A 109,674-nucleotide genomic window follows, 5' to 3' on the forward strand; every position below is an offset into this window, starting at 1 on the left:
GATGCTTCGCCTGGAAGTGGCCAACGTCGACCTGGCTGCCTGCGGCTGGATCATGCACCCGCGCACCATCCGCTGGCTGCAGTCGCTGCGCGATGGCAACGGCAACAAGGCCTACCCGGAGATCGATGCCGGCCTGCTCAAGGGCTACAAGTTCGCCCTCACCACGCAGATCCCGACCAACCTCGGTGCCGGTGGCAATGAATCCGAGATCTACTTCGTCAACTTCGCCGACTGCTACATCGGTGAGGACGAGGCCCTGGCGATCGCCATCAGCACCGAGGCCACCTACAAGGACGGCAACGGCGACATGATCAGCGCCTTCCAGCGCGACCAGACCCTGATCCGCGTGATCAGCAAGCACGACTTCGGTCCGCGCCATGTTGAGTCTGTCGCTGTGGGTACCGCCGTCACCTGGGGCGCCGGCATGTAATTGAACGCCCCGCCGCAAGGCGGGGCATTCCCTGACTCCTGATCGCAGGTGATGAAATGAGCAAGCCCACTATCGTGAAATTCACCAAGCCGTGGAACGGCTACGGCCCGTCTGAGCTGGCTGGTTTCCCCGCCGACAAGGCTGAGCAACTGGTCGAGGCCGGTGTGGCCGAACTGGCCGGCAAGGGCAAGGCGGCCACCCGCCAGCAAGCTGCCCAACAACAATCTCAACCCGCTGCACAGCAGGCTGCAGACAGCGCTGCTGATACGCAGAGCGAAGACGCCGACGAGAAGCCCTGACTATGGCCAGACGCATCGCGTACATCGGTGATCCTGTGATCACCCTGGCTGATGTGGCGCGCCAGTGCCGTGTCGAGCCGGATGATCTGCAGCCGGAGTTGATCGAGCAGATCATCATCCCGGGAGTCACGGCTCAGGCCGAACAGCGCACCGGTGCCGCGATTCGTGCGGCCGAGTATGAAGAGGACTGGGCTGAGGGGCGAGCATCCGGCGCGGCGCTCGATGTCGGCCAGGCTGGCGAGGTGGTATCAGTCCACCGCGTGCTGGCAGACGGCAGTACTGAGCTGCTGAGCGCCCCTCTGTACCTCCAGCGTGGCCAGCGGGAGAGCTTCCTGCATTTTCCGCAAGGCCGTCCTGCTGGTGTGCTTCGTGTTCGCTACAAGGCGGGGTTCGACCCGGATGCCTACCCGGGGGTGCGTTCGTGGCTGCTGATGAATGCGGCCACCGCCTTTGAGTTCCGCGAGACCCTGGTGGTCGGCACCATCCTGGCTGAGCTGCCTTCCGGCTTCACCGACTCGCTACTTGCCGAGATAACCGTCCCGCCGAGGTTCTGACATGGCTGCAGCATCTGGATACCGCGCCGGCCAGCTCCGGCACAGGGTGGCCATTGCCCTGCGCCAGGACGTACCCGATGCCTTCACCGGCCTCGATCAGACCCATGTTCAGTCGGCATCGGTGTGGGCTGGGTTGTTCCCGGTGGGTGGCGCAACTTGGATTGGTAGCCGCCAGGTTGGTGACGCCATTACCCATCGGATCGTGATCCGCTATCGGCCAGGCATCACAGCGGATCACGAGATCACCAAGGGCGCCCGTCGCTTTCGCATACGCCGTGTCAGCGACTGGGAGGAACGGGGTCGCTGGACGCTTATGGACTGCGAGGAGCTGCAGCGATGAGCGCGACTCGGCATCCCTTCGTTCGCGTTGCCGTCACTGGCTACTTGGGTTGGCGTTTCGACCTCGACGCAATCCGCCGCATTGTGGTGGACACCTCCGAGGACGTAGCGCAGGAAATTCAGGCGCTGCTGGGTGCCGGCGGTGGCGGTCGACAGTACCCGCTCCAGGGGGGCAGCGCTTACCAGGCCTCCTCGCCCGGCGACCTCCCGGCCAAGCGTACCGGCAAGCTGGCCGAGAGCGTGCTGGCTCGGCGCAGTCAGAACGACTTGGCCGCCTGGATAGGCCCCTCGACCAAGAAGGGGCTCAAAAGCCCGTTCTATCCGGCCTTCCTGGTGTATGGCACCGCGACTATGGCCAAGCGTAAGAACGCAACGACCATGGCCATGCGGCGCTACCGGGCGCGATTCAACCGGCAGTTGTCCAGGGCCATGGCTACTTCGATCAAGGTGAAACGATGAACCTGGACAACGTGATCGAGCGGATCCGCGCCACCTGCCCGAGCTTCGCTCAGCGGGTTGCCGGTGCGGCCGAGTTCGCGGCGCTGCCGCAGAACGCCAAGGTCGCCCTGCCGGCTGCCTTCGTCATCCCCATGGATGACCGGGCGGGGGAGCAGGAGAGCCAGAACCGCTACCGCCAGGCGCTCACAGATCGAGTGGCAGTAGTCATGGTGCTGGACAACAGCGCCGACCGCCGCGGCCAAGCTGCCGTAACCACCGTGCATAGCCTGCGTGCTGAGCTGTGGCGCTCGCTGCTGCTCTGGCCGCCCGGACCGGAGTACGACGGGCTGATCTACGAGGGCGGGCAGGGCCTGTTAATGGACGGCGCCAGGCTCTACTACCAGCTGGAGTTCGCGGCCGAGACTGAGCTCGATGTCGAGGACACCGCCCAGCCCGGCATGAAGGAGGCCCTACCGCGGCTGGCCAGTATCCATGTGCGCGCCGATGTGATTGACCCCATGTTCGACCCGAACAACGTGCCGGGCCAGAACTACGACCCCGCTCAACCCAACCCGCGTACCGCCGGCCCCGATGGTCGTGCGGAGGCGGGCGCGGATATCCCCCTGGAGTAGCCATGCACCTCAAGCCACAACCTGGCCGCGTCGTGACCGACCCGGCCACCGGCCTGCCTTTGCCCCAAGACGGGTGCCTGGTGGAGCCGAGCCAGTACTGGTTCCGCCGTCTGCAGGACGGGGACGTGACCGAAATTAAACCCAAGCAGCAGAAGCCGAGGACGAGCGCCAAATGAGCAGCATGACCTTCTCCCAAATTCCCTCGGGGCTTCGCGTCCCGTTCTTCTACGTCGAGCTGGACAACAGCAAGGCCAACAGCTTCAACCCGGACATGCGTGCCCTGCTGCTCGGTCTCAAGTCCGATGGCCCGGCTGAGGCGAACGTGCCGGTGCTCTGTTCGAGCGCCGACCAGGCCCGCGCCATGTTCGGCCAGGACTCGATGCTGGCGGCCATGGTCGAGCAGTTCCGCGCAGGCAACCTGTTCACCGAGCTGTGGTGTGCGCCGCTGGCGGAGCCGGCTGCAGGTGTGGCTGCGGTGCAGACCATCACCTTCACCGGCGTGGCGGCCGAGGCCAAGGTCGCGGCGATCTATATCGGCCTCACCCGTCTGCCTGTGGCGATCGCCTCCGGCGATACCGCCGCACAGGTGGCCACGGCCCTGGCGGCGGCAATCACTGCCAACACCCGTCTGCCGGTCACTGCCGCGGCAGCAGCTGGCGTGCTGACCATCACCGCCAAGTTCAAGGGCGAGGCCGGCAATGGCATTGCCATCAGCCTCAACCGTCGCGGCGTGATCGGCGGCGAGCAGCTGCCGGCCGGCATCACAGCCGGCGCTGTGGTTACGGCGACTGCCGGGGCCGGTGCGCCGGATCTGGCCGGGGTGATCGCCAACCTGGGTGACAATGAGTACGACTTCATCGGCACGCCCTTCGCGGATTCCGCCAGCCTGGATGCGCTCAAGGCCGAGATGAACGATATCGCCGGTCGCTGGAGCTGGGCGCGGCAGATCTACGGCCACGTCTACAGCGCCAAGCGCGACAGCCTCGGCGGCCTGCAGGCCTTCGGGGTGACGCGCAACGACCAGCACGCAACGGTCTTCGGCCTGGAGCCGAGCATCGGCGCCTGCGACTTCGAGTACATCGCTGCCCGTGTCGCCCGCGAGGCGGCGCTGCTGTCGGCGCATGTGGCGCGCCCGACCCAGACCGGCGAAATCCTCAATGTCCTGGCGCCGCCGACCAACAAGCGGCACACCATCACCGAGAAGCAGACCCTGCTCTCCAGTGGTATCGCCACCCACTACCACGGCAAGGATGGCGTGGTGCGCATCGAGCGCTCCATCACCACGTACCAGAAGAACGCCTGGGGCAGCCCCGACACCAGCTACCTCAACAGCGAGAACATCCACCAGCTGGCCTACGTGATGCGCTACCTGCGCACAGGCGTGACCAGCCGCTTCGGGCGGCATGCCCTGCGCTCGGACGGCCAGCGAGTGCCGGAGGGCGTGGCCACGCCGAGCATGATCAAGGCGCAACTGGTGGCTGACTACGTGGCGCTGGAGAAGCTCGGCATCACCGAGCGTTCCGATCTGTTCGCGGCCAACCTGGTCGTCGAGATCGACGAGACCAACCCGGACCGCGTCAACGTGCTGTATCCGCCGGACCTGGTGAACCAACTGCGCATCTTCGCGGTGCTCAACCAGTTCCGCCTCAACTACTGATAACGGGAGCCCCCAATGAAAAACCGAATCGCAGGCACCTGCTTCATCAGTGTCGACGGCGACCAGCTGGAGCTGGCTGGCAAGCTCACCTGCTCCTTGGACCTCAGCGAGAAGGAGGGGCTTTCCGGCCTCTCCGGCGTGGCCGGCTACAAGGAAACGCCGCGGGTTCCCTTCATCGACATCGAAGTGTTCGTGCCCAAGGGCTTCCCCATGACCAAGCTCAGCGAGGCCGATGACATGGTCGTCACCGCCGAGCTGGCCAATGGCATGACCGGCGTGCTCTCACAGGCCTGGGTCGCGGGTGCCAAGGAGCTGGATGCTGCCGAGGGCAAGATGAATCTCAAGTTTGAAGGGAAGGACGGCAAATGGATCTGAGTATCAAGCTGAAAAAGCCCATCAATGCGCATGGGCGCGACATCGAAGAGCTGCACTTCAGCGAGCCCACCGGGCAACTGGTGGTGCAGCTTGGCGAGCCCTATTTCCACATGGCCGGTGGCGGCTTTCGCGAATTGCCGGAGGTCACCGTCAACTACGTGGTGCGCCTGGCCAAGGTGCCGCGCTCGGCGGCTGAAAGCATGGCGCCGGGGGATCGCAAGGCCTTCTTCGCCAAGCTGCTCCCTTTTTTGCTCCCGAGCGAGGTGGAGGAGGAAGTGAACGGCTGATCGAGGTTTGCTTCGAAGTCGCTCGGTTCTTTCATACCTCGCCGGCGGTCGTGCTGGGCTTGCCTGTCTCTGAGCTGCAGCTCTGGTACCGGCAGGCCCAGCGGATCGCAACAGAAGAAGCGGAGGCCATGAATGGCTAAGTCATCCTATACGGCGGTGCTCTCGGTCATCGACCGGGTAACCGCTCCCATGAAGAAGATCGAGCGGGCGTTCAAGCCGTTCAATCGAGCCTTCACCAACCTGGGCAACTCCAGCCGGCAGCTCACCTCTGATGTTACCGGCATCATCGCCCCGTTGGGCGCCCTGTTTGGGGCGGCTGGGCTCGGTAGCCTGGGCGCCATCGGCAGCAAGATCATCGGCACATCTGCCCAGTTCGAGCGTTTCCAGACCATTCTGGAGACGGTCGAGGGCAGCGCGGCAAAGGCTAAGGCTTCCATGGACTGGGTGTCGAAGTTCGCGGCGGATACGCCGTATGAGCTGGCTCAGGTCACGGATGCGTTCGTCAAGCTCAAGGCATACGGCATCGACCCGCAGTCCGGCGCGTTGATGGCCGCTGGCGATGCGGCCGCAGCCATGGGCAAGCCGCTGGAGCAGGCGGTGGAAGCGCTGGCCGATGCCATGACCGGCGAAACCGAGCGCATGAAAGAGTTCGGTATGACCTTCCGCACCGAGGGCGACAAGCTCGTCTATCGCTGGGAAGAGAACGGCCAGAAGATGGTCGCGTCGGCGGACAAGAATTCGCGGGCGCAGATTCAGGCCATGGTCACCGGCCTGTGGAACAGCCGCTATGCCGGCGCCGGGGCCAAGCTGGCCACCACCTGGGACGGCCTCTGGTCGAACATGCTCGATGGCGTCACCCGCTTCTGGAAGATGGTGGGTGATGCCGGCATCTTCGAGTTCATGAAGGGGCAGCTGGTTGGCGTGCTGGATACCATGAAGCGCATGGAGGCGGATGGTTCGCTGCAGGCTCTGGCCACCACCATCTCCAACGAACTGGTGGCGGCCTTCAAGGAACTGAAGTCATGGTTCACGGACGTGGACTGGGCCGGCGCCTGGAGTGATATCAAGGGGTTCGCCAGTGGCGTCAAGGATGTGGTCAGCGCGCTGGGCGGGTTGAAAACCATCGGCATCGCCATCGGCGTGATCTTCGGCGTCCAGGTGCTGGCCTCGTTCCTCACGCTGGGCAGCGCGTTGTTGACGCTTGGCACAGCGCTGCCGCCGCTGTTCGCCTTGATGGGGGCTGGCCTCAAGGGGCTGGTCATTGCGGCTGGGCCGGTCGGCTTGGCCATCGCTGCGATTGCGCTCGCGGCTGGTGCCATTTACGCCAACTGGGAAACTGTCGGCCCCTGGTTCGCAGAGCTATGGGGCAGCATCAAGACCATCTTCAGCGGCGCCTATGAGGCCATCGCCGGGATTCTGACCGGGGACTTCGGCAGGGCTTTCGACGGCTTCAAGGCCATCGGGCAGGGGCTCTATGACTGGTACGCCACCATGCTCAAGGGGTTGATGGGCTTGTTCGAGTGGCTAGGCACTGGGGTTTCGCAAATCTTCGGTGGCATCGGCGACTTTCTCGGTAATGCCACCGGCCAGATTGGCGGATTCATGAAGGATGGCATCAATCTGGTAACCGGCGGTGAGGATGGTGCGCCTGCGGCAGCGCCTCGTGGAGCCCTGATCGGCGCCAACCGGCAGAACCTCAACGGCCAGATGGTGGTGAAGTTCGAGAACACTCCGCCCGGAGTGAAGGTCGAGGCCGGCAAGACGAACCAGCCCGGCGTGGCCATGGAGGCCGATGTGGGGTATCGCTCTCTGGCGATGCCATGATCCAGCCCCGCTCCGGCGGGGCTTCTTGTTTCCGGAGTCCCCATGACCTGGCGCGACAGACTGCAGCCTGCCTCGTTCCGGGGCGTGGCGTTTGAATACCTGGCCGACGATGTTTCCGGCATCGGCCGGCGCAACCAGCTGCACGAATACCCCAAGCGCGACCAGGGCTATGTCGAGGACATGGGGCGCAGTACCGAGTCCATCGATATCGAGGCCAGGCTGGTCGGGAAGGATTACCTGGCACGGCTCGATGAGCTGCTCAAGGCGTTGCGCGCAGAGGGCCCAGGCGAGCTGGTGCACCCCTTCTACGGGCGCCTGCAGGTAGTCGCCAACCCGGCGTGTCGGGTGCGCCACTCCATGGAGGATGGCGGGCTGTGCCAGATCAGCCTCAGCTTCACCGAGGCCGGCGAGAATCAGTACCCCAGTGCGCAGGAGGTTCCATCGCTGCAGGTGCTGTCCCTCGCGGATCGCCTGCAGCAGGTATCCACGGCGCGCTTCACGGATGTGTTCCAGGTGGATGGCTTGCCCGAGTGGGTCAGTACCGAAGCGGTCACCGATATCGGCCGCATCGTCAGCTCCGCGCAAACCATCTACCGCCGAGTGGAAACGGCCCAGTGGAGCGATCTACTGGGCAATGCGGGTGGTCTTGCTTCTGCCCTGCTGGGCATGTTCCAGGGCGGTACCGGGCTTTCCGGTCTGCAGGCGTCCCGGCTGTACAGCACCACGCCGCGCCCAGTCACACCCAGCGCTGCTGCGGGCGTGGGTCGGCAGCAGTCGGTGGCCAACAGCCAGGCCCTGCTCGATCTGGTGACCTCGGCGAGCATTGCCCAGGCGGCGCAGCAGATCGTCGCGGTCGAGTCCCCGGTGTTCGATGACCTGGAGGCCTGGCGTGGGCAACTCACCGCCGTGATCGACCGTGAGGTCGAGCGGCCTGGGCTGCCGCAGGCCAGTTTCGAGGCGCTGGCTGATCTGCGCTCTGGTGTCAGCCGCTATGTGCTGGCCGAGTCTGCCACCGCCTCCCGGCTGCGTACCTATACGCCGCGGGCCACGCTGCCGGCCGCCGTGCTGGCATATGACCTGTATGGCGATGCCAGTCGCAGCGATGAGCTGGTCGCCCGCAATGGCCTGCGGCATCCATCCTTTGTTCCACCCGATCCTTTGAAGGTGCTCTCGGCATGACCAAAGAGCGAGTGCAGCTGCGGGTCAATGGCGCCGGCCACGAGGGCTGGAAAGAGGTGCGCGTGACGGCCGGCATCGAACGGCAGGCGCGGGACTTCTCGCTGGAAGTGACCGACCGCTGGCCCGGCAGCAGTGTGGCCCGGCGCGTGGCGCCGGGTGACCTCTGCGAGCTCTGGCTCGGCAACGACAAGGTGCTGACTGGCTACATCGATGCCACGCCGATCAGCTACGACGGCCAGCAGGTGACGGTGGGGGTCAATGGCCGCAGCAGGACGGCTGACCTGGTCGACTGTTCCGCGGTGCATTCGCCCGGGCAGTGGCGCGGTGTCAGCGTCGAGCTGATCGCCCGGGCGTTGGCCGAGCCCTACAACATCAAGGTGCTGGCGGCGGTCGCCACCGGCGCGGTGCTCGAGCACCAGATAGATCCCGGTGAGTCGGTGTTCGAGAGCATCGATCGTTTGCTCACGCAGAAGGCGCTGCTGGCCACGGACGATGCCGACGGCAACCAGGTGCTGACCCGGGCCGGCCTGCTGCAGGCCGACACGGCGCTGGAGGTGGGCGTGAATGTGCTCTCGGCCTCGGCCGGGCTGGACTTCAAGGAGCGCTATTCCGAGTACCGCTGCCGTGGGCAGCGCGCCGGCAATGACAACGACTACGGCGCCGCCGTGGCGGGTCAACTGGCCACGGTCGGTGACTCCGGCATCCGCCGCCGCCGCATTCTCGATCTGCGCGCCGACGGCCAGGGCGACCTGGCCGCCTACCGTGATCGCGTGCGCTGGGAGGCCGCGTGTCGTGCAGGCAAGAGCTACCAGACCACCTATGTGGTGCAGGGCTGGCGGCAGCTTAGCGGCCAACTCTGGCTGCCCAACATGCGGGTGCATGTGCGTGACCCGATCATCGGCTTCGACATGGAAATGCTCATAGCCGAGGTGGAGTACCTGCAGGGAGAGACGGGCACCACTGCCACGCTGACGGTGGCGCCGGTGGCGGCCTTCGAGCTGCTGCCCGAGGTACCCAAGGCGCAGGGCAAGAAAAAGGCCGGCAGTAAAGGCTTCTCGGTGGGCGAAGGTGAAACCCTGGTGGAGTTCAAGTGATGAGAAAAGCGCTGGCAGGTGTGGCACGCGGGCTGGGCAACCTGCTGGCCCGCGCGGTGCTCACGGCGGTGCCCCGGCAGGGCAAGTTGCAGAGCCTGCAGGTGGCATTGCTGGAAGGCGAGGCCAAGGAAGGGGTGGAGCTTTTCGAGCCCTACGGTCTCACTGGTGTTGCCTTGCCGGGTGCGGAAGGGCTGATCGCCTTCCTCGGTGGGCACCGCACGCATGGCGTGGCCCTGGTGCAGACCGACCGCCGCTACCGGCCCGGCGATCTGCAGCCCGGCGAGGTGGCCTTGTTCAACCATGAAGGCACCCGGGTGGTGCTGCGCAACGGTGGCAAGGTCGAGGTACTGGCTGCCACCGAGGTCAAGGTGACCACGGCCAAGGTCATCCTGCAGGCCGATGTGGAGGTGATCGGCAACACCAGCTTCACCGGCACCGTAACGGCCAACGGCAAGCGCATCGATGACACCCATAACCACCACCTGCCGGGCGGTGGCCAGACGCTGGAGGTCGTATGAGTTTCGATTTTCCGCTGATCCTCGACGGTGCCGGTCGCGTGGCGACAGGTGAGCGCGAGAGCCGGCTGGCCCGTGCGGTGATCAGCAGCCTGTTCACTTGGTCCAGAGCCCGTGAGGGCGATGAGCTGCCAACTCCGGAGAGCCCGCGCATGGGCTTTTGGGGGGACACCTACTCGCCAGTAACGGGTGACCGCTGGGGCTCGCGGCTGTGGCTGCTGGCCCGCGAGACCCTGACCGCCAGCACGGTAGCCAAGGCTCGCGACCTGGCCAAGGAGGCTCTGGAGTGGATGGTGGTGGACAAGGTGGCCGAGCGCATCCAGGTGGAAGCCACGCGCAACGGCGTCGACCGGCTGGACATGCGCATTCTGGTGGACGAGCCCAGCGGGGCGCGTCTGGACATTCGCTTCGCTGACATCTGGGGTGCCATCCGTGGCTGAGTCGCAATTCTCCCGGCCGGCGCTGCCGGCACTGATCAACCGCCTGCGCACCGACCTGCTCACCCGCCTCGGCGAGGCCGATGAGCTACGGCGTTCGGATGCCGAGGTCTATGCCCGGGTGCTGGGCGAGGGCATCAACGGGCTCTATGGCTACTTGGACTGGCAGGCCCGGCAGTACCTGCCCGACCTGGGCGATCAGGAGAGCGTCGAGCGCTGGGGCAACATGCTCGGCGAGTGGTACGCGCCGGCCGAGGCGGCGAGTGGCAGTGTTCCGGTGGTCGGTAGTGTCGGGGCAAGCATCCCGCTCTCGGCTCGCTGGCAGAGCCAGGCCGGGCTGCTCTACAAGCCGGTCGCCAGCGTGGTGATCGATGTCAGCCCCAAATTGGTCGAGATCGTCTGCGAGCAAGCAGGCAGTGCCGGCAACCTGGCCGAGAGCGAGCTGCTGACGCTGATCTCACCAATTGCTGGTGTGCAGTCGCAGACGGCAGTGCCGGTGGGCGGCGTTGCCGGCGGTGCCGAGCAGGAAGATATCGAGGGACTGCGGGCCAAGGTGCTGCGCCGCCTCAGCCAGCCGCCGCAGGGCGGCAGTCGGGCAGACTACGAGTCTTGGGCGCTGGCCGCCCACCCGTCAGTCACGCGCGCTTGGGTTTATCCGCAGGAGCAGGGCCCGAACACGGTGGTGGTGCGTATTGTCTGCGATCGCCTGGCTGATCCGATACCTACCCCGCAGGTTATTGCGGCTGTTCAGGCCTACATCGAAGCCCGCTGTCCGGTAACTACCGCCGTGTTCGTGTTAGCACCAGTTGCTGAACCGATTGCCTTCGGCATCGACCTGACGCCGGATACCCCGGAAGTGCGGGCGCAGGTGCAGAGCCAGCTGGCCGATCTGCTGCGCCGTGAGGGCGAGCCGGGCGGCACGCTGCTGCGCAGCCGCATGACCGAGGCCATCAGCCTGGCCGCCGGCGAAACCAACCACGTGCTGGCGGTACCGGCGTCGGATCTGGTGCTTGCCGTTGGCCACTTCCCTGTCATGGGGGTGATCACATGGCTATAAGCGCAGATGACTATGGCCGGCAGCTGCAGGCCCTGCTGCCGCCCGGCCCTGCCTGGGAGGCAGACCTCGACCCTTTCCACGAGCAGTTGCTGGGCGCTGGTGGCGTAGGTCTGGCCGGCGTGCATGGTCGGGCGGATGAGCTGCTGCGCGAGAGCGATCCGCGCACCACCTATGAGCTGTTGGCTCGCTGGGAGGCAGTGCTCGGCCTGCCGGATGAATGCACCCTTCCCGGTGCCGCCCTCGCGGAGCGCCGGGCAGCCGTGGTGGCCAAGTTCCTGGCGCAGGGAGGCATGAGCCGCAGCTACTACATCGGCGTGGCTGAGGGCTTGGGCTACCCAGGCGCGACCATCACCGAGTTCCGCCCGATGACTTGCGAGAGCGCCTGCGATTCCGGCTTAGACCCGGACCCGTGGAGCTCTGTCTGGATCCTCAACCTGCCCGGCGGCGAGCGCCGCCGCGACATGGAGGCCGAGTCGGACTGCGACGAGGCGCTTTCCGCCTGGGGTGACACCACCGTGGAGTGCGTGGTCAGCAAGCAGGCACCGGCTCACACCACCCTTCACTTTGCTTATGGAGATGCCTGATGCGTCGAATCAGTACACCCACCGCTGCCCAGGACCTGTTCGGCCCCGGCAAGCATGGCTTTCGCAATGGCGATCCAGCCAACGCCATCCTCGCCACCCGGCTGCAGGCTGAGTGGTTCAATGCGTTGCAGGAGGAGGTGGCCGGTCTGGTTGAGCAAGCCGGGATTGTGTTGGACCCGGAGGACAGCACTCAGCTTCTGAAGGCGCTGCGCCGGCATCGCGGCGGGGCCGGTACCGGCTTCGGTCTTTGGAAGTGGAGCTCTGCCACCGCCGGTGATCCGGGGGTTGGGAAGGTTGCTCTGAACAATGTCGATCCTGCTTTGGCTACACAGCTGTTGTTGGCAGAGGTGAGCGATGAAGCTCTCGACTACTCAATGGTGCTTGCCACTGCGAGGGCCGGTGACACCCTCTACCTACAGCAGCGCGACAACGCGGCGCTCGGTCACCGCTTCAAAGTGACAGGGGCTCCGACTGATATCGACGGCTATCGCAGCATCCCGCTGGCCTACATCGGGGGAAGTGGCGGGGTTCCTGCTGCAAATGTCGTGATGGTGGTGCATTTCTCGCAGACAAGTACCCAGGATATAGACCCATGGGAGGGCCAGCCTCTCGGTGTTCCGGTTCCTGTGTTTACGCACATTGCTGGTGTTTCTGCGCCACCGACCGACAAGGCTTATCGCTATATCAAGCTGACCGCCTCAGATGCCTACAACGCCGGAGTCTTGATCAGCGAGAGCGTGACCGGTTCGGCGCCGTTGGTCGCTGCGACGGCTGTTATCAACCTTGCAGGTAGCCCGTTGAATGGGCAAACGATCAGCCTGATTAACACCGAAAAGCGCGTTCTGCGTGCGAGCGTAGTCAGCGGCGAATTGCTGAACGACGCATTCCAAGGGCACTGGCATAAGGGCTACGCGGGGGGGAGCGCGGGCTTAAACTTTGGTTCGTCTTCGTCGGCTGTTGGAGAAACCCCGATTGATCCGTTCCGGCCGATTCGGGAGGCCATCACCGATGGCGTCAATGGTACGCCCCGTACAGCCAACGAAACCCGGCCTAAATCAATCGGCACTACCTATTACATGAGGATCAAGTGATGCCGTATGCAGCAAATGGGCAGATCAGCCACGACCCATTGCCGGGTGGTGTTGAAATTTCTGAGGCGCAGTATCAGCAGGCAATGGCCGGAATGCTGGAAGGGCTGCACGTTCAAATTGTGGATGGGGGGCTTTTTGTAGGTGAGCTTCCCGTTCCGCCGGCGCCTGAGCCTACAGCCGAGCAGCTGTATATGCAGCGCCGTGCTGAAATCCTGGCCGAGCTGGCCGCTATCGACGCCGCCAGCGCCCGCCCGCTGCGCGCCATTTTGGTCGGCAGCGCGACCGATGACGACCGTGTCCGCCTGGCCCAGCTGGACGAACAGGCCGCCGCCTTGCGCGCGGAACTGGCCGCCCTGGAGCTGCCGCCGGCGGCATAACTCATGCCCCGCAACCCCTGAAGAGCCCCGCCCCGTGCGGGGCTTTTTCATTTCTGATCCCGAGGAATTACCCGATGCTGACCCATGTATTCCGGGCGGCCCTGCAATGGGTCTGCCTGCTGCCGCTGCGCGTTCTGCTGATTCTGGTCGGCCTGATGGTGGTGCCGATCGCGCTGCCGTTCCGCCGTGTGCAGGGGCCGCCGCAGCCCTTCAGTCAGGCCGCTGGTGAGTGGCTGCTGGTCACCCTGCCTGACTGGGCGTGGCTCTGGAGCAATGACCGCGACGGCGCCGTTGGTGATCGGCGTGGCTGGTGGCACCTGAATGCCCCGTTCGGGCTGGGCGCCTTTCACTGGTTCTCGATGTTCTGGTGGCTGGCGATCCGCAACCCGGCGAACAACCCGCGTTTCTCGCCGCTGTTCGGCTGCCCGGTTACCGAGTGCGACTACCGCTACTGGGGCAAGGCTGAGGTGGAGGATGACCCAGGCGCAGGCGGCTGGCGCTTCCTGCTGGCCACTCACCGCCGCACCGGGCGGCGCTATTACGGCTTCTACTGGGTCTGGCAGTGGTCTGAGACACGTGCTCTGGTGGTGCAGTTCGGCTTCAAGCCGGAGCCGAGCGACTTCGCCGAGGATTACAGCGGGGATATGTCGCGCCAGTGGAAGGGGTTCACCTTCGAGGTGAACCCGATCAAGGCGATTGATTAGGCTGCGGAAGAGCGCAGGACGGCGTTAATGATGCTGCTGAACAGCTTGTAGCTTGCGTAGTCGTCGTGATTACCCAGCAGCTTATCTCCGCTCGCGCTGAACACCTCAGACTCCCTGTCTATCAGCAGGCGGCCCAGCTCTACCGACTCACCGTTCTTGGTGTTCGGTGTGGTGAGAACCAGTTCGGCGTAGAGCTTTGGGGATTCTTCGTCACCCATCACGAGCGGGGTGGCTTGAACGCTGAACGGCTTGCCAAGGGCTTTCCCGTCCATCTGCCAAATCGAGGTCTTTGCTTTCTCAATGGAGGCTGCTTGGGCAAAGTGCTTCTCGCAAATCGCCGGCCAATGCTCAACGAAGTAATCGAGTTGTTCTCCGATTGACTTCCATGCGGTTTTGAAGCGGGCGACCTGATATGGCAGTTGGTTGATGTCCTGAACGATTTCCATTGTGGAGCTCCCTGTTGTGATGTGACGTTGCCCCATCAATATCGGGGTGTGTGAGCTACTTCTCAAGCCCGCCCAGTGCGGGCTTTTTCATGCCCGGAGGGCCCATGCAAATTTCTGAGCAGCAGCTGCTGCAGATTCTCCCGAACGCCCGCGCCAAAGCGGGCGTTTTCGTTTCCGCCATCAACCAAGCCATGGCGGAGTTCCAGATCAACACGCCGCGCCGGGTATCTGCCTTCCTGGCGCAGATCGGCCACGAGTCCGGACACCTGCAGTTCGTTCGTGAGCTGGGCGGTGGTGCCTACTTGGCGAAATACGACACTGGCCCCTTGGCTGAACGCCTGGGCAATACGCCCGAGGCAGATGGTGACGGCCAGCTTTACCGCGGACGCGGTCTGATCCAGATCACCGGACGGCGCAATTACCTGCTGTGCAGCATTGGCCTGTTCGGTGATGACCGCCTGCTGCGGGAGCCGGCGCTGCTGGAGCAGCCTGAGTGGGCGGCGAAGTCGGCCGCCTGGTTCTGGTTCACCAACGGCCTCAATGTGCTGGCCGACGGTAACCGTTTCCTGGATATCACCAAGCGCATCAACGGTGGCACCAACGGCATCACCGAGCGGCGCCACCTGTGGGGCAAGGCGCGGGAGGTGCTGGGATGCAACTGAGCAGCCTGATACCGCCCCAGTTCCGCCTGCTCGCGGTGGGGCTGCTCGCGGCGGCCCTGTTCGGCGCCGGCTGGCTGGCCAATGGCTGGCGGCTTGGCGAGCAACTGGCAGAGCAGGGGCTAGCGCTGGAAGGGCAGATCGCAGAGCGCGACCTGTTGCATGCCAACACCTTGGGCGAAATTGCCCGGGCCTCCTCGGCCCAGCTGCGCAGCGAGCAGGACAAGCGCCTGCAGCTTGAGCAGCAGCTGCGCCAATCCTCAGTCGCTCACCACAAGGAATCTGTCGATGCAAAGACCGCTGCTGATCGCCTGCGCGATCGCCTCGCTACTACTGAGCTCCGGCTGTCAGTCCTCGTCGACTCAGCAGCTGGAGCTGCGCTCTGCGGAGTGCCAGCCGGTACCGGAACCGGAGTCGTGGTTCATGGCGCCGCGCGAGCCGAACTTGACCCAGCGCATGCTCAACGAATTGTCGGCATCACCGACGACGGCGACCAAGGATTGATCGCCCTGAAAGCCTGTCAGGACTACGCGCGGAAAGTCTCCGCGCGCCACTGAAAGGAGCAGCCGGCCCGGTGCGCCAACACCAGGCCGGCTGCCGAGCCCGCAGATCACGCCTGCAAGCCCAGCCACGGCTCCCGCCTCGTGCACGAAGCGGGCGAGAGCCTAGCACTGTTCATTCATACAGTAAAAGGTTTGCACATGACCCAACCTATCATCCCTTGGATGGGCGGCAAGCGCCGTCTGGCCGACCGTCTCATTCCGCTGTTCCCGCCTCATGAGTGCTACGTCGAGGTCTTCGCCGGCGGCGCCGCGCTCTTCTTCCTTCGCCCCCAGCCGGCGCCCGTCGAGGTGCTGAACGATATCAACGGCGACCTGGTGTCGCTCTATCGCGTGGTGCAGAACCACGTTGAGGAGTTCGTGCGCCAGTTCAAGTGGGCGCTGTCCAGCCGGCAGTTGTTTGAGTGGCAGAAGATCACCCGCCCCGAGACCCTCACCGATATCCAGCGCGCTGCGCGCTTCTTCTACCTGCAGCACCATGCCTTCGGCGGCAAGGTGTCGGGGCAGAACTTCGGCACGGCCACCACCGGGCCGGCCCCCAACATCATGCGCATCGAGGAGAACCTTTCAGCGGCGTGGCAGCGGTTGGCTGGGGTGTATGTCGAGAATCTGCCCTGGATGGAGTGCGCCGAGCGCTACGACCGGCCGCACACCTTCCTCTACATGGACCCGCCCTACTGGCAGACCGAAGGCTATGGCGTCGACTTCCCCTTTGAGCAGTACCTGGCGATGGCCGACTTCATGCGGCGCTGCAAGGGCAAGGTGATGGTCAGCATCAACGACCACCCCGATATCCGCGAGGCGTTTGCCGGCTTCCACATGGAGCGAATCGATATCCGCTACAGCGTGACCAACCAGCGGCAGGGCATGGCCGATGCAACGGGCGAGCTGGTGATCATGAACTGGACGCCTGCGGAGCTCGGCGGTTTGTTCGATGGACTCTGAGGCGCTTGCTATGTGTCGACGCCAGAGCGTTACTGGCCCCAACAAAACCACGAAGGAACACCCGCATGAACCTGCTTGAGCACCTCCAGCCGCTGCCTACCGAACTGCTGCTCGCAATGGCGAAGGGGGAGGTCGATGTGGAAGCGATCGCCGCTCGCCTGGTGGCAGATCGGGGGCTGGATAAGCGAGGGAAGTGGGTCGGCTTTGAGGCGTCAGCCAGGGAGTGGGGCGTAGACCGGTAGGGCCATGCCCTGCCGTTTTATTACGTCGAATATTACGCAAGCCACAAAAAACAAAGGCCTGCATCGCTGCAAGCCTTTGATTTATATGGTGCCGGCACCAGGAATCGAACCCGGGACCTACTGATTACAAGTCAGTTGCTCTACCTGCTGAGCTATACCGGCATGTGCGGGCGCCATTATAACGATCGGCGCTGGCGAGTAAACCTTGATTTTCAGTGTTTTACGATAAGTGTGCCAAGTGCTTATGCACACTGGTGCTTTAGCGCTACGGTGGGTTTACTGAAATTGTGATGTGGTTTTGAGTAATTCATAACTTCATGAAAAATAAAAGAAAAATCTACTGGGTGAAAATTCGGCAGTCAGTTAGAGGTCTTGTCGCGTGGGCTCTGGCGCGATCTGTTCAGTGACTATCCCCAGAGTTATCCACAGACTTTGTGGGTAAGCGCTCGCCGAGCAGCAGGATATTGCGTGGTGTCAGGCTGCTGTCGCAAAACTCGCCAAGCTGCACCCGGTAGCCCTGTTCTTCAAGGTAGAGGGCGCGGTCGAGCAGCAGCCAGATCTCCAGCGGGCGGCGGAACAGGCTGCGCAGTAGTTCCAGATTGCGCACTTCGGCAAGGCGTTGCCAGCCTGCGGCTTCAAGGGCTTGCCAGTCCCATGTGGTTACGGTTGGTAGTTTTTTGAGGGTTGCAAGGTCAAGGCAGAACTGGGCGAAGGATTTTTGCAGCCAGTCACCCGGCAGTGACGGCGTGGGCAGGTATTCGTCGCATTGACGCAGCTCGCGTTGCAACAGGTCGAAGCCAAGACGCCAGGCCATCGACTGGTCGCGCTGGCGGCGCACGCGGGCGCCGGCTGTGACCGTTTCGCTGAGTGGCAGGCGCAGGTCCTCCACGCTGAGCTGCAGGCTGGAGGCTTTTGCCGTCTCGGAGAGTGGCTGGTACTGGCTGCTGCGGATTCGGTTGTAGCAGCAGGGCACGACGGCCAATTGCCGGCAGCCCGACTGGCTGGCCAGCTTGAGCAGTTGTACGTGCAGGTCGCCGCAGGCATGCAGGGCGACTGGGCAATGTTCGCTGTGCAGGTGCTGGGCAGTGTCTGCGGCGAGCACATCCTGTTGCTGGTGTTGAGCATGGATGCCGGCGCGCTGGCTCAGCTGTTGGCCACTGGCGACCAGTTGTGGATCCCATTCCAGGCAGGTCAGCTGGCTGCCATTGCTGGCCAGCAGTCGACCGAGATGGCCTTTCCCGGCGCACCAGTCCAGCCAGTGGCTTGGTGGCTGGGTAAAACTCAGATGACTGGCGAAGGCCTGGATCTGCTGCCACTTGCGGCCGGGAACATCTACGGAGAGTCGTGGCGGGCTGGCGGGCAGTTGATGCTGTGGCAGCGTGGGCAGATGGCTCAGGGCGCTGGACTGACATGCCAGGCTGGCGAATGGCTCGGGCGCCGGCAGTTGCTCGGGGTGATTATGCGCGGCCTCGGCCTGCTCCAGGCTGCGGGCGCGCAGCCATCTCGCCAGTTCAGGGTGTTCCTGCTCCCAGGCGAGATGTCGTTCGGTAAAGGGGCGTGGCCGCCACAGTGCCTGGTGTTCGATGAGAAAGTCATCCAGCGCAGCAAACTGCTGCGCCAGTGGCGAGACGAACGAATCAGACATGCTGGTCAGGGCGCGTTTAGCGCCCCTGTTGGCTGGCATCCACCCGCAGCTTCCGCTCCAGCAGCTTGAAGGCGCGCACCAGAATGTACGCGATCAGCAGGTAGAGCATGCCGGCGGCGAAGAAGATCTCTACCGGCAGGTAGGTGCGGGCGATGATGGTGCGTGCCATGCCGGTCAGGTCCAGCAGGGTGATGGTGCTGGCCAGGGCGCTGGCCTTGAGCATCAGGATCACCTCGTTGGAGTAGGCCGGCAGGCCGATGCGCGTGGCACGAGGCATGACGATGTAAAACAGTGTCTGCCACTTGGACATGCCCAGGGCCCGTGCCGCTTCGATTTCACCCGGCGGGATGGCCTGGATGGCGCCGCGCAGGATTTCGGCGATGTAGGCCGCCGTGTGCAGGGTCATAGTTATTACCGCGCACCAGAACGGGTCGCGCAGATACGGCCACAGCGGCCCCTGACGTATGGCATCGAACTGCGCCACGCCGTAGTAGACCAGAAACAGCTGCACCAGCAGCGGGGTGCCACGAAAGAAGAAAATGTAGCCGTAGGGCAGGGCGCGTACGTACCAGTGCGTCGAGGAGCGGGCGATGCCCAGCGGAATGGCCAGCAGCAGACCGGCGACGACCGAAATGGCGACCAGCTCCAGCGTCAGTGCAGCACCTTCGAGCAGGCGTGGGAACCACTTGATGATGACTTCCCAGTTCATTAGGCGCTCCTCACAAAACCACGGGCGGCGCGGCGCTCAAGGAAGTGCATGGCCGTCATGGCGATGACCGTGAGGCCCAGATAGATGAAGGCGGCGACCAGGAAGAAGGTGAACGGTTCCTTGGTGGCGGTCACGGCAATCTGCGAGCGGCGCATGATTTCCTCCAGGCCGATCACTGAGACCAGTGCGGTGTCCTTCATCAGGATCATGAACAGGTTGCCCAGCCCCGGCAGGGCGATGCGCCACATCTGCGGCAGGATGATGCGCCAGAAAATGCGGGGGCGGGACATGCCCAGCGCCTGGCCGGCCTCGCGGTGGCCGCGTGGAATGGCCAGCAGGGCGCCGCGGAACACTTCCGTGGCGTAGGCGCCAAAGCACAGGCCGAGGGCGATGGAGCCGGCGGCAAAGGCACTCAACTCCAGTTGCGGCATGCCCAGCCATTGGCCGAGGGCGCGCATCAGGTTGACGGTGCCGAAATACATCAGCAATACCCAGAGCAGTTCGGGTACGCCGCGCACGATGGTCGAATAGAGTCCGCCGATCGTGCTGAGAATAGGGTTCTGCGAAGTCTTGGCCAGTGCGCCGGAAAGCCCCAGCACCAGGCCGATGGCCAGCGCGGTGAGCGCCAGCTTGATGGTCATGAGCGTGCCGGCGGCCAGGGCCGGTCCGAAGCCGTGTAGATCAATCATGGAGAGTACTGCTCCGGGCTAGTGCTGCCCATGGGGCAGCACTAGCCGGTCGGTCAGAGGATGCTGAAGGGGAAGTACTTGTCGTTGATCTGCTTGTAGGTGCCGTCAGCCACGATTTCCTTCAGAGCAGCATTGAGCTTCTCGCGCAGCGCATCGTTCTTGCGCACGGCGATGCCGATCTTGTCGTTGTCGAAGACCGGGTCTCCCTTGAACTCGAAGCCTTTGCCGGCATCGCTCTTCAGCCATTCCCAGTTGACGAAGGTGTCAGCCAGTACGCCATCGACGCGGCCGGAGGCCAGGTCGAGGTAGGCATTTTCCTGGGTGTCATAGAGTTTCAGCTCGATGGCGTCGCCGAGGTTGTCCTCAGCCCAGGTGCCGGCGATGGTGGCGCGCTGCGCACCGATGACCTTGCCCTTCAGGCCGGCCTTGTCGGTCTTGAACTCGGTGCCTTTCGGGCCGATGAACTGCAGCTTGTTGGTGTAGTAGGGGTCGGTGAAATCGACGGCCTGCTTGCGCTCCTCGGTGATCGACATCGAAGCGACGATGAAGTCGAACTTGCTGGCATTGAGGGCCGGGATGATGCCGTCCCAGTCGGAGGTGACCACTTCACACTCGACCTTCATCTTGGCGCACAGGGCGTTGGCGATGTCGACGTCGAAACCGACGACCTTGCCGCTGGCATCAATCAGGTTGAAGGGAGGGTAGGCACCCTCGGTGCCGATGCGCAGCTTGTCGGCCGCAACTGCCTGAGTACCGAAGGCCAGGGTGGCGGTGACGGCCAGCAGAATCTTCTTGTAGCTCTTCATACGGTAAAGCTCCGTTAATGGTGGCTGGACATGAACTGTTTGCAGCGCGCCGACTGCGGGTTGGTGAACACCTGCTCCGGCGTCCCCTGTTCTTCCACCAGACCTTGATGGAGGAACACTACTTCGCTCGACACCTGGCGGGCGAAGTTCATTTCGTGGGTGACCAACAGCATAGTGCGACCTTCATCGGCCAGCGCGCGGATCACATTAAGCACTTCTTGGACCATTTCCGGGTCGAGGGCTGAAGTCGGCTCGTCGAACAGGATGACCTTGGGCTGCATGGCCAGGGTGCGGGCAATCGCGGCGCGCTGCTGCTGGCCGCCGGAGAGCTGATTCGGGTAGCTGTGGCGCTTGTCGGCAATGCCGACCTTGGCCAGCAGGGCTTCGGCCACTTCGGTGGCTTCGGCCCGGCTCTGCCCCAACACGCGGCGCGGTGCCTCGATGATGTTGTCGAGGATGGTCATGTGCGGCCAGAGATTGAAGTTCTGGAAGACAAAGCCGATCTCGCTGCGCAGGCGATTGATCTGCTTGTTGTCGGCGGCGATCAGGTCGCCATTTTTCCCGGGCTTGAGCTTGAGCTCTTCGCCGGCGACGAAAATCTGGCCCTGATGGGGCGATTCGAGCAGGTTGATGCAACGCAGAAAGGTCGACTTGCCGGACCCGGAAGAGCCGAGGATGGAGATCACGTCGCCGTCGCGCGCGGTGAGGGAAATGCCCTTGATCACCTCGAGGTCGCCATAGCGCTTGTGCAGATTGCGAATTTCCAGTGCTGGGGTGGCCTCGGCCATGACATTTCTCTTCTTGTTAATGGTTTCCGAATGTTCCGGCCGTCCTGGCTAGAGTCGAACCTAGCACAGCGGATTCGCGCCAGCCAAGCGGGCTCCATGGCTGAGCAGTCGAGATTGCGGCGGCTTGTCGCATCACCGCAGCGGCTTGTCGCCTGTGAACAAATGACTGCAACTTTTCACGCAGCTAACGAAGAGTGCGCCGACTGCCGGGTCGTAGTTCGGACGAATGCCGGCTTCGCGTACAAAATCATCAGGCAATAAAAAACCCCAAGGAATTTAACTTCGCTTGGGGTTTCTCGGTATTAGTGGTGCCCAGGGACGGAATCGAACCGCCGACACGGGGATTTTCAATCCCCTGCTCTACCGACTGAGCTACCTGGGCAACGGGGCGCTATTAAACGGATTTCGCCGGGGGGTGTCAACCTGAATGTGAAAATTTTTTCAGGTGGGACGGGCGCTTACGCGCTCGGCGGGACATAACCCTCGGCCTGGGCGTATTCCTGGCCGGAGAAGAACTTGTCCATTTCCGCCTGGAGGAACTTGCGGTCCTCGGCGTTCATCATGTTTAGCCGGCGTTCGTTGATCAGCATGGTCTGGTGCTTCTGCCACTCGTCCCAGGCTTTTTTCGAGATGTTGTTGAAGATGTCCTCCCCTTTGGCGCCCGGGTAGGGCGGGCGGTCGAGGCCGGGGAGTTCTTCGTTGTACTTGCGGCAATTCACGGTGCGGGTCATGACAGCTCTCCAGCAGGCAATTCGTCAGCGGCGCGCTTGAGCAGTTTCTTCACCGGGGCGGCGAGGCCCAGGCGCGGCGGGCTGGCGAGGTTATACCAGAGCCACTCGCCTTCGGCCACGCCGGGGGCGGCCTGCTCGACCATGACCAACCAGGGCTCGATGGCCAGCTGGAAGTGGCTGAAGGTGTGGCTGAGTGGGGCAAGGGCGCGGCGCTCGCCCAGTTGCAGTTGCCGCTCGGCGGCCAGGGTGTCGATGGCCGCAGGTTCATCCAGCTCCGGCAGGCTCCACAGGCCGCCCCACAATCCGCTCGACGGGCGGCGATAGAGCAGGACTTCGCCCTGAGTGTTGACCAGCAGCGGCATCAGTGTGCGTTTCTGCGGCAGGGCTTTGCGCGGCTTGGCTTCGGGAAAGGCGGTTTCCCGGCCGAGCAGGTGTGCGCGACAGCCGGCGCGCACGGGGCACAGAAGGCAGCTGGGCTTGCTGCGGGTGCAGAGGGTGGCGCCCAGGTCCATCATCGCCTGGGTGTAGTGGTTGACGCGCTCCTGCGGGGTCAGCGTTTCGGCCAGTTGCCACAGCTGCGCGGCGACCTTGGGCTCGCCCGGGTAGCCGGGCTGCGCGGCATAGCGCGCCAGCACGCGTTTGACGTTGCCATCGAGGATCGGTGCGCGCAGGCCCATGGAAAGACTGGCAATGGCGCCGGCGGTGGAGCGACCGATGCCGGGCAGCTCGGCCAGTTGCTCGACCGAGCGTGGGAATTCGCCGCCGTGCTCGCTGACCACGATCTGCGCCGCTTTCTGCAGGTTGCGGGCGCGGGTGTAGTACCCCAGCCCCGTCCACAGGTGCAGCACTTCGTCTTCCGGCGCGGCGGCCAGGTCCTGCACGCTGGGCAGGGCCTGCATGAAGCGGTCGAAGTAGTTCAGTACGGTGCTGACCTGGGTCTGCTGTAGCATGATTTCCGAGACCCAGACGCGATACGGCGTAATGCCCTGCTGCCAGGGCAGATCCTTGCGGCCGTGCTGGTCGTACCAGGCCAGCACGGCGCTGTTGAACTGCTCAGGTGTCATCGGTTGAACAGGCCCTTGAGGGCGTCCTTCAGTTCCGGGCTGACCTTATCGCCGAGCTTTTCTTCGATCTTCTGGTTGAGGCGGTCGCCGGCCAGTTTGGCGGCGATCTTGCCCAGACCGTCCTTGTCCAGGCGGCAGGCCTTGGCGCCCAGCTCCAGCGGTCCGCGGCAGAGCAGTGGCCACTGGATGCCGACATAGCGCTCGTTGACCTGGCAGGCCGGGTCCGGCATCTCGCTCTTGTCACCTTCCAGCGTCACGCCTACGCGGTAATCCAGACCCAGTACGCGCAGGTCGAGGTCGCCCGCGCCGGCAACGCTGACGCCGGGGATGTTGGCCACCAGGTCCGGGTTGTGGGCGACGCCGTCGTTGAAGATCAGGCTGCCCTTGAGGTTGTGGAACGGTGTGTCCTGGCCGCCGTGGCTGCCGCTCAGGCTCTTCTGGTTGAGCGTGGCGATGCCGCGGCAGACCTGCTGTTCCAGATTCGCATCGAGCAGGGCGCCATCCAGCAGCTCGAAGTCGGCCTTGCCGTCGAGGCTGTCGATCAGCGCCTTCTCGCTGTTGCCCTGGGCGCTCAGCTGGGTGGTGAAGTCGAGCAGGCCGCGCACGGGTGGTTTCTCGCCAAGGGCGCTGAAGACCTTGTCCACCGGCAGGCGCTGCAGCTGCTTGCGGATCTGCCACTGGGGGATGGCCGGATTGAGGTCGATGCTCGCTTCGCTGTCGAACTGGCCCTGATACAGCTCTCCACGCAGCTCGCTGAGCTGGAGGATGCCGTGCTGCGCCTGCAGCTTGATCTGCACGGCCTCCAGCGGCAGCTGGCGCAGGGTCAGTTGCTTGGCGGCGATGTCGGCCTGCAGGTCGAGGGGCTTGAGGCTGTCGACAGGCAGCAGGCGCTTCTCGCTCCAGGCCTGCTGGTTAGGTGCCGCCGGCAGTTCGCTGGTGCCCGCTGTGCCGGCCTTGGCGAGGGCTTCCTTGACCTGCTGCTGGCGTGCGGCGCTGGCGCTGTCCGCCTGTTTGGCCGGCAGGTAGCGGTCGAGGTTGAGCTGGTCGAGCTTGAGGTTCAGGCGCAGTGCCTGACGGCTGAAATCGGCGATTTCCAGTTGGCCGCTGGCCTTGGTCTGGTCGAGGCCAAGTTGCAGCTCGTCCAGTTTCAGGTGCTTGGCCGAGCCGCTCAGTTTGCTGGTCAGCTCGAAGCGCTTGAGGGTTTCCCCGTCCTGCATGGGCGGCAGGCTGACGCCGACGCCGTCGAGGAATTCGCGCAGGTTGAAGGCGGCAACCGACAGGCCGCCTTCAACCTGCGGTTCCTGGTTGAGGCCGTGCACTTTCAGTTCGCCAATGGCGCGCAACTGATTGGCCGAGAGCTTCAGGCTGTTCCATTCGGCAACGCCGGCGGCCAGGTCGGCCAGCAGCTGGCCCTGAGCGGCAAAGGTCAGGGTCTTGCCTTTAAAGGGTTCGCCGGCGGCCTCGCCGTTGAGCTTGAGATCTTCCAGCTGATAACGCTTGAGGGCGCGGTCGAAGCGCAGCTTGGCCTGCAGTTCGGTCTTGGCGCGCACTACCGGCTGGTTGCTGCCCAGATAGGCGCTGAGTGTCACGGGGATGGGGCTGCCTTCACGGATGGCGCCGGTGGCCAGCTCGACGGCTTCGGCGGTGAACTGCCGGCCGCTGCGCGCATCCTGATAGTCGAAGCGGGCGTTGCTCAGGGTCAGGCTGTCGATGTCCATGCGCAGCGGACTGGCGCCGTTATTTTCCGCCGTGGCAGGAGCAGTGTCGGTGTTGTTGGCAGCCGGAGTCTGGCTGGCCGGCGCGGCGGCCGGGCGGCCGATCTGCTCCCAGTTGCCGTGGCCGTCCTTGTCGCGCTGCAGGGTCAGATTGAGGCCGTCGACACGGATGTCGCTCATCTGCACTTCCTTGCGCAGCAGCGGCAGCACGCGCACCGACAGACCGAGCAGGCGCAGGTCGGCGAAAGGCTTGTCCGGAGTGCTGGCGCTGGCCAGGGTGGTGTCGGTCAGTTCCAGGCCGAGCCAGGGGAACAGGCTCCAGCCGATATCACCGCGGATCGACAGCTCCAGATTGGCCTTGTCCCGCGCCAGCTGCTGGATCTCGTCCTTGTAGTCGTTGGGATCGAACAGGTGGGTCAGGGCAAAGCCCAGCGCCGCCAGGATCAGCAAGATTCCCAGGAGTAGCAGGCCGAGGATTTTGCCGAGTGATTTCATGGACCGTTCCTTAGGTGCTGTATGAAAGGTGCGAGTGCGCGGTGATTGTCGGGCGAGTATACCTGCGCGCCTTCAGAGCAGGCGGGCAATGCGCTCGGCGATGGCCAGGCTGGCGGTCAGCCCCGGTGACTCGATGCCGAACAGGTTGATCAGGCCGCTCAGGCCGTGCTCGTGTTGGCTTTGGATAACGAAGTCGGCGGCCGGTTCCCCGGGGCCTGAGAGTTTCGGCCGTACGCCGCTGTAGGCCGGCTGCAGGCGGTCGGGATCGAGGCCCGGGAAGTATCGCGAGATGGCGCGGGCGAACGTCGGGCGCAGCTGCTCGTCGACCTGGTAGTCGATCTGCTCCAGGTAATGCACATCCGGGCCGAAGCGCAGCTGGCCTGCGAGGTCCAGGGTGGCGTGGATGCCCAGTCCGGCGGTATTGGCCTCGGGCATCGGGTAGATCAGCTGCTGGAACGGGCTGCGCCCGCGATAGCTGAAGTAGCGGCCCTGACACAGTTGCAGGCGCGGGATCAGCGCAGTATTCAGGCCTTCGGTGTGCTCGGCCAGTGTCTGGGCGAAAAGGCCGGCGGCGTTGATCACCCAGTCCGCCGAGAGGCTGAAGGCCTCGCCCTGGCTATGGCCATGCGCCAGCCAGTGACCGTTCTGGCGCTGCAGTCGATCGACGCGGCTGTGCAGAATCAGCTCGGCGCCGCGTTGCTCGGCGACACCCAGCAGCGATTGCAGGTAGGCGTGACTGTCGAGGATGCCGGTGTCCGGCGAATGCAGGGCGGCGATGCCGCGCAGGGCAGGCTCGCGGCGGACCAGATGGGCGCTGTCAAGTGTGGGCAGTTCGGGCAGGCCGCACGCCTTGGCATTGGCCTGCAGGCTTTCCAGTTTGCCGAGTTCCTCCGGCGCAACGGCCACCAGCAGCTTGCCGATACGCCGGTGGCCGACCTGATGCTGCGCGCACCAGGCGTACAGGCGCTCGCGGCCTTCCCGGCAGAGTTCGGCCTTGAGCGAGCCGGGTGGGTAGTAGAGGCCGGCGTGGATGACTTCGGAGTTGCGGCTGGAGGTGTGGCTGCCGATCAGCCCTTCGCGCTCCAGGATCAGGACGCGCCTGCCCGTTTGCGCCAGACGTGCGGCGCAGGCCAGACCAAGGGCGCCGGCGCCTATGATGAGGATGTCGTAGTGCGGTTGGTCGCGATCAGCCATGGCGTATCCGGTGCGGTACTTTGGCAGGTACGGCCATCCCGGTGCCCGGGTGTGCCGGTTAGGCTAGCGAGCATAACAAGAATGCTGAGGTGTCCATGAACGTCGCCATCCTGGCGTTTCCCCTGTACGTGCTGCTGATGCTGCTGGAGCTGGCCTATGAGCGTGTCAGCGGACGGCACACCTGGCGTCTGGCGGACAGTGCCACCAGTATCAACACCGCCGTGCTGCGCGTGCTGCTGGAAGGGCCGCTGCGTCTGTTGCTGATCATTCCCTATGCCTGGCTGTACGAGCACGCGCGGCTGTGGACGCTCGACCCGACGCAGCCCTGGGTCTGGGTGCTCGGTTTTGTCGCGGTGGACCTGTGCTTCTACTGGGCGCACCGCAGCCTGCATCGCTACAACCTGCTGTGGGGTGCGCACCAGCCGCATCACTCCAGCGAGGACTTCAATCTGTCCACGGCGCTGCGCAAGGGCGCCTTTCAGACGGCCTTCGACTGGCCGTTCTACCTGCCGCTGGCGCTGCTGGGTCTGCCGCTGCCGCTGTTCCTGCTGCTGCTCGGCATTCAGCTGGCCTACCAGTTTTGGATTCATACCCAGCACATCGAACGCATGGGCTGGCTGGAAAAACTCATCGTCACGCCGAGTCATCACCGAGTGCACCACGGCCAGAACGACTGCTACATCGACAGGAATCACGGTGGCGTGTTCATCGTCTGGGACAAGCTGTTCGGTACCTTTGCCGAGGAAGTCGAGCCGGTGCGTTATGGCGTGACCACGCCGGTGCGTACCTTCGACGCCATCGCCCTGCAGTTTTCTTGGTGGCGTCTGCTCTGGGCCGATGCCGTGGCCACGCATAGTTGGTGGGACAAGCTGCGCCTGTGGTGGATGCCGACCGGCTGGCGCCCGGAGGATGTGCGCCAGCAACCATGGCCGAAGATGGGCGCGGACAAGTTTGCCGAGGCGACGCCGGCCGGCCTCAAGGCCTATGCTCTGGTCCAGTTCCTGTTGCTCAACGGCATGGCGCTGGCCTTTCTCGCCAGCGTCAGGCAGGCGGCGCTGTGGCAGGCGGTGTTGCTGGCGCTGGCTGTACTGGGCACCTGTGTCAGTCTGGGCGCGCTGTTCGAGGGGCGTGCGCGCCTCTGGTGGCTGGAGCGGCTGCGCCTGTTCGCGCTGCTGGTTCTGCTCGCGCTGTGGGGGCTGTGGCTGGCGCCCGCGCAGTGGCCGCTGGCGCTGGCTATGGCAGCTGTGCCGCTGGCCTGTCTGCTGTGGCTGTGGCGCCTGTCGGGCCGGCATGACGGCGCAGCTTCTGCGCTATTGCGCCGATAGCACGCCATCCGCCTGCTTGCGGTAGCCGTCAACTGGCCGCAACGCCTATAATGCCGGCCTTTTCCGCAAGCATTTTCGGGAGCTGGTGATGGCCGAACGTACGGCATCCGTCGAGCGCAACACCCTGGAGACCCAGGTCAAGGTCTCGATCAATCTGGATGGCACTGGCAAGGCCAGGTTCGATATTGGCGTGCCCTTCCTCGAGCACATGCTCGACCAGATCGCCCGCCACGGCCTGATCGACCTGGACATCCAGTGCAAGGGTGACCTGCACATCGACGACCACCACACAGTGGAAGACGTCGGCATCACCCTCGGCCAGGCTTTCGCCAAGGCCGTCGGCGACAAGAAGGGCATGACCCGTTACGGCCACTCCTACGTGCCGCTGGACGAAGCCCTGTCGCGCGTGGTGATCGACTTCTCCGGCCGCCCCGGTCTGCAGATGCACGTGCCCTTCACCCGTGCGGTGGTCGGCGGCTTCGACGTGGACCTGTTCCAGGAGTTCTTCCAGGGCTTCGTCAACCACGCCCTGGTGACCCTGCACATCGACAACCTGCGCGGGCACAACACCCACCACCAGATCGAGACGGTGTTCAAGGCCTTCGGCCGCGCCCTGCGCATGGCCTGCGAGCTGGATCCGCGCATGGCCGGGCAGATGCCGTCGACCAAGGGTTGCCTGTAAATGCAGACGGTTGCAGTAATCGACTATGGCATGGGCAACCTGCACTCGGTGGCCAAGGCTCTCGAGCATGTGGGTGCCGGCAAGGTACTGGTGACCAGTGACGCCGCGGTGATCCGCGAGGCTGACCGCGTGGTGTTCCCCGGTGTCGGTGCGATCCGCGACTGCATGGCCGAGATCAGGCGCCTGGGCTTCGACAGCCTGGTACGTGAGGTCAGTCAGGACCGCCCCTTCCTCGGTATCTGCGTCGGCATGCAGGCGCTGCTGGAGCACAGCGAGGAGAACGATGGTGTCGACTGCATCAGCCTGTTCCCCGGCAAGGTGCGCTTCTTCGGCAAGGATCTGGTCGAGGACGGCGAGCACCTGAAGGTGCCGCACATGGGGTGGAACGAAGTCGAGCAGGTGATCGATCACCCGCTCTGGCACGACATTCCGAACCGCGCCCGTTTCTACTTCGTGCACAGCTACTACATCGAGGCCGGCAACCCGGCCCAGGTGGTTGGTCGTGGCCACTACGGCAAGGACTTCGCCGCGGCGCTGGCCGAAGGCTCGAAGTTCGCCGTGCAGTTCCACCCGGAAAAGAGCCATACCCATGGCCTGCAGCTGCTGCAGAATTTCATCGGCTGGAATGGCCGTGCGTAAATGACCCGGGGCAAGAGAGTGCCGCCGCTGGAGCTCGAAGGGGCCCAGCAGCAGGCCGCGCTGCAGGCACTGGGGCGCTTTCTGGACGATCGCTTCGAGCTCGAGCTGGGCTCATTCGAAGTGCAGGAAGTGCTCGATCTGATCAGTCGCGAGATTGCCCCGCATTACTACAACAAGGCGATTTCCGATGTGCAGGCGGTGCTGTCCGACCGCTTTGCCAGTATCGAAAGCGACTTGTGGGCGCTCGAGAAGAGCTGACCTTTCACCGATTCTAAAGACTTGAGCAGGTTCAACCGATGCTGATTATCCCCGCTATCGATCTCAAGGACGGCGCCTGCGTGCGTCTGCGCCAGGGCCGCATGGAAGACTCCACGGTGTTCTCCGATGACCCGGTGAGCATGGCCGCCAAGTGGGTCGAGGGCGGCTGCCGCCGTCTGCACCTGGTCGACCTGAACGGCGCCTTTGAAGGTCAGCCGGTCAATGGCGAGGTGGTCACTGCGATCGCCAAGCGCTACCCGAACCTGCCGATCCAGATCGGCGGCGGCATCCGTACCCTGGAAACCATCGAGCACTACGTCAAAGCCGGCGTCAGCTACGTGATCATCGGCACCAAGGCTGTTAAAGAGCCCGAGTTCGTGGCCGAGGCCTGCAAGGCCTTTCCGGGCAAGGTGATCGTCGGCCTGGATGCCAAAGACGGCTTCGTTGCCACCGACGGCTGGGCCGAGGTGTCGAGCGTGCAGGCCACTGATCTGGCCAAGCGTTTCGAGGCTGACGGTGTGTCGGCCATCGTTTACACCGATATCGCCAAAGACGGCATGATGCAGGGCTGTAACGTCGAGGCCACCGCGGCTCTGGCGGCGGCCAGCAAGATTCCGGTGATCGCCTCCGGCGGTATCCACAACCTCGGCGATGTCGAGAAGCTGCTGCTGGCCCGTTCGCCCGGCATCATCGGCGCCATCACCGGCCGTGCCATCTATGAAGGCACGCTGGATGTCGCCGAGGCGCAAGCCTTCTGCGATTCCTTCAAAGGCTGAGGACTGCTGAGATGGCGCTGGCTAAACGTATTATTCCCTGCCTCGACGTGGACAATGGCCGCGTGGTCAAGGGCGTGCAGTTCGAGAACATCCGCGATGCCGGAGATCCCGTCGAAATTGCCCGTCGCTACGACGAGCAGGGTGCCGACGAGATTACCTTCCTCGATATCACCGCCAGCGTCGACGGCCGCGACACCACCCTGCACACGGTGGAACGTATGGCCAGTCAGGTGTTCATCCCGCTCACCGTAGGTGGCGGCGTGCGCACCGTGCAGGACATCCGCAACCTGCTCAATGCCGGTGCCGACAAGGTGTCCATCAACACGGCTGCTGTCTTTACCCCCGAGTTTGTCGGCGAGGCCGCTGCGCGTTTCGGTTCGCAGTGCATCGTCGTCGCCATCGACGCCAAGAAAGTCGCTCCGGGACGCTGGGAAATCTTCACTCATGGCGGGCGCAAGCCGACCGGGCTGGATGCGGTGCTCTGGGCGAAGAAGATGGAGGACCTCGGCGCAGGTGAGATCCTCCTGACCAGCATGGACCAGGACGGCGTGAAGAGTGGCTACGACCTCGGTGTAACCCGCGCCATCAGTGAGGCAGTCGGTATTCCGGTGATCGCCTCGGGCGGCGTCGGCAATCTGGAGCACCTGGCTGCCGGCATCCTCGATGGCAAGGCCGATGCGGTGCTGGCGGCGAGCATTTTCCACTTTGGTGAATACACCGTGCCCGAGGCCAAGGCGTATCTGGCATCGCGCGGCATTGTGGTGCGCTAACGCGACGTCTGCGACCTGGTCGAAAGCGACAGTGAGCCTAGTCTGCTAGGCTCACGACCGTTTTATCGTTTCTGGATAAAGGACAACGCCATGCGCAAATCCCTGTGGTTATCCTGCTTTATCGCCTGTCTGGCTCTGGCCGGAGTGGCGCGCGCCGAGTTGCCGGCGGGTTATCAAGTGGTCTTGCTGACCGAGAACTTCCCGCCCTACAACTTTGCAGAGAGTGGCAAGAATTTCGCCCGTGACGAAGGTATTCGGGGTATCGCGGCTGATGTGGTGCGCGAGATGTTCAAGCGCGCCGGTGTGCCGTATCACCTGACCCTGCGCTTTCCCTGGGACCGTATCTACAAGCTGGCGCTGGAAAAGCCCAATCACGGTGTGTTCGTTACGGCGCGACTGCCCGAGCGCGAGGAGCTGTTCAAGTGGGTGGGGCCGATCGGTCCGGATGACTGGGTGCTGCTGGCCAAGGCTGACACGAGCATCAGCCTGACGACGCTGGAGGAGGCCAAGGCCTACCGTGTCGGCGCGTACAAGGGCGACGCCATCGAGGCATTCCTGCAGCAGAAAGGCCTCACGGCGGACAGCGTACTGAACGACATTGAGAACGCCAATCGTCTGAACAAAGGGCAGATCGATCTGTGGGCGACTGGTGACCCAGCCGGTCGCTATCTGGCCAAACAGGCCGGGGTAAGTGATCTGAAGACAGTTTTGCGTTTCAATCAGGCTGAATTGTTTTTGGCACTTAACAAGGAAACTCCAGACGAAGTGGTGCAGAAGCTGCAGGCCACGCTGGATCAGATGCGTCAGGAAGGCTTTGTCGATAAGGCGATCAACAGCTACCTCCAGTAATGCAGGGCAATAAAAAACCGGGCCATGGCCCGGTTTTTTATTGCCTGCCGATTGCCTGCCGATTGCCTAGCGCTGACGGGCCACGTTGAGACCCTTGAGCAGGTTGAGAGCCTGGCTCAGTTGGTAGTCATCGTCCTGCAGTCGCGGCTTGTCTTCGTTCTTCTTGCTGCTGGGCTTGTCCGCGCCGCCATTGCCGTTGCCCAGGTGGCCGGCCAGGTCGGCTTCCTTGAAGGTTTCGGCGTCCTGCTCGCGGGTCAGCTTGGCGCGGCGCACTTCGACGTCGGGGATGATGCCCTGAGCCTGGATCGAGCGGCCCTTGGGCGTGAAGTACAGGGCGGTGGTGAGCTTCAGAGCGCGGTCATTGTTCAGTGGCAGTACGGTCTGTACCGAGCCTTTGCCGAAGCTGTCGGTGCCCATGAGAATGCCGCGCTTGTGATCCTGCAGAGCGCCGGCAACGATTTCCGAGGCCGAGGCGCTGCCACCGTTGATCAGCACCACCAGCGGCACGCCTTCGCTGGCATCGGCCTTGTCGGCCGAGAAGCGCAGCTCCGAGTTGGCAATGCGGCCCTTGGTGTAGACGATCAGGCCTTTGGTCAGGAAATGGTCGGAGACTTCCACCGCGGCCTGCAGCACGCCGCCGGGGTTGTTGCGCAGGTCCAGCACCAGACCGCCGAGTTTCTTGCCGCCGTTTTCCTTCTTCAGACTGGCCAGCGCCTTGCCGACTTCCTCGCCGGTGTTGACCTGGAACTGGCTGATGCGGATGTAGCCGTAGTCGCCTTCCAGCAGCTGACTCTTGACGCTCTTGGTCTTGATGATGGCGCGCTTGAGTTCGACGTCGAACGGCTGGCCGCCTTCACGGATCAGCGTGAGGATGATCACCGTGCCCGGCTTGCCGCGCATCTTCTCCACGGCTTCCATCATCGACAGTCCCTTGGTCGGCTGGCCATCGATCTTGATGATGAAGTCACCAGCCTGAATGCCGGCTGCAGCGGCAGGGGAATCATCGATCGGCGAGATTACCTTGAGGAAGCCGTCCTCCTGACCGATCTCCACACCGAGGCCGCCGAACTCGCCGCTGGTGCTTTCCTGCAGCTCGGCGAAGGCTTCCGGCTCCAGGTAGGCGGAGTGCGGGTCGAGGTTGCTGAGCATGCCCTTGATGGCGTTTTCCAGCAGGGTCTTGTCGTCGATCGGCTCAACATAGGCGGCTTTGACCCGGTCCATGACCTCGGCAAAGGTGCGCAGCTCCTCCAGCGGCAGCGGTGCCTTGCCGGTTTCGGTGTCCTCGATGGCCGGTGCCGACTGCTCGGCCGCCAGTAATGGCGCGCTACCCAGCAGCAGGGCGAGGGACAGGGCCAGGGGCGTGAGGCGGGGCAGGTGCGGCATGACTAACTCCTGAAAATGAGGCGCTTATCCTTGCGCCCGGCACCAGCGTGCCGGATCACTGGCGCGACCCTGCTGGCGAATGGCGAAGTACAAGGCGGGATGATTGTGCCCGCCGCTGGTGCCGACTGTGGCAATGGGGTCGCCGGCCTTGACGATATCGCCGGCATCTTTCAGCAAACTCTGGTTGTGTCCGTACAGGGTCAGGTAGCCGCCGCCGTGATCAACGATCACCAGCAGCCCGGCGCCACGCAGCCAGTCGGCGAACACCACGCGTCCACCGTGTACGGCGCGCACCTGGCTGCCGGCACTGGCGCCGATCAGAACGCCATCCCATTTGGCCCGTGGATCATCGCCACGGGCCGAGCCGTAGCGCGCCAGGAGCCGGCCATTGACCGGCCACGGCAGGCGGCCCTGGGCTTTGGCGAACGGGCCGTCGACGCTCTGCCCGGTGCTGACTGCCGGACCCAGGGGGACCGGCTTGCCGGTCTTGGCGCTTTCCTGAAGCTGCTGGGCGAGCATGGCTTTCTCGCGGGCGGCCTGTTCGGCGGCTTCGCGCGCTTGCCGTGCCAGGGTTTCCTCGATGGTCTTGAGCACGTTGTTGAGGTGGGTCTGGGCCTGCTGACGCTCCTTGAGGCGGGCATCGCGACTGGCCAGATCCTTGTTCAGCTTGCTCAGAGCCTGTTGGCGCTCCTGGCGCACGGCGGCGAGCTGATCACGTCGGCCCTGCAGGGCGCTGCTCTGCTCGGCGAGCATCTGTTGTTGCTGGTTGATGTCCTGCTCGACGTTGCCCAGCTGGCGCAGGGTTTCGTTGAAGGTGGCGAGCTGATCCAGACGGGCCTGATTCAGGTAGTTGTAGTAGGTGAGGGTGCGGCTGAACTTTTCCGGGTGCTGCTGGTTGAGCAGCAGTTTGACGTATTCCTGCTGGCCGCTCTGGTAGGCGGCGCGGGCCTGGATGCCGATCAGGCGTTGCTGCTCAAGGCGTGCGTCCTGGAGTTTTTTTTTCTCCTGGTTGAGTCGCTCCAGTTCCTGCTGGCTCTTCTGCTGTTCTTCCTGCAGGCCCTTGACCTGCTTTTCCAGCTGGCCCATCTCGCTTTCGGTTTTCTTCAGCGCCTTCTGCACATCGGATTTCTCCGCCTGCAGCTCGCCCAGCAGTTTCTTCAGCTCGGTGATGTCCTTCTGCGCCTGCTCCAGTTGTTGCTGGGTGGCAGCGCGTTCGTCGGCCACGACCGGGCTGAGCAGAAGGCTGAAAAGCAGGGCTACGAGGGCGCGGGACATGAGCGGGGCGATACCAGGCAAACAAGTGGCCTTAGTATGCCCGCCGCGCGGGGTAAAAAAAACGCCCCAATCCTTACTGGAGGGGCGTATTTACTGGGATTGCCGCTATGCCAGCGGTTGAAAAACTATCTGCGTTGCCATCGCTGCGTTAAAAACAGGCTCAAAATGCTCATTTACCACTCGTAAACTGCGCTTTCTCGCCTGTTTTTGCCTTGCGCTGGCGGCCTCGCCAACGTTTTTCAATCGCCGACTAGCCGAGGCGGATGATCGACTTGCCGGTCATTTCCGGCGGGATCGGCAGGCCCATCAGGGTCAGCAGGGTCGGTGCCACGTCGGCCAGCACGCCGCCTTCGCGGATGGTTGCCGGGCGCTTGCCCACATAAATGAAGGGCACCGGCTCGCAGGTGTGCGCGGTATGCGCCTGGCCGGTGCACTCGTCTTCCATCTGCTCGACGTTGCCGTGGTCGGCGGTGATCAGGGCTTCGCCGCCGACCTTGTCCAGTGCCTCGACGATGCGGCCAACGCAGGTGTCGAGGGTTTCCACAGCCTTGACCGCCGCTTCGAACACACCGGTGTGGCCGACCATGTCGCCGTTGGCGTAGTTGACGATAATCACGTCATAGTGGCGGTTTTCGATGGCCTCGACGATGCGGTCGGTGACTTCCGGCGCGCTCATTTCCGGCTTCATGTCGTAGGTGGCGACGTTCGGCGACGGAATCAGGATGCGTTCTTCGCCCTCGAACGGCTCTTCGCGGCCGCCGGAGAAAAAGAAGGTGACGTGGGCGTACTTCTCGGTTTCGGCGATGCGCAGCTGGGTTTTGCCGTTCTTCGCCAGGTATTCGCCGAGCACGTTGGTCAGCGCTTCCGGCTTGTAGGCGCTGGGCGCCGGGATGCTGGCGGCGTACTGGGTGAGCATGACGAAACCGGCCAGTTGCGGCACGCGCTGACGCTGGAACTCGCTGAAGTCGGGCTCGACGAAGGCGCGGGTCAGCTCGCGGGCACGGTCGGCGCGGAAATTCATGAAGACGATGGCATCGCCATCTTCGACTTTCACTGGCTCGCCGATGGTGGTGGCTTTGACGAACTCGTCGCTCTCACCGCGCTCGTAGGCGGCGTTGAGCCCTTCTACGGCGCTGGCGGCATTGGATTCGCCCTTGCCGTCGACGATCAGGTTATAGGCCTGCTCGACGCGGTCCCAGCGGTTGTCGCGGTCCATGGCGAAGTAGCGGCCGGTGAGGCTGGCGATGCGACCCTTGCCCAGCTTGGCGAAGGTGGCGTCGAGCAGCTCGATGGACGGCTGGGCCGATTTCGGCGGGGTGTCGCGGCCGTCGAGGAAGGCATGCAGGTAGATCTTCTCGGCGCCACGCTTGGCGGCCAGTTCGGCCATGGCGACCAGGTGATCCTGGTGGCTGTGCACGCCGCCGTCGGAGAGCAGGCCGAGAATGTGTACGGCCTTGCCGGCGCCCACGGCCTGGTCGACCGCGCGGGTAATTTCGGCATTCTCGAAGAACTCGCCGTCGCGGATCGCCTTGGTGACCCGGGTGAAGTCCTGGTACACCACGCGGCCGGCGCCGAGGTTCATGTGGCCGACCTCGGAGTTGCCCATCTGGCCGTCCGGCAGGCCGACGTCCATGCCCGAGCCCGAGATCAGGCCGTGCGGCTGAGTGGCGCGCAGTCGGTCGTAGACCGGCGTCTTGGCCGCGTAGATAGCGTTGTACTCGGGGCTGTCGCTATGGCCGAAACCGTCGAGGATGATCAGGACCAGCGGAGAGGGCGTGGCGCTCATAGGGGCGGACTCGCAAGGCGGATGGGCGGAAAAAGGCCGGGCATTTTATAGCCAAGTGCTCCGAGCGTCACCGCCGGGCGGGGTTTGGCCGACTAATGCCCCTGTGTATACTGGCCGCCATTTTAACGCTGTGGATCCTTGTGATGCTCGCCAAGCTGATTGAATTTGCCTCTAACCACTATGAATTGAGCCTGGCTTTCGCCGTGCTGCTCGGCCTGCTGATTGCTCACGAACTGCGCCGCGCCGGGCGCAGCCTGAGCAGCCGTGAACTGACCGCGCTGGTCAACAGCGATCAGGGCGTGGTGCTGGATGTGCGTACGCACAAGGATTTCGGCACCGGCCATATCGTCGATGCGCTGAATATTCCCTTCGACAAGCTGGCCGAGCGCATGGTCGAGCTGGAGAAGCACAAGGCCAAGACCATCATCGTGGTCGACGCCATGGGTCAGCATGCCGGCAGCGTATGCCGTGAGCTGAAGAAGGCCGGCTACACCGTGGCCCGCCTGGGCGGCGGCATTGCCACCTGGCGTGCCGACAGCCTGCCTGTGGTCAAGTGATGAAGCCGGTACTCATCTACACCAGCGCGATATGCGGTTACTGCATGCGCGCCAAGCAGTTGTTGCAACGCAAGGGCGTGGCCTTCGACGAGATCAGCGTCGACGGCAAGCCCGATGTACGCGCCGAGATGGTCCGCAAGGCGGGCAAGACCTCGGTGCCGCAAATCTGGATCGGCAGCGCCCATGTGGGTGGTTGCGACGATCTGCATGCCCTGGAGCGCGCCGGCAAGCTGGACGCGCTGCTGGCTGACTAGCAGGTTGTTTTCGATAGTCGGCTAACTCTACTAATAACGCACAGCAAGGCTCAGCCATGACCGAAGAAACCCAAGGCGCCCAAGAAGCGCAAAACCCGCAATTCTCCCTGCAGCGCATCTATGTGAAGGACCTGTCCTTCGAAGCGCCCAAGAGCCCGGAAATTTTCCGTCAGGAGTGGACCCCGAGCGTCGCTCTGGATCTGAATACCCGTCAGCGCCAGCTGGAAGGTGATTTCCACGAGATCGTTCTGACTGTGTCCGTGACCGTGAAGAACGGCGAAGAAACCGCCTTCATCGCCGAAGTGCAGCAGGCCGGCATCTTCCTGATCAAGGGCCTGGACGCCGCTTCCATGAGCCACACCCTGGGCGCCTTCTGCCCGAACCTGCTGTTCCCCTATGCGCGCGAAGCGCTGGACAGCCTGGTAGTGCGCGGCTCGTTCCCGGCACTGATGCTGGCTCCGGTGAACTTCGACGCCCTGTACGCTCAGGAGCTGTCGCGCATGCAAGCTGCCGGCAACGCCTAAGAACCTGTGTACGATCTGCTGCGCGTCGGCCATACGGCGTTAAAACAGCCTTGTCTGGCTCTAGCTCGCGAGATCGTAAACAGGCTCTAAGCAGTGCATGAAAAAAGCGCCCCGAGGGGCGCTTTTTTATTGTCTTGCCATTAGCGGAAGCCGTTCTGTCGCCAGGCCTCGTAGACGGTGACCGCCACGGCATTGGACAGGTTCAGGCTGCGACCGCCCGGGCGCATGGGCAGGCGTAGGCGTTGTTCGGCCGGCAGGCTGTCGAGAATCTCGGCGGGCAGGCCTCGGCTTTCCGGGCCGAAAAGGAAAATGTCCCCGGCCTGGAACTGAACTTCTGCATAGTTGTGACTGCCTTTGGTAGTAAAGGCCATTAGTCGGCCAGTACCGATATCTGCTATACAGTCAGCAAGGCTCGCGTGGCGCTTTAGCGTGGTGTATTCGTGGTAATCCAGGCCGGCGCGACGTAGTCGTTTGTCATCCAGTTCGAAGCCCAGTGGTCCGACCAGATGTAACTGGCAACCGGTGTTGGCGCACAGGCGGATGACATTGCCCGTGTTGGGTGGGATCTCGGGCTCGAACAGCACAACATGGAACATGATTAGGCTCAGGGAAAGAGTCGGATACGGCATTTTACCGCGCTTGCACAGTTTGTCGGGCGGCAACAACGGATTGCCTGCTACTTGAAGGTTTTAAGGGGAAGGCGTTGCTCGGATGGCTGAATAAGAAAAAGCAGACGCCGCAAGGGCTGATCGGGCTTGAAACTGGCCCGGAAGGTATTGCTTTGGCTCAGGTTGAGCGCGATGTCGATGGGCGCGCCCGACTGATTCGTTGTTTGTTCAAAGCGGCTGCTCCAGCCGAGCAAGCTCAGGTGCTCAAAGACTGGGTGCAGGAGCTGCAACTGCAGGGCGCCGAGGTTAACTTCCTGCTTCACCCTGCCAGTTATCAGTTGCTCTTGCTCGATTGTCCCGACGTGCCCGAGGACGAGTTGCGCGACGCCATGCGCTGGCGCCTCAAGGACCTGATCAGCCAACCTCTGGATACCGTTGTCACCGATCTGATCGCATTGCCCGCCGATGCCTATCGCGGGCGTTCGCGCATGGCCTATTGCGCCGTGCTGGAAAAACAGCAGATGGAGCAGATTGCACGTCTGTTGCGTCAGGCCGGGCTCAGGCTGCAGTCGATCGATATTACCGAGATGGCCTTCCGTAACCTTGGCCTGCAGGCCGGGGCGGCGGGCATCAATCTGGCGCTGCTGCGCCTGCGCTCCAGCGAAGGCCTGATCAGTGTGCAGAACGGCGCCGATCTGTACATGGCTCGGCGTATTGAACAGGGCATCGAGCGTGCTGAAGGCAATTACTCCGCGATCACCCTGGAAGTGCAGCGCTCCCTGGATTATTTCGAGAGCCAGTTGGGCAAAGGGTATATCACCCGTTTGCTGCTGTTGCCGATGAAACGCGACGGCGAGCAGGCCATGCAGGCTCTGGCGGGCGGGCTGGCGGTGAATCTGCAGCGTCTGAGTCTGGAAGACCTGTTCGGTGACGACGTGCCGCTGCTCGATGAGCGCGAACAGGCTTACTGTCTGGCGGCCGTCGGCGCGGCTCTGCGTCAGGAGAACAGCTGATGCAGAACCTCAACCTCTATCAGCATCAGCGCCGCCGGCAGACCGGCCCGCGGCCGCGTCATATGCTCCAGGCATTGCTGGTAGCGTTTGGACTGGCACTGCTGCATGGCGGCTGGCAGTTGTGGCAGGTGCGTGATCTGCAGGCGCAACTGCAACAGGCCGAGGCGCTGGCGCAGAGCGAGGAGCAACTGCTGGCTGGCGAACAGGCGGTGTTTCGCGAACCGCAGCTTGATCCGCAATTGCCCCTGCAGGTGGCATCTGCGCAAGAGCGTAACCGCCAGCTTCAGCGTCTTGCCGATTACCTGCGGCTGTTGGCCCTGCAGCACCAGCAGGGTTTTGCTGATCCGCTGGTTGCCCTGTCCGAGCAGCATCCGGAGCAGGGGCTGTGGTTGACCCGGATTGCCTTTACCGATGGAGGTCGCCACCTGCGTCTGGAAGGGCGTAGTAGCGATCAGCAGGCATTGCCGAGCTACCTGCAGGCGCTGGGGCAGGCGCCGGCGTTCAAGGGCCGTCAGTTTGCCCATTTCAGTGCCAAGCGCACGGCCGCTGAACCCTTCGATTTTGTCCTGTCCTCGCAGGCGGCTGATCAGGAGAAACAGCCATGAAAGCCTTGTTGCAGCGTTGGCAGGCCATGGTGCCGCGTGAGCAGTGGCTGACTCTCGGGGTGGGGTTTGCCTTGCTTGGAATGCTTTATGTGCTGCTGGTGGCCGATCCCCTGGCGCTGCGCCAGAAACAGCTCAATGGCCAGCTGGAGGGGGCCAAGGCGCGACTGCTGGAAGCTCAGGCGCAGCGCGCCGAGTTGCAGCGCAAGCGCGAGCAGGATCCCAACCTGGGCATGCGCAGCAGCCTGCTGCTGGCGCAGGCTGAACATGAACGCCTGCTGGATGGCATCGATCACGAGACTGCCGCGCTGATCGATCCGCCAACCATGCGCCGGGTGCTTGAGGACCTGCTGCGTGCCCAGCCGGGGCTGAACCTGATGGCAGTGGAAAGTTTTTCCGCGCCGCTGGAAGTGCCGGGTGAGGCGGAGTCCGCCAAGGATGAAAAGGCGGTTGCGCCGGCGGTCAGTCTGTACCGTCATGGCGTGCGCCTGACGCTGGAAGGCGGCTACTTCGAGTTGATCGCTTATCTGCAGGCCGTGCAGGCCACGGGCTGGCGTCTGCACTGGCAGCAACTGGACTATCAGGTGGATGCCGGCGGCAGTGGCCGGGCGAGCATTCGTCTGGAGCTGTATACCCTCAGCCGGCAAGCGGGGTGGGTCGGTGTCTAGAGCCTTGTTGAGCCTACTTGCAGTGCTGTGCTGCCTGCCGGCGCTGGCCGCGCTCGACCCGACCATGCCGCCGCAGGGGCATAGCGCTTCGCCGCAGGAGGCAGCCCAGACGCTGCAGCTGCAGGCCATCATTCGCGGCAGTCATGGCCAGCGTGCCGTGATCAATGGCCAGAGCCTGAAGGTGGGTGAGCAGCTGGGAACCTCCCGGCTCAAGGCCATCTACCCGCGTGCCGTACTGATCGAGCGCCAGAGGCAGCAGGAATTGCTGCGCCTGGCCGAACCCATAGTCAAACCGAGCCGATGATGTCGATGAATACTCGTGCCCTGCCGTCCCTCGGCCTGCTCAGCCTGTTGTGCCTGCTGAGCGCCTGCCAGACCTTCAAGGATGGCGACGACCAGCTTTACCAGCAGAGCAACAGCATGCTCGATGAGAGCCTGCAGCAGAGTAAAGCCAAGGTCGCGCCGCCGCCCTCGGTGCAGGCTGCCTTGCTGCCTCCGCTGGAAATGGACCGTGCCCTGGCCAGTGGTCCGCGCTTCGATGTGGCGGCCAAGGACATGCCGGCCCGCGACTTCTTCCTCAGCCTGATGGACGGCGCCGGTAAGAATCTGGTGGTGCATCCGGAGATTCAGGGCAACATCACCTTCAGCCTGCGCAACGTGACTCTGGAGGAAGTGCTGGCGGCCGTGCGTGACAGCTATGGCTATGACTTCCGCAAGACCAGCTATGGCTACCAGATTCTGCCGAACCAGCCGGTGACCCAGTCCTACGATCTCAACTACCTGAATATCCAGCGTCAGGGCACCACCGATACCCGGGTCAGCTCCGGAGAGGTGACCAACAGCAACAGTACCGACAGCACGGGTACCGAAACCACCACCAGCACCAGTTCCTCGACGCTCAGCGCCAGCCACCTGAGTACCACCAGTTCGGTGGATTTCTGGGCCGAGGTGCGCAAGGTGGTGGAGATGATCGTCGGTGAGGAGCCGGGCAACAGTGTGGTGGTCAACCCGCAGGCCGGCCTGCTGGTGGTACGCGCCAACAGCCGCGACCAGCAGAACGTCGAGGCCTTCCTGCGCATGGCCCAGCGCAATCTGCAGCGCCAGGTCATCCTGGAAACCAAGATCATCGAGGTCGATCTGAATGACCAGTTCCAGGCCGGGGTCAACTGGACCTACATCTCCGGGCAGAAGGCGATCGGCCTCGGCAGCTTCATTCCGGGTCTGGATGGTCTGAACACCCCGACCAACCCGATCAGCGGCCCGACCGGGGTGGGCGGTACCTTTACCGGCAGTTTTGACTTCGGCAACTTCGAAGGAGTGATCCAGCTGCTGGAAACCCAGGGGGATGTGCGCGTGCTGTCGAGCCCGCGGATCTCCACGCTGAACAATCAGAAGGCGGTGATCAAGGTCGGCACCGACGAGTTCTTTGTCACCGACGTGTCGACCACCACCACCACTCTGGCCGGCGGCACCACCGCACCGGACCTGGACATCACCCTGACGCCGTTCTTCTCCGGCATTTCCCTGGACGTCACGCCGCAGATCGACGAGCACGACGACATCACTCTGCACGTGCGGCCATCGGTCAGCCGCGTGCAGGACCAGAACAAGACCATCACCCTGGGCGGCGAGGACAACGAGTTCAACCTGCCGCTGGCACTGTCCACCACCCGCCAGTCCGACTCCATTGTGCGAGCCCGCAGTGGTCAGGTGGTGGTGATCGGCGGCCTGCTGCAGAACACCAACCAGAACATCGATGCCAAGCTGCCGTGGGCATCCCAGCTGCCGCTGATCGGCCCGATGTTCAAGCAGCAGTCCAAGGATCTGCGCAAGAGCGAACTGGTGATTCTGCTGCGTCCGCAGGTGGTCAGCGACGAGACCTGGATCAACGAGATCCAGAAGAGTGCAGCTGCCTTCAAGGAGCTGAGATAGCCCATGTACGAGGCGTTCTTCGGCCTGCGCGAGAAACCCTTCGCGCTGACTCCGAATACCGAGTTTCTGGTTCAGCTGGCGCCCTATCAGGCCTGCCTCAACCTCCTGCGCGTGGCGCTGGGCGAGGGTGAGGGCTTCATCAAGGTCACGGGTGAAGTCGGCACCGGCAAGACCCTGCTGTGTCGCGCGCTGCTCAACCTGCTGGATGGCGAGCGCTACCAGCTGGCCTACCTGCCCAATCCCTGCCTGAGCCCGCTGGAGCTGCGTCAGGCGCTGGCCCGCGAGCTGCGTATCGAGGGTGTCGACAACCTGCAGGACCACGCCCTGCTGGATGCCCTGCAAATCCGTCTGATCGAGCTGGCAGCGGCTGGCAAGAGCTGTGTGCTGCTGATCGACGAGGCGCAGGCCCTGCCGGCAGAAACCCTGGAGGCGTTGCGTCTGCTGACCAATCTGGAAACCGAGCAGCGCAAACTGCTGCAGGTGGTGCTGTTTGGTCAGCCCGAGCTGGATGCCACCCTGGCCCGACATGAGTTCCGCCAGCTGCTGCAGCGCATCACCTTTTCCTATCGCCTGCGCCCGCTGGATGTGCGCGATACCCAGCGCTACCTGCAGGAGCGTCTGGCGGTGGCCGGTTACCGTGGCGAGCCACTGTTCGCGCCGCGTGCCATACGCCTGCTGGTGCGGGGCAGCAGTGGTATTCCCCGCCTGCTGAACATCCTGGCGCACAAGTCGCTGATGGCCGCCTTTGGTGATGGCAGCCGGCAGGTGGCGGCCAGTCATGTACGCCGTGCCATGGCCGATACCGAGGGGGCACAGCCGTTCCGGCACTGGTCGCCGCGCTGGCTCAGCCTTGGGCTGGCGGCAGGCACGCTGTCGGTTGCGGTGCTCTTGGGCGCCTGGCCGTGGCTGAAACAGTGGTCGGGGTGGTGGTCATGAGTCTGGTCAACGATATGCTGCGTGACCTTGATGCCCGGCGTGCGGCGCCGAGCGAGCGGGTGCCGCTGGAAGGTCTGTATGCGGTGGACGAGGAGGGCGCGCGCCGGCGCGAACGCAACCGCCGTCTGCGCCTGGGTTCGATCTTCCTCAGTGCGGTGATTCTCACGGGTCTGCTGGTCGGACTGATGATCGGTCGTATCGTCGGCCGCACGCCTGAAGGCCCGGTGCTGGCCGATCCGACTCCCGTGGCAGCGGTGGCCGCGCCGCAGGTGCTGGAGATATTGCCGCAACACGTCAACGGGCGTTTTGTGCTGCAGCTGCTGCTGGATCAGTCGGTGGCCTACCAGCGTACCGACGAGAGTGGTGCGGTCAGCCTGCGTCTGCCCGGTCTGCGCCTTTCGGGTGAGCCGCGCAACGGGCGTCTGCAGCAGGATGGTCGCAGCCTCTCCTGGCGCGTGGAGCCCCAGGGCAACGACGTGCTGGTGCTGCTGGTCGGTCTGGGCGATCAGCTGCAGGTCAGCGACCGTCTGGAGCCCGCCGGGGCTCGCTGGCAGTTGTGGCTGGAGGCGCAGATGCTGGCTACGCCGGCCGAGCAGGTCGATCTGACTGCCTTGCCCGCCGCCGAAGAAGAAAGCACCGCGCCTGCGGAAAACCCGGCCTGGCAGGTTCGCTCTGAACCGGTCAGCCAGCCTGCGCCCGCGGCGCGGCCGCAGGTCAGCATCACCGCGCGGCCGGCCGATCCGCTGGCCGAGGCGCGCCAGGCCATGCTCGATCAGGATTACGCCGGCGCCGTGGAGCAACTGGAGCGTGTGCACCGCCAGCAACCGCGCGATGCCGACACCATCCGCCTGCTGGCGCGCGCCTACCTGGGGGCCGGCCAGCAGGGCAAGCTGCTGGGCTGGTTACCGGCCCAGCTGGCTCAGGTGGGCGATGACAGCGAACTGCGCATACTTCTGGCCCGCGCCCAACTGCAGAGCGGACAGACCCAGGCGGCGGTGGCCACACTGGCGCAGCGGCGTCCGCTGCTGGCCCGCGACCCCGGCTATCACGCCCTGCTCGCGGCGACCTATCAGCAGACCGGGCAGTGGCGCGAGAGTGCCGAGGTCTATCGCCAACTGGTTGATCTGCGCCCGCAGCAGGCACCCTGGCAACTGGGGCTAGCCATCGCCCTGGAGCAGCTGGAGCAGCCGCAGCAGGCCGCCCAGTATTATCAGCTGGCGCTGCGCGGCCAGGGCCTGGATGACGGCGCCCGGCGCTTTGCCATCAGCCGCGCACAGACACTCGGAGGTCAGCCATGAGCGAGGAAGTCCGCCAGCGCAAGGTGCGCATCGGCGACCTGCTGGTGCAGGCCGGCCTGATCAGCGAGCTGCAGTTGCAACAGGCGCTGCAGGAGCAGAAACGCACCGGCTCCAAGCTCGGTCGCGCGGTGATCGACATGGGCCTGGTCAGCGAGGTCAAGCTGCTCACCGCCTTGTCCGAGCAGCTGCAGATTCCGTTTATCGAACTGCGTCACTTCAAGTTCGACCAGAACCTCGTGCAGAGCCTGCCCGAGGCCGTGGCGCGGCGTTTCCGCGCCATCGTCCTGACCCGCGAGGGCGGCGGTCTGCTGGTCGGCATGTCCGACCCGCTGGACCTGTTCGCCCTCGACGAGATGGAGCGCATTCTCAAGACCCGCGTGCTGCCGGCGGTGGTGCGCGAGGCGGAACTCCTGGCCACCCTCGATCTGGTCTACCGGCGCACCAGCGAAATCGCCTCGATTGCCGGCGAGCTGGAAGGCGAGCTGCAGGACAGCGACTTCGACCTTTCCAAGCTGGGCGCCGACAACACCAGCGAGGCGCCGGTGGTGCGTCTGCTGCAGACGCTGTTCGAGGATGCGGTGCAGATGAAGGCCTCGGACATTCACATCGAGCCGGACGAGGGCGTGGTGCGCATCCGTCAGCGTATCGACGGCGTGCTCAGCGAGCAGGTGATGAAGGAGGCGCGGGTGGCCTCGGCGCTGGTGATGCGCCTGAAGATCATGTCCGGCCTGGATATCTCCGAGAAGCGCCTGCCGCAGGACGGCCGTTTCAATATCCGGGTGAAGAACCGCAGCCTGGATGTGCGGGTCTCGACCATGCCGGTGCAGTTCGGCGAGTCGGTGGTGATGCGTCTGCTGGATCAGAGCGCCGGGATCTTCCATCTGGACGCCAGTGGCATGCCGGCCGACCTGCTGGCGCGTTTTCGCCGCCTGCTGCAGCGCCCCTACGGCATGGTGCTGGTCACCGGCCCGACCGGTTCAGGTAAGACCACCACGCTGTACGCCGGGCTTTCCGAACTGAACAGCCCGGAAAAGAAGATCATCACCGTGGAAGACCCGGTGGAATACCGCCTGCCGCGGGTCAATCAGGTGCAGGTCAATGCCAAGATCGACCTGAGCTTCGCCCGCGTGCTGCGCGCCGCCCTGCGTCAGGACCCGGACATCGTACTGGTGGGCGAGATGCGCGATCAGGAAACCGCCGAGATCGGCCTGCGCGCCGCTCTCACCGGTCACCTGGTGCTGTCCACCCTGCACACCAACGATGCGCAGACCTCAGCTATGCGCCTGATCGACATGGGCGCCGAGCCCTTCCTGGTGGCCAGCGCCCTGAATGCCGTACTGGCCCAGCGTCTGGTGCGTCGGGTGTGCGAGAACTGCATGGAAGAGCATGTGCCCGAGCCACAGCAACTGCTTTGGCTGGAGCGTCTGCACGGCGGCTCTCTGGCCGGTCGCACGTTCAAGCTGGGCGCCGGTTGCCATCAGTGCCACAACAGTGGCTATCAGGGGCGCATCGGTGTTTACGAGCTGCTGGAGATGGATGAGCCGATGATCGCGGCGTTGCGCCGCAATGATCCGCAGAGCTTTGCCGAGGCCGCCCAGCGCAACCCGCACTACCGTCCGCTGGCCGCCTGCGCGCTGGATTACGCACTGGCAGGCGTCACCTCGGTGGAGGAAGTGCTCAAGGTTTGCGCCACTCTGACTGATGAGCTGCCCGGCTGATGGCCAGTTTTCGCTATACGGGGCGCAACCACCAGGGCGAGCGGGTCTCCGGCTCCCTGCAGGGTAATAGCGCCGATGCGGTGGCCAGCGAGCTGGTCGCCCAGCGAATTACCCCGTTGCAGATCGAAGAAGAGACGGCCAGTGGCGGCGACAATGCCATGGCCTGGCTGGCCGAGCGGCTGCGTAAGCGCAGTGTCGATCTGGAAGAGCTGATCATCTTCTGCCGGCAGATGTACAGCCTGACCAAAGCCGGCGTGCCGATCATCCGGGCCATTGCCGGGCTCGGCGAGTCCAACCGCAACCTGTATTTCCGCGAAGTGCTGCAGGCGGTGCGCGCCGATCTGGAAGGCGGGCAGAGCATGGCTGTAGCCCTGCATGCCCATCCGCGGGTATTCAACACCCTGTTTGTCAGCATGGTCAGCGTGGGTGAGAACACAGGCCAGCTGGATGGCGCCTTCAAGCAGCTGTCCAGCTACCTGGAGCTGGAGCGCGAAACGCGCAAACGCATCAAGCAGGCCACGCGTTATCCGCTGTTCGTGCTCTCGGCCATGGGCGTGGCGCTGGCGGTGATCAACCTGTTCGTGATCCCGGCGTTCGCCAAGGTTTTCGAGCAGTTCAAGGCCGAGCTGCCCTGGGCCACCCGCGCACTGATCGGCACCTCACAGTTCTTCCAGCACTACTGGTGGCTGATGGCTCTGCTGCTGGGTGGCGGCCTGTATGCCTTCTTCCAGTGGATCAAGACCGAAGAGGGGGCGTTGACCTGGGATCGCCTGAAACTGCGCATCCCGATTGTCGGCGGCATCTTCGAGCGTATCGCCCTGGCCCGTTTTACCCGCACCTTCGCCATGATGTACGGCGCCGGCGTGCCCCTGCTGCAGACGCTGTCGATCAACAGCGCCAGTGTCGGCAACCGGCATATCGGCCGGGCCGTGCTGGCCATGCGTGAGGGGGTCGAGCGTGGCGAGGCCCTGACCCGGACTGCGGCGGCCAGCGGGCTGTTTACTCCGCTGGTGCTGCAGATGATGGCGGTGGGCGAGGAAACCGGTGCGCTGGACGATCTGTTCGTCGAAGTGGCGGATTTTTACGAACAGGAAGTGGATTACGACCTCAAACAACTGGCCGATGCCATCGAGCCGATTCTGATCGTGGCCATGGGTGTGATGGTGCTGGTGCTGGCACTGGGTGTGTTCCTGCCGATGTGGGAACTCGGCTCGGTGGCCAAGGGGCGCTGATGCGGGCCGATTACGACAGCATCCACACGGTACGCCTGAGCCGCCGCTGGGGCTGGGGATTGGCTAGTCTTATTCTTGTTGGAGTGCTTGTTTCCTGGGGTTGGAAGATGGCTGAGGTAAGTGAGCGCAGGGCAATGCAGGCGACTCAGGAAAATCTGCAGACCAGCCTCAGCCATCTTTCGGCTGAATGGGTGGCGAAAGATGGCGTTCGAGATCAGTCTTTGGTCACGCAAAATCCGTTCGGATTGTTGCGATGGATGCCAGACAACTACTGCGGCGAACTGGACGAGAAGTTGTCTGTGGAGTCAGGATGCTGGTATTGGCAGCCGTCGCACTCTTGGGTGATCTACCAGCCAAGGTTTGCCGGCGGTGGCTGGGGGCGTGAGCAGATGCCCTATGTATGGAGGCTGCTGGCAGTGCCACGGCAGGATTTGGCGGTGATGCAAGCCGGCCGTAAGGCTTTTGCTCTGGAGCTGGAAGCTGTAACCGACGCGGAACTGGCAACTACGAAATTACTGAGAAACTGAGACGTAGATATGAAACACAGTAAAGGTTTTACCCTGATCGAGCTGGTGGTGGTGATTGTCATCCTCGGTATCCTGGCGGCAGTTGCCTTGCCTCGCTTTATCAACTCGACACGTGATGCACACCGCGCTGCCTTCAACGGCGCTGCAGGCGGACTGGCTTCTGCCGTGACGCTGGTGCGTTCGCAGCAGGAGGTGAATCGTAACGGCGGTATTCTTGGCTGCGCGGGTAACAACTGCTTCATTAACGTTGCTGGTTTTGGCGCCGGTACCGTCGATGTGAATGCTAACTTCTGGCCAGCCGGTACGGGGCTTGGCGGTAACCCGCCTGCGGTGGCCACTCCGAGCGTGGCTGAATGTCAGAATCTCTGGAGCGCACTGTTGCAGGGCAGCGCACCAACGGTTGCGGGAGCGAACCCGGACTACGTGGCGACTGCTGCCCCGGCCAACAGCTGCACCTACACCTACCAACGCGATGGCGCCAATGACGCCATCGTGTACAACACCTCTACCGGCGAAGTGACTCGCAACTTCAACTAACCCAGGCGGACCAAACCATGAAAAAACAGCAAAGCGGTTTTACCCTGATCGAACTGATCATGGTGATTGTGATCCTTGGCATTCTGGCGGCGTTTGCGTTGCCGCGATTTGCCGATTTCAGTGGCCAGGCGCGCTACTCCAGCATCAATGGGGCGCTGGGTTCGGTGCGGTCAGCCAGCGCGATTGTTCATGCTGCCGCTATCGCAGCTAATCAGACCGGTGCTACCGGGACTGTGACACTGGAAGGCCAGTCGATCGCATTGGTTCATGGCTATGCCACTCAGGCTTCGATTATCACGGCCGCTCAGTTGAGTTCTGATTTCAACACTGCAACAGCCGGTACGATCGCGCTGGGTGGTTGTTCCTTTACTTATACCCAAGCGACCACCGCCACCAGTGGCGTGACCATCAGTGCGATCACAGGTGCTACCGGACAATCCTGCCCGGCGACGCCGTAATGCCCCCGCGCGGCTTTACCCTGGTCGAGCTGCTGATGGTGATTGTCATCATCGGCATTCTCGCTGCCGTGGTGGGGCCGCGTTTCTTTGATCGGCAGCAGTTCGATCAGCGCATGTTCTATGAGGAAAGCCTCTCTGCTGTGCGCTACGCGCAGAAGCTGGCGCTGGCTTCTGGCTGCCTGACTCAGGTGAGCCTGAGCCAGGCAGCTGGCTATCAGGTGCATCAGGCGGCCAACTGCACGTCCGGTGGCTACAGCCTGGCTGTGCCGGGTGCCGATGGCGCGGCGCTGGCCAATGGCAGTGTGCCGCAGGGGGTGGCCATTACCGTCACCAATTTTCCTGTGGTGTTTGATTCCCTCGGTCGTCCGCAGAGCGGTACCGCCAGCGCCACTGTGGGTGGTTTCAGCCTCAGCGTGATGGCGGAAACCGGACTGGTGCAGGGGCAATGAACCGCCAGCAGGGCATGACCCTGGTCGAGCTGGTCATCAGCATCGTCATCATCGGTATTGCTGCTGCGGCGCTGTATTCGGCCATGGCGGCTATTACCGGGCGCTCGGCCGATCCGTTGCTACGCCAGCAGAGTCTGGCGATTGCCGAGGCCTATCTGGAAGAAATCCTCCTGCAGCCGTTTCTCGATCCCGCCACGGGCAGTCAGTGTCCGTCGCCGCCGGCCAGCCGTGCGGCGTTCGACAATGTTTGCGACTACGCCGGGCTCAGCGATAACGGCGCACGCAGCGCCTCGGGGGCGGCGATTGCCGCCCTGGCCGATTACCGGGTGCAGGTGGCTGTCGCCGCGCAGGCCTGGAATGGCCTGCCGGCCGGCGATGTGCTGGCGGTCAGCGTCACGGTCACCGATCCGGCGGGGCAGTCGTTGCTGCTCTCCGGCTACCGGACACGGTATTGAGCATGCGCCGTTCAACCAGCACAGGGTTCACGTTGGTCGAGCTGATCATGGTGATTGCCATCGCCGGTATCGTCGCAGTGATGATCAGCTCTGTGCTGTCGCGGCCGCTGGAGGGCTTCGTCGGCCAGAGCCGGCGTGCCGAACTGGTGGACCTGGCGGCCACCTCGCTCAACCGCGTGGCGCGCGATGTGCGCCTGGCAGTGCCCAACTCGTTGCGCGTTTCGACCGATGGCCTGGCGCTGGAGCTGCTGCTGATTCACAGCGCGGCGCGTTACCGGCCGAACCGGGTTGGCAGCGACGGTCTGCGCTTTTCCTCGGCCGCCGCCGGCAGCTGCGGCAGCAGCACCGCGGATGGCGGCTGCAACAACTTCCAGTTGCTGGATGCCACGCTGAATCCGGCCGGGGCCAACTGGCTGGTGCTGTACAACGTGGGGGCCGAATCCGGCGGCGTCCCGACGCCCGGCTCTAATGTCTGGGCGCCGGCCAACCCCGGGGTGATCACGCCCACCGGCATCACTTTTTCCGTGCAGGCCGGTGCGCCGGCGAATGAGCAGCTGATCGCGCTGAATAATCTGCCGTCCGGCGGATTCCGTTTTGCCCTGGCCTCACCGCAGCGGCGTATTTATCTGGCTGAACGTGTGGTGGGTTATCGCTGCAGCGGCGGTCAACTGGTGCGCTACAGCTACACAGCGCTCAACAGCAGTATCCCCGCGACCCCGCCTGCCGGCTCGAATCCACAGCCGCTGGCGTCGCAGGTCAGTGGCTGCCGCTTTACCTACCAGCCCGGCACCACCCAGCGTGCGGGCCTGCTGACCATGAGCCTGACCATCAGTGAGGAGGGCGAGAACCTTGAGTTGCTGCAACAGGTGCACGTCGACAATGCGCCCTGAAGTGCGGGGCCGGCAGCAGGGTTTCGGTCTGGTGGCGGCGCTGTTCGTCATCATCGTGATCACCCTGGTGATCGCAGCGATGGCGCGCCTGTCGACTACGCAGCACGGCAGCAACAGCCTGGCCCTGCAGCAAGCGCGCGCCTATCAGGCCGCCCGCGCCGGACTGGAATGGGGCATTAGCAGCGCCGTCAATGCCGGCAGCTGCAGCAACAGCGGCGTGAGCATGGCCGGCGGCGGGTTGAGCGAGTTCACGGTCAGCCTGACCTGCAGCAGCACCAGCCATACCGATGAGGATGGTTCCAGCCTGACCATCTACCGGCTCACCGCTCAGGCGCAGAACGGCGCCCCAGGCAGTCGACCGGATTATGCCTACCGTCGTTTGACGGCATCAGTGGAGCGCTGATGATGTGGCGAGTGCTGTATGGTCTTCTGTTGCTGGTGCCCGTCCTGGCGCAGGCAGCGACCTATACCTTCAATGTAGGCACCATCAACCCTGCAAACCCGGTGGTCAGCACTTCCGTTGCTGGCTCTTCCATCTGCAGTGGAGCCTGGAGCCGATCCGGCACCAGCGGGGCTTTCGTCTTTACCTGTAATGGAGACGTCAGCACGCTGTCCGGCGACGTACTGACCATCTCGGCCAACAACGTCAGCATTAATGTGGTGGCTACGAGTGCCATGGCATTGAACAGCACCAGTGTGGGTACCGCGACCCGGGTTATCAGCGTGCAAACCAGTTTCGGCAATCTGACGGCGACCGGCAGCAACACGATCACCGGCTCCGTGGTCTCGGGCAGCGGGGCCATCAACCTGGCCGGTACGGTCGTGTCCGGTTCGATCAGCGGCACTTCGAGCACCATCAGCCTGACAGGCGGCAGTGTGGTAGGCAATGTCACCAGTAATGGGGCGATCACCACCAATGGCACAACGGTCGGCGGTACCCTGACCAGCAACAACGGCACAGTCAGCCTGACCGGTGGTTCGGTTGCCGGGCTGGTTACCAGCGGTTGCTGCAGTGTGACCTCGACCAACACCAACCTCAGCGGCGGCGCGCGTTCCAACTCGGGTTCGTTGCAGATCACAGGAGGCACTATTCAGGGGCCTTTCTTCGCGGGGAATAATCCGGCGACCTTTTCCGGTGTGACCATGACGTCCGGTTCCGTGACCGGTGCCAGCGGTATCACCTTTACCAACAGCCTGGTGGGTGGCGCCAGCACGCCAGTGACGCTGACCTCGGTCAGCAACGAAATTACCCTGAACAACACAACGGTGTTTGGCAACCTGACGGCACCGGGATTTTCCACCGTGCGGGTCAACAGCCCCAGCAAGGTTTACGGCACCTGCCTGCCTAACTCCACACCGGCCAATGCGTGCATCACCAATCCGGCCACGACCTGTTTCACCGATAATTTCAATCGCAGCGCTTTGGGGGGGGATTGGGTGGTTTCTGCCAAGGTGGCTGCACATTTGCCGACAATTGTCAGTAATCGCATGCGACTGACGCCCAATGCAGGTACGGTCTCGACAGTTTCGACCTTGCAACGCCTGTTTCCCGCCGCCAGCAACTTTGTGCAGGTGCAGTTCCGGCACTATGCCTATGGCGGCAGTGGCGCCGATGGGATCGCTGTCGTGTTGTCGGATGCATCAGTAACGCCTCAGCCCGGTGCTGACGGTGGGCCGCTGGGTTACGGGACCAAAGGCGGCTCAAATGTCGGCTTTGCCGGTGGCTGGCTGGGCGTGGGTATCGATGAGTTTGGTAACTTTTCCACAGAGGGCAGCGTCAGCCCAACGCCCCCGGGGCCAGGCCGGCGACCGGATTCGGTGGCTATTCGCGGTTCGGGGTCTGGCAATACCGGTTACCAATACATAAACGGTACCAATACGCCTGCTTTAAATCCCGGGATCGATGTGTCGGGGGCGACGCCAGGGCCTGGCTTTCTCTACCGGATTACCGTAGATGGCCGGGATCCAGCCAAGGCCTTGGTTACGGTGGAACGTGATACGGGGTCTGGGTTTGTGGTCTTGCCCAATCTCAACGCGGTCAATGTCCTGGCTGCCACGGGACAGGCGGCTTTGCCGGCAAACTTCTTTCTCTCGCTGACCGGTTCCACCGGCGGGTCGACCAATTTTCACGAACTCGATGATCTTCAGGTTTGTGCTGCTGAGATTAATCTGATCGGTCAGCAGATTGATCATTTCGAGCTCTCCCATGCGGGCAACGCTCTGACCTGCACCCCGCTGGCGGTGACGGTGAAGGCCTGTATGGACAGTGCCGTGCCCTGTACCACGCCCTATACCGGTACCAATCCGCCCTTGAGCGCGGTGCTCAGCCCGGCTGGCTGGAGCGGACTGACCTTCAGTGGCGGCATCGCCAATGCCCAGTTGGCCGTCCGTACGGCTGGAACGGTGCGCATGAGTGCGGTGTCCAGCACCCCGCCGCTCAAAGCCTTATCGCAGACCCGTTGCAAGACCGGCAACGGTGCTTGGGGTACCGGTGCTGCCTGTGATGTGGTGTTTGCCGACAGCGGGTTTATCTTCGATGTGCCCAATACCTTGGCGGCCAAGCCGACCGCAGCGACGCTGCGCGCAGTGAAAAAAGATGACGCCACCCAGGCCTGTGTTCCGGGTTTCAGTAATGGAATACGCAGTGTGCAGTTCAGCCGCAGCTACACCAATCCGGCGAGCGGTACTTTGCCGGTGCAGGTCAACGGCAGTGCCGTGACCAGCAACACCGATGTCAGCCTGAGCTTTGATGACACGGCCAGTGCGCCTTTGACAGTGCAGTACGCCGATGCCGGACTGATAACGCTTGATGCCCGTTATGCGCCCACCTCCGGCACTGATGCTGGTTTGGTGATGACAGGCTCCGATCAGTTTGTCAGCAAACCCTACGGCCTGCTGCTGCAGACCGACACGGCGGCGAGTTGCACGGCAGCCGATATCAGTTGTCCGCTGTACCCGGGCGGGGTACGGGCCGGTGATCCGTTCAGCCTGCGAATCAAGGCGGTCGCCTGGCAAGACGGAGATGCCCTTACAGCAGAAGCGCTGGCAGACAACAGTGTGACCCCCAACTTCCAGTTGAACGGCATTGCCCTGGCCAGCCAGGTGCAGGGGCCTGTCGGCGGTAGCAATGGCACGCTGGGGGTGAGCAGCTACAACCATCTGCTGGGTAGCCTGGCTACGGGTAATCAGACCGAGGTCAGCCAGTCGATCTCCGAGGTAGGCGTGTTCAGAATCGCCGCCACGCCGCCGGCCAATGCCTATTTCGGTGAGACGGTCAGTGCCACGGTGAGCGGTCTGGTCGGCCGTTTTGCCCCGGCCTTCCTGCGGGCCAGTGGTGAGGCGGCGCTGACGACGTCCTGCGGCAGCGCCTTCAGCTACCAGGGGCAGCCGATGGCCTTTGCCACTGGGCAGGATCCACGGCTGACGGTGACAGCGTTCAACCGCCAGGACGGGGTGACCGGCAACTATGACCGGGGTAGCTTCTGGCGTCTGAGTCTGCCGGGACGAGACGACTACCGGTCTGTCACCGGCAAGGCCAGCCTGGATACTCCCGGGCGTCTGCTGGCTCAGGGAACTCTGGCCATCAGTCAGAGCGGGGCGGACGGTGGCGATGGTGCGCGGACCTGGCGCTGGAGTGGTGAGCAGTTGCTGTACGCGCCGGCCACGGTGCCGCTGGCCGATGATCTGCCGTTCAATGCGGCCATCCGTCAGGGCTTCAGCGCCTCGGCCCTGACCGATGCCGATGGTGCCTGCGTCGGCAATGGCAGCAGCTGTCAGACCTACAGCTATGACTTTTCCGGCAGTCAGGTGCGCCTGGGACGTCTGTCCATCGGCAATGCCCATGGCTCCGAGCTTCAGCCACTGGCGCTGCCGCTGCGTCTGGAGAGCTGGCAGGGCAGCAGCACGGGGCTGTTCCAGCTGGAACGCGCGGATACCTGCACGGCGGCCGTGCTGGGGCAACCCCAGCTGGGCACTCCTACGGGCAATCTCAGTGTGGGTGACACCACGGCCAGCCTCTCCTCGCCCGCGCTGACGGAGGCACAGGGGGTAATCACCCTGACCGCCCCAGGGGCGGGCAACGACGGCTCGGTGCCGGTCGGTCTGCCCACGCCAACTGCCTGTATTGCCGGGCAAGCCAACTGCCTGCCGGACTGGCTCTGGTACGACTGGCGAGGCGCCGGGCGTGAGGCGCCGCAGGGGCTGGCGACCTTCGGTGTCTATCGGGGTGCCGAGCCACTGATTTTCCGGCGCGAGCTGTATCGCTGAAACGACTGAGGCCACCCCGTGGGGTGGCCTCAGTGCTGGCGATAAAAAAGGGAATCCCCGGCCTGCCTGTACCAAGGTCCCCGAAACTGGAAGAGCTGCTGCTCGGTTGCTTAAGCCTATGCAGCCCGTGTGCCAGTTTTATGAAAGCGCAGAACCGAGCCCTGAAAAAATCAGAACAATTGCAGCGGCGCTTCGTCCAGAGCGGCCAGTTGCTCGCGTAGAGCCAGGACCTGATCGCCCCAGTAGCGTTCGTTGGCGAACCAGGGAAAGCTCATGGGGAAGGCCGGGTCGTCCCAGCGACGGGCCAGCCATGCACTGTAATGGAGCAGGCGCAGGCTTCTCAGGCCCTCGATCAGGGCCAGTTCACGCGGGTCGAAGTTGTGGAACTCCTGATAACCCTCTATCAGCTCACTGAGCTGGCTCAGGCGCTCCTGCCGTTCGCCGGCCAGCATCATCCACAGGTCCTGCACGGCCGGGCCCATGCGGCAGTCGTCGAGGTCGACCATGTGGAAGGCTTCGTCGCGGTACAGCAGGTTCCCCGGGTGGCAGTCGCCATGCAGGCGGATGGTTGTGTAGCGCACGCTGGCGAACAGCGCATCCAGCCGCGCCAGCAGATCGCGGGCGACCGATTCGTAGGCCGGGCGCAGGCTGGCCGGGAGAAAGCCGCTGTCCAGTACGCAGGCGAGTGACAGGTGGCCGAAGTTCTCGACTGTCATGGTTTCGCGGTGCTGGAACGGCCGGCTGGCACCGACACCGTGCAGGCGGCCGAGCAACTGGCCGAGGCGGTACAGCTGATCCAGATTGCCCGGCTCCGGCGCATGACCGCCGCGCCGCGGGAACAGGGCAAAGCGGAAACCGGCATGTTCGAACAGGCTCTCGCCATCGCGCAGCAAGGGGGCCACCACCGGTATCTCATGTTCGGCCAGTTCCAGGCTGAAGGCATGTTCCTCGCGGATGGCCGCATCGCTCCAGCGCCCGGGGCGGTAGAACTTGGCGATCAGCGGGGTCTCGCCTTCGATGCCGACCTGATAGACGCGGTTCTCGTAGCTGTTGAGGGCCAATACCCGCGCATCGCTGAGGTAACCGAGGCTTTCTACGGCATCCAGCACCAGGTCGGGACTGAGGGTGGCAAAGGGGTGGGTCATGGCCGGCTCCAGTGGCGGGGCCGCCAGTCTAGCAGGCTGCTGGTTAGTCGCGCGGTGCGGGGGCGGCTCGGCGCTGGGCACCCAGGCCATAGACCAGCAGCAGAAGGAAGAACGACAGGCCGAGCATGATGGCCGCCAGTTGATGGGCCTGGGCGTAGCGCGAGGCTTCGACATGCTGGAACAGGGCGATAGACACCACCTGGGTTTCTCCCGGAATGCTGCCGCCGAGCATCAGCACCACGCCGAATTCACCCAGCGTGTGGGCAAAACCCAGGGTGGCGGCGACCAGCAGGCCACGCCGCAGCAGGGGCAGGGTGATGCGCCACAGGCGCTGCCAGCGGTTGGCACCGAGGCTGGCGGCCGACTCCAGCAGATTGACCGGGATCTCGCGCAGGGCGACGGTCAGCGGCTGCACGACGAAGGGCAGCGAATAGATCACCGAGCCCAGCACCAGTCCGGAAAAGCTGAAGGCCAGTGGCTGGCCGCTCAGCCATTGCCAGCTGCTGCCGAGCAGCGTCTGCGGGGCGAACAGCACCAGCAGGTAAAAGCCCAGCACCGTGGGCGGCAGAACCAGCGGCAGAGCCAGCACGGCGTCCAGTACCCGACGCAGCGGCGTTTCCCGGCGCACCCGCCAGACCGCCAGAGGCAGGCCGATCAGCAGCAGGAGTGCAGTGGACAGGCCGGCCAGTTGCAGGCTGATGCCCACCGCTTGCCAGTCGGCGTTACTCAGCAGCACAGCCGGGCTCTCCGGGCAGGATGTAACCGGCGTTCTTCAGCGTGCTCTGCTGCGCCTCGAAGAACTGCAGGAAGTCTTCTGCCAGCGCCGCACGCGTGCCGGTGGCCAGCAGGATGCGCTTCTGCAGCAGGGGCCTGTACAGCGTATCGGCGAGCGCGGCGTACTGGCCGGCGGGGATCTGGCTGGCGCGCAACTGGCTCAGCGCGACCAGGCCGGCGGGGGCATTGCCACTGGAGACGAACTGGTAGGCCTGGCCGATGTCCTGGGCATACACCAGGCGTGGCTGCACGGCCTGCAACTGGCCGCTGCGCTCCAGGGCCTGCAGGGCAGCCTTGCCGTAGGGCGCGGTGTCCGGCTGGGCAATGGCCAGCTTGCCGGCGGGCAGAGCGTTGAGGTCGGGGCGGTGGCGTGGCGTCCACAGGGCCAGGCGTCCGCAGGCGTAACTGTGCGCGCCCTGGCCGATGCCCGCGGCGACCAGTTGCTGCGGGCGCTCGGCGTCGGCGGAGAAGAACAGGTCGAAAGGCGCTCCACGGCGGATCTGCTCGAAGAATGCGCCACTGGAGCCACCCGCCAGTTGCACGGGTTGGCCGCCGTGCTGCTGGTAGTCGTGGGTGATCCGCTCCATCACCGGTAGCAGGTTGGCCGCGACGGCAATGCGCAGCGGATCGGCGGCCTGCGCGTGCAGGGTCAGGCTGAGCAGGGCGGTGGTGAGCAAAAAACGCATGATCAAGGCTCTCTGCGGTCAGGAGGGGCGGCGCTCAGAACTGGCGACCGATCAGTACCTGGCTCGGGCTGACCTGGGCCAGTACCGGGCTGTTGAGGGTGAGTTGCTCGGCCTGTAGCTGCGCGGCCTGGGTCAGGGCACACAGGGACTGGCCGCCGCTCAGACGGATGTGCACTTCACAGCTGTCGTCCCCGTTCACAATCTGTTCGATATGGCCGCTCAACTGGTTGTCCTCCATGCTGGTCGTGGCAGCGGGGCTCAGCTTCAGCCAGCCGGCCTTGAACAGGGCGACCACGTTGCTGCCCGGCTGCAGGTGCAGGCGCAGGGTGCTGTCGTGGGTGATCTGCGCTTGCAGGCAGGCGCCGCCCGGCAGCTCGATGTCGATCAGGTCGTTGCCGCCGCTGGGGTGAATGGCGCGCACCCAGCCGCTCAGCTGATTGCGGGCGCTGGTGTGCAGCATCAGGCGGCCGAGCAGCTGCAGGTCGCTGTCGTGCTCGGCGGCCTGCAGCACCTGGGCCTGCAGCGCTTCCAGGCGCTGGTACAGCTGCAGCAGACGCTCGCCTTGCGCGGACAGGCGCGCGCCACCGCCGCCACGGCCGCCGACGCTGCGCTCCACCAGTGGCGTGGCCGCCAGGTTGTTGAGTTCCTCGATGGCATCCCAGGCGGCCTTGTAACTCAGACCGGCTGCCTTGGCCGCGCGGGTGATCGAGCCCTGCTCGGCGATCTGCTGCAGCAGGGCGATCCGCTGGGGCCGCCGGGCGACGTGCTGGGCGAGGGTGGTCAACAGGCTCATCGGGATTCGCCGTATAGATTGGTATATAGCGCTATACCCTGAGCGATCGCGCCGGGCGGGTCAATTACCTCTTTAGGCGTAACCCGGGCGGGGCGTGCGCGCCAGGCAGTAGATGTCCACCCGCGCCGCGCCTGCTTTGAGCAACAGGCGCGCCAGGCTGGTGGCGGTGGCGCCAGTGGTCAGCACGTCATCCACCAGTGCCAGATGCAGGCCCTGCACCTCGGCCTGCCCGGCCAGGGCGAAGGCGTGACGCAGGTTGCGCTGGCGCTGGGCGGCATCCAGGTTCTGCTGCGCCGGCGTGTCCTGCACACGTTGCAGCCAGGCTGCCTGCTGCTTCAGCTGCAGTTCGCCGGCCAGCCAGCCGGCGAGCATCGCCGCCTGATTGAAGCCACGCTGGCGCAGGCGCTGCCGGCTCAGTGGCACGGGGAGCAGCAGATCCGGGCGCGGCAGGCCTTCGCTGAATGCATGCTGCAGGTGATGTGACATCAGACTGGCCAGCAGGCGTCCCATGGGCCATTGCGCCTGATGCTTGAAGCGGGTGATCAGGCTGTCCAGCGGGAAGGCATAGCGCCAGACCGCCTCGACCCGGTTGAAGGGCGGTGGTTTGCGCAGGCAGGCGCCGCAGGTCAGTGAGCTGCCCTCTGGCGTGCCTGTCAGCGGCAGGGCGCACACCGCACAGTGCGCGCCGAGCCAGGGCAGCTCTGCTTCACAGGCCGCACACAGCGGTGGGCCGGCTTCGGCCGGCTCATCGCAGAGCAGGCAGGGTTGTTTGTTTTTTGTCCAGTTGTAAACCTGATATTGCCGGGCTGGTTGACAGCGCATGGTGCTTCCCTGACGATGCCTGCATCCGTGTTGCGATCAGCCTAGCAGCCAACGAATAAGGAATACCCCGATGAGTGCCAGCACTGCCTCCGTTACCCGTCACGACTGGACCCTGGCCGAGGTCAAGGCGTTGTTCGAGCAACCGTTCAACGACCTGCTGTTCCAGGCGCAGACCGTGCACCGTGCGCACTTCGACCCGAACCGCGTGCAGGTTTCCACCCTGCTGTCGATCAAGACCGGCGCCTGTCCCGAGGACTGCAAGTACTGCCCGCAGTCCGGCCACTACAACACCGGCCTGGACAAGGAAAAGCTGATGGAGGTGGAGAAGGTGCTCAAGGCGGCCGCCGAGGCCAAGGCCATCGGCTCCACCCGCTTCTGCATGGGCGCGGCGTGGAAGCACCCGTCGGCCAAGGACATGCCCTACGTGCTGAAGATGGTCGAGGGCGTGAAGGCGCTGGGTCTGGAAACCTGCATGACCCTGGGCAAGCTCGACAAGGAGCAGACTCAGGCGCTGGCCGCCGCCGGCCTCGACTACTACAACCACAACCTGGATACCTCGCCGGAGTTCTACGGCAACATCATCACCACCCGCACTTACAGCGAGCGTCTGCAGACCCTCGCTTATGTGCGCGAGGCTGGGATGAAGATCTGCTCCGGCGGCATTCTCGGCATGGGCGAGTCGCTGGACGATCGCGCCGGCCTGCTGATCCAGCTGGCCAACCTGCCGGAGCATCCGGAGTCCGTGCCGATCAACATGCTGGTCAAGGTCAAGGGCACGCCGCTGGCCGAGGAGCAGGATGTCGATCCGTTCGACTTCATCCGCATGCTGGCCGTGGCGCGGATCATGATGCCCAAATCCCATGTGCGCCTGTCCGCCGGGCGCGAGGCGATGAACGAGCAGATGCAGGCCCTGGCCTTTATGGCCGGCGCCAATTCGATCTTCTACGGCGAGAAGCTGCTGACCACGGCCAACCCGCAGGCCGACAAGGACATGGCCCTGTTCAAGCGCCTCGGCATCAAGCCGGAAGAGCGCGAGGAGCATGCCGACGAGGTGCATCAGGCCGCCATCGAGCAGGCTCTGGCCGAGCAGCGCGACTCCAAGCTGTTCTACAACGCCGCGTCGGCCTGAGCCGGGGCCGCCGATGGCCTTTGATCTCGCCACGCGCCTGGCCGACCGCCGTGCTGCCCACCTGTTCCGCCAGCGCCCGTTGCTGGAAGGGCCGCAGGGCGTCGAGGTGCGCGTCGATGGCCAGTCGCTGCTGGCCTTCTGCTCCAACGATTATCTGGGCCTGGCCAATCACCCCGAGGTGATTGCGGCTCTGCGTGCCGGCGCCGAGCAGTGGGGCGTTGGCGGCGGTGCCTCGCACCTGGTGATCGGCCACAGCACGCCGCATCACGAACTGGAAGAGGCGCTGGCCGAGTTCACCGGACGTCCGCGAGCGCTGCTGTTCTCCACCGGCTACATGGCCAATTTGGCCGCCGTCACCGCCCTTGTCGGGCAGGGTGATACGGTTCTTGAAGACCGCCTCAATCATGCCTCCCTGCTGGATGCGGGGCTGCTGTCCGGCGCGCGTTTTTCGCGCTACCTGCACAATGACGCCGCCAGTCTGGCCGGACGCCTGGAGAAGTCCACGGGCAATACCCTGGTGGTCACCGATGGCGTGTTCAGCATGGACGGCGACCTCGCTGACCTGCCGGCGCTGTGCGCCGAGGCACGTCGAAAAAAGGCCTGGGTGATGGTTGATGATGCCCACGGCTTTGGCCCGCTGGGCGCCAATGGTGGCGGCATCGTCGAGCATTTCGGTCTGGGGCTGGATGACGTGCCGGTATTGGTCGGCACCTTGGGCAAGGCCTTCGGCACCGCTGGTGCCTTTGTTGCCGGCAGCGAGGAACTGATCGAGACGCTGATCCAGTTCGCCCGCCCCTACATCTACACCACCAGCCAGCCGCCGGCGGTGGCCTGCTCCACCCTCAAGAGCCTTGAGTTGCTGCGGAGTGAAGGCTGGCGGCGTGATCATCTGAACGCACTGATTGCCCGTTTCCGTCAGGGCGCGGCCGAGATCGGTCTGATCCTGATGGACAGCCCGACGCCGATTCAGCCGATTCTGGTCGGCGACAGTGCGCGGGCCATGCAGTTGTCAGCCATGCTCAAGGAGCGCGGCCTGCTGGTCGGCGCCATCCGTCCGCCGACCGTGCCAGCCGGCAGTGCGCGTCTGCGCGTGACGCTCTCCGCCGCGCACAGCGAAGCGCAACTGGAGCGACTGTTGCAAGCGCTGGCCGAATGCTGGCCGCTGCTGGCACAACCCGAGGAGGGTGCCGATGCGTAACAAGCTAATTCTGCTGCCGGGCTGGGGGCTTGGGAGTCTGCCGCTGGAAGTGCTGGCCGAGGCCTTGCGCCGGCTGGACGAGCATCTGCTGGTGGAGATCGAGTCGCTGCCGGAGCTGGACAGTGGCGACAGCCGCGAATGGCTGCTGGAGCTGGACGAGCGTCTGCCGCCCTATACCTGGCTCGGTGGCTGGTCGTTGGGCGGCATGTTGGCCAGTGAGCTGGCGGCGCTGCGTGGCGAGCGTTGCTGCGGTCTGCTGACTTTGGCCAGCAACCCCTGCTTTGTGGCGCATGACGAATGGCCGCAAGGCATGCCGGAGGCCACCTTCAATGCGTTCTATCAGGGCTGCGAGGAAAATCCTGCCGCGACGCTGAAACGCTTCAGCCTGCTCTGCAGTCAGGGTGCCGCCGATCCGCGTGCTCTGGCGCGTCAGCTGAACATGGCGGCGCCGCATGCCAGCGCCGAGCAGTTGCTCGCCGGCCTGCAGGTGCTGGCCAACTTTGACAGCCGCGACGCCATCCAGCGTTACGCCGGGCCGCAGTTGCATCTTTTCGCTGCAGGCGATGAGCTGGTGCCGGCGGAAGTGGCCGAGGCATTGCTGGCATTGCAGCCGGATATCGAAGTCGGTCTGCTGGAGGCAGGCAGTCATGCCTTCCCGCTGGAGCGGCCGCATGAGGTAGCGGCGGCCATCGATGCTTTCCTCACCGAGGTGCGCGATGACTGATGCCCTGCGTTCGGCCGAAGTGGGGCACGGCGGGCTGCCGGACAAGCGTCAGGTGGCGGCGTCGTTCTCCCGTGCAGCGGCTAGCTACGATGCCGTGGCGGAGCTGCAGCGCACTGTGGGTCAGCAGCTGCTGAACGCGCTGCCTGCCGATTGCCAGGTGCAGCAGTGGCTCGACCTGGGCTGCGGCACCGGCTATTTCAGTCGCGAGCTGGCGCAGCGCTTCCCGACGGCGCAGGGCATGGCGCTGGATATCGCCGAGGGCATGCTGCGACATGCGCGCCCGCTGGGTGGTGCCAGGCTGTTTGTCGCGGGTGATGCGGAGCAACTGCCGCTGCGCAGTGCCAGCCAGCAGTTGATCTTCTCCAGCCTGGCGCTGCAATGGTGCGGCGATTTCTCCTCGGTGCTGCGCGAGGCGCGGCGGGTGCTGCAGCCTGGCGGTGTGCTGGCCTTCAGCAGCCTGTGCGTGGGTACCCTGCAGGAGCTGCGCGACAGCTGGCAGGCGGTTGATGGCTTTGTTCACGTCAACCGCTTCCGCCGCTTCAGTGACTATCAGCACCTGTGCGCGGCCAGTGGCTTGAAAGTCCAGAGCCTGCAGCGCCGGGCCGAGGTGCTGCATTTTGCCGACCTACGCGAGCTGACCCGCTCGCTCAAGGACATCGGCGCACACAATCTCAATCCGGGGCGCCCGGACGGCCTGACCGGTCGTGCGCGGATTCGTGCTCTGGTCGAGGCTTACGAACAGTTCCGCCAACCCCAGGGGCTGCCGGCGACCTATCAGGTGGTCTACGGCATTTTGCGCAAGGACGTCTGACCGTGAACCAAGCATTCTTCGTGACCGGCACTGATACCGAGATCGGAAAAACCACCATTGCTGCGGGGCTGTTGCATGCGGCACGAATGGCGGGGCTCTCGACGGCAGCGGCCAAGCCGGTGGCATCGGGGTGCGAGCTGACCGAGGCGGGCTTGCGCAATGGCGATGCGCTGGCCCTGCAGGGTGAGTGCTCATTGCCGCTGCGCTATGACCAGGTCAACCCGCTGGCCTTCGCGCCGGCCATTGCTCCGCATCTGGCCGCCCGCGAGGTGGGTGTCGATCTGACGGTGGCATCCCTCGCCGAGCCGGTGCGGGCGGTGCTGGCGCTGGGGGCCGACTTCACGCTGGTCGAGGGCGCCGGTGGCTGGCGGGTGCCGCTGGCCGGTGAGCAGAGCCTGTCCGATCTGGCGATTGCCTTGCAGTTGCCGGTGATTCTGGTGGTGGGTGTGCGCCTGGGTTGTATCAATCATGCCCTGCTCAGTGCCGAGGCTATCCTGCGCGATGGTTTGCAGCTCGCCGGCTGGGTGGCCAATCTGGTCGATCAGCATACCTCCCGACTGGAAGATAATCTGGCCACCCTCCGCGAACGGCTGCCGGCACCTTGTTTGGGGTTTGTGCCTCATCTGTCTGCCGTGACGCCAGCGGCCGTTGCCGGCTATCTGCAACTGCCCGCCAGGCTTTGTACGAAAAGTGCCTGCGCTCGGTGATGCTGCGTTGAAATCGCTCTCAGAATGCTCATTTACAACTCGTAAACTGCGCTTCTTCGAGCGATTTCGCCTTGCCTGACCTTCGCTCGACGACTTTTCGTACAGAGCCTAGTGCATGACGTGCTATGAGGCGCGTTGCTCATAGCTAACTGTCTGTACAAAAAATGATCATGATCTGTTTGAATACTTACAGAGTCATTTTCTGTGTGCGGAGTAAACGGACATGCAAATTCCACCGAGTGCGTTCAGTTCCGGTCTGAGTGCTGTGCAGGGCGGTATGAATCGTGTCGCCGAGGCCGGTAGCGAGATTGCCCGCAACAGCCTGCCGGCACGGGAAAACCAAGCCGCGCCGCCTGCCGAGCCTGATCTGGCGACCAGTCTGGTTGAGCTGAAAGTGGGTGAGCGTGAAGCCGCTGCCGGTGCGCGAGTCATTGAAACGGCTGATCAGGTTCTCGGCACCCTGGTTGATATCCGCGCCTGAGCGCGAGCGTAGTTCTCTCAACACGAACGACAGGAGGCGAGCATGCAAATCAGCAGCGCGGCTTACCTGCCTTCGTATCTGCCGAGCAGTACCAGTCTGCCGGCCAGGCCGGTTTCGGCTGACTCCTCCCCTGATCTTGCCCGTGCTACCCAGGCACCGGTCACTCCCGTGCAGTCTCTCGATGCCCCGGGTGATGCGCGCACGCAGAGTCCAGCCGAGCAGGCGCAGAGCCCCCCCGATCAGGAGGCCGAGAGCCCGCGTGGGCGAGCCGGGAATGAAGAGCCCTCTGCCAGCCAGCGCCAGCGTGAAGAGCAGGAAAGCCGGCAGATTCAGAATCTGGCGGCGCGTGATCGTGAAGTACGCAGTCATGAGCAGGCGCATGCTGCGGTAGGAGGCCGCTATGCCGGGCCGCCGTCCTTCACTTATACCCGAGGCCCGGATGGCCAGGCCTATGCCACCAGTGGCGAGGTCAGCATCGACGTCAGCCCGATCCCCAATGATCCCGAAGCCACGCTGCGCAAGATGGAGCTGGTGCAACGGGCCGCGCTGGCGCCCGCGGAACCTTCGGCACAGGACCTGCGCGTAGCGGCCCAGGCCCAGGCGCTGGCGGCGCAGGCGCGGGCCGAGTTGAATCAGTTGCAGCGTGAACAGCAGGCAGCCGAACGGGCCGAACGCAATGAGCAGCGCCAGAAGACCGAGGAGGAGGAAACTGCCGCCAAGGAAAAACCGGAAAAGACCGAGCAGAGCCTGCCGCCAGCGCCTAGTCTTGAACTTTACCGTCGTCTCGCGGCCCTGCGAGAGCCGGCTGAAAACCTTGATATTGAGGTGTGATTCAGCCCCTTCTGGGTGCTTGACAAGGGGGGGGCGTAAACGTATGTTTCAAACGCCCGTTTGATCTGCGGCGACCTTGCGTGTCTGCAGACTCGGATAATCACTACTGACCGAATAACCGGTCGCCCACTTTGGATCTACCGCAGAGGTTTACTGCTATGCCTGATTACAAGGCCCCCTTGCGTGATATTCGCTTCGTACGTGACGAGCTGCTCGGCTATGAAGCGCACTATCAGAGCCTGCCGGCTTGCCAAGACGCCACTCCGGACATGGTCAATGCCATCCTGGAAGAAGGCGCCAAGTTCTGTGAGCAGGTGATTGCTCCGCTGAACCGTGTGGGTGACATCGAAGGTTGCACCTGGTCCCCGGAAGGCGTGAAGACTCCGACTGGCTTCAAGGAAGCCTACGACCAGTACGTTGAAGGCGGCTGGCCGAGCCTGGCCCACGACGTTGCCCACGGCGGTCAGGGTCTGCCGGAATCCCTTGGCCTGGTGCTGAGCGAGATGGTCGGTGAGGCCAACTGGTCCTGGGGCATGTACCCGGGCCTGAGCCACGGCGCCATGAACACTCTGGATGCCCACGGCACCGAAGAGCAGAAGCACACCTACCTGACCAAGCTGGTCTCCGGTGAGTGGACTGGCACCATGTGCCTGACCGAGCCGCATTGCGGTACCGACCTGGGCATGCTGCGCACCAAGGCAGAGCCGCAGGCTGATGGTTCCTACAAGGTTTCCGGCACCAAGATCTTCATCTCCGCCGGTGAGCACGACATGTCCGCCAACATCGTGCACATCGTGCTGGCCCGTCTGCCCGACGCTCCGCAGGGCACCAAGGGTATCTCCCTGTTCATCGTGCCGAAGTTCAACGTCAATGCCGATGGCAGCGTTGGTTCGCGCAACGCCGTTTCCTGTGGCTCGATCGAGCACAAGATGGGTATCCACGGCAACGCCACCTGCGTCATGAACTTCGACGGCGCTACCGGCTACCTGATCGGCCCGGCCAACAAAGGCCTGAACTGCATGTTCACCTTCATGAACACTGCCCGTCTGGGTACTGCTCTGCAGGGTCTGGCTCACGCTGAAATTGCCTTCCAGGGCGGCATCAAGTATGCCCGCGAGCGTCTGCAGATGCGTTCCCTGACCGGCCCGAAAGCTCCGGAAAAAGCCGCTGACCCGATCATCGTCCACCCGGACGTGCGTCGCATGCTGCTGACCATGAAAGCCTTCGCCGAAGGCAACCGTGCGATGGTGTACTTCACCGCCAAGCAGGTTGACATCGTCAAGTACAGCCAGAACGAAGAAGAGAAGAAAGCCGCTGATGCCATGCTGGCCTTCCTGACTCCGATCGCCAAGGCGTTCATGACCGAAGTCGGCTTCGAAGCCGCCAACCACGGCGTGCAGATCTACGGTGGCCACGGCTTCATCGCCGAGTGGGGCATGGAGCAGAACGTGCGTGACAGCCGTATCTCCTGCCTGTACGAAGGCACCACCGGCGTTCAGGCTCTCGACCTGCTGGGCCGTAAGGTTCTGATGACCCAGGGCGAAGCGCTGAAGGGCTTCACCAAGATCGTTCACAAGTTCTGCCAGGCCAACGAAGCCAACGAAGCCATCAAGGGCCTCGTTGCACCGCTGGCTCAGTTGAACAAAGAGTGGGGCGATCTGACCATGAAGGTCGGCATGGCTGCCATGAAGGACCGCGAAGAAGTCGGCGCCGCTTCGGTGGACTACCTGATGTACTCCGGCTACGCCTGCCTGGCTTACTTCTGGGCCGACATGGCTCGCCTGGCCGCCGAGAAGCTGGCCGCCGGTACTGAAGACGCTGCCTTCTACAAGGCCAAGCTGCAGACCGCGCGCTTCTACTTCGAGCGCATCCTGCCGCGTACCCGTACCCACGTTGCTGCCATGCTGTCCGGCGCCAGCAACCTGATGGATATGGCCGAGGAAGACTTCGCTCTGGGCTACTAATCCGTAGCATCGACTGAAGTTTGAAAACGCCCACCATTTGGTGGGCGTTTTCGTTTGTGCGACGAACCGCCGTTTTGCCCGATGTGTTGCGGGCTGGCTGCAGGCACAATGCGTCCAGTTGATTGCATTCGTTCTGGAGCCGCCTTGTTCCGTCTTGCCGATGTCCGCCCAACGCATTTTCTGCCCAGTCTGTTGCTGCTGGCGGGAGGCGTGGTGGCCAGTTTGCTGGGGTCGTTGACCGAGTTCTTCGCATCACTGTTCAACGTGCTGCCGACCCTGTTGCTGTTGCTGGCCGGTGCCTACTGCCTGGCTTACGAGCGGCAGCGGCAGGCCTTTCTGCTGGTGGTGGTCTATCTGGCCTACTACTTCCTCGACAATCAGGTCGATTTTTTCCGTGCCAATGGTCGGGTCCAGGCTGATACGGCGCTGACCTTTCATTTGTGCAGCGTGTTGCTGCCATTGCTGTATGGCGGTTATGCCCTGTGGCAGGAGCGTGCCTCGCTGAGTCAGGAACTGGTGGCGCGTACTGCTCTGTTAGTGGCCGTCTCCGCAGTGGCGCTGGCGCTGGCCCGCCGCTATCCCGATGAGTTGCTGGTGTGGTTGGCGCAGGTGCACTGGCCGCTGCTGCAGGATGCCGGTCTGGGGCTGATTCAGTTGGCCTATCCGCTGTTCCTGCTGGCTCTGGTGGGACTGTTGCTGCAGTACCTGCGGCAGCCACGGCCGCTGCATGCAGCCCAGCTTCTCGGCGCTCTGGCGATGTTGTGGATGCTGCCCAAGGTCTTTCTGTTGCCGCATGCCCTGCATGCGATGACCAGTATGGTCATGCTCAGTCTGGCGGTGGCCGTGGCGCATGAGGCTTATGAGATGGCCTTCCGTGATGAGCTCACCGGGCTGCCGGGGCGGCGCGCGCTGAACGAGCGGCTGCAGCGCCTGCCACGCCAGTACGTGCTGGCCATGACCGATGTGGATCATTTCAAGAAGTTCAATGACACCCATGGTCATGATGTGGGTGACGAGGTGCTCAAACTGGTGGCCAGTCGTCTGCGCAAGGTTACCGGGGGCGGCAAGGCTTATCGTTATGGCGGTGAGGAGTTCACCGTGGTGTTTCCCGGCAAGACGGTCGAGGAGTGCCTGCCGCACCTCGAAGCCTTGCGCCTGGCGGTGGAGAATTACCCGCTGCAGCTGCGCGACAAGCATTCCCGGCCGGGCGATGCCCGAGAGGGTAGGCAGCGTCGTGCCGGAGGCAAGAGCAGTAGTGTGTCGGTGACCATGAGTATTGGTGTGGCGGGGCGACAGCTGGAGCAGCGGCAGCCGGAAGAGGTGATCAAGTGTGCCGATCAGGCACTCTATGCGGCCAAGCAGGCGGGGCGTAACCGGGTCATGGCGCACGGTCAGAATCGCCGCGGTGCTCAGCGGCTGGAAACGGCAGGTGCGTGACTTTTTAATTTGAAATGGTCACGCAGTGACTCTATGTCTCGTTAAAGTTGTTCGGCTACAATGCCGCTTCTTGAAAACCGGCCATTCCGGCCGCCCGTCCCTTGAGTTGCGTGAGGTTTCCCATGGCTGATTACAAAGCGCCCCTGCGCGATATGCGCTTCGTCCTCAATGAAGTCTTCGAAGTATCCAAGCTCTGGGCACAGTTGCCTGGTCTGGCCGAAGTGGTTGATGAAGACACTGCAGCAGCCATTCTGGAAGAGGCCGGCAAGGTAACCGCCGGCACCATCGCGCCGCTGAACCGCAGTGGCGATGAAGAAGGCTGCTCCTGGACTGACGGCGCGGTGAAAACCCCGGCAGGTTTCCCGCAGGCCTACCAGACCTACGCCGAAGGCGGCTGGGTCGGCGTGGGCGGTTCGCCGGATTTCGGCGGCATGGGCATGCCGAAGGTGATCGGTGCGCAGGTCGAGGAGATGGTCAACTCGGCCAACCTGTCCTTCGGTCTGTACCCGATGCTGACTGCCGGCGCCTGCCTGTCGATCCTCAACCATGCCAGCGAAGAACTGAAGAACCAGTACCTGCCGAACATGTACGCGGGCGTCTGGGCCGGTTCCATGTGCCTGACCGAGCCGCACGCTGGCACCGACCTGGGCATCATTCGCACCAAGGCCGAGCCTCAGGCCGACGGCAGCTACAAAATCACCGGTACCAAGATCTTCATCACCGGCGGTGAGCACGACCTGACCGAGAACATCATCCACCTGGTTCTGGCCAAACTGCCGGATGCTCCGGCTGGCCCGAAAGGCATTTCGCTGTTCCTGGTGCCCAAGGTCATGGTCAATGCCGACGGCTCGCTGGGTGGCAAGAACAGCCTTGGCTGTGGCTCCATCGAGCACAAGATGGGCATCAAGGCTTCGGCCACCTGCGTGATGAACTTCGACGGCGCCACCGGCTACCTGGTCGGTGAAGTGAACAAGGGCCTCAACGCCATGTTCACCATGATGAACTACGAGCGCCTGGGCGTGGGTATCCAGGGTCTGGCCCTGGGCGAGCGCTCCTACCAGAGCGCCATCGAATACGCCCGTGACCGTATCCAGAGCCGTGCGCCAACCGGCCCGGTCGCCAAGGACAAGGCCGCTGATCCGATCATCGTGCATCCGGACGTGCGCCGCATGCTGCTGACCATGAAGGCGCTGAACGAGGGCGGCCGTGCCTTCTCCAGCTACGTCGCCATGCAGCTCGATACCGCGAAGTACAGCGAAGACGCCACTGTGGCCAAGCGTGCCGAGGAACTGGTTGCACTGCTGACACCGGTAGCCAAGGCGTTCCTGACCGACATGGGTCTGGAAACCACCGTACACGGCCAGCAGATCTTCGGCGGCCACGGCTTCATCCGTGAGTGGGGCCAGGAGCAACTGATCCGCGATTGCCGCATCACCCAGATCTACGAAGGCACCAACGGTATCCAGTCGCTGGACCTGATGGGTCGCAAGATTGTTGGTAGTGGTGGCAGCTTCTACAAGCACTTCTCCGACGAGATCAAGGCGTTCATTGGTAGTGCCGATGCCAGCCTGGCCGAGTTTGTCGAGCCTCTGAAGGCTGCCGTGGCCAATCTGGACGAGCTGACCGCCTGGGTGATCGAGCGCGCCAAGGCTAATCCGAATGAAATCGGTGCCGCCTCTGTCGAGTACCTGCAGGTCTTCGGCTACACCGCCTACGCTTACATGTGGGCCCTGATGGCGCGTGCCGCTCTGGCCAAGCAGGATCAGGACGAGTTCTACGTCAGCAAGCTGGGCACCGCGCGTTTCTTCTTCGCCCGTCTGCTGCCGCGGATCCACTCGCTGAGCGCTTCGGTCAAGGCCGGCAGTGAGTCGCTGTACCTGCTCGACGCCGCGCAGTTCTGATGGCCAGTGCCTGCCGGATTTACGGCAGGCATTCAGTCAGGAAATGAAAAAGCCCCGCTTCGGCGGGGCTTTTTCATTGGGGTGTGAATTCAGTTACTGATCTGCTGATCCACTAGCTCCGGGTTGTCGATAAAGCGATTGCGCGTGCCCTGCAGCTCGGCGATGCGGTCATTGCGGGCTTTCTCTTCGGCGTCCGGTGGGTCCATCTGGTGCCACTGCTTGAACATCTGCACCTGGCCCGGAATCGGCAGGTCATATTCCATATGCATGTAGAACAGTGCGCGAGCAACATTGCCCTTGGCTTCGTTGCGCGGCTCAACCAGTTGGAAGCTGGCTTTCAGGTCGCAGTCGATATCGCCAAACTTGCTCGGCACGGCGTCGCCCAGAGCGCCGAACAGCGAATTGCGCCGCGCCAGTTCCACGCGGGCCAGCTCCGGATAAAGATTGTGCAGATCGGCCAGCATGAAGGGGTACTGGCTGTTTTTTTCCGCGCACTGCTTGTCGGTGATGCAGCGCAGGCTGCTCTTGATCTGTTTGGTCGGGTAGACCGGACTGGCGACGAACTGGCCGCCTTCGCTATTGAAGGTTTTACCGCAGTACAGTGAGGTGCCCCCTGCGCCGTAAAGCTGAGGCCAAAATACCTGCTCGACGGCAGTCTTCGGGTCCGGCAGCTTGTTTTGACCGCCAGCGTTTGCAGTGGTAGCAGTGGTGGCGGAAAGCGCCAAGGAATAGAGGGCAATGGCAACGACGCGCATGCTGTGACCCCATGGCCTTTATATGGCCTGTTGTTTTTGTAGGACAATGTCGAGTCTAACAAGCGCTGCGTCACAAAAAAACCAGCATGCTGCTATTCGTTTCCAGCACTAATTCGGGGGTGTATACGACGACAGGAGTGTTCTTGTAGGAAAAGGCTTACAAGTCGTGATGCCGTTGGCTGCTATGGCCCGAGGAGAGCTATGGCTACAGTGCGCGTCATGGAAACCGCGCAGGAAGCGCCACGCATAACACGGATACCATGGATACCCGCCAGGATGGCGGAGCTGGCAAGGACGTCAGGACACACTTCTGCAAGGCCCCGCTTAGGCGGGGTTTTTCTTTTTCTGGTGCCTGAAGTAGTAAGTCGTGTCAGGTGGACTGGTGAAATCCTCAGGTGGTGCACTTATAACAACTCCTGCAGCGCCTCATTGCTGGCCTTTCTACCGGTTGGAGTTTGTATGATCGGTGCGCGATTCTGGTGGGGTCGCCGGGACTCTAATTGTGATGACTATCGTTGCAGAGCTAGTCAGCGCTTCTGGCTTGCCTCAGTGTGAACCAAATGTGGGGGTATGGTTTACACGCTTGAGCTTCCCAAGCTCTAAAACCAAAAAGCCGCGCAAGGCGCGGCTTTGAAGGTGGTGGGCCCACACGGACTCGAACCGTGGACCAAAGGATTATGAGTCCTCTGCTCTAACCGACTGAGCTATAGGCCCCAGAAGGCGCGGCGATTATACCGATGCGGGTTGCTCGGCGCTATGCGCAGCTTTCGGGATGAGGAAGTGTTCGCTGAATTCAGCGGCGGAAAGTGCGCGACTAACGACGAACCCCTGAATATGTTCGCATCCCTCGAGGGTGAGAAAGGCTTCCTGAGCCTTGGTTTCCACGCCTTCGGCTACCACCGTGAGGTTCATGCTACGTCCCAGTGCGATGATTGCGCGGGCAATCGCTGCGTCATGTACGTCATCCGGCAGGCCCTGGACGAAGGACTTATCGATTTTCAGGACGTCCAGCGGTAGGCGCTTGAGGTAACTCAGGGAGGAATAGCCGGTACCAAAGTCGTCGATGGCAAGTTGCAAACCGAAGGCCTTGAGATCATGGAGTATCTGCAGAGCCTGTTCGGTTCGGTTCATGATGAAACTTTCGGTTATCTCCAACTGCAGTCGCTGCGGCTCAAGGCCGCTGCCGCGAAGCAATTGCTGAATGTGGCTGCGCACGCGGTCTTCCTTGAGTTGCTCGCCAGCCAAGTTTACCGATAGGGAGCCAAATGCTTCATGGCTGTCCTGCCACTGGCGCATCTGTACTACGGCTTCAGCCAGGACCCATTCGCCGAGCGGCAGTATCAGGCCATTTTCTTCGGCTAGTGGAATAAATCGGTCTGGTGGGATGTTCCCAAACAGTGGGTGTTGCCACCGAATCAGGGCTTCAGCCCCGACCAGCTTCTGGGTTAGCAAGCTGATCTTTGGTTGATAGTGCAAGCTCAGTTCGCCGCGCTCCAATGCGCGGCGAAGTTCGTGTTCCAGTGTGATGCGCTCGTTAGCGAGAAATGTCATTTCGCGTGTGTAGAACTCTGCACGGTTGCGGCCCTTGGCTTTTGAGCGATACATCGCTGAGTCGGCATTTTTAACAAGCGTGGCGACGTCGCTGCCATCTCGCGGGTAGAGACTGATGCCGATACTGGCGCTAATGTGCAGCTCATGCCCGCCGGCGATGAAGGGGGCTTTAAAGGCATCCAGCAGCTTTCTCGCGATACGGTCGGCATCGGCTACCTGATGAATGCCAGGCAATAGCAGGATGAATTCGTCGCCGCCCAGGCGGGCGACGGTGTCGATATCTCGCAGCTGCTCTCGCAGTCTTGTGGCTATGCCTTTGAGTAGCTCATCGCCAACTGGATGGCCAAGGCTGTCATTGATGTGCTTGAAGCGATCAAGGTCAATGAATAGAACGGCGCCCTGCTGGGCTTCTTCGTTTTGCAGTACCGCATGGAGCCGGTTTTCGAAGAGCATGCGGTTGGGTAGGCCGGTCAATGAGTCGTGGTGGGCTTGGTGGTCCAGTCGCGCTTGGGCTTGTTTGATGCTTGAAATGTCTGCAAAGACCCCGACAAAGTGGCTTATGTTCTGGTCATCGCCTTTGACGGCACTTATGGTCAGCCAGCAGGGAAACTCTTCGCCATTTTTGCGACGGTTCCATATCTCGCCTTGCCAGCTTCCATTGGCGGCAAGGCTATGCCACATAGAGACGAAGAAGGAGCTGTCGTGACGTCCTGAGCTGAGGATGCGCGGGGTCTTTCCTAGCACTTCGGCTTCTTCGTAGCCGCTGATGATGCAGAAGGCGCGGTTGACGGCACTGATGCCTTGATGGGTGTCGGTGATCATTACGGCTTCGGCAGTGCTCTCGAAGACAGTAGCCGCTTGGCGGAGTTGCAGTTGCATGCGCTCCTGTTCGGTGACATCGCGGGCGTCCGCGAGCAGGCAGGGTTCTCCGTTCAGTTCGATGGCTGTAAGTGCAAGTTCGATGCGGCGTAATCGGCCGTCTCGATGGATTAGGTCGATGATGCGCGGTGGTAATCGATCTTCTGCCAAGAGTTGCAGAACCTCCCCGCGGTCTTCTCCGTTATTCCAAAGGCCAAGCTCTATGGTGGTCTTACCCAGGCATTCCTTGTGCTCCAGGCCGCTGATGCGACACATGGCCTGATTTATGTCCAGCACTAGGCCATCCTCGCGGCGACTGATGAGGAGACCTTCGGGAAGGGCCTGGAATGCTTTCGCAAATTTCTCCTCGCTGGCCTTGAGCTGGTCACGGGCTTGCTGTTGGCTGCTGATGTCACGCACTACGATCATCAGGGCGCGCACGCCGCTGAGTTCGACTTTTTGGGCGCTGATCTCTCCCGTAAACAGGCTGCCATCACGACGTCGGAAGGCTGTTTCCAGGTTGCGCATTTGGTGAGCTTGAAGCTCGCTAAATAGCTGTAGCCCAACACTGCGACTCGACCAGATGCCAAGCTCGGTTGGGGTTTTCCCAATAGCTTCTTGAGTGGGGATTTGTAGGTGTTGCGTGAAGGCTTGGTTGACGTCGAGCAGACGTCCGCTGTGTCGGTCGATCACGGCGATCAGGTCTGGGCATTGCTGAAATAGTGCAACAAATTTCTCTTCTGAATGACGTAGAGCCTGTTCAGTTTGGCGTTCACGGCTGATATCGAGCAGAAGGCCGCGTAATACGGGGTATGCGTCATCCTGGTTCACGGTGGCAATGTCATGGATCCAGACTGGTTTTCCGTCGCTGTTGATCAGGCGGTAATCAAGAGTGTGATCCTTTTGAGCAAGCAAGGCGTCTCGGCGCGAGCGAAGGGTTGTAGCTGCATCATCGGGGTGCAGTTGCTGTTGCCAGAAGTTCGGCATCAGCCAGTGCTCTGAGCTGAGTCCCAGGACCCTTCTGGCATGTGGAGAAACATAGGTAAAAGTCAGACTCTGTGGATCCATCTCCCATGCGATGGCCTGCAGGTTCTCCACCAAATTGCGGAACTGCTGATGGCTAGTGCTCAGCTGGTTTTCCAGCTTCTCGCGATGATGCACCTCCTGGCGAAGCTGGTGGTTCTTTCGAATCAGTGTGCGCATGAACAGCAGCATCACGGCCAGTATCACTAGTGCAGGTAAGGTAATGCTCGCCAGTGCTAGCCAGTCGACCTGGGCTCTCAGTGGGGCCGGTTGCCAGCGGGCTTGCAAGGGAGCCAGCTCTTCAGGACGCAGGTCCGCGATAGCTTTGTTAAGAATGCTGGCAAGGATCGGCTTGCTGATCGGTGTGGCCATCGCAAGCCGAAATTCATACGGCGTTGTGCCACTGATGCGTAATCCCCCGGCTTTGTGTTGTTGCACCACCCAGGCGGTCGAGGCGAAATCGGAGATCATCACGTCGGCTTGGTTTAGCAGCAGGGATAGTGCCGCGCTTTCGCTGGTGCTGCTGGGTAGTAATTGTAGTTCAGGGTGCTCCCGTGCCAGCAGTTCGTGGCTGGCATAGTCTCTTACCACGGCGACTGTCAAACCCCGCAGTTGCTCGATACTGCTTGGCTGTGGGCCGTCACTACGACTGAGGATGACTATCGGTAAGGTCAGGTATGGGCGGGTGAATTGCAGGTGACGGCGGCGCTGAGGGGTGGCCGAGATGGCGCTGAGTACATCCAGTTGCTCATTCTTGGCTTGCTGCAGGGCCTCACTCCAGCTCTGTTGTGGGCCAAGAATGAACTCAACTCCAAGGCGTTTTTCAAGCAGATGGAGCACTTCAGCTGCGTAGCCCTGATGGCGGCCGTTGCGGTCGCGGTATTCAAATGGAGCCCATGCAGGGTCAATGCCCAAGCGCAGCTTTGGATGTTGCTGCAGCCAAGCGCGCTCCGCGTCGCTCAGGGTAAGCGCGATGGCAGGGCGGGTGGCGCCAAGCAGCAGCAGAAGAATCAGGACCGACAAGCGCGCCATGCAGCATCCATGAATCAGGGCTTTTCCCTGAGTCTAGGAGTTGGCTGGCACAAAGCAAAACCCCCGGCAGATGCCGGGGATTTTGTGTGCATTACTCGTCGAGGAAGGAGCGCAAGTGCTCGCTTCGTGATGGGTGACGCAGCTTGCGCAGGGCTTTTGCCTCGATCTGACGAATCCGCTCACGGGTGACATCGAACTGCTTGCCGACTTCCTCGAGGGTGTGGTCGGTATTCATGTCGATGCCGAAGCGCATGCGCAGTACCTTGGCCTCGCGGGCGGTGAGCCCGGCCAGCACTTCGCGGGTAGCTTCCTTGAGGCTTTCCACGGTCGCCACGTCGATCGGCGATTGCATGGTGGAGTCCTCGATGAAGTCGCCCAGGTGCGAGTCTTCGTCGTCGCCGATCGGGGTTTCCATCGAGATCGGCTCTTTGGCGATCTTCAGGACCTTGCGGATCTTGTCTTCCGGCATGTCCATGCGCTCGCCAAGCTCTTCCGGCGTGGGTTCGCGGCCCATCTCCTGCAGCATCTGACGGGAGATGCGGTTGAGCTTGTTGATCGTCTCGATCATGTGTACCGGAATACGGATGGTGCGCGCCTGGTCGGCGATCGAACGGGTGATCGCCTGGCGAATCCACCAGGTGGCGTAGGTCGAGAACTTGTAGCCGCGGCGGTATTCGAACTTGTCCACGGCTTTCATCAGGCCGATGTTGCCTTCCTGGATCAGGTCGAGGAACTGCAGGCCGCGGTTGGTGTACTTCTTGGCGATGGAGATCACCAGGCGCAGGTTGGCCTCGACCATCTCCTTCTTCGCCCGGCGGGCTTTCGCTTCGCCGATGGACATGCGGCGATTGACGTCCTTGATCTCGGCAATGGTCAGACCGCAGCTTTGCTCCAGGTCGACCAGCTTCTGCTGATTGCGCAGTACGTCATCTTTCAGCGCCTTGAGAGCTTCGGCGTACTTGATCTTGCCCTTGAGAATTTCATCCAGCCATTCCAGGTTGGTTTCATTGCCTGGGAACTGCTTGAGGAAGTCCGGGCGCGGCATGCGGGCGTCGCGCACGCACAGCTGCATGATGGCGCGTTCCTGAGCGCGAACCTGCTCCAGTGCATCGCGAACCATGGCGACCAGGGCTTCATACTGCTTGGGCACCAGCTTGATCGGCATAAACAGCTCGGCCAGGCTGAGCAGTTCGGCGACGCCCTGCTTGCTGTTGCGACCGTGCTTCTTCAGGGTCTTGCGGGTCTTTTCCAGCTGCTCGGAAACGGCGGTGAAGCGGCGCAGGGCTTCTTCCGGATCCGGGCCGCCGTCGCCTTCCTCTTCCTCGCTGTCGTCGCCTTCTTCTTCCTCGTCGTCCTTCTCGGAGGCGCTGTCGTCCTTCAGGTCGACAGGCTCGACCTCTTCGGCCGGCACGCTGCCGTCATCCGGGTCGATGTAGCCGCTGAGGATGTCGGAGAGGCGGCCACCTTCGCTGGTGACGCGCTGGTATTCGGCGAGGATCGACTCGATGCTGCCCGGGAAGTGAGCGATGGCGCTCATCACTTCGCGGATGCCTTCCTCGATGCGCTTGGCGATTTCGATCTCGCCTTCGCGGGTCAGCAGCTCGACGGTACCCATCTCGCGCATGTACATGCGCACCGGGTCGGTGGTGCGGCCGATATCGGTTTCCACTGCGGCAAGGGCGGCAGCGGCTTCTTCGGCAGCAGCTTCGTCGGTATCGGCTTCGGCCAGCAACAGGGCATCCGCATCCGGGGCGGTTTCGAATACGTTGATGCCCATGTCGTTGATCATGCGAATGATGTCTTCGACCTGTTCCGGATCGGAAATATCTTCCGGCAGGTGGTCGTTGACCTCGGCGTAAGTCAGGTAGCCCTGCTCACGGCCGCGGGTGATCAACTCTTTCAAGCGTGACTGCTGTTCTTTCGACATAACACCCTATCCACTGAAGGTCTTGGCGGGCAAAAAATAAGCCGAGGATTATACCCGATCCGTGGCCTCAGACGCCAGTTGAGGACGGTGCGGCGGGGGAGGTCTGGCGGGTCAGCAGCTCGCGTAGCTGCTCTTTCTCGTCGCTGCTCAAGTCACTTTGACGGGCCTTGCGTAGCAAATGTTCCAAGCGCTGCTCGCGTTGGCGGGCTGCCAAGGTAGTTATAGTGTCGAAAAACTGTTGTTCAAGGTTGTCGGCTGAAATCAGCCATTCCTTTTCCGCCATGGCGCGCAGCAGGCGCCCCTGTTCGGTGCCGTGCCAGCGCGCAATCAGCTGCAGGGTGGTCAGGCGCGGGTTCTTCTGCAGGGCTTCCAGCAGGGCGACCAGCAACTGGGCGTAGAGGTCGTTTTCGGCGGCGAAGTGGCTGGCATCCTCGACCTTGAGTGCCAGTTGCGGGTTCTGCAGCAGCGTGCGCAAGGCGCTCAGGGTTGGCGACTCGACGCTGACAGCGGTGCGTGGCGCGCGGGGCTGAAAGTCGCCGCGCTCGCCCTTGTGCTGCCAGGGTTTGTCGCCTTTTTTCCAGTTGCCCTTGCCGCGGCCTTCGCGAGCGGGCGGCGGGATTTCAGCGTAGCTGGGTGGTGCTTCGTAGTGATCGTAGGTGGGGGCGCTGTCGTAATAGCTGTCGTCGCCCGCGTGGTAGTAGTCGTCGCTCGGGCTGCTGTGTTGAGCGGGCGCTGCTGGAGTGGCAGGCTGCGCGCTGAGTCCGGTCAGCTCTCTCAGGCGCTGGTGCATCAGGGTGCGCAGGTTGATGCCGGGAATCTTCTCGATCAGCGGGGTGGCCAGCGTGGCCAGGTGTGCCTTGCCTTCCAGCGAGCGCGGGTCGGCCTCATCCATCAGTTGCTGGAAGAAGTAATCGGCCAGTGGCTGGGCTTGTTGGTTGAGGCGTGCGCGGAAGGCGTCGGGGCCCTCCGCGCGCACCAGACTGTCCGGATCCTCGCCTTCGGGGAGGAACAGGAAGCGCGCGCGGCGGCCGTCCTGCAGGTTAGGCATGACGGCTTCCAGAGCGCGCCAGGCAGCCTTGCGCCCGGCCTGATCGCCGTCGAAGCAGAACAGGATGTTCGGTACCAGGCGGAACAGGCGCTTGATGTGTTCTTCGCTGGTGGCGGTGCCCAGTGTCGCTACCGCGTTGCGCAGGCCCTGCTGGGCCAAGGCGATCACGTCCATGTAGCCCTCAACCACCATGATCTCGTCGAGGTTGCGGTTGTTCTTGCGGGCTTCAAACAGGCCATAGAGTTCCTGGCCCTTGTGAAAGACCGGAGTTTCCGGGGAGTTCAGGTACTTCGGCTTGTCATCGCCAAGCACGCGGCCGCCAAAGGCGATGATGCGTCCGCGGCTGTCGCGGATCGGGAACATCACGCGGTCGCGAAAGCGGTCATAGCGTTTGCCGGTTTCGGCGTTCTCGATCAGCAGGCCGGCGTCGATCATTGCCTTGACCTGCAGGGCGTCGCCGCCCAGATGCTTGAACAGGTTGTCCCAGCCCGGCGGGGCGAAGCCAAGGCCGAAGTCGCGGGCAATCTCGCCGGTCAGGCCGCGGCCTTTCAGGTAGTTCACCGCCGCCTGGCGGCTGGGGTGGCTCTTCAGGGCCTGGCGGTAGTAGTCGGCGGCGGCCGTCAGCAAGGGGTAAAGCGGTGAATCGGTGGGTTGGCGCGGCTTGTTGCTGCGCCCTTCTTCCCGGGGCACATCCATGCCGGCGCGCTTGGCCAGGTCTTCGACGGCCTGGACGAAGTCGAGGTTGTCATGGTCCATGACAAAGCCGAGGGCGTTGCCGCCGGCGCCGCAGCCGAAGCAGTAGTAGAACTGCTTGTCCGGGCTGACGCTGAACGAGGGGGTCTTCTCGTTATGGAAGGGGCAGCGTGCGCTGTAGTTCTTGCCGGCCTTTTTCAGCTGAATGCGCGAACCCACCACTTCGACGATGTCGGTGCGGTTGAGAAGATCATCGATGAATGATTGCGGAATCATGCCGGCCATGGACGGGAGGATACTGCCAGGCGGAGGGACACGGAAATCTTTTGCCCAGAAATGCAAAACCCGGCCGGGGCCGGGTCATGCGGGGCGTCAAGTGCGCGACTGATAACTCAGTACAGGCGCTCGCGACGGCGCTGTTCGCGCTGCACTTTCTTGGCGTGACGCTTCACTGCAGCGGCAGCTTTGCGCTTACGCTCAGTGGTCGGCTTTTCGTAGAATTCGCGGCTGCGCACTTCGGCCAGAACACCGGCCTTTTCGCAGGAGCGCTTGAAACGACGCAGAGCTACGTCGAAGGGTTCGTTCTCTTTAACTTTGACGGCTGGCATCCAGGTCGTACCTTCACTGTTTTACCGAATGGACGACGCTATCCGGCAAGGGCACGGGAATACGTCGATTTCAAGGGCTGCGGATATTAACGCCAGATCGTTCGGAATGCAAAGCCTCTGATCGAAAAGCGCTGGTTCGGCCGATGGACGACGCATTATCATGCGCGCCTCTTTGGTAGCCCCGATTGTGCCCGAACATGCTTGTACTGGGACTGGAAACCTCCTGCGACGAAACCGGCGTAGCGCTTTATGACAGCGAGCGCGGCCTGCTGGCCGATGCCCTGTTCAGTCAGATCGACCTGCACCGCGTCTATGGCGGTGTGGTGCCGGAACTGGCTTCGCGTGATCACGTCAAGCGCATGTTGCCGCTGATCCGCCAGGTACTGTCCGAGGCCGGGCGTGAGGCCACGGATATCGATGCCATCGCCTACACCGCCGGACCGGGCCTGGTGGGGGCGTTGCTGGTCGGCGCGTCCTGCGCGCAGGCGCTGGCCTTTGCCTGGGGCGTTCCGGCGGTCGGGGTGCACCATATGGAAGGTCATCTGCTGGCCCCCATGCTGGAAGAGCAGCCGCCGCAGTTTCCGTTTGTCGCCCTGCTGGTCTCTGGCGGCCACACCCAATTGGTGCGGGTCGATGGCATCGGCCGTTATGAGCTGCTGGGCGAGTCGATCGACGATGCCGCCGGCGAGGCGTTCGACAAAACCGCCAAGTTGATGGGGCTGCCCTATCCGGGCGGACCTGAGATTGCCCGCCTGGCCGAGCAGGGCGTGGCCGGACGCTTCAAGTTCCCGCGACCGATGACCGACCGGCCGGGGCTGGAGTTCAGCTTCAGCGGTCTGAAAACGGCGGCCTTGAATGCCTGGCAGCAGTGCCAGCAGGCCGGCGATCTGAGCGAGCAGACCCGCTGCGATATCGCCCGTGGCTTTCAGGAGGCAGTGGTCGACACCCTGACCATCAAGTGCCAGCGCGCGCTCAGGCAGACCGGGCTGAGCAGCCTGGTGATTGCCGGCGGAGTCAGTGCCAATCAGGCGCTGCGTCAGTCTCTGGAGCAGATGCTGGCGGGGCTCAAGGGGCAGGTGTTCTATGCGCGCCCGCGTTTTTGTACCGATAACGGCGCGATGATTGCCTATGCCGGTTGCCAGCGCCTGCTGGCCGGTCAGCATGAAGGACTGGCGATCAGTGTGCAGGCGCGCTGGCCGATGGATAGTCTGCCGCCACTGTGAGCGCGGTTCATGTGTGCAGGTCAGAAATGTCGTTCGCGCCCGGCCAGCAGGTCGCGTAGATTGCTGCGGTGACGCCAGACGATGAGCACGGTCAGTACACTCATCGGCAACAAGGCCGCCGGTTGCTGCCAGGCCAGCAGTGGCAGGGTCAGCGGAGTGGCGGTCAGCGAGGCGAGTGAGCTGGTGCGGCTGAGCTTGAAGGTCAGGGCCCAGGCTGCCAGTGCGAGCACGGCGGCGGGTGGATAAAGGCCCAGCAGCATGCCCGCGGCGGTGGCAACGCCCTTGCCGCCCTGGAAACGGAAAAATACCGGGTAGAGGTGGCCGACTACCGCCGCCAGACCGATCCAGGCTTGTTCCTGCAGATTGAAGCCGGCGCCCCAGGCGACGGCTACCGGTAGCAGGCCTTTGCTCAGATCACCGAGCAGGGTGAGGAGAGCGAGTTTTTTGCCGGCCACGCGCAGCATGTTGGTGGCGCCGGGGTTGCCGGAGCCCGCCGTGCGCGGGTCGCCCAGACCTGCCAGGCGACTGAGCAGGATGGCGAAGGACAGGGAGCCAAGCAGGTAGGCGAGGATCGCCAACAGCCAGAACATGGTATCCATTCCGGGGCGTGTGAGCCCCGATTGTAACGAGGCAGCACAGACGTGGACATGGTTTTCATCGAGGGGCTGGAGGTCGATACCGTGATCGGTGTGTACGACTGGGAGCGCAAAATCCGCCAGTGCCTGAGCCTCGATCTGCAGTTTGCCTGGGATAACAGCCTGCCCGCGGCAAACGACGACCTGAGTCTGGCGCTCGACTACGCGACAGTCTCGGCGCGCATCCAGCAGTTTGCCGAGGGCGCGCAATTCCAGCTGGTGGAGACTTTCGCCGAGCGTCTGGCCGCCTTGCTGATGAGCGAATTCGGCATCCGCTGGCTGCGTCTCAAGCTGACCAAGCCCGGTGCGGTGCCGGCGGCACGCGGCGTGGGCGTGGAGATTGAGCGCGGATGTCGCTGACCACTGTTTTTCTGGGTCTCGGTAGCAATATCGAGCGTGAGCGCCATCTGCTCGCCGGTCTGGAGGCGCTGTCGGCGTTCCTGATAAACCTGCGCTGCTCGCCGGTGTTCGAGAGCCAGGCCGTGGGTATCAAAAGCGGTCCTTTCTTCAATCTGGTGGTGCAGGCCGAAACGGCCTTGAGTCTGGCCGAACTGGACCGCTGGCTGAAGGCCATCGAGGCCGACAACGGCCGTTATGCCCCCGGGCGCAAGGGGCTGCCGCTGGATATCGACGTGCTGCTCTACGGTGACCGGGTCGGCGAATTCGAGGGACTGACCCTGCCGCGAGCGGAAATTCTCAAGAATGCCTTTGTCCTCTGGCCCCTGGCCCTGCTCGCGCCGGCGCAGAAACATCCCGGGGCAGGACAGTCGTTTGCCGAGTTGTGGGGCACCATGCATAGCGAGCAGCAATTGTGGCCGGTGGCATTCAGCTGGCGCGGGCAGGCGCTGACGCCGGATAGCCTGTTGCAGGCGTACCCGGCACCGCTCAATCCTCTTTAAGGTTGCCGCTGGCAGCCTTGTACGCGCTCAGTGCCCTGAGCCGCTCGCGCTGCAGGGCCTCACCCAGATCCGCACCCTTGAAACCCTGTTCGACCAGTGGCTGCACGGCTACCTGACGGGCGACCTCTGCCGCGCCCAGCAGATAGGCTGCCTGCGGGTAGTCGCGCTGTTCGAAGCCCAGGCGGCCGCGGGCATCCATTTCACAGGCGGCGACAAACTCGGCAAAGCGCTGCGGGCGGCGATAGGCATCGAAGCTCTGCAGCAGCTTGAGCAGCGTGTCGGCGCGCAGTTCCAGCGCACGGTGGCCGTGGGTGTGGTATTCGCCGACCAGCAGGGCCAGCTCGGCGCATTCCCTGGGTACCTTGCTGCGCTGGTTGATCGCCTTGATCAGACGCAAACCCTTGTGTTCGTGGGCGATGTGGCGTGGCCACTCGCTCTCTGGCGTCAGCCCCTTGCCTACATCGTGCAGCAGGCTGGCCCAGCGCACGCTCAGCGGCTGGTCGTGCTCGGCGCATTGACGCAGCACCATGAGTACGTGCACGCCGGTGTCGACTTCGGGATGGTGGGTGGCGGTCTGCGGTACGCCAAACAGCGTATCCACTTCCGGCAGCCAGGCGGCCAGGGCGCCGCAGTTACGCAGCACTTCGATGAAGACCTCCGGGCGGGGCTCCATCAGGGCCCGGGAGACTTCCTTCCAGCTGCGTTCGGCCGTCAGCGCGGCCAGTTCGCCGGACTCGGCGATCTGGCGCATCAGAGCAAGGGTCTCCTCGGCCACGCGAAAGCCCAGCGGCGCATAGCGGGCCGCGAAGCGGGCGACGCGCAGCACGCGCAGCGGGTCTTCGGCGAAGGCCGGGGAGACGTGGCGCAGCACGCAGTCGGCCAGGTCACGCTGCCCGCCGTAAGGGTCGATGACACGCCCCTGCTCATCTTCGGCCATGGCGTTGACGGTGAGGTCGCGGCGGATCAGGTCTTCTTCCAGCGTCACATCCGGGCTGGCGTAGAAGGTAAAGCCGCCATAGCCCACGCCACTCTTGCGCTCGGTTCGTGCCAGTGCGTATTCCTCGGCCGTCTGCGGGTGGAGAAATACCGGGAAATCCCCGCCCACCGGACGATAGCCAAGGGTCTGCATGGCCTGGGCATCGGCCCCGACCACCAACCAGTCGATATCGGTTACCGCGCGACCGAGTAACCGATCGCGTACCGCGCCGCCCACTTTATAAATCTGCATGCCGACCTCCGTTGCCGCTAAGCATACCGGTCGGCGCAGTGGGCGTCTTAGTTCATCGTGGACCGGGTGGCCTGCGGGATTTGCCGGAGCAGTGCGCCCAGAGCCTGCTGTAGCAGCTCGGCGCTGTCGCGCTCAGGGCTCAGACCGGTGCTGACCTTGCCTTCCCAGAGCGTTTGATCCTGCAGATCGGTGAGGCGCACGCGCAGGGTGCCGGTGTTGTCGCGCAACCGGTGGATGCTCTGGTAGGGGCCGAGCAGGCCGGGGTTGTCGACGCGGAACTCCAGTGGCTGATCCTGCACGGCCAGCCAGTAGTAGACCCGCAGTTGTGGATGCCGGGTGTCCTGCTGATAGCCCTGCTCGGCCAGGCCCCGCTGCAGCTCGATGGCCAGCTCGGCGTAGCGCTGGCGGAAGGGCGGCTCGCCCTGCAGGGCCTGTTCCGGGGCGATCAGCTGGTAGCGCTGCAGTCCGCTCAGGGCCGGGCTGGCCGGGGTGATGATCTCGGATTGCGGAATGACACTGGCGCAGGTGGCCAGGCCCATGATCAGCAGGAGAATGACAAACAGGCGCATGACCGCTCGCTCTTGGAATGTGCCGCCGATGCTGTGACGCAGGACCATGCGGGTCAACCGATCAAATGGGCGGGACGATCAGGTCCAGGCGCGGCTGCTCGCTTTCCAGCGACGGTTTGAGCGGCATATGCCGGGTGCGTACCACCTGCTCGCCCTGCACGCTTTCCAGATGAATGTCGAACCCCCACAGGCGGTGCAGGTGCTTCATCACTTCGTCACAGGAGTCGGCCAGCGGTTTGCGGTCGTGCTGGGTATGGCGCAGGGTCAGCGAGCGGTCGCCGCGGCGGTCGACATTCCAGATCTGCACGTTGGGTTCGCGGTTGCCCAGGTTGTACTGCGCCGCCAGCAGCTCGCGGATATGCCTGTAGCCGGGCTCATCGTGGATTGCCGACACCAGCAGGTCGTCCTTCTGGTCATCGTCGATGATGCTGAACAGCTTGAAGTCGCGGATCACCTTGGGTGACAGGTACTGCAGGATGAAGCTTTCGTCCTTGAAGCTCTGCATGGCGAATTTCAGGGTCGACAGCCAGTCGCTGCCGGCAATGTCGGGGAACCAGCGTTTGTCCTCGTCGGTGGGGTTTTCGCAGATGCGGCGGATGTCCTGATACATGGCAAAGCCCAGGGCATAGGGGTTGATGCCGTTGTAGTAGGGGCTGTCGAAGCTCGGCTGGAACACCACGCTGGTGTGGTACTGGAGGAATTCCAGCATGAAGCCGTCGGTGACCAGGCCTTCGTCGTACAGGTCATTGAGCAGCGTGTAGTGCCAGAAGGTGGCCCAGCCCTCGTTCATCACCTGGGTCTGGCGCTGCGGGTAGAAGTACTGGGCGACCTTGCGCACGATGCGCACCACCTCGCGCTGCCAGGGCTCCAGCAACGGCGCGTGTTTCTCCAGAAAATACAGGATGTTCTCCTGCGGCTCGGCCGGCCAGCGCTTGCCGTCGCTGGCCTTTTGCTTGTCGCCGGTCTTGGGAATGGTGCGCCACAGGTCGTTGACCTGCCGCTGCAGCTGCTCCTCCCGCTCCTTCTGCCGTTGCCGTTCTTCCTCGGCGGAGATCGGGTAGGGGCGCTTGTAGCGGTCGACGCCGTAGTTCATCAGGGCATGGCAGGAGTCCAGCAGTTCCTCCACGGCGTCGATGCCGTGGCGCTCCTCGCACTGCATGATGTACTGCTTGGCGAACACCAGGTAATCGATGATCGAGCTGGCGTCGGTCCAGCTGCGGAACAGGTAGTTGCCCTTGAAGAAACTGTTGTGGCCGTAGCAGGCGTGGGCGATCACCAGCGCCTGCATGCACATGGTGTTTTCTTCCATCAGGTAGGCAATGCACGGATCGGAGTTGATCACGATCTCGTAGGCCAGGCCCATCTGCCCGCGCGAGTAGCCTTTCTCGGTGGCGAGGAAGTGTTTGCCATAGGACCAGTGGTGGTAGCCGATGGGCATGCCGACCGAGGCGTAGGCATCCATCATCTGTTCAGCGGTGATCACCTCGATCTGGTTGGGGTAGGTGTCCAGCGCATAGCGCTCGGCGAGACGGGCGATCTCGCGGTCGTACTGCTGGATCAGCTCGAAGCTCCATTCCGAGCCACTGGAGATCGGCTGGCGCGGGCGGGCACTCATGCGCTGATCCTCCTCTGGAACAGTTCGCGGAACACCGGGTAGATATCGGCGGCGGCGACGATCTGCTGCTGGGCGAAACTGTCGGGGAAGGCTTCGCCCACGCTTTCGTATTCGAACCACAGGGCCTGGTGTTCGCGCGGGGTGATCTCGACGTAGGTGAAGTACTGCATGAACGGCATGATCTGCTTGAGCAGGATTTCGCGGCACACGGGCGAGTCGTCGTTCCAGTTGTCGCCGTCGGAGGCCTGGGCGCCATAGATGTTCCATTCATGGGCCGGATAGCGCTCGGCCATGATTTCCTGCATCAGCTTGAGCGCGCTGGAGACGATGGTGCCGCCGGTTTCCCGCGAGTAGAAGAACTCCTCCTCATCGACCTCTTTGGCACTCGTATGGTGGCGGATAAACACCACCTCGATCTTGTCGTAGCTGCGCTTGAGAAACAGATAGAGGAGGATGAAGAAGCGTTTGGCGATGTCCTTGGTGGCCTGGGTCATCGAGCCGGACACGTCCATGATGCAGAACATCACGGCCTTGGAAGTGGGGTTGGGCTGCTTGCTCAGCAGGTTGTACTTGAGGTCGAAGGTGTCGAGAAACGGCACCTTGTCGATGCGCCGGCGCAGGCGGCTGATCTCTTCCTCGGTGGCGGCGATGGCGGCGAGGTTGTCCGGCTCTTCGCTCTTCAGGCGATCCAGCTCGGCCAGCGCCAGTTTCAGTTTGCCGCGGCTGGAGCCGGACAGGGCAATGCGCCTCGCATGGGCCGAACGCAGGGTGCGGACGATATTGATGCGCGACGGGTTGCCTTCGTTGCTGATCCCGGCGCGCACTGTCTTGAAACTGTCGATGCCGGTCAGGTGACGCTTGACCAGATTGGGCAGAGCCAGATCCTCGAACATGAAATCGAGGAATTCGTCCTGGGTGATCTGAAAGACGAACTCGTCCATGCCCTCGCCGGAATTGCTCGCCTTGCCGCTCCCGCGTCCACCGGCGCCGCCCTGTGGCCGGCTGATGTGCTCTCCGCTGGTGAATTCCTTGTTACCCGGGTGTACCTGGGTCTGCCGGCCGCCGCGACCATGGTGCAGCACCGGCTCGTCGATGTCGCGGCCGGGAATGCTGATCTGCTCGCCGTGCTCCATGTCGGTGATGGAGCGGCGGCTGACCGCATCCTCCACCGCTTTTTTGATGTGCTCGCGGTAGCGGCGCAGGAAGCGCTGGCGGTTGACCGTGCTCTTGTTCTTGCCGTTCAGCCGCCGGTCGATGACGTAGCTCATAGCCGTTCTCCGGGCCAGGCTCAGGGGGCAGCACGGCGGGCCGCATGGCCCGCCGGCGGCGCGCGCTTACTGCGACTTGCGGACGCGCAGATACCACTCCGACAGCAGGCGCACCTGCTTCTCGGTGTAGCCGCGCTCGACCATGCGCCGCACGAAGTCGTTGTGCTTCTGCTGATCGTCCTTGCTGCCCTTGGCGTTGAAGCTGATGACCGGCAGCAGGTCCTCGGTGTTGGAGAACATCTTCTTCTCGATCACCACGCGCAGCTTCTCGTAGGACATCCAGGTCGGATTCTTGCCGTTGTTGTTGGCCCGCGCGCGCAGCACGAAGTTGACGATCTCGTTGCGGAAATCCTTCGGGTTGCTGATACCGGCTGGTTTCTCGATCTTCTCCAGTTCCTCGTTGAGCGAGGCGCGGTTGAGAATCTCGCCGGTTTCCGGGTCGCGGTATTCCTGATCCTGAATCCAGAAGTCGGCGTACAGCACATAGCGGTCGAAGATGTTCTGTCCGTATTCGCTGTAGGACTCCAGGTAGGCGGTCTGGATTTCCTTGCCGATGAAATCGACATAGCGCGGCGCCAGGTATTCCTTGATGTAGCGCAGGTAGCGCTCGCGGGTTTCCGCCGGGAACTGCTCCTGCTCGATCTGCTGCTCCAGCACATAGAGCAGGTGCACCGGGTTGGCGGCCACCTCATGGGGGTCGAAGTTGAACACCTTGGACAGAATCTTGAAGGCGAAGCGGGTCGACAGACCGTTCATGCCCTCATCTACCCCGGCGGTGTCGCGGTATTCCTGCAGCGACTTGGCCTTGGGGTCGGTGTCCTTGAGGTTCTCGCCGTCGTAGACGCGCATCTTCGAGTAGACGTTGGAATTTTCCGGTTCCTTCAGACGCGAGAGCACGGAGAACTGCGCCAGCATCTTCAGGGTGTCCGGCGCGCAGTGGGCGCGCGCCAGCGAGCTGTTGGCCAGCAGTTTGTCGTAGATCTTCACTTCATCGGACACGCGCAGGCAGTAAGGCACCTTGACGATGTAGATGCGGTCGATGAATGCCTCGTTGTTCTTGTTGTTGCGGAAGCTGTGCCACTCCGACTCGTTGGAGTGGGCCAGGATGACGCCGCTGAAAGGCAGCGCGCCAAGGCCTTCGGTGCTGTTGTAGTTGCCCTCCTGAGTGGCGGTGAGCAGCGGGTGCAACACCTTGATCGGCGCCTTGAACATCTCGACGAATTCCATCAGGCCCTGATTGGCCCGGCACAGGGCGCCCGAGTAGCTGTAGGCGTCAGCGTCGTTCTGCGGGAATTCCTCCAGCTTGCGGATATCCACCTTGCCCACCAGCGCGGAGATGTCCTGGTTGTTTTCATCGCCGGGCTCGGTCTTGGCCACCGCGATCTGGTTGAGGATCGACGGGTACAGTTTGACCACGCGGAACTGGCTGATGTCGCCACCGAATTCGGCCAGGCGCTTGGTCGCCCAGGGCGACATGATCGAGTTCAGGTAGCGCCGTGGGATGCCGTAGTCCTCTTCGAGGATGGCGCTGTCTTCTTCGGCATTGAACAGCCCCAGTGGCGACTCGTACACCGGTGACCCCTTGATGGCGTAGAAGGGCACATGCTCGATCAGGTGCTTGAGCTTCTCGGCCAGTGACGACTTGCCGCCGCCCACCGGCCCCAGCAGGTAGAGAATCTGCTTCTTCTCTTCCAGGCCCTGAGCCGCATGACGGAAGAAGGCGACGATCTGGTCGATGCATTCCTCCATGCCATGGAAGTCGGCGAAGGCCGGATAGCGGCGGATCACCTTGTTGGAGAAAATCCGCGACAGCCTGGGGTCGTGGGCGGTGTCGAAGAGTTCCGGTTCACCGATGGCCATCAGCATGCGTTCTGCCGCCGTGGCATAAGCACTGCGGTCCTGCTTGCAGATTTCCAGGTACTCCTGCAGGGAAATCTCTTCCTGCCGGGTCGACTCGAAACGTTGCTGGAAGTGGCTGAAGATGCTCATGACCTCACCTCGCTCGCTGACTGGAGCCGGCTCGGGGTATCGGGCGGGTGCAGGCGGGCGGTCACGGGCGTGACCGATGAACATCCCCCAGAACACCTAAAGTCGCTGCCGAAGGCCCCGGAACCGGTGTGCCGGCTCTCCGCTGTTTTGGATGGCCTGAGGTTAAGGATAGTTCGCTTTGGCGAGGGTCAAGGCCGCAAGGGGGTGCGGCTTTGTAACAAGAGGGCCAAGCCCGCGCGGGCTACGGGCTTGGCGGGCGGAAAATTATTCGGCGGAGCTTTGCGCTGTGTCCTGCGGATAGAGGCTGCGCCACAGCTCGAAGCCACCATCCAGACTGTAGACCTCACTGAAGCCCTGATGGGCCAGATAGGCGGCGGCGCTCTGGCTGGAATTGCCGTGGTAGCAGACCACCACCAGTGGCTTGTCGAAGTCGGCGCCGGCTATGAAGTCCGGCAGCGAATGGTTGTCCAGATGCACGGCGCCAATCATGTGACCGGCGGCAAAGCTCTGCGGGTCGCGGATGTCCACCAGTTGGGCGCCCTGTTGCAGCAGGGGGCGGGCCTGTTCCGGGGCGATGCGTTGAAACTCGCTCATGGTCGTTCTCAGCTCTTCAGGTTGGCGGGGCGGCTGCAGGCGCATCGGTGCATTTCGCCGCTGTCGACGTTCAGCAGGGTCATCTTGCCGCCCCAGACACAGCCACTGTCTAGGGCGATGACTCCGGGCTCCTTGCAATTGCCTTCGAGGGCAGCCCAGTGACCGAACAGGATGCGCTGGCCACGGCTCTTGCGCTGCGGCCAGCTGAACCAGGGGGCATAGCCACTGGGGGCGGTGCCGACGCCTTCCTTGCTCTTGAGGTCGAGGGTGCCATCGGCCGTGCAGAAGCGCAGGCGGGTCAGGCAGTTGGTGATCACCCGCAGGCGCTCGATGCCCTTGAGTTTGCCGCTCCAGCGGGTGGGTTCGTTGCCGTACATGCCGTCGAGAAACAGCGGCAGTGCGTCGTCGTCGCGCAGCACGGCCTCGACTTCGGCCGCGCGCTTGAGCGCCTTGCGGACGCTCCACTGTGGCGGCAGACCGGCGTGAACCATTGCCACATCGCGCACCGGGTCGTAGTGCATCAGCTTCTGCCGGCGCAGCCAGTCGATCAGTTGGTCGCAGTCAGGCGCCTCGATGATCTCGCGCAGGGTATCGGCTTTTTTCAGGCGCTCGATGTTGTATGCCACCGCCAGCAGGTGCAGGTCGTGGTTGCCCAGCACGCAGGTTACGGCCTGGCGCATGCCATAGAGAAAGCGCAGTGTTTCCAGCGACTGCGGGCCGCGGTTCACCAGATCACCGACCAGCCACAGACGGTCGATCTGCGGATTGAAGCCGACCTTGTTCAGCAGGCATTGCAGGGGCTCAAGGCAGCCCTGCAGATCGCCGACGGCATACAACGCCATCAGTGCAGGGCCCCCGGTACCGCCAGTCGGAAGGGTTTGATCTCGGCGTCGAACTTGGTGCCGTCGGCGCCCAGCATCTGGTAACTGCCCTGCATGATGCCCACGCGGGTGGCCAGTACGGTGCCGCTGCTGTAGGTGTGGCTGGCGCCCGGCTCGATGGTCGGCTGCTGGCCGATCACGCCGGGGCCGCGGACTTCCTGCACACGGGCATCGCCATCGGTGATGATCCAGTGGCGGCTGGTCAGCTTGGCGGCCAGACCTCCGCTGTTGCTGATGGTGACCGTGTAGGAGAAGGCGAAGCGGTTCTGCTCCGGCTGCGACTGTTCTGGCAGGTAGCGCGTGGTGACGCTGACATCGATCTGGTAAGGCGCAGGCTGGCTCATGGGTGATCCTCGGCGCAATCAGGCAGGGAGGCCGCGCTCGGCCAGGCGGTCGGCCAGGCGCACGAAGGCGGCCAGGTCGAGCTGTTCGGGACGCAGGCTGCCATCGACGCCGGCGGCTTCGATGTCTTCGTTGCTCAGCAGTTGCTTGAGGGTATTGCGCAGGGTCTTGCGGCGCATGTTGAAGGCTTCGCGCACCACGCGCTCCAGCAGCCTGGCGTCCTTGGCCGGGTGTGGCAGCACGGCGTGCGGCACCAGACGAACGATGGCCGAGTCGACCTTGGGCGGCGGATTGAACGCGCCGGGGCCGACGTTGAACAGGTGCTCCACGCGGCAGTGGTACTGCACCATGATCGACAGTCGGCCCCAGTCGCCACCACCTGGCTCGGCGGCCAGGCGCTCGACCACTTCCTTCTGCAGCATGAAGTGCATGTCCTCGATCACGTCGGCATGGTCTAGGAGGTGGAAGATCAGCGGGGTGGAGATGTTGTACGGCAGGTTGCCGACCACCCGCAGCTTGTCGCTCGGGCTGCCGATGCTGGCGAAATCGAACTTCAGGGCATCGCCCTGGTGCAGGGTGAACTGCGGGTTGATACCGAAACGCAGCTTGAGCAGCGGCACCAGGTCCTGGTCCAGCTCGATCACGTCCAGCTTGGCGCCACTGCCGATCAGGCCTTCGGTCAGGGCACCCTGGCCCGGGCCGATTTCCAGCAGGTGCTGGCCGGCCTTGGCGTGGATCGCGCGCAGAATGCGGTGGATCACGCCGGCATCGTGCAGAAAGTTCTGGCCGAAGCGTTTGCGCGCGCGGTGGACGTAGAGTTCGCTCATGGACGGGTGCTCGAAAAACGGTCAGGCCGGACGGCTGCGGCCGGTCCGGCGGATGTGCAAGCTTAACAGGTCGCGGGGCCTGCTCGCAGCGACTCAGGCTGACCGGCTGCTGCGGGCCATCTCCAGTGCGGTCTCGATGGCCACCTGCAGGCTGCCGGTCTCGACGCGGCCTGTGCCGGCCAGATCCAGCGCCGTGCCGTGGTCGACGGAGGTGCGGATGATCGGCAGGCCCAGCGTCACGTTCACCGCGGCACCGAATCCCTTGTACTTGAGCACAGGCAAGCCCTGATCGTGATACATGGCCAGCACGGCATCGCAGTGTTCCAGATGCTTGGGGGTGAACAGGGTATCGGCCGGCAGCGGGCCGATCAGGTTAAGCCCCTCGGCACGCAGGGCTTCGAGAGCGGGTTCGATTACCTCAATTTCCTCGCGGCCCAGGTGGCCGCCTTCGCCAGCGTGCGGGTTGAGGCCGCAGACCAGTATGCGCGGCTGGGTGATGCCGAACTTGTCCCGCAGGTCGGTATGGAGGATGCGCGCCACCCAGCTCAGTCGGTCGGCGGTGATGGCATCGGCCACGTCGCGCAGCGGCAGGTGGGTGGTCACTAGGGCCACTCGCAGGCCGCGGGTGGCGAGCATCATGACTACCTGCGGCGTTTCAGTCAGTTCGGCAAGAAATTCCGTGTGCCCGGAGAAGGGGATACCCGCTTCGTTGATCACGCCCTTGTGCACCGGGGCGGTGATCATCCCGGCGAACAGTCCGTCGCGGCAGCCCTCACCGGCCCTGCGCAGGGTTTCCAGCACGTAGGGAGCGTTCTGCACGTTCAACTGGCCCGCCGCGACCTCGGCATGCAACGGGGTATCCCAGACGTAAAGGCTGCCGGCAGCGGCCGGGGTGATCGGCAGGTTGTCCGGTGTCACGCTGATCAGCTCGATGACCAGGCCAAGTTCTCGGGCGCGTTGCTGCAGCAGGGGCTGGCTGGCCACGGCCACCAGTGCGGCAGGCTGTTGTTCGCGCGCGAGCAGCAGGCACAGGTCAGGGCCGATACCGGCCGGTTCGCCAGGCGTCAGGGCAAAGGGGAGTGGGTAGGTCATGCTTGCAGTCTCGGGATGGCAGGCTGTTGCGGCTTTCAGTCTATAACGGCCAGACGCAAAAAGCCCGGCGCAGCGCCGGGCTTTTGGGTATCGCTCTGGCTGTTACAGCTTGCTTTCGACGTAGGCCTCGTCGCGGATCTGGCGCAGCCAGCTCTGCAGTTCGAGGTCGTACTTGCGGTTGCGCAGCAGGTTCAGCGCCTGTTGCTTGCGGAACTGCTCGCTGCTGTCGGTGGCACGGCGGCCGAGGACTTCCAGTACGTGATAGCCGAACGGGCTCTTGAACGGCTTGGAGACCTGACCGACCTGGCTGCGCTCCATCTCGGCACGGAACTCCGGAACCAGAGCGTTGGGGTCAATCCAGTCCAGTTCGCCGCCATGCAGGGCCGAACCCGGGTCTTCGGAGAAGGTCTTGGCCAGCTCGGCGAAGCTTTCGCCGGACTGAATACGTTCATACAGGCGTTCGGCCAACTGACGGGTCTGCTCTTCGCTGCGGATTTCGCTGGGCTTGAGCAGGATGTGGCGCACATGCACTTCATCGCGCAGCTGGGTGTCGCCGCCACGCTTGTCGAGCAGCTTGATGATGTTGAAGCCGCTGGCGGTGCGAACGGGCTCGGTGACTTCCCCCTTGCTCAGTGCGCTGACCATGCTGTCGAAGGGCGCTGGCAGCTGGGCAGCCTTGCGCCAGCCGATTTCGCCGCCTTCCAGAGCGGTGTCGCCGGCCGAGCGGGAGATCGCCAGCTGGGCGAAGTCCGCACCCTGACGCAGCTGCTGGTACAGCTCGTCGGCCTGGCGCTGGGCTGCCTGGATGGTCTCCGAGGAGGAACCTTCCGGGACCGGGATAAGGATGTTGGCCAGGCGGAACTCTTCGGAAAGCTGAATCTTGCCGAGGTCAGAGGCGAGGAAGTTCTCCACTTCCTGATCGGTCACCTGAATGCGCTCGGCAACACGGCGCTGACGTACGCGGCTGATGATCATTTCGCGGCGCACCTGCTCGCGGGCGTCATCCAGAGACAGACCATCGCGCTGCAAGGCCTGGCTGAATTGCTCGAGGGTCAGGTTGTTGCGCTGGGCAATGGTCGCCACGGCCTGGTTCAGTTCCTCATCGGTGATGCGGATGCCCGAACGGTCGCCGATCTGTAGCTGAATGTTCTCGATGATCAGGCGCTCCAGCACCTGCTGGCTGAGCACATGCTCGGGCGGCAGTGCTGCGCCACGCTTGGCGATGGTTTGCTGCACTTCGCGCAGGCGCTGGTCGAGCTGGCTCTGCATGACCACGTCGTTATCGACGATGGCCACCACGCGGTCCAGTGCGGTGACTTCAGCCAGGGCCGGCAGGCTGCAGGCCTGGCTGATGAGGGCGCCCAACAGCAGGGGGCGCAGGCAATCAGAAAGCTTGATCTTCACGTTCACGGTAACCTTGGATGCCCTGGTCGAGGAAAGTCTCTACCTTGTTGCCAACGACCCCGCCGAGGCCTTTCAGCACGATTTGCAGGAAGATGCCGCGGTCGGCTTCTTCGTTCAGGTTGGGCGACAGACTGTATTCGTCATAGTCGACCCAGTAGCGGTTGATCAGACGCAGCTTCCAGCAGCAGCTGTCGTACTCGAAGCCACCGAAGGCCTCCAGAGTGCGGCTGCGGTTGTAGTCATACTGCCAGCGGGCAATCGCATTCCACTGCGGAACCATCGGCCAGATGACGGAGGCGTCGTGCTGGTCGATCTTGTAGTAGTCCTTGATCACTTCGCCGGTGACTGGGTCGGTGTAGTCACCGCCCTGCTGCCACTTGCCTTCGGTCGAGTTATAGACGACGGCGTCATTGCGGTAGCGGTAACCGAAGTTGACCACCTTGTTCGGGTTGTTTTCCGGCTGGTAATGGAACATCAGGCTGCCAGAGCGGGTCTGCCCCAGCGAGCGCTCTTGGGCCAGGTTCAGGCTGGTGCGCCAGTCGCGGTTGAAGCGGTACAGGTAGTCCAGCGCGTAGGGCGACGTAGATGTGCGCGCATCATCACGCTCGCGGTAGTCGATGCCACGCATCTGTACTTTTCGGTCGGCAAAGTACAGTGCTTGGCCGAAGCTGACCTGCTGACGCTCGAAACCGTTTGGTTCGATCCAGCGACTGGTAGCGCCCAGTGACAAGCGGTTTTCGTCGCCGATCCTATCTTTGCCAGAGAAGCGGTTCTCACGCCATAGGGAGCTGTAGCTGAAGCTGCTTTCTGCACTGTCGAAGACTGGGATTTCATCTTGTTTCTCGTGCGGCACATAGAGGTACATCGCGCGAGGCTCAAGGGTCTGACGGTAACCATTTCCGAAGAACGAGGAGTTACGATCAAAGTACAGGCCGCTGTCTAGGCGATAGAGCTCCAGTTGGCGGTTTTGGCTGCTGTCAAAGACCTCATTATCGGCCAGCATATCTGCTTTGCCTTGCTGGTCGAGGCTAAGATCGTACTGGGTACTCAGTAGTTTGAGTGTTGGCTTGATGTAGCCCCAGCTCCAGTCCATTGGCATGCTGACGCTCGGTTCGATGTGCGCGCGATCACCATTGGCGCGGTCTAGGCCTTCGATTCTTGAGTCAAGCCACAGCAAGTCGTTGCCGTTGCTGTCTTTGGTGTTTCCATTCTCGTCGGTAAATACGCCGTTGCGCAGATTGCGGTCGAAACGCACGAATTCAGCTGCGTAACCCAAGTCGAATGGACCTGTTTCAAAGGGCAGCTTGCCGTTCAGGGTCAGCTGCGGCAGGCGGTCGTACGGGGTGATGTCGGTGACCGTCGCCATCTCGTAGGCTTGGGCATTCAGGCGGGCTGTGTAGCTGTCGCCTCGCCACGTCAGGGTGCCGCGCTGGTTGACATATGTTGGGGTGTCGATACCCAGGTCGGTGGACAGGTCCTGGAAGTAGTACGGATCGCTGATATCTGTGTAGTCGACCTCGGTCAGCAGGCGTGAATCCAGACCGCCCTTGTGCTGCCAGCTGTACAGCCAGCGCTGATCTTCGTACTCGCTCTGCAGTTTGCGCTCGTCTTCCTGGTCGTCCAGATAAGCAGCACCGACCGAGCCTTCGCTGCTGCGGGTCAGGTAACGACCTTCGCCTTCCAGCAGCAGGCCGCGATTGCTCATATAGGTCGGGTACAGGGTTGCGTCGTAGTTCGGCGCCAGGTTGAAGTAGTACGGTGTCTGCAGGGCAAGGCCGGTGTCGCTGCCGCTGCCGATGCTCGGCGCGAGGAAGCCGGACTGGCGACGGTCATCGATCGGGAAGTAGATGTAGGGGGTGTAGAACACCGGCACATCCTTGATCCGCAGGGTGACGTTGGTCGCGGTGCCGAAGCCGGTGGCCGGGTTCAGCTTGATGTTGTTGCCCTTGAGCTGCCAGGCATTGTTGCCCGGTTCGCAGCGGGTATAGGTGCCGTCTTTCAGGCGGACGATGGCGTCTTCCTGGCGTTTGACATAGGCGGCACTGCCGCGCACATGGCCCTTGTGGATCACGTACTCGGCGTTTTCGATCTTCGCCTCACCGTTGTCCAGTTGCAGCTCGGCGCGGTCGCCGACGATCAGCATGCCCTTGTCGCGCAGGCGGACATTGCCGACCAGCTCGCCGCGGTTTTCGGTCTGGTACAGGTGCGCTTCGTTGGCTTCGGCCTGCATGCCGGACTGGCGCAGAACCACGTCGCCGGCCAGGGTGGCAACCTGCTTCTCCTGCTCGAAGCGGGTGGCTTTGGACGAGACGAACATCGGTGACTCATCCAGTGGTGTGTCGTCTTCCATGCCCGGGCGCTGAGGCTCGATGTAGCTGCCTTCGCAATACGGGCCGATCTCTGCCAGCTGGGCGGCGTTCAGTTTGTCACGCGGCACCCAGTCCAGATGGCTGTAGTCGGCGCTGCGGCTGGTCAGCCCCTTGCCGTCGCTATCGGCAACCTGCTCGGTAGCCGGGCTGGCCTTGGTTTCGCCCGACTCGCTGGCGCGCTTGCCGGCCACGGCCATGCCGGTAGTCGAGCTGACCGCCGACTCCGTGTGCACCGGGCGGGGTGGCAGGGCGCTGGTCGTGCTTTTGGGCGCACAGGACCAGCCGGCTGCACCGGCTTTGCAGTCATACTGCTCGGCGGCAAAGACACTCGGGCTGGCCAGCGGCTGCAAAGCCAGCAGGCTGCCGGTCACCAGCAGTGGGAATTTTTTGCGAAAAGCGGGGGATTTGACTGCCATCTTGTTAGTCCGAGCTTCCTGCGCGTATCGGCCCAAGGACCGCACGCCTCTCGATGGGCTGAAAAAGATGCAGGATAATAAAGCATGACCCGTACAACGGCCAGCATTCCCGGAGAACCCTCTGCATGACCGAAGATGTTCGTTATCAAATGCTTGTCGATTGGCTGGCGCAGGAGCTGCCGGCGCTGTTCGCCGGACAGGGTTGGGGTGAGGTGCCGTCGGCCAGTCTGAGCCCCGCCAGCAGTGATGCCAGCTTTCGGCGTTACTTCCGCTGGCAGGCTGGCGAGCGGACATTCATCGTCATGGATGCGCCGCCTCCGCAGGAAGACTGTCGCCCGTTTGTGCGCATGGCCGAGCTGCTGGCTGAGGCGGGAGTGCATGTGCCACAGGTGCTGCTGGCCGACCTGCCGCGAGGTTTTTTGCTGTTGAGCGATCTGGGGCGGCAGACCTATCTCGATGTGATCAATGCGGATAATGCCAACGCTCTGTTTGAAGATGCCCTGCAGGCGCTGGTGGCTTTGCAGCGTCTGCAGCGGCCGGCCGAGTTCCCCGAGTACGACCGCGCGCTGCTTAAACGGGAGTTGCAGCTGTTCCCTGACTGGTATGTGGCGCGTGAGCTGCGTACCGAGTTTACGGCCGCGCAGCAGCAGGCCTGGGGGCGTATCTGTGAGCTGCTGATCGGCAGCGCCCTGGCGCAGCCGCAGGTGCTGGTGCATCGCGACTACATGCCGCGCAACCTGATGCTTAGCGCGCCCAATCCCGGGGTGCTGGATTTTCAGGATGCCGTGTGGGGGCCGTTGACCTATGACGTCACCAGCCTGTTCAAGGATGCTTTCCTCAGCTGGCCGCAGGCGCGTGTCGAAACCTGGCTGCAGCGCTATTACCAGCTTGCCGGGGAGGCGGGCATTGCCTTGCCATCAAGCTTTTCCGAGTTTCAGCGGGCCAGCGACCTGATGGGCTTGCAGCGCCATCTCAAGGTCATCGGTATCTTTGCGCGTATCTGTCATCGCGATGGAAAACCGAAATATCTGGGTGATGTGCCGCGCTTCTTTGCCTACATCGAAGAGGTGCTCAGCCGGCGGCCGGAGCTGGCCGAGCTGGGGCAATTGCTCGCGCAGCTGCGCCAGCCTTCGGCGGTACCGGCATGAAGGCGATGATTCTCGCGGCGGGCAAGGGCGAGCGCCTGCGCCCCCTGACCCTGCATACCCCCAAACCTCTGGTGCGGGCGGGCGGCGTGCCGTTGATCGAATACCATGTGCGGGCACTGGCGCGCGCGGGCTTTACCGAGCTGGTGATCAATCACGCCTGGCTTGGTCAGCAGATCGAGGACTACCTCGGCGATGGCGCGCGCTTCGGGGTGCGGATTCAGTACTCCCCCGAAGGCGAGCCGCTGGAAACCGGTGGCGGCATCTGCCGCGCTTTGCCGCTGCTGGGCGATGACCCCTTTCTGGTGGTCAATGGCGACATCTGGACCGATTGCGATTTTGCTCTATTGCGCCGTCCTCTGAAGGGCCTGGCTCATCTGCTGCTGGTGGATAACCCGGGGCACAACAGTCGTGGTGATTTCACGCTGGAAAACGGGCAGGTACGGGATGCCTGCGAGGGCGACGCCAGCCTGACCTACAGCGGCATGGCGCTGCTGCATCCACAGCTATTTGCCGGCTGCAGTGCCGGTGCCTTCAAGCTGGCGCCGCTGCTGCGTGCGGCCATGGCAGAGGGGCGGGTGAGCGGCGAGCACTTCCATGGGCGCTGGGTGGATGTGGGTACCCACGAGCGCCTGGCCGAGGTTGAACAGCTGCTGGCGGTGCCGGCCTGATGCGCTGGCCGGCCACCTTGCTGGGGGCGGCCGCCGGACTGGCGCTGGCCAGTATTCCGGGGGTGCTGCTGGGTGGTTTGCTGGGTTATCTGCTGGATCGCCGGCTGCAGCTCGACTCCTGGTCGACCTTCGTGCGGCGACTGCGTGGGCAGGTGCTGCCGCATGGTGATGAGCTGTTGTTCATGCTGCTGGGGCGAGTGGCCAAGGGCGATGGGCGCGTATTGCCCGAGCATATTCGTCTGGCGCGTGGCGAGATGAAGCGTCTGGGGCTGGATGAGGCGCAACAGGCGCTGGCGATCGCCGCGTTTGGTCGTGGCAAGCACCACGAACGTGGCTGGCGTCTGAGCCTGCTGCCGCTGCGGCGAGATGCGGCCCGGGCCGAAAGCTGGCTGCGCAGTTGCTGGGTCATGGCCGGTGCGGGTGGTTCGGTGTCGGTGGCCAATGGCGAGCGCATCCGCTTGTGGGGGCGTTGGATGGGGCTTGCTGCTGAGCGAGTGGAACAGCTGGCGGCCGAGTTCGAAGGTGTGGCTAAACGAAGTGCGCCTGTGCGCAGGCACGATGACTATGCAAAAGCCCTCACGCTCCTCGGCGTATCGGAGACCAGCTCGGCGGAACAGGTCAAGCGTGCCTATCGCAAGCTGCTCAGCCAGAACCATCCCGACAAACTGGCGGGGCAGGGCGCCAGTCAGGCGCAGCTGCGGGCTGCCACCGAGCGTACCCGCGAGTTGCACAGCGCCTATGCCAAGGTGCGAGAACAGCGCGGGTTTCGCTGAGCGCAGTGTCAGGGCGCCGCTTTGATCTGCAGATCCAACCAGCCGCGAATGCGCCGGAACAGCTGCTCCGACTCGATCTCAGGATTGCCCGGCAGCGCTTTCATCGCTACCTGGACATAGGCAGGGTGTTGCTGGCGCTTGCCGGCCTGCATGCGTTTGAGCGCCGCCTGGCGGTCCTGCGGCTGATCCTTGTAGTAGAAATCACCTGTAGCCAGCTTGATGCCGGCAAGCAGCTCTTCGGCGTTGCCGGTGAAGCTTTTGGGTGGCTCGGCTGACACCAGAAGCAGGTTCTGTATATCGTCCGGTTTCTTCTCGCTGAGGTATTGCGCGGCCCAGTAAGCGCCGCTGCCATGGCCAAGCAGAATAAGGCGAGCCGGTTTCTCCTGGCGGGCAGCCGCCACGGCAGCATCGATGCGGTCGAAGACGCGCTGCTGATGACTGACCTGCGTGGTGGCAGGCTCTGCAGCCGGACTGGCGGGTGCTGGCTCGGCAGCACCTGCTTCGGCCGGAGCGGTTTCACTGCTGTTGTCGGCTGGCGCAGCAGGCGCTTCACCTGTGGCATCGCTGGCAGGTGCTGCAGGCGCGGCTTCGGGGCGGGGCGGCAGGCTGGGTGCCTGCGGGTCTGGCAGGGTCAGGCTGAGCGTCGACCAGCCTGAGTTGGGCAGCTTGTGGCGCAGAGGGCTGACGACCTGTGGCCAGTCGGCGCTTTCGCCGTCCCCCGGCACAATCACCACGATACCCGAGGCGGTGCCGGCATTGGCGGGCAGCCAGAGCGCGAGAAAGCTCTCGTCGCCGGCCTTCAGCTGTTGCTGTTCATCAGCACTCAACTGGTTCTGCAGCCCTTGTGCCTGCTCGACGCTCACCGGCGCCGGCTCGACCCGGATGGGAGGCTCGCTGGGGACAGCTTCGGTGCTGACGGTATCGGCGCCACTGGCGCCGCCGGCGGCATCGTCGGCGGGCGGTGCGGCCTCTGCGGACGCGGCGGGTGCTGTAGCGCTGCCGCCCTCGCTGGGTGCGGCTGGGGCGGCGGGTGCATCTTCGGCACCGGCGTGCAGGCTGAGCAGAAGCAGGGCAAGCGGGGCGAGGTGTTTCGACGGCATGACGAATCTCCTGTGACGTGTCTAAAGACTAGCTGCTTGCCAGTGGCTTTGTCAGGCGCAGGCGGCAGCCAGCGGGAGGCTCGGGTACACTAGGCGCCTTACTGACTTGCCGAGGTGCCGCATGCAGCCGTTTGCCATTGCTCCGTCGATTCTGTCTGCCGATTTCGCCCGTCTGGGCGAGGAAGTGGACAATGTTCTGGCCGCCGGTGCCGATATCGTCCACTTCGATGTGATGGACAATCACTACGTGCCCAACCTGACCATCGGCCCGATGGTCTGCTCGGCGCTGCGCAGGTACGGCATTACCGCGCCGATCGATGCGCACCTGATGGTCAAGCCGGTGGACCGCATCATCGGTGATTTCATCGAGGCCGGTGCCAGCTATATCACCTTCCACCCTGAAGCTTCGGAGCACATCGACCGTTCCCTGCAACTGATCAAGGATGGTGGCTGCAAGGCAGGGCTGGTGTTCAATCCGGCCACACCGCTGGACGTGCTCAAGTACGTGATGGACAAGGTCGACATGATCCTCCTGATGAGCGTCAACCCAGGCTTTGGCGGGCAGAAGTTCATCCCAGGCACCCTCGACAAGCTGCGCGAGGCGCGGGCACTGATCGATGCCAGCGGTCGTGAGATTCGCCTGGAGATCGACGGCGGGGTGAATGTGCAGAACATCCGCGCCATCGCCGAGGCCGGTGCCGATACCTTCGTGGCCGGCTCGGCCATCTTCAATCAGGCCGACTACAAGGCGGTGATCGACGCCATGCGCGCCGAGCTGGCCCAGGTGCGTGCGTGACCGCGCTGCACCAGCTGTTTGGCGGTGAATTGCCGCGTCTGGTGATGTTCGATCTGGATGGCACCCTGCTGGACTCGGTGCCGGATCTGGCCGCAGCCATCGACCGGATGCTCGGTCAGTTGGGCCGCTCGCCGGCTGGTGTGGCCAAGGTGCGCGACTGGGTTGGCAATGGTTCCAAGGTGCTGGTGCGCCGGGCCCTGGCCGATGATCTCGACCACAGCGCCATTACGGATGAGCAGGCCGCGCCGGCGCATCAGCTGTTTCTTTCGGCTTATGCCGACTGCCATGCCCTGAGCACCGTTTACCCCGGCGTGCGTGAGTGCCTCGACTGGCTGCAGGCCCGAGCCGTGCCGCTTGCGCTGGTGACCAACAAGCCGACCCAGTTCGTTGGCCCGCTGCTGGCGGAGAAGGGGCTGGACGGTTATTTCCGGTGGGTGCTGGGCGGTGACAGCCTGCCGGTGCAGAAACCTGACCCGGCCGCGCTCAACTGGGTGCTGGCCGAGGCGGCGGTGGCGCCAATGCAGGCGCTGTTTGTCGGTGACTCGCGCAACGATGTACTGGCCGCGCGTGCCGCGGGTGTGCCCTGCGTGGCGCTGACCTATGGCTATAACCATGGACGGCCGATTGCTGAGGAACGGCCGGCGCTGGTGCTGGATGACCTGCGCCAGCTGGTTGATTCGACCGGGGGGCTCGGGTAGTGTGCCTCGACCTCAGGCTTTTCCCGCCGAAGAGATCAGATCGTGGTGGCTTCTTTATGAATTTCAGGCGCAAACACTGGATGAACGTGATCAAGGCCCTGGCCCGTTGGCGCTGGCGCGCCTGATCTCGTCCTGGCCGGCCTGCCGGCGCGTTTGCTCATGACCGTACACCCTCATGCCACGAGGCTGATTTATGAACCACGAAGCTATTTCCCGTGAAGAATTCCTGCGTTTGGCAGCCGAAGGCTACAACCGCATCCCCCTGTCGTTCGAAACCCTGGCCGACTTCGACACGCCGCTGTCGATCTACCTGAAACTGGCTGACGCACCAAACTCCTACCTGCTCGAATCCGTGCAGGGCGGTGAGAAGTGGGGGCGTTTCTCCATCATCGGTCTGCAGGCGCGTACGGTGCTGCGAGCCTATGGCCATCAGGTTACGGTCAGGGTCGACGGTATCGAAACCGAGCGGCATGAGTGCGCCGATCCGCTGGACTTCGTCGAGCAGTTCAAGGCGCGCTATCGCGTGCCGACGCTGAGCGGTCTGCCGCGTTTCAATGGCGGCCTGGTCGGTTACTTCGGCTACGACAGCGTGCGCTATGTCGAGAAGAAACTGGCGCAGTGCCCGAATCCTGATCCGCTGGGCACTCCGGATATTCTGCTGATGGTCTCGGATGCGGTCGTCGTATTCGACAATCTGGCCGGTAAAATCCACGCCATCGTCCTCGCCGACCCGGCGCAGGCCGATGCCTATGAGTCCGCCCAGGCTCAGCTGCGCAGCCTGCTGGACAAACTGCGCCAGCCGATCACCCCGCGTCTGGGGGTCAACCTGGCGCTGCCGGCCGGCGCGGAACCCGACTTCGTCTCCAGCTTCAAGCGCGACGACTACGAGGCGGCGGTCAACCGCATCAAGGACTACATCCTGGCCGGTGACTGCATGCAGGTGGTGATTTCCCAGCGCATGTCGATTCCCTTCCAGGCCGCGCCGATCGACCTGTACCGCGCCCTGCGCTGCATCAATCCGACGCCGTACATGTACTTCTTCAACTTTGGTGACTTCCACGTGGTTGGTTCCTCGCCGGAAGTGCTGGTGCGCGTGGAGGACGAGCTGGTCACCGTGCGGCCCATCGCCGGTACCCGTCCGCGCGGCGCGACCGAGGAGGCCGATCTGGCGCTGGAGCAGGACCTGCTGGCCGATGCCAAGGAGATCGCCGAGCACCTGATGCTGATCGACCTCGGGCGCAACGACGTCGGCCGGGTCTCGACCACCGGCACGGTGAAGGTTACCGAGCAGATGGTCATCGAGCGTTATTCCAACGTCATGCACATTGTTTCCAACGTCACCGGCCATCTGAAGAAGGGGCTGAGTGCCATGGACGCCCTGCGTGCCATCCTGCCGGCCGGCACCCTGTCAGGTGCGCCCAAGGTGCGCGCGATGGAAATCATCGACGAGCTGGAGCCGGTCAAACGTGGCGTCTACGGCGGTGCCGTGGGCTATCTGGCGTGGAACGGCAACATGGATACGGCGATTGCCATCCGCACGGCGGTGATCAAGGACGGCGAGCTGCATGTGCAGGCCGGCGCCGGCATCGTGGCCGATTCGCAGCCCGCGCTGGAGTGGGAAGAAACCCTGAACAAGCGTCGCGCCATGTTCCGCGCGGTCAGCCTCGCCGAACAGTCTGTGCAGTAAGGGAGACGCCAACATGCTGCTGATGATCGATAACTACGACTCCTTTACCTACAACGTGGTGCAGTACCTCGGCGAGTTGGGGGCCGATGTCCATGTGATCCGCAACGATGAGCTGACCGTCGCCGAAATCGAAGCGCTCAAGCCTGAGCGCATCGTGGTTTCGCCCGGCCCCTGTACGCCGACCGAGGCGGGTGTGTCCATCGAGGCCATCCTGCACTTTGCCGGCAAGCTGCCGATCCTCGGCGTGTGCCTGGGCCACCAGAGCATCGGTCAGGCCTTCGGCGGTGACGTGGTGCGCGCCCGTCAGGTGATGCACGGCAAGACCAGCCCGGTATTCCATGAGGACAAGGGCGTGTTCGCCGGCCTCAACAAGCCGCTGACCGTGACCCGCTATCACTCGCTGGTGGTCAAGCGCGAGACGCTGCCGGACTGCCTGGAAATGACTGCCTGGACCCAGTTCGAGGACGGCTCGGTGGACGAGATCATGGGCCTGCGCCACAAGACCCTGAATATCGAGGGCGTGCAGTTCCACCCCGAGTCCATCCTGACCGAACAAGGTCACGAGCTGTTTGCCAACTTCCTCAAGCAACAGGGGGGCGTACGCGCATGAATATCAAGGAAGCCCTCAACCGGGTGGTCAACAACCTCGATCTGAGCACGGCCGAAATGCAGGACGTGATGCGCGAGATCATGACCGGCCAGTGCACCGATGCGCAGATCGGTGCCTTCCTCATGGGCATGCGCATGAAGAGCGAGACCATCGACGAGATCGTCGGGGCCGCGAGTGTGATGCGTGAGCTGGCAGCCCCCGTGACCATCCATGCCGAGCGCCTGGTCGATACCTGCGGTACCGGCGGCGACGGCATGAATATCTTCAACGTCTCCACTGCGGCGGCGTTTGTCGTGGCGGCTGCAGGCGGCAAGGTGGCCAAGCATGGCAACCGCGCGGTATCCGGCAAGAGCGGCAGCGCCGACCTGCTGGAGGCGGCTGGGGTCTATCTGAATCTGAAGCCCGAGGAAGTGGCGCGCTGTGTGGAAAGTGTCGGCGTCGGCTTCATGTTCGCCCCGGCCCATCACGGCGCCATGAAGCATGCCATCGGCCCGCGCCGCGAGCTGGGGCTGCGCACGATCTTCAACATGCTGGGCCCGATGACCAACCCGGCAGGGGTCAAGCATCAGGTACTCGGCGTGTTCAGTCAGGCCCTGTGCCGGCCGCTGGCTGAAGTGCTGCAGCGCCTGGGCAGTGAGCATGTGCTGGTGGTGCATGCCAGCGATGGTCTGGACGAAATCAGCCTGGCGGCGCCGACCTTTGTCGCCGAACTCAAGGACGGAGAGATCCGCGAGTACCAGATTCAGCCGGAAGACTTCGGCATCAAGAGTCAGACGCTGATCGGTCTGTCGGTCAACGATGCGCAGGAATCGCTGGCGCTGATTCGCGATGCGCTGGGCAAGCGCAAGACCGAGAACGGCCAGAAGGCCGCCGACATGATCGTGCTCAATGCCGGTGCGGCGCTCTATGCCGCCGACCACGCCAGCAGCCTGAAGGAAGGCATGCACCTGGCGCAGGATGCCCTGCACACCGGGCTGGCCTGGGAAAAGCTCGATGAGCTGGTGTCCTTTACCGCCGTCTTCCAACAGGAGAATCAAGCGTGAGCCTGCCCACCGTGCTGGAAAAGATCATTGCCCGCAAATTCGAGGAAGTCGCCGAGCGCCGTGCCCGGGTGAGCTTCGCCGAGATCGAGGCGCTGGCGCGTGGTGCCGATGCGCCGCGTGGTTTCGCCGCAGCCCTGCAGGCCCGGGTGGCGCGCCGTGAGCCGGCGGTGATTGCCGAGGTTAAGAAGGCTTCGCCGAGCAAGGGCGTGCTGCGTGAGCATTTCGTTCCGGCGGACATTGCCCGCAGCTACGCCGCAGGCGGCGCGACCTGCCTGTCGGTGCTGACCGATATCGACTTCTTCCAGGGCGCGGATGATTACCTGCGCGAAGCGCGCGCGGCGTGCAGTCTGCCGGTGATCCGCAAGGACTTCATGGTCGACCCCTATCAGATTGTCGAGGCCCGCGCGCTGGCTGCCGACTGCGTGCTGCTGATCGTCTCGGCACTGGATGACGGGCGCATGGCCGAGCTGGCCGCGACCGCCAGGGATGTCGGCCTCGATGTGCTGGTGGAGGTGCACGATGCCAGCGAGCTGGAGCGGGCGCTGAAGGTGCTTGATACGCCGCTGGTGGGCATCAACAACCGCAACCTGCATACCTTCGAGGTGAGCCTGGATACGACGCTGGACCTGCTGCCGCAGATTCCTAGCGACCGTCTGGTGATTACCGAGAGCGGCATTCTCAACCGCGCCGATGTCGAGCTGATGGAAATCAACGAGGTGCATGCCTTCCTCGTTGGCGAAGCCTTCATGCGCGCCGAGGAACCGGGCGTCGAGTTGCAGCGCCTGTTCTTCCCCGGCAAGGCGCCGGTGCAACTGGGTGCTGATCCGGACTGAATGTGCCGGTACAAAAAAGCCCGCCGATTGGCGGGCTTTTTCATTGGTCTGGCCGGCAGGCCTTAACGGGTACCGAATACCACCATGGTCTTGCCTTTGACATGCACCAGACCCTGTTCTTCCAGGGACTTCAGTACGCGGCCGACCATCTCGCGGGAGCAGCCGACGATGCGGCCGATTTCCTGACGGGTGATCTTGATCTGCATGCCATCGGGGTGGGTCATGGCGTCCGGCTGCTTGCACAGGTCGAGCAGGGTGCGTGCGACACGACCGGTCACGTCGAGGAAGGCCAGGTCGCCGACCTTGCGCGTGGTCTTGCGCAGACGCTCGGCCATCTGGTTGCCGAGGGTATAGAGAATGTCCGGGTCCTGCTGGGTCAGCTCGCGGAACTTGGCGTAGCTGATTTCACCGACCTCGCATTCGGTCTTGGCGCGGACCCAGGCGCTGCGCTCGTTTTCCTGGCCTTCCTTGTCGAACAGGCCCATCTCGCCGAAGAAATCGCCGGGATTGAGGTAGCCGATGATCATCTCGCGGCCATCGTCATCCTCGATGAGGATGGTCACCGAGCCCTTGATGATGATGAACAGGGTCTCGCAGCGGTCGCCGGCGTAGATGATGGTGCTCTTGGCGGTGTAGCGACGGCGATGACAGTGCGCGAGCAGCTTGTCCAGGTTCTTGATTTTGGGTGTGAGGGTAATTGCTACCATGCCCGAGTCCCGAGAGGAAAAAAGGTAAGCCTTTGTCTAGAAGGCCATTTTTCTTATTAGTTATACGTCTAAGTGTGCCAGTTATCCGGCGCCAGCTTAACAGACGCATCCCAGCCGGATAGTGCGTTTTGCGACCTGGCTAACACCTGGGCGCCTACATTCTCAGCTCAAGTGCCTATCTAAGGCCATCCGGGGCCTGTGTTAAGCTTTCGGCCCTTCTTTATACAGCGTGGAGTCCCCTAGATGAAAGCACGTATCCAGTGGGCCGGCGAAGCCATGTTCCTGGGCGAGTCCGGCAGTGGCCATGTGGTGGTCATGGATGGCCCGCCGGAAGCCGGTGGCCGCAACCTGGGCGTGCGGCCGATGGAGATGGTGCTGCTGGGTCTGGGTGGCTGCAGCAACTTCGATGTGGTGAGCATCCTGAAAAAGGGCCGGCAGCCGGTGGAGAGCTGCGAGGCCTTCCTGGAAGCCGAGCGGGCCGATGAGGATCCCAAGGTGTTCACCAAGATTCACCTGCACTTCGTGGTCAAGGGTCGCGGGCTGAAAGAAGCCCAGGTCAAGCGTGCGGTGGAGCTGTCGGCGGAGAAGTACTGCTCGGCCTCGATCATGCTTGGTCGTGCCGGTGTCGAGATCACCCACGACTACGAGATTGTCGAGCTGGGCTGAGTCTGATGATGAAAAAAGGGCGCTTCTGGCGCCCTTTTTTGTGCCTGCCGGATCGGTCAGATCCGGTAGGTGCTCTTGGTCATGACCTTGGCCAGCAGGCTCATGCCGAACTTAACCGGAGCCGGGAAGTTCAGTCCGCCGGCTTCGAGGGCGGTCGTGGCATGCTGCTGCTCGTCACTTTTCATTTGCTCGAGAATGGCGCGCGACTTGCGATCTTCGGCGGGGATCTGTTGCAGGTGCTCGTCCAGGTGTTTGACCACCTGATCCTCGGTGGCGGCGACGAAGCCCAGACTGACCTTGTCGCTGACCAGTCCGGCCAGGGCACCGACGCCGAACGACAGACCGTAGAACAGCGGGTTGAGCAGGCTCGGGCGGCTGCCCAGTTCGCGGATGCGCTGTTCGCACCAGGCCAGGTGATCGATTTCCTCCTCGGCGGCATGCTCCATGGCCGCGCGCACTTCGGGCAGCTTGGCGGTCAGCGCCTGGCCCTGATACAGCGCCTGTGCGCAGACCTCGCCGGTGTGGTTGATGCGCATCAGACCGGCCACATGCTGGGTGCTGGCTGCGTCCAGTGGCTGCTCGTTTTCCAGCACCGCGGGCGAGGCGCGGTGAGGCTGGCCACTGAATGGCAGCAGTGTTCGCAGGGCTGCATCGGCTTGCAGCAGCAGACGATCAGCCGGGGTGTAGGCGCGGTTGCCAGTCATGCTCTTGGCTCCAGAAGGTGACAGGCGCAGTTTAACTCACACGGCTGTGCAAGGCTTGACCGGTATCAGGCCGGGCGACGGGCGTTGCGTGGGCTCAGTCCAGTTCGCGAACGACGCGCAGGCCAAGGGCGTAGTGCTTCTGATCCGGCTGGCGCAGGTCACGCAGGCTGCTGCGCAAATAGGCCGGGCCACTGTTCCAGGCGCCGCCACGCACCACGCGCGGGCTCTGGTCGAGCAGGCCGGCGTCGCGCTGTTCGCTGCCATCCCAGGGGTGGGCATAGCGCGAGGCGGTCCACTCCCAGACATTGCCGGCCGTGTCGTACAGGCCAAAGGCATTGGGCGCAAAGCGCCCGATCTGGGCGGTCTTGTTCTGAATGATGCGCGGGCTGTTGCAGCCCCGGCAGTGGGCACGTGGGTGCTGCTCGGGGCTGTCCAGCTGCTCGCCCCACCAGTAGTAACTGCGGCTGCCGGCGCGGGCGGCATATTCCCACTCGGCTTCGGTCGGCAGGCGATAGCGCTGCCCGCTCATGCGGCTGAGCCACTGGCAGTAGGCGCGGGCTTCCTGCCAGGACACGTTGATGACCGGGCGCACGTCGGACAGTCCCCAGCCTTCGTTGTCTGGCAGCGGGGTCCGGGTGGCCTGCTGGTACAGGCGCCAGTCGGCAAAGGTGATTTCAAAGCGGCCGATGGCAAAGCTACGGGTAATCTGCACGGGGAGCGCTGGGCGCTCATTGTGGTTGCCACGACCACTCAGGTCGCCCAGT

Annotated in this window: 115 protein-coding genes and 3 tRNA genes (2 of these 118 only partly in view); 74 read left to right on the forward strand and 44 right to left on the reverse strand. The window is 63.4% G+C overall.

Going from position 1 to position 109,674, the window contains the following annotated elements:
• The 20 genes from CK486_RS08580 to CK486_RS08675 form a co-directional block, all read left to right on the forward strand.
• Positions 1-430 carry the 3' end of a phage major capsid protein gene (locus tag CK486_RS08580; RefSeq protein WP_095939874.1) on the forward strand. It extends 881 nt beyond the left edge of the window, so the window shows 430 of its 1,311 coding nt (coding positions 882-1,311); its start codon lies off the left edge, out of view; it ends in the stop codon at positions 428-430.
• Positions 431-486: 56 nt separating this feature from the next.
• Positions 487-729, forward strand: a complete 243-nt coding sequence (locus CK486_RS08585; RefSeq protein ID WP_095939875.1) for a hypothetical protein — start codon at positions 487-489, stop codon at positions 727-729.
• 2 nt (positions 730-731) lie between these two features.
• Positions 732-1,283: a hypothetical protein gene (locus tag CK486_RS08590; RefSeq protein WP_095939876.1), complete on the forward strand. Its 552-nt coding sequence runs from the start codon at positions 732-734 to the stop codon at positions 1,281-1,283.
• A gap of 1 nt (position 1,284) precedes the next feature.
• Positions 1,285-1,623 (forward strand): phage head closure protein, encoded by a 339-nt coding sequence (locus tag CK486_RS08595; RefSeq protein WP_095939877.1) that lies wholly within the window; start codon positions 1,285-1,287, stop codon positions 1,621-1,623.
• Positions 1,620-2,081 (forward strand): hypothetical protein, encoded by a 462-nt coding sequence (locus CK486_RS08600; protein ID WP_095939878.1) that lies wholly within the window; start codon positions 1,620-1,622, stop codon positions 2,079-2,081. The genes CK486_RS08595 and CK486_RS08600 overlap by 4 nt, the downstream gene beginning before the upstream one ends.
• Positions 2,078-2,692, forward strand: a complete 615-nt coding sequence (locus CK486_RS08605; protein WP_176481675.1) for a hypothetical protein — start codon at positions 2,078-2,080, stop codon at positions 2,690-2,692. Before CK486_RS08600 ends, CK486_RS08605 begins: the two co-directional genes overlap by 4 nt.
• A 2-nt stretch (positions 2,693-2,694) precedes the next feature.
• Positions 2,695-2,868, forward strand: coding sequence for a DUF2635 domain-containing protein (locus CK486_RS08610; RefSeq protein ID WP_095939879.1), 174 nt, complete (start codon positions 2,695-2,697; stop codon positions 2,866-2,868).
• A gap of 5 nt (positions 2,869-2,873) precedes the next feature.
• Positions 2,874-4,349: a phage tail sheath subtilisin-like domain-containing protein gene (locus CK486_RS08615; protein ID WP_218192096.1), complete on the forward strand. Its 1,476-nt coding sequence runs from the start codon at positions 2,874-2,876 to the stop codon at positions 4,347-4,349.
• Between the two features lie 15 nt (positions 4,350-4,364).
• On the forward strand, positions 4,365-4,724 hold the full coding sequence (locus CK486_RS08620; RefSeq protein WP_095939881.1) for a phage tail tube protein: 360 nt from the start codon (positions 4,365-4,367) through the stop codon (positions 4,722-4,724).
• Positions 4,715-5,011, forward strand: a complete 297-nt coding sequence (locus CK486_RS08625) for a phage tail assembly protein (protein WP_095939882.1) — start codon at positions 4,715-4,717, stop codon at positions 5,009-5,011. Before CK486_RS08620 ends, CK486_RS08625 begins: the two co-directional genes overlap by 10 nt.
• Before the next feature lie 132 nt (positions 5,012-5,143).
• Complete coding sequence (locus CK486_RS08630) at positions 5,144-6,835, forward strand: tape measure protein (RefSeq protein WP_141248893.1); 1,692 nt, start codon at positions 5,144-5,146, stop codon at positions 6,833-6,835.
• 42 nt (positions 6,836-6,877) lie between these two features.
• On the forward strand, positions 6,878-8,014 hold the full coding sequence (locus CK486_RS08635) for a DNA circularization protein (protein WP_095939884.1): 1,137 nt from the start codon (positions 6,878-6,880) through the stop codon (positions 8,012-8,014).
• Positions 8,011-9,108 carry a phage baseplate assembly protein gene (locus CK486_RS08640; protein ID WP_095939885.1) on the forward strand — a complete coding sequence of 366 codons (1,098 nt, stop codon included), beginning with the start codon at positions 8,011-8,013 and terminating at the stop codon, positions 9,106-9,108. The genes CK486_RS08635 and CK486_RS08640 overlap by 4 nt, the downstream gene beginning before the upstream one ends.
• Positions 9,108-9,626, forward strand: a complete 519-nt coding sequence (locus CK486_RS08645; protein WP_095939886.1) for a phage baseplate assembly protein V — start codon at positions 9,108-9,110, stop codon at positions 9,624-9,626. Before CK486_RS08640 ends, CK486_RS08645 begins: the two co-directional genes overlap by 1 nt.
• Positions 9,623-10,063 (forward strand): phage GP46 family protein, encoded by a 441-nt coding sequence (locus CK486_RS08650; RefSeq protein WP_095939887.1) that lies wholly within the window; start codon positions 9,623-9,625, stop codon positions 10,061-10,063. Before CK486_RS08645 ends, CK486_RS08650 begins: the two co-directional genes overlap by 4 nt.
• On the forward strand, positions 10,056-11,117 hold the full coding sequence (locus CK486_RS08655) for a baseplate J/gp47 family protein (RefSeq protein ID WP_095939888.1): 1,062 nt from the start codon (positions 10,056-10,058) through the stop codon (positions 11,115-11,117). Before CK486_RS08650 ends, CK486_RS08655 begins: the two co-directional genes overlap by 8 nt.
• Positions 11,108-11,701 carry a YmfQ family protein gene (locus tag CK486_RS08660; RefSeq protein WP_095939889.1) on the forward strand — a complete coding sequence of 198 codons (594 nt, stop codon included), beginning with the start codon at positions 11,108-11,110 and terminating at the stop codon, positions 11,699-11,701. The genes CK486_RS08655 and CK486_RS08660 overlap by 10 nt, the downstream gene beginning before the upstream one ends.
• The gene (locus CK486_RS08665; protein ID WP_095939890.1) at positions 11,701-12,792 is read left to right on the forward strand and encodes a hypothetical protein; all 1,092 of its coding nucleotides are present in this window, start codon (positions 11,701-11,703) and stop codon (positions 12,790-12,792) included. The genes CK486_RS08660 and CK486_RS08665 overlap by 1 nt, the downstream gene beginning before the upstream one ends.
• Entirely contained in the window at positions 12,792-13,169 is a 378-nt protein-coding gene (locus tag CK486_RS08670; protein WP_095939891.1) for a hypothetical protein, read from the forward strand. The genes CK486_RS08665 and CK486_RS08670 overlap by 1 nt, the downstream gene beginning before the upstream one ends.
• A 74-nt stretch (positions 13,170-13,243) precedes the next feature.
• On the forward strand, positions 13,244-13,873 hold the full coding sequence (locus CK486_RS08675; protein ID WP_095939892.1) for a hypothetical protein: 630 nt from the start codon (positions 13,244-13,246) through the stop codon (positions 13,871-13,873).
• Here the strand turns inward: CK486_RS08675 and CK486_RS08680 are convergent.
• Positions 13,870-14,319: a hypothetical protein gene (locus CK486_RS08680; protein ID WP_095939893.1), complete on the reverse strand. Its 450-nt coding sequence runs from the start codon at positions 14,317-14,319 to the stop codon at positions 13,870-13,872. The two genes, CK486_RS08675 and CK486_RS08680, sit on opposite strands and share 4 nt — an antisense overlap.
• Positions 14,320-14,423: 104 nt before the next feature.
• Between CK486_RS08680 and CK486_RS08685 the strand changes: the two genes are divergently transcribed.
• The 4 genes from CK486_RS08685 (at position 14,424) to CK486_RS18070 (ending at position 16,725) form a co-directional block, all read left to right on the forward strand.
• Positions 14,424-14,981 (forward strand): glycoside hydrolase family 19 protein, encoded by a 558-nt coding sequence (locus tag CK486_RS08685; RefSeq protein WP_095939894.1) that lies wholly within the window; start codon positions 14,424-14,426, stop codon positions 14,979-14,981.
• Positions 14,972-15,535, forward strand: a complete 564-nt coding sequence (locus tag CK486_RS08690) for a lysis system i-spanin subunit Rz (protein WP_095939895.1) — start codon at positions 14,972-14,974, stop codon at positions 15,533-15,535. Before CK486_RS08685 ends, CK486_RS08690 begins: the two co-directional genes overlap by 10 nt.
• A gap of 144 nt (positions 15,536-15,679) precedes the next feature.
• Positions 15,680-16,483: a DNA adenine methylase gene (locus tag CK486_RS08695; RefSeq protein ID WP_095939896.1), complete on the forward strand. Its 804-nt coding sequence runs from the start codon at positions 15,680-15,682 to the stop codon at positions 16,481-16,483.
• A 65-nt stretch (positions 16,484-16,548) separates the two neighbouring features.
• Positions 16,549-16,725: a hypothetical protein gene (locus tag CK486_RS18070; RefSeq protein WP_176481676.1), complete on the forward strand. Its 177-nt coding sequence runs from the start codon at positions 16,549-16,551 to the stop codon at positions 16,723-16,725.
• Positions 16,726-16,811: 86 nt separating this feature from the next.
• On the opposite strand, the gene CK486_RS08700 is transcribed toward CK486_RS18070, so the two are convergent.
• The 11 genes from CK486_RS08700 to CK486_RS08750 form a co-directional block, all read right to left on the reverse strand.
• Positions 16,812-16,887: transfer RNA gene (locus CK486_RS08700), tRNA-Thr, on the reverse strand.
• A gap of 238 nt (positions 16,888-17,125) precedes the next feature.
• Positions 17,126-18,370 carry a methyltransferase gene (locus CK486_RS08705; RefSeq protein WP_095940007.1) on the reverse strand — a complete coding sequence of 415 codons (1,245 nt, stop codon included), beginning with the start codon at positions 18,368-18,370 and terminating at the stop codon, positions 17,126-17,128.
• A 16-nt stretch (positions 18,371-18,386) separates the two neighbouring features.
• Positions 18,387-19,079: an ABC transporter permease gene (locus tag CK486_RS08710; RefSeq protein WP_095939897.1), complete on the reverse strand. Its 693-nt coding sequence runs from the start codon at positions 19,077-19,079 to the stop codon at positions 18,387-18,389.
• Entirely contained in the window at positions 19,079-19,768 is a 690-nt protein-coding gene (locus CK486_RS08715; protein ID WP_095939898.1) for an ABC transporter permease, read from the reverse strand. The genes CK486_RS08710 and CK486_RS08715 overlap by 1 nt, the downstream gene beginning before the upstream one ends.
• Positions 19,769-19,821: 53 nt before the next feature.
• Positions 19,822-20,574 carry an ABC transporter substrate-binding protein gene (locus CK486_RS08720; RefSeq protein WP_095939899.1) on the reverse strand — a complete coding sequence of 251 codons (753 nt, stop codon included), beginning with the start codon at positions 20,572-20,574 and terminating at the stop codon, positions 19,822-19,824.
• Between the two features lie 14 nt (positions 20,575-20,588).
• Entirely contained in the window at positions 20,589-21,362 is a 774-nt protein-coding gene (locus CK486_RS08725) for an ABC transporter ATP-binding protein (RefSeq protein WP_095939900.1), read from the reverse strand.
• A gap of 306 nt (positions 21,363-21,668) precedes the next feature.
• Positions 21,669-21,744: transfer RNA gene (locus CK486_RS08730), tRNA-Phe, on the reverse strand.
• Between the two features lie 76 nt (positions 21,745-21,820).
• Complete coding sequence (locus CK486_RS08735) at positions 21,821-22,093, reverse strand: oxidative damage protection protein (RefSeq protein ID WP_095939901.1); 273 nt, start codon at positions 22,091-22,093, stop codon at positions 21,821-21,823.
• Positions 22,090-23,157, reverse strand: a complete 1,068-nt coding sequence (mutY, locus tag CK486_RS08740; protein WP_095939902.1) for an A/G-specific adenine glycosylase — start codon at positions 23,155-23,157, stop codon at positions 22,090-22,092. Before mutY ends, CK486_RS08735 begins: the two co-directional genes overlap by 4 nt.
• Positions 23,154-25,367, reverse strand: a complete 2,214-nt coding sequence (locus tag CK486_RS08745; RefSeq protein ID WP_095939903.1) for an AsmA family protein — start codon at positions 25,365-25,367, stop codon at positions 23,154-23,156. The genes mutY and CK486_RS08745 overlap by 4 nt, the downstream gene beginning before the upstream one ends.
• Before the next feature lie 72 nt (positions 25,368-25,439).
• Complete coding sequence (locus CK486_RS08750; protein WP_095939904.1) at positions 25,440-26,561, reverse strand: NAD(P)/FAD-dependent oxidoreductase; 1,122 nt, start codon at positions 26,559-26,561, stop codon at positions 25,440-25,442.
• 95 nt (positions 26,562-26,656) lie between these two features.
• On the opposite strand from CK486_RS08750, the gene CK486_RS08755 reads away from it, so the two are divergent.
• The 7 genes from CK486_RS08755 (at position 26,657) to CK486_RS08785 (ending at position 31,860) form a co-directional block, all read left to right on the forward strand.
• Positions 26,657-27,886, forward strand: a complete 1,230-nt coding sequence (locus CK486_RS08755) for a sterol desaturase family protein (protein WP_095939905.1) — start codon at positions 26,657-26,659, stop codon at positions 27,884-27,886.
• 88 nt (positions 27,887-27,974) lie between these two features.
• Positions 27,975-28,568 carry an imidazoleglycerol-phosphate dehydratase HisB gene (hisB, locus tag CK486_RS08760; RefSeq protein ID WP_095939906.1) on the forward strand — a complete coding sequence of 198 codons (594 nt, stop codon included), beginning with the start codon at positions 27,975-27,977 and terminating at the stop codon, positions 28,566-28,568.
• A complete protein-coding gene (gene hisH / locus CK486_RS08765) occupies positions 28,569-29,207 on the forward strand; it encodes an imidazole glycerol phosphate synthase subunit HisH (protein ID WP_095939907.1) in 639 nt (212 codons plus the stop codon).
• Positions 29,208-29,465 carry a DUF2164 domain-containing protein gene (locus CK486_RS08770; RefSeq protein ID WP_095939908.1) on the forward strand — a complete coding sequence of 86 codons (258 nt, stop codon included), beginning with the start codon at positions 29,208-29,210 and terminating at the stop codon, positions 29,463-29,465.
• Between the two features lie 38 nt (positions 29,466-29,503).
• Positions 29,504-30,241 (forward strand): 1-(5-phosphoribosyl)-5-[(5-phosphoribosylamino)methylideneamino]imidazole-4-carboxamide isomerase, encoded by a 738-nt coding sequence (gene hisA / locus CK486_RS08775; protein ID WP_095939909.1) that lies wholly within the window; start codon positions 29,504-29,506, stop codon positions 30,239-30,241.
• Positions 30,242-30,252: 11 nt separating this feature from the next.
• Positions 30,253-31,011, forward strand: coding sequence for an imidazole glycerol phosphate synthase subunit HisF (gene hisF, locus CK486_RS08780; protein WP_095939910.1), 759 nt, complete (start codon positions 30,253-30,255; stop codon positions 31,009-31,011).
• 90 nt (positions 31,012-31,101) lie between these two features.
• Positions 31,102-31,860, forward strand: a complete 759-nt coding sequence (locus CK486_RS08785; RefSeq protein WP_095939911.1) for an ABC transporter substrate-binding protein — start codon at positions 31,102-31,104, stop codon at positions 31,858-31,860.
• 66 nt (positions 31,861-31,926) lie between these two features.
• Here CK486_RS08785 and CK486_RS08790 read toward each other — a convergent pair whose 3' ends face one another.
• The 3 genes from CK486_RS08790 to gpmI form a co-directional block, all read right to left on the reverse strand.
• Positions 31,927-33,243, reverse strand: coding sequence for a S41 family peptidase (locus CK486_RS08790; RefSeq protein WP_095939912.1), 1,317 nt, complete (start codon positions 33,241-33,243; stop codon positions 31,927-31,929).
• Positions 33,244-33,267: 24 nt separating this feature from the next.
• The gene (locus CK486_RS08795) at positions 33,268-34,518 is read right to left on the reverse strand and encodes a murein hydrolase activator EnvC (RefSeq protein WP_095939913.1); all 1,251 of its coding nucleotides are present in this window, start codon (positions 34,516-34,518) and stop codon (positions 33,268-33,270) included.
• Positions 34,519-34,768: 250 nt separating this feature from the next.
• On the reverse strand, positions 34,769-36,304 hold the full coding sequence (gene gpmI / locus CK486_RS08800) for a 2,3-bisphosphoglycerate-independent phosphoglycerate mutase (protein ID WP_095939914.1): 1,536 nt from the start codon (positions 36,302-36,304) through the stop codon (positions 34,769-34,771).
• A 143-nt stretch (positions 36,305-36,447) separates the two neighbouring features.
• On the opposite strand from gpmI, the gene CK486_RS08805 reads away from it, so the two are divergent.
• From CK486_RS08805 to secB, 3 genes are read left to right on the forward strand one after another with little or no spacing between them, the layout of a single operon-like run.
• The gene (locus tag CK486_RS08805) at positions 36,448-36,861 is read left to right on the forward strand and encodes a rhodanese-like domain-containing protein (protein ID WP_095939915.1); all 414 of its coding nucleotides are present in this window, start codon (positions 36,448-36,450) and stop codon (positions 36,859-36,861) included.
• Positions 36,861-37,115, forward strand: coding sequence for a glutaredoxin 3 (gene grxC / locus CK486_RS08810; RefSeq protein WP_095939916.1), 255 nt, complete (start codon positions 36,861-36,863; stop codon positions 37,113-37,115). Before CK486_RS08805 ends, grxC begins: the two co-directional genes overlap by 1 nt.
• Before the next feature lie 56 nt (positions 37,116-37,171).
• A complete protein-coding gene (secB, locus tag CK486_RS08815) occupies positions 37,172-37,639 on the forward strand; it encodes a protein-export chaperone SecB (RefSeq protein WP_095939917.1) in 468 nt (155 codons plus the stop codon).
• A 140-nt stretch (positions 37,640-37,779) separates the two neighbouring features.
• Here the strand turns inward: secB and trmL are convergent, their stop codons facing one another.
• Positions 37,780-38,235, reverse strand: coding sequence for a tRNA (uridine(34)/cytosine(34)/5-carboxymethylaminomethyluridine(34)-2'-O)-methyltransferase TrmL (gene trmL, locus CK486_RS08820; protein ID WP_095939918.1), 456 nt, complete (start codon positions 38,233-38,235; stop codon positions 37,780-37,782).
• Between the two features lie 107 nt (positions 38,236-38,342).
• On the opposite strand from trmL, the gene CK486_RS08825 reads away from it, so the two are divergent.
• From CK486_RS08825 to CK486_RS08905, 17 genes are read left to right on the forward strand one after another with little or no spacing between them, the layout of a single operon-like run.
• A complete protein-coding gene (locus CK486_RS08825; RefSeq protein ID WP_095939919.1) occupies positions 38,343-39,260 on the forward strand; it encodes an MSHA biogenesis protein MshI in 918 nt (305 codons plus the stop codon).
• A complete protein-coding gene (locus tag CK486_RS08830; RefSeq protein WP_095939920.1) occupies positions 39,260-39,865 on the forward strand; it encodes a PilN domain-containing protein in 606 nt (201 codons plus the stop codon). The genes CK486_RS08825 and CK486_RS08830 overlap by 1 nt, the downstream gene beginning before the upstream one ends.
• Positions 39,862-40,530, forward strand: a complete 669-nt coding sequence (gspM, locus tag CK486_RS08835; protein WP_095939921.1) for a type II secretion system protein GspM — start codon at positions 39,862-39,864, stop codon at positions 40,528-40,530. Before CK486_RS08830 ends, gspM begins: the two co-directional genes overlap by 4 nt.
• Before the next feature lie 7 nt (positions 40,531-40,537).
• Entirely contained in the window at positions 40,538-40,834 is a 297-nt protein-coding gene (locus tag CK486_RS08840; protein ID WP_256574389.1) for a Type II secretory pathway component, read from the forward strand.
• Entirely contained in the window at positions 40,834-42,462 is a 1,629-nt protein-coding gene (mshL, locus tag CK486_RS08845) for a pilus (MSHA type) biogenesis protein MshL (RefSeq protein WP_256574390.1), read from the forward strand. The genes CK486_RS08840 and mshL overlap by 1 nt, the downstream gene beginning before the upstream one ends.
• A gap of 3 nt (positions 42,463-42,465) precedes the next feature.
• On the forward strand, positions 42,466-43,398 hold the full coding sequence (locus CK486_RS08850) for an ExeA family protein (RefSeq protein WP_095939922.1): 933 nt from the start codon (positions 42,466-42,468) through the stop codon (positions 43,396-43,398).
• On the forward strand, positions 43,365-44,696 hold the full coding sequence (locus CK486_RS08855) for a lipopolysaccharide assembly protein LapB (protein ID WP_256574391.1): 1,332 nt from the start codon (positions 43,365-43,367) through the stop codon (positions 44,694-44,696). Before CK486_RS08850 ends, CK486_RS08855 begins: the two co-directional genes overlap by 34 nt.
• On the forward strand, positions 44,693-46,414 hold the full coding sequence (locus tag CK486_RS08860; RefSeq protein ID WP_095939923.1) for a GspE/PulE family protein: 1,722 nt from the start codon (positions 44,693-44,695) through the stop codon (positions 46,412-46,414). The genes CK486_RS08855 and CK486_RS08860 overlap by 4 nt, the downstream gene beginning before the upstream one ends.
• Positions 46,414-47,646, forward strand: coding sequence for a type II secretion system F family protein (locus CK486_RS08865; protein ID WP_095939924.1), 1,233 nt, complete (start codon positions 46,414-46,416; stop codon positions 47,644-47,646). The genes CK486_RS08860 and CK486_RS08865 overlap by 1 nt, the downstream gene beginning before the upstream one ends.
• Positions 47,646-48,173, forward strand: a complete 528-nt coding sequence (locus CK486_RS08870) for a hypothetical protein (protein ID WP_095939925.1) — start codon at positions 47,646-47,648, stop codon at positions 48,171-48,173. Before CK486_RS08865 ends, CK486_RS08870 begins: the two co-directional genes overlap by 1 nt.
• 9 nt (positions 48,174-48,182) lie before the next feature.
• On the forward strand, positions 48,183-48,710 hold the full coding sequence (locus CK486_RS18400; RefSeq protein ID WP_095939926.1) for a type II secretion system protein: 528 nt from the start codon (positions 48,183-48,185) through the stop codon (positions 48,708-48,710).
• A 17-nt stretch (positions 48,711-48,727) separates the two neighbouring features.
• Entirely contained in the window at positions 48,728-49,168 is a 441-nt protein-coding gene (locus CK486_RS08880) for a type II secretion system protein (RefSeq protein ID WP_095939927.1), read from the forward strand.
• Positions 49,168-49,617 (forward strand): type II secretion system protein, encoded by a 450-nt coding sequence (locus CK486_RS08885; protein ID WP_095939928.1) that lies wholly within the window; start codon positions 49,168-49,170, stop codon positions 49,615-49,617. The genes CK486_RS08880 and CK486_RS08885 overlap by 1 nt, the downstream gene beginning before the upstream one ends.
• Positions 49,614-50,072: a prepilin-type N-terminal cleavage/methylation domain-containing protein gene (locus CK486_RS08890; protein ID WP_095939929.1), complete on the forward strand. Its 459-nt coding sequence runs from the start codon at positions 49,614-49,616 to the stop codon at positions 50,070-50,072. The genes CK486_RS08885 and CK486_RS08890 overlap by 4 nt, the downstream gene beginning before the upstream one ends.
• Before the next feature lie 2 nt (positions 50,073-50,074).
• Positions 50,075-50,962 (forward strand): type II secretion system protein, encoded by an 888-nt coding sequence (locus CK486_RS08895; protein WP_095939930.1) that lies wholly within the window; start codon positions 50,075-50,077, stop codon positions 50,960-50,962.
• On the forward strand, positions 50,952-51,365 hold the full coding sequence (locus tag CK486_RS08900; RefSeq protein ID WP_095939931.1) for a hypothetical protein: 414 nt from the start codon (positions 50,952-50,954) through the stop codon (positions 51,363-51,365). The genes CK486_RS08895 and CK486_RS08900 overlap by 11 nt, the downstream gene beginning before the upstream one ends.
• Positions 51,365-55,228 carry a DUF6701 domain-containing protein gene (locus CK486_RS08905; RefSeq protein WP_141248894.1) on the forward strand — a complete coding sequence of 1,288 codons (3,864 nt, stop codon included), beginning with the start codon at positions 51,365-51,367 and terminating at the stop codon, positions 55,226-55,228. The genes CK486_RS08900 and CK486_RS08905 overlap by 1 nt, the downstream gene beginning before the upstream one ends.
• A gap of 170 nt (positions 55,229-55,398) precedes the next feature.
• On the opposite strand, the gene CK486_RS08910 is transcribed toward CK486_RS08905, so the two are convergent.
• From CK486_RS08910 to CK486_RS08930, 5 genes are all read right to left on the reverse strand, one after another.
• Entirely contained in the window at positions 55,399-56,373 is a 975-nt protein-coding gene (locus CK486_RS08910) for a serine/threonine protein kinase (RefSeq protein ID WP_095939933.1), read from the reverse strand.
• A gap of 43 nt (positions 56,374-56,416) precedes the next feature.
• Positions 56,417-57,109: a molybdate ABC transporter permease subunit gene (modB, locus tag CK486_RS08915; protein ID WP_095939934.1), complete on the reverse strand. Its 693-nt coding sequence runs from the start codon at positions 57,107-57,109 to the stop codon at positions 56,417-56,419.
• On the reverse strand, positions 57,096-57,833 hold the full coding sequence (gene modA / locus CK486_RS08920; protein WP_095939935.1) for a molybdate ABC transporter substrate-binding protein: 738 nt from the start codon (positions 57,831-57,833) through the stop codon (positions 57,096-57,098). The genes modB and modA overlap by 14 nt, the downstream gene beginning before the upstream one ends.
• 34 nt (positions 57,834-57,867) lie before the next feature.
• Entirely contained in the window at positions 57,868-58,626 is a 759-nt protein-coding gene (locus tag CK486_RS08925) for a TOBE domain-containing protein (RefSeq protein ID WP_095939936.1), read from the reverse strand.
• A 72-nt stretch (positions 58,627-58,698) separates the two neighbouring features.
• Complete coding sequence (locus CK486_RS08930; protein WP_095939937.1) at positions 58,699-59,448, reverse strand: ComF family protein; 750 nt, start codon at positions 59,446-59,448, stop codon at positions 58,699-58,701.
• Positions 59,449-59,518: 70 nt separating this feature from the next.
• Between CK486_RS08930 and bioB the strand changes: the two genes are divergently transcribed.
• The 10 genes from bioB (at position 59,519) to CK486_RS08985 (ending at position 70,631) form a co-directional block, all read left to right on the forward strand.
• Positions 59,519-60,577 (forward strand): biotin synthase BioB, encoded by a 1,059-nt coding sequence (bioB, locus tag CK486_RS08935; protein WP_095939938.1) that lies wholly within the window; start codon positions 59,519-59,521, stop codon positions 60,575-60,577.
• A gap of 13 nt (positions 60,578-60,590) precedes the next feature.
• Positions 60,591-61,775, forward strand: a complete 1,185-nt coding sequence (bioF, locus tag CK486_RS08940; RefSeq protein ID WP_095939939.1) for an 8-amino-7-oxononanoate synthase — start codon at positions 60,591-60,593, stop codon at positions 61,773-61,775.
• Positions 61,768-62,499, forward strand: a complete 732-nt coding sequence (locus CK486_RS08945) for an alpha/beta fold hydrolase (protein WP_095939940.1) — start codon at positions 61,768-61,770, stop codon at positions 62,497-62,499. Before bioF ends, CK486_RS08945 begins: the two co-directional genes overlap by 8 nt.
• Positions 62,492-63,310, forward strand: a complete 819-nt coding sequence (gene bioC, locus CK486_RS08950; protein WP_095939941.1) for a malonyl-ACP O-methyltransferase BioC — start codon at positions 62,492-62,494, stop codon at positions 63,308-63,310. The genes CK486_RS08945 and bioC overlap by 8 nt, the downstream gene beginning before the upstream one ends.
• A gap of 2 nt (positions 63,311-63,312) precedes the next feature.
• Complete coding sequence (gene bioD / locus CK486_RS08955) at positions 63,313-64,017, forward strand: dethiobiotin synthase (protein ID WP_095939942.1); 705 nt, start codon at positions 63,313-63,315, stop codon at positions 64,015-64,017.
• 223 nt (positions 64,018-64,240) lie between these two features.
• Positions 64,241-64,498: a hypothetical protein gene (locus CK486_RS08965; RefSeq protein ID WP_095939943.1), complete on the forward strand. Its 258-nt coding sequence runs from the start codon at positions 64,241-64,243 to the stop codon at positions 64,496-64,498.
• 42 nt (positions 64,499-64,540) lie between these two features.
• Positions 64,541-65,329 carry a putative metalloprotease CJM1_0395 family protein gene (locus CK486_RS08970; RefSeq protein WP_095939944.1) on the forward strand — a complete coding sequence of 263 codons (789 nt, stop codon included), beginning with the start codon at positions 64,541-64,543 and terminating at the stop codon, positions 65,327-65,329.
• A gap of 158 nt (positions 65,330-65,487) precedes the next feature.
• Positions 65,488-67,293 (forward strand): phenylacyl-CoA dehydrogenase, encoded by a 1,806-nt coding sequence (locus CK486_RS08975; protein ID WP_095939945.1) that lies wholly within the window; start codon positions 65,488-65,490, stop codon positions 67,291-67,293.
• Between the two features lie 144 nt (positions 67,294-67,437).
• A complete protein-coding gene (locus CK486_RS08980; RefSeq protein ID WP_095939946.1) occupies positions 67,438-68,730 on the forward strand; it encodes a diguanylate cyclase in 1,293 nt (430 codons plus the stop codon).
• Between the two features lie 122 nt (positions 68,731-68,852).
• Positions 68,853-70,631 (forward strand): acyl-CoA dehydrogenase C-terminal domain-containing protein, encoded by a 1,779-nt coding sequence (locus CK486_RS08985; RefSeq protein ID WP_095939947.1) that lies wholly within the window; start codon positions 68,853-68,855, stop codon positions 70,629-70,631.
• A gap of 89 nt (positions 70,632-70,720) precedes the next feature.
• Here the strand turns inward: CK486_RS08985 and CK486_RS08990 are convergent, their stop codons facing one another.
• The 6 genes from CK486_RS08990 to rpsU all read right to left on the reverse strand — a co-directional run bounded on the left by CK486_RS08990 (position 70,721) and on the right by rpsU (position 80,126).
• The gene (locus CK486_RS08990; RefSeq protein WP_095939948.1) at positions 70,721-71,386 is read right to left on the reverse strand and encodes an endonuclease I family protein; all 666 of its coding nucleotides are present in this window, start codon (positions 71,384-71,386) and stop codon (positions 70,721-70,723) included.
• A gap of 637 nt (positions 71,387-72,023) precedes the next feature.
• Positions 72,024-72,100: transfer RNA gene (locus CK486_RS08995), tRNA-Ile, on the reverse strand.
• A gap of 15 nt (positions 72,101-72,115) precedes the next feature.
• Complete coding sequence (locus CK486_RS09000) at positions 72,116-75,850, reverse strand: EAL domain-containing protein (protein WP_095939949.1); 3,735 nt, start codon at positions 75,848-75,850, stop codon at positions 72,116-72,118.
• 91 nt (positions 75,851-75,941) lie between these two features.
• Positions 75,942-77,777: an RNA polymerase sigma factor RpoD gene (gene rpoD, locus CK486_RS09005; protein WP_095939950.1), complete on the reverse strand. Its 1,836-nt coding sequence runs from the start codon at positions 77,775-77,777 to the stop codon at positions 75,942-75,944.
• Positions 77,778-77,844: 67 nt separating this feature from the next.
• Complete coding sequence (gene dnaG, locus CK486_RS09010; RefSeq protein ID WP_095939951.1) at positions 77,845-79,803, reverse strand: DNA primase; 1,959 nt, start codon at positions 79,801-79,803, stop codon at positions 77,845-77,847.
• A gap of 107 nt (positions 79,804-79,910) precedes the next feature.
• Positions 79,911-80,126: a 30S ribosomal protein S21 gene (rpsU, locus tag CK486_RS09015; protein WP_021702507.1), complete on the reverse strand. Its 216-nt coding sequence runs from the start codon at positions 80,124-80,126 to the stop codon at positions 79,911-79,913.
• Between the two features lie 197 nt (positions 80,127-80,323).
• Between rpsU and tsaD the strand changes: the two genes are divergently transcribed.
• On the forward strand, positions 80,324-81,349 hold the full coding sequence (gene tsaD / locus CK486_RS09020; RefSeq protein ID WP_095939952.1) for a tRNA (adenosine(37)-N6)-threonylcarbamoyltransferase complex transferase subunit TsaD: 1,026 nt from the start codon (positions 80,324-80,326) through the stop codon (positions 81,347-81,349).
• A gap of 20 nt (positions 81,350-81,369) precedes the next feature.
• On the opposite strand, the gene plsY is transcribed toward tsaD, so the two are convergent.
• A complete protein-coding gene (gene plsY / locus CK486_RS09025; RefSeq protein WP_095939953.1) occupies positions 81,370-81,939 on the reverse strand; it encodes a glycerol-3-phosphate 1-O-acyltransferase PlsY in 570 nt (189 codons plus the stop codon).
• A gap of 51 nt (positions 81,940-81,990) precedes the next feature.
• Between plsY and folB the strand changes: the two genes are divergently transcribed.
• Together folB and folK are read left to right on the forward strand one after the other, a co-directional pair.
• Positions 81,991-82,344 (forward strand): dihydroneopterin aldolase, encoded by a 354-nt coding sequence (gene folB, locus CK486_RS09030; RefSeq protein WP_095939954.1) that lies wholly within the window; start codon positions 81,991-81,993, stop codon positions 82,342-82,344.
• Positions 82,335-82,883 (forward strand): 2-amino-4-hydroxy-6-hydroxymethyldihydropteridine diphosphokinase, encoded by a 549-nt coding sequence (gene folK / locus CK486_RS09035; RefSeq protein ID WP_095939955.1) that lies wholly within the window; start codon positions 82,335-82,337, stop codon positions 82,881-82,883. Before folB ends, folK begins: the two co-directional genes overlap by 10 nt.
• On the opposite strand, the gene CK486_RS09040 is transcribed toward folK, so the two are convergent.
• From CK486_RS09040 to CK486_RS09095, 12 genes are all read right to left on the reverse strand, one after another.
• Positions 82,870-84,111, reverse strand: a complete 1,242-nt coding sequence (locus CK486_RS09040; RefSeq protein ID WP_095939956.1) for a multifunctional CCA addition/repair protein — start codon at positions 84,109-84,111, stop codon at positions 82,870-82,872. The two genes, folK and CK486_RS09040, sit on opposite strands and share 14 nt — an antisense overlap.
• A 47-nt stretch (positions 84,112-84,158) precedes the next feature.
• Positions 84,159-84,680: a DUF4136 domain-containing protein gene (locus CK486_RS09045; RefSeq protein WP_095939957.1), complete on the reverse strand. Its 522-nt coding sequence runs from the start codon at positions 84,678-84,680 to the stop codon at positions 84,159-84,161.
• A 61-nt stretch (positions 84,681-84,741) separates the two neighbouring features.
• Complete coding sequence (locus CK486_RS09050; protein WP_095939958.1) at positions 84,742-86,295, reverse strand: SpoVR family protein; 1,554 nt, start codon at positions 86,293-86,295, stop codon at positions 84,742-84,744.
• Complete coding sequence (locus tag CK486_RS09055) at positions 86,292-87,563, reverse strand: YeaH/YhbH family protein (RefSeq protein WP_095939959.1); 1,272 nt, start codon at positions 87,561-87,563, stop codon at positions 86,292-86,294. The genes CK486_RS09050 and CK486_RS09055 overlap by 4 nt, the downstream gene beginning before the upstream one ends.
• Before the next feature lie 66 nt (positions 87,564-87,629).
• Positions 87,630-89,552, reverse strand: a complete 1,923-nt coding sequence (locus CK486_RS09060) for a PrkA family serine protein kinase (RefSeq protein WP_095939960.1) — start codon at positions 89,550-89,552, stop codon at positions 87,630-87,632.
• Between the two features lie 264 nt (positions 89,553-89,816).
• Positions 89,817-90,146 carry a thiosulfate sulfurtransferase GlpE gene (gene glpE / locus CK486_RS09065; RefSeq protein WP_095939961.1) on the reverse strand — a complete coding sequence of 110 codons (330 nt, stop codon included), beginning with the start codon at positions 90,144-90,146 and terminating at the stop codon, positions 89,817-89,819.
• A gap of 8 nt (positions 90,147-90,154) precedes the next feature.
• Positions 90,155-90,988, reverse strand: a complete 834-nt coding sequence (locus tag CK486_RS09070) for a symmetrical bis(5'-nucleosyl)-tetraphosphatase (RefSeq protein WP_095939962.1) — start codon at positions 90,986-90,988, stop codon at positions 90,155-90,157.
• Complete coding sequence (gene apaG, locus CK486_RS09075; RefSeq protein WP_095939963.1) at positions 90,988-91,371, reverse strand: Co2+/Mg2+ efflux protein ApaG; 384 nt, start codon at positions 91,369-91,371, stop codon at positions 90,988-90,990. Before apaG ends, CK486_RS09070 begins: the two co-directional genes overlap by 1 nt.
• Before the next feature lie 18 nt (positions 91,372-91,389).
• Positions 91,390-92,196 carry a 16S rRNA (adenine(1518)-N(6)/adenine(1519)-N(6))-dimethyltransferase RsmA gene (gene rsmA / locus CK486_RS09080; protein WP_095939964.1) on the reverse strand — a complete coding sequence of 269 codons (807 nt, stop codon included), beginning with the start codon at positions 92,194-92,196 and terminating at the stop codon, positions 91,390-91,392.
• 93 nt (positions 92,197-92,289) lie between these two features.
• On the reverse strand, positions 92,290-93,288 hold the full coding sequence (gene pdxA / locus CK486_RS09085; protein WP_095939965.1) for a 4-hydroxythreonine-4-phosphate dehydrogenase PdxA: 999 nt from the start codon (positions 93,286-93,288) through the stop codon (positions 92,290-92,292).
• A 102-nt stretch (positions 93,289-93,390) separates the two neighbouring features.
• Complete coding sequence (locus CK486_RS09090; protein ID WP_095940011.1) at positions 93,391-94,692, reverse strand: peptidylprolyl isomerase; 1,302 nt, start codon at positions 94,690-94,692, stop codon at positions 93,391-93,393.
• The gene (locus CK486_RS09095; protein ID WP_095939966.1) at positions 94,673-97,477 is read right to left on the reverse strand and encodes an LPS-assembly protein LptD; all 2,805 of its coding nucleotides are present in this window, start codon (positions 97,475-97,477) and stop codon (positions 94,673-94,675) included. Before CK486_RS09095 ends, CK486_RS09090 begins: the two co-directional genes overlap by 20 nt.
• A gap of 125 nt (positions 97,478-97,602) precedes the next feature.
• Here CK486_RS09095 and CK486_RS09100 point away from each other — a divergent pair, with 125 nt between their 5' ends.
• Genes CK486_RS09100 through CK486_RS09110 form a run of 3 tightly spaced genes read left to right on the forward strand, consistent with a single transcriptional unit; the run spans position 97,603 to position 100,066 of the window.
• On the forward strand, positions 97,603-98,625 hold the full coding sequence (locus CK486_RS09100; protein ID WP_095939967.1) for an aminoglycoside phosphotransferase family protein: 1,023 nt from the start codon (positions 97,603-97,605) through the stop codon (positions 98,623-98,625).
• Positions 98,622-99,293, forward strand: a complete 672-nt coding sequence (gene murU, locus CK486_RS09105; RefSeq protein WP_095939968.1) for an N-acetylmuramate alpha-1-phosphate uridylyltransferase MurU — start codon at positions 98,622-98,624, stop codon at positions 99,291-99,293. Before CK486_RS09100 ends, murU begins: the two co-directional genes overlap by 4 nt.
• Positions 99,293-100,066 carry a DnaJ domain-containing protein gene (locus CK486_RS09110; protein ID WP_095939969.1) on the forward strand — a complete coding sequence of 258 codons (774 nt, stop codon included), beginning with the start codon at positions 99,293-99,295 and terminating at the stop codon, positions 100,064-100,066. The genes murU and CK486_RS09110 overlap by 1 nt, the downstream gene beginning before the upstream one ends.
• Before the next feature lie 8 nt (positions 100,067-100,074).
• Here CK486_RS09110 and CK486_RS09115 read toward each other — a convergent pair whose 3' ends face one another.
• Positions 100,075-101,166 (reverse strand): alpha/beta hydrolase family protein, encoded by a 1,092-nt coding sequence (locus tag CK486_RS09115; RefSeq protein ID WP_095939970.1) that lies wholly within the window; start codon positions 101,164-101,166, stop codon positions 100,075-100,077.
• Positions 101,167-101,287: 121 nt separating this feature from the next.
• Between CK486_RS09115 and rpe the strand changes: the two genes are divergently transcribed.
• From rpe to trpC, 6 genes are all read left to right on the forward strand, one after another.
• Positions 101,288-101,962 carry a ribulose-phosphate 3-epimerase gene (gene rpe, locus CK486_RS09120; RefSeq protein WP_095939971.1) on the forward strand — a complete coding sequence of 225 codons (675 nt, stop codon included), beginning with the start codon at positions 101,288-101,290 and terminating at the stop codon, positions 101,960-101,962.
• Positions 101,959-102,660 carry a phosphoglycolate phosphatase gene (locus CK486_RS09125; protein WP_095939972.1) on the forward strand — a complete coding sequence of 234 codons (702 nt, stop codon included), beginning with the start codon at positions 101,959-101,961 and terminating at the stop codon, positions 102,658-102,660. The genes rpe and CK486_RS09125 overlap by 4 nt, the downstream gene beginning before the upstream one ends.
• Before the next feature lie 208 nt (positions 102,661-102,868).
• The gene (trpE, locus tag CK486_RS09130; RefSeq protein WP_095940012.1) at positions 102,869-104,347 is read left to right on the forward strand and encodes an anthranilate synthase component I; all 1,479 of its coding nucleotides are present in this window, start codon (positions 102,869-102,871) and stop codon (positions 104,345-104,347) included.
• Between the two features lie 13 nt (positions 104,348-104,360).
• Complete coding sequence (locus CK486_RS09135) at positions 104,361-104,957, forward strand: aminodeoxychorismate/anthranilate synthase component II (RefSeq protein WP_095939973.1); 597 nt, start codon at positions 104,361-104,363, stop codon at positions 104,955-104,957.
• Entirely contained in the window at positions 104,954-106,000 is a 1,047-nt protein-coding gene (gene trpD / locus CK486_RS09140) for an anthranilate phosphoribosyltransferase (protein ID WP_095939974.1), read from the forward strand. The genes CK486_RS09135 and trpD overlap by 4 nt, the downstream gene beginning before the upstream one ends.
• Positions 105,997-106,833 (forward strand): indole-3-glycerol phosphate synthase TrpC, encoded by an 837-nt coding sequence (gene trpC, locus CK486_RS09145; protein ID WP_095939975.1) that lies wholly within the window; start codon positions 105,997-105,999, stop codon positions 106,831-106,833. The genes trpD and trpC overlap by 4 nt, the downstream gene beginning before the upstream one ends.
• Positions 106,834-106,895: 62 nt before the next feature.
• Here the strand turns inward: trpC and crp are convergent, their stop codons facing one another.
• Entirely contained in the window at positions 106,896-107,540 is a 645-nt protein-coding gene (gene crp / locus CK486_RS09150; RefSeq protein WP_095939976.1) for a cAMP-activated global transcriptional regulator CRP, read from the reverse strand.
• 243 nt (positions 107,541-107,783) lie between these two features.
• Between crp and CK486_RS09155 the strand changes: the two genes are divergently transcribed.
• Entirely contained in the window at positions 107,784-108,206 is a 423-nt protein-coding gene (locus CK486_RS09155) for an OsmC family protein (protein WP_095939977.1), read from the forward strand.
• 56 nt (positions 108,207-108,262) lie between these two features.
• Here CK486_RS09155 and coq7 read toward each other — a convergent pair whose 3' ends face one another.
• Both coq7 and CK486_RS09165 read right to left on the reverse strand, forming a co-directional pair.
• On the reverse strand, positions 108,263-108,910 hold the full coding sequence (gene coq7, locus CK486_RS09160; RefSeq protein ID WP_095939978.1) for a 2-polyprenyl-3-methyl-6-methoxy-1,4-benzoquinone monooxygenase: 648 nt from the start codon (positions 108,908-108,910) through the stop codon (positions 108,263-108,265).
• A gap of 94 nt (positions 108,911-109,004) precedes the next feature.
• Positions 109,005-109,674 carry the 3' portion of a formylglycine-generating enzyme family protein gene (locus tag CK486_RS09165; RefSeq protein WP_095939979.1) on the reverse strand. Its footprint extends 137 nt past the window's final position, so 670 of the gene's 807 nt are visible here — the last part of the coding sequence; the start codon falls outside the window, past its right edge — the gene reads right to left on this strand; its stop codon occupies positions 109,005-109,007.

Source organism: Pseudomonas sp. HAR-UPW-AIA-41, from assembly GCF_002304225.1.
Lineage (GTDB): Bacteria > Pseudomonadota > Gammaproteobacteria > Pseudomonadales > Pseudomonadaceae > Aquipseudomonas.

Excerpts from the sequence above, each read along its gene's own strand:
- CK486_RS08585 (WP_095939875.1), top strand. The coding sequence starts at position 487 with ATGAGCAAGCCCACTATCGTGAAATTCACCAAGCCGTGGAACGGCTAC.
- CK486_RS08590 (WP_095939876.1), top strand. The coding sequence starts at position 732 with ATGGCCAGACGCATCGCGTACATCGGTGATCCTGTGATCACCCTGGCT.
- CK486_RS08595 (WP_095939877.1), top strand. The coding sequence starts at position 1,285 with ATGGCTGCAGCATCTGGATACCGCGCCGGCCAGCTCCGGCACAGGGTG.
- CK486_RS08600 (WP_095939878.1), top strand. The coding sequence starts at position 1,620 with ATGAGCGCGACTCGGCATCCCTTCGTTCGCGTTGCCGTCACTGGCTAC.
- CK486_RS08605 (WP_176481675.1), top strand. The coding sequence starts at position 2,078 with ATGAACCTGGACAACGTGATCGAGCGGATCCGCGCCACCTGCCCGAGC.
- CK486_RS08610 (WP_095939879.1), top strand. The coding sequence starts at position 2,695 with ATGCACCTCAAGCCACAACCTGGCCGCGTCGTGACCGACCCGGCCACC.
- CK486_RS08615 (WP_218192096.1), top strand. The coding sequence starts at position 2,874 with ATGACCTTCTCCCAAATTCCCTCGGGGCTTCGCGTCCCGTTCTTCTAC.
- CK486_RS08620 (WP_095939881.1), top strand. The coding sequence starts at position 4,365 with ATGAAAAACCGAATCGCAGGCACCTGCTTCATCAGTGTCGACGGCGAC.
- CK486_RS08625 (WP_095939882.1), top strand. The coding sequence starts at position 4,715 with ATGGATCTGAGTATCAAGCTGAAAAAGCCCATCAATGCGCATGGGCGC.
- CK486_RS08630 (WP_141248893.1), top strand. The coding sequence starts at position 5,144 with ATGGCTAAGTCATCCTATACGGCGGTGCTCTCGGTCATCGACCGGGTA.
- CK486_RS08635 (WP_095939884.1), top strand. The coding sequence starts at position 6,878 with ATGACCTGGCGCGACAGACTGCAGCCTGCCTCGTTCCGGGGCGTGGCG.
- CK486_RS08640 (WP_095939885.1), top strand. The coding sequence starts at position 8,011 with ATGACCAAAGAGCGAGTGCAGCTGCGGGTCAATGGCGCCGGCCACGAG.
- CK486_RS08645 (WP_095939886.1), top strand. The coding sequence starts at position 9,108 with ATGAGAAAAGCGCTGGCAGGTGTGGCACGCGGGCTGGGCAACCTGCTG.
- CK486_RS08650 (WP_095939887.1), top strand. The coding sequence starts at position 9,623 with ATGAGTTTCGATTTTCCGCTGATCCTCGACGGTGCCGGTCGCGTGGCG.
- CK486_RS08660 (WP_095939889.1), top strand. The coding sequence starts at position 11,108 with ATGGCTATAAGCGCAGATGACTATGGCCGGCAGCTGCAGGCCCTGCTG.
- CK486_RS08665 (WP_095939890.1), top strand. The coding sequence starts at position 11,701 with ATGCGTCGAATCAGTACACCCACCGCTGCCCAGGACCTGTTCGGCCCC.
- CK486_RS08670 (WP_095939891.1), top strand. The coding sequence starts at position 12,792 with ATGCCGTATGCAGCAAATGGGCAGATCAGCCACGACCCATTGCCGGGT.
- CK486_RS08675 (WP_095939892.1), top strand. The coding sequence starts at position 13,244 with ATGCTGACCCATGTATTCCGGGCGGCCCTGCAATGGGTCTGCCTGCTG.
- CK486_RS08680 (WP_095939893.1), bottom strand. The coding sequence starts at position 14,319 with ATGGAAATCGTTCAGGACATCAACCAACTGCCATATCAGGTCGCCCGC.
- CK486_RS08685 (WP_095939894.1), top strand. The coding sequence starts at position 14,424 with ATGCAAATTTCTGAGCAGCAGCTGCTGCAGATTCTCCCGAACGCCCGC.
- CK486_RS08690 (WP_095939895.1), top strand. The coding sequence starts at position 14,972 with ATGCAACTGAGCAGCCTGATACCGCCCCAGTTCCGCCTGCTCGCGGTG.
- CK486_RS08695 (WP_095939896.1), top strand. The coding sequence starts at position 15,680 with ATGACCCAACCTATCATCCCTTGGATGGGCGGCAAGCGCCGTCTGGCC.
- CK486_RS18070 (WP_176481676.1), top strand. The coding sequence starts at position 16,549 with ATGAACCTGCTTGAGCACCTCCAGCCGCTGCCTACCGAACTGCTGCTC.
- CK486_RS08705 (WP_095940007.1), bottom strand. The coding sequence starts at position 18,370 with ATGTCTGATTCGTTCGTCTCGCCACTGGCGCAGCAGTTTGCTGCGCTG.
- CK486_RS08710 (WP_095939897.1), bottom strand. The coding sequence starts at position 19,079 with ATGAACTGGGAAGTCATCATCAAGTGGTTCCCACGCCTGCTCGAAGGT.
- CK486_RS08715 (WP_095939898.1), bottom strand. The coding sequence starts at position 19,768 with ATGATTGATCTACACGGCTTCGGACCGGCCCTGGCCGCCGGCACGCTC.
- CK486_RS08720 (WP_095939899.1), bottom strand. The coding sequence starts at position 20,574 with ATGAAGAGCTACAAGAAGATTCTGCTGGCCGTCACCGCCACCCTGGCC.
- CK486_RS08725 (WP_095939900.1), bottom strand. The coding sequence starts at position 21,362 with ATGGCCGAGGCCACCCCAGCACTGGAAATTCGCAATCTGCACAAGCGC.
- CK486_RS08735 (WP_095939901.1), bottom strand. The coding sequence starts at position 22,093 with ATGACCCGCACCGTGAATTGCCGCAAGTACAACGAAGAACTCCCCGGC.
- mutY (WP_095939902.1), bottom strand. The coding sequence starts at position 23,157 with ATGACACCTGAGCAGTTCAACAGCGCCGTGCTGGCCTGGTACGACCAG.
- CK486_RS08745 (WP_095939903.1), bottom strand. The coding sequence starts at position 25,367 with ATGAAATCACTCGGCAAAATCCTCGGCCTGCTACTCCTGGGAATCTTG.
- CK486_RS08750 (WP_095939904.1), bottom strand. The coding sequence starts at position 26,561 with ATGGCTGATCGCGACCAACCGCACTACGACATCCTCATCATAGGCGCC.
- CK486_RS08755 (WP_095939905.1), top strand. The coding sequence starts at position 26,657 with ATGAACGTCGCCATCCTGGCGTTTCCCCTGTACGTGCTGCTGATGCTG.
- hisB (WP_095939906.1), top strand. The coding sequence starts at position 27,975 with ATGGCCGAACGTACGGCATCCGTCGAGCGCAACACCCTGGAGACCCAG.
- hisH (WP_095939907.1), top strand. The coding sequence starts at position 28,569 with ATGCAGACGGTTGCAGTAATCGACTATGGCATGGGCAACCTGCACTCG.
- CK486_RS08770 (WP_095939908.1), top strand. The coding sequence starts at position 29,208 with ATGACCCGGGGCAAGAGAGTGCCGCCGCTGGAGCTCGAAGGGGCCCAG.
- hisA (WP_095939909.1), top strand. The coding sequence starts at position 29,504 with ATGCTGATTATCCCCGCTATCGATCTCAAGGACGGCGCCTGCGTGCGT.
- hisF (WP_095939910.1), top strand. The coding sequence starts at position 30,253 with ATGGCGCTGGCTAAACGTATTATTCCCTGCCTCGACGTGGACAATGGC.
- CK486_RS08785 (WP_095939911.1), top strand. The coding sequence starts at position 31,102 with ATGCGCAAATCCCTGTGGTTATCCTGCTTTATCGCCTGTCTGGCTCTG.
- CK486_RS08790 (WP_095939912.1), bottom strand. The coding sequence starts at position 33,243 with ATGCCGCACCTGCCCCGCCTCACGCCCCTGGCCCTGTCCCTCGCCCTG.
- CK486_RS08795 (WP_095939913.1), bottom strand. The coding sequence starts at position 34,518 with ATGTCCCGCGCCCTCGTAGCCCTGCTTTTCAGCCTTCTGCTCAGCCCG.
- gpmI (WP_095939914.1), bottom strand. The coding sequence starts at position 36,304 with ATGAGCGCCACGCCCTCTCCGCTGGTCCTGATCATCCTCGACGGTTTC.
- CK486_RS08805 (WP_095939915.1), top strand. The coding sequence starts at position 36,448 with ATGCTCGCCAAGCTGATTGAATTTGCCTCTAACCACTATGAATTGAGC.
- grxC (WP_095939916.1), top strand. The coding sequence starts at position 36,861 with ATGAAGCCGGTACTCATCTACACCAGCGCGATATGCGGTTACTGCATG.
- secB (WP_095939917.1), top strand. The coding sequence starts at position 37,172 with ATGACCGAAGAAACCCAAGGCGCCCAAGAAGCGCAAAACCCGCAATTC.
- trmL (WP_095939918.1), bottom strand. The coding sequence starts at position 38,235 with ATGTTCCATGTTGTGCTGTTCGAGCCCGAGATCCCACCCAACACGGGC.
- CK486_RS08830 (WP_095939920.1), top strand. The coding sequence starts at position 39,260 with ATGCAGAACCTCAACCTCTATCAGCATCAGCGCCGCCGGCAGACCGGC.
- gspM (WP_095939921.1), top strand. The coding sequence starts at position 39,862 with ATGAAAGCCTTGTTGCAGCGTTGGCAGGCCATGGTGCCGCGTGAGCAG.
- mshL (WP_256574390.1), top strand. The coding sequence starts at position 40,834 with ATGTCGATGAATACTCGTGCCCTGCCGTCCCTCGGCCTGCTCAGCCTG.
- CK486_RS08850 (WP_095939922.1), top strand. The coding sequence starts at position 42,466 with ATGTACGAGGCGTTCTTCGGCCTGCGCGAGAAACCCTTCGCGCTGACT.
- CK486_RS08860 (WP_095939923.1), top strand. The coding sequence starts at position 44,693 with ATGAGCGAGGAAGTCCGCCAGCGCAAGGTGCGCATCGGCGACCTGCTG.
- CK486_RS08865 (WP_095939924.1), top strand. The coding sequence starts at position 46,414 with ATGGCCAGTTTTCGCTATACGGGGCGCAACCACCAGGGCGAGCGGGTC.
- CK486_RS08870 (WP_095939925.1), top strand. The coding sequence starts at position 47,646 with ATGCGGGCCGATTACGACAGCATCCACACGGTACGCCTGAGCCGCCGC.
- CK486_RS18400 (WP_095939926.1), top strand. The coding sequence starts at position 48,183 with ATGAAACACAGTAAAGGTTTTACCCTGATCGAGCTGGTGGTGGTGATT.
- CK486_RS08880 (WP_095939927.1), top strand. The coding sequence starts at position 48,728 with ATGAAAAAACAGCAAAGCGGTTTTACCCTGATCGAACTGATCATGGTG.
- CK486_RS08885 (WP_095939928.1), top strand. The coding sequence starts at position 49,168 with ATGCCCCCGCGCGGCTTTACCCTGGTCGAGCTGCTGATGGTGATTGTC.
- CK486_RS08890 (WP_095939929.1), top strand. The coding sequence starts at position 49,614 with ATGAACCGCCAGCAGGGCATGACCCTGGTCGAGCTGGTCATCAGCATC.
- CK486_RS08895 (WP_095939930.1), top strand. The coding sequence starts at position 50,075 with ATGCGCCGTTCAACCAGCACAGGGTTCACGTTGGTCGAGCTGATCATG.
- CK486_RS08900 (WP_095939931.1), top strand. The coding sequence starts at position 50,952 with ATGCGCCCTGAAGTGCGGGGCCGGCAGCAGGGTTTCGGTCTGGTGGCG.
- CK486_RS08905 (WP_141248894.1), top strand. The coding sequence starts at position 51,365 with ATGATGTGGCGAGTGCTGTATGGTCTTCTGTTGCTGGTGCCCGTCCTG.
- CK486_RS08910 (WP_095939933.1), bottom strand. The coding sequence starts at position 56,373 with ATGACCCACCCCTTTGCCACCCTCAGTCCCGACCTGGTGCTGGATGCC.
- modA (WP_095939935.1), bottom strand. The coding sequence starts at position 57,833 with ATGCGTTTTTTGCTCACCACCGCCCTGCTCAGCCTGACCCTGCACGCG.
- CK486_RS08925 (WP_095939936.1), bottom strand. The coding sequence starts at position 58,626 with ATGAGCCTGTTGACCACCCTCGCCCAGCACGTCGCCCGGCGGCCCCAG.
- CK486_RS08930 (WP_095939937.1), bottom strand. The coding sequence starts at position 59,448 with ATGCGCTGTCAACCAGCCCGGCAATATCAGGTTTACAACTGGACAAAA.
- bioB (WP_095939938.1), top strand. The coding sequence starts at position 59,519 with ATGAGTGCCAGCACTGCCTCCGTTACCCGTCACGACTGGACCCTGGCC.
- bioF (WP_095939939.1), top strand. The coding sequence starts at position 60,591 with ATGGCCTTTGATCTCGCCACGCGCCTGGCCGACCGCCGTGCTGCCCAC.
- CK486_RS08945 (WP_095939940.1), top strand. The coding sequence starts at position 61,768 with ATGCGTAACAAGCTAATTCTGCTGCCGGGCTGGGGGCTTGGGAGTCTG.
- bioC (WP_095939941.1), top strand. The coding sequence starts at position 62,492 with ATGACTGATGCCCTGCGTTCGGCCGAAGTGGGGCACGGCGGGCTGCCG.
- CK486_RS08965 (WP_095939943.1), top strand. The coding sequence starts at position 64,241 with ATGCAAATTCCACCGAGTGCGTTCAGTTCCGGTCTGAGTGCTGTGCAG.
- CK486_RS08970 (WP_095939944.1), top strand. The coding sequence starts at position 64,541 with ATGCAAATCAGCAGCGCGGCTTACCTGCCTTCGTATCTGCCGAGCAGT.
- CK486_RS08975 (WP_095939945.1), top strand. The coding sequence starts at position 65,488 with ATGCCTGATTACAAGGCCCCCTTGCGTGATATTCGCTTCGTACGTGAC.
- CK486_RS08985 (WP_095939947.1), top strand. The coding sequence starts at position 68,853 with ATGGCTGATTACAAAGCGCCCCTGCGCGATATGCGCTTCGTCCTCAAT.
- CK486_RS08990 (WP_095939948.1), bottom strand. The coding sequence starts at position 71,386 with ATGCGCGTCGTTGCCATTGCCCTCTATTCCTTGGCGCTTTCCGCCACC.
- CK486_RS09000 (WP_095939949.1), bottom strand. The coding sequence starts at position 75,850 with ATGGCGCGCTTGTCGGTCCTGATTCTTCTGCTGCTGCTTGGCGCCACC.
- rpoD (WP_095939950.1), bottom strand. The coding sequence starts at position 77,777 with ATGTCGAAAGAACAGCAGTCACGCTTGAAAGAGTTGATCACCCGCGGC.
- dnaG (WP_095939951.1), bottom strand. The coding sequence starts at position 79,803 with ATGGCCGGCATGATTCCGCAATCATTCATCGATGATCTTCTCAACCGC.
- rpsU (WP_021702507.1), bottom strand. The coding sequence starts at position 80,126 with ATGCCAGCCGTCAAAGTTAAAGAGAACGAACCCTTCGACGTAGCTCTG.
- tsaD (WP_095939952.1), top strand. The coding sequence starts at position 80,324 with ATGCTTGTACTGGGACTGGAAACCTCCTGCGACGAAACCGGCGTAGCG.
- plsY (WP_095939953.1), bottom strand. The coding sequence starts at position 81,939 with ATGTTCTGGCTGTTGGCGATCCTCGCCTACCTGCTTGGCTCCCTGTCC.
- folK (WP_095939955.1), top strand. The coding sequence starts at position 82,335 with ATGTCGCTGACCACTGTTTTTCTGGGTCTCGGTAGCAATATCGAGCGT.
- CK486_RS09040 (WP_095939956.1), bottom strand. The coding sequence starts at position 84,111 with ATGCAGATTTATAAAGTGGGCGGCGCGGTACGCGATCGGTTACTCGGT.
- CK486_RS09045 (WP_095939957.1), bottom strand. The coding sequence starts at position 84,680 with ATGCGCCTGTTTGTCATTCTCCTGCTGATCATGGGCCTGGCCACCTGC.
- CK486_RS09050 (WP_095939958.1), bottom strand. The coding sequence starts at position 86,295 with ATGAGTGCCCGCCCGCGCCAGCCGATCTCCAGTGGCTCGGAATGGAGC.
- CK486_RS09055 (WP_095939959.1), bottom strand. The coding sequence starts at position 87,563 with ATGAGCTACGTCATCGACCGGCGGCTGAACGGCAAGAACAAGAGCACG.
- CK486_RS09060 (WP_095939960.1), bottom strand. The coding sequence starts at position 89,552 with ATGAGCATCTTCAGCCACTTCCAGCAACGTTTCGAGTCGACCCGGCAG.
- glpE (WP_095939961.1), bottom strand. The coding sequence starts at position 90,146 with ATGAGCGAGTTTCAACGCATCGCCCCGGAACAGGCCCGCCCCCTGCTG.
- CK486_RS09070 (WP_095939962.1), bottom strand. The coding sequence starts at position 90,988 with ATGGCGTTGTATGCCGTCGGCGATCTGCAGGGCTGCCTTGAGCCCCTG.
- apaG (WP_095939963.1), bottom strand. The coding sequence starts at position 91,371 with ATGAGCCAGCCTGCGCCTTACCAGATCGATGTCAGCGTCACCACGCGC.
- rsmA (WP_095939964.1), bottom strand. The coding sequence starts at position 92,196 with ATGAGCGAACTCTACGTCCACCGCGCGCGCAAACGCTTCGGCCAGAAC.
- pdxA (WP_095939965.1), bottom strand. The coding sequence starts at position 93,288 with ATGACCTACCCACTCCCCTTTGCCCTGACGCCTGGCGAACCGGCCGGT.
- CK486_RS09095 (WP_095939966.1), bottom strand. The coding sequence starts at position 97,477 with ATGGCAGTCAAATCCCCCGCTTTTCGCAAAAAATTCCCACTGCTGGTG.
- CK486_RS09100 (WP_095939967.1), top strand. The coding sequence starts at position 97,603 with ATGACCGAAGATGTTCGTTATCAAATGCTTGTCGATTGGCTGGCGCAG.
- murU (WP_095939968.1), top strand. The coding sequence starts at position 98,622 with ATGAAGGCGATGATTCTCGCGGCGGGCAAGGGCGAGCGCCTGCGCCCC.
- CK486_RS09110 (WP_095939969.1), top strand. The coding sequence starts at position 99,293 with ATGCGCTGGCCGGCCACCTTGCTGGGGGCGGCCGCCGGACTGGCGCTG.
- CK486_RS09115 (WP_095939970.1), bottom strand. The coding sequence starts at position 101,166 with ATGCCGTCGAAACACCTCGCCCCGCTTGCCCTGCTTCTGCTCAGCCTG.
- rpe (WP_095939971.1), top strand. The coding sequence starts at position 101,288 with ATGCAGCCGTTTGCCATTGCTCCGTCGATTCTGTCTGCCGATTTCGCC.
- CK486_RS09135 (WP_095939973.1), top strand. The coding sequence starts at position 104,361 with ATGCTGCTGATGATCGATAACTACGACTCCTTTACCTACAACGTGGTG.
- trpD (WP_095939974.1), top strand. The coding sequence starts at position 104,954 with ATGAATATCAAGGAAGCCCTCAACCGGGTGGTCAACAACCTCGATCTG.
- crp (WP_095939976.1), bottom strand. The coding sequence starts at position 107,540 with ATGGTAGCAATTACCCTCACACCCAAAATCAAGAACCTGGACAAGCTG.
- CK486_RS09155 (WP_095939977.1), top strand. The coding sequence starts at position 107,784 with ATGAAAGCACGTATCCAGTGGGCCGGCGAAGCCATGTTCCTGGGCGAG.
- coq7 (WP_095939978.1), bottom strand. The coding sequence starts at position 108,910 with ATGACTGGCAACCGCGCCTACACCCCGGCTGATCGTCTGCTGCTGCAA.